We start from the raw sequence: 115,343 nt of genomic DNA on the forward strand, positions 1-115,343 counted from the left end.
CTAAATGAGAAATTTTTAACATAGTTAGCGTCATATTTGCTCCGTCAAATTGAACAGGTATTAAGTGAAATTGGTATTATATGAAAGAGGACGACTCAATGTATGCTGAAGTAGCTCGCCAGTTTGCTTGTACCAAGCGCAGGAAGTGTACATTAATTGAATACAGCTTGCACATGTTAAGCAATAAAACAAAGCACATTTGCAAAGGCTTTTTCCTAGAACCAACGGCTCTGAGGATTTGAGAACAGGATCAAAAAAGGCGCCCTGAGGCGCCTTTTTTACAAGCAGGTAAGGGATTACCAGCCTGCTTTTTCTTTTAGTGCAGAACCGATCTCAGCTAGTGAACGAACGGTCTTAACGCCAGCAGCTTCAAGTGCAGCGAACTTCTCGTCAGCTGTACCTTTACCGCCTGCGATGATTGCACCAGCGTGACCCATACGCTTACCTGGAGGCGCTGTAACACCTGCAATGTAAGAAACAACTGGTTTAGTCACGTTGTGCTTGATGTACTCTGCCGCTTCTTCTTCAGCTGTACCACCGATCTCACCAATCATTACGATTGCTTCAGTCTTAGGATCGTTCTGGAACATTTCCAGTACGTCGATGAAGTTAGTGCCTGGGATTGGGTCACCACCGATACCTACACAAGTAGACTGACCGAAGCCAGCGTCAGTAGTTTGCTTAACTGCTTCGTAAGTCAAAGTACCTGAACGAGATACGATGCCTACTTTACCTGGAAGGTGGATGTGACCAGGCATGATACCGATCTTACACTCGCCCGGAGTGATAACACCAGGACAGTTAGGACCAATCATGCGAACGCCAGTTTCTTCCAGCTTCACTTTAACATCAACCATATCAAGTGTAGGGATGCCTTCAGTGATACATACGATAAGCTCGATACCTGCGTCGATCGCTTCAAGGATAGCGTCTTTACAGAATGCAGCTGGTACGTAGATTACAGATGCAGTTGCACCAGTAGACTCTACCGCTTCGCGTACAGTGTTGAATACTGGCAGACCCAGGTGAGTTGTGCCGCCTTTACCAGGAGAAACACCACCAACCATTTGCGTACCGTACTGGATAGCTTGTTCAGAGTGGAAAGTACCCTGGCCACCAGTGAAACCCTGACAGATTACTTTAGTATCTTTGTTAATTAGTACAGACATTATTTGCCCTCCGCAGCAGCAACTACTTTCTCAGCAGCGTCAGTTAGAGACTCAGCTGCAATGATGTCAAGGCCAGAGTTAGCTAGTACTTCACGACCCGCTTCAGCATTAGTACCTTCAAGACGTACAACTACTGGTACGTTTACGCCAACTTCTTTAACCGCACCGATGATACCTTCTGCGATCATGTCACAACGAACGATGCCGCCGAAGATGTTAACTAGTACAGCTTTAACGTTGTCATCAGACAGGATGATCTTGAACGCTTCAGATACACGCTCTTTAGTCGCGCCGCCACCTACGTCAAGGAAGTTAGCTGGCTTACCGCCGTGCAGGTTTACGATGTCCATTGTACCCATTGCTAGGCCAGCACCGTTAACCATACAACCTACGTTACCGTCTAGCGCTACGTAGTTCAGCTCGAAGCTTGCTGCGTGAGCTTCACGTGCATCTTCTTGTGAAGGATCGTGGAATTCACGGATCTTAGGCTGACGGAACAATGCGTTGCCGTCTACACCGATCTTGCCGTCAAGACAGTGCAGGTTGCCTTCGTCAGTGATTACCAGAGGGTTGATCTCTAGTAGTGCAAAGTCGTGGTTGATGAACATGTCAGCAAGACCCATGAAGATCTTAGTGAACTGTTTAACTTGAGTTGGGTTCAGGTTTAGTTTGAACGCAAGCTCACGACCTTGGTAAGCCTGAGGACCGACTAGTGGATCGATCTCAGCTTTGTGAATTAGTTCTGGTGTGTTGTGAGCAACTTCTTCGATCTCAACACCACCTTCAGTTGATGCCATGAACACGATTTTACGTGAAGCACGGTCAACAACAGCACCCAGGTATAGCTCATTTGCAATATCAGTGCAGCTTTCTACTAAGATTTTAGCAACTGGCTGACCTTTCTCGTCAGTTTGGTAGGTTACCAGGTTTTTGCCTAACCAGTTTTCAGCAAATGCGCGGATCTCGTCTTTGCTGTCTGCCAGTTTTACACCGCCCGCTTTACCACGGCCGCCAGCGTGTACTTGACATTTTACAACCCACTTGTCACCACCGATTTTACCAGCAGCTTCAACTGCCTCTTGAGGCGTGTCACAAGCGTAACCATCTGATACAGGTAAACCATATTCGGCAAAAAGTTGTTTTGCCTGATACTCATGCAAATTCATGATGCTTTATCCAATTTTTTATACTAAAAAAGCTGAATATTTATGCAAATAATCAGCTATCCCAAATTGCGCCCATAGTATAGATCTCAAGGCCTTGTATGAAAACCCCAGTAAGACTAATGGCGCAAAAAAAAAGCTGTATGCGGACATTATGCTCACATACAGCTTAATCTTTAATCTAGATGATTATACGTCCAGAAGCAGACGCGTTGGATCTTCCAGAAGTTCCTTAATTGTAACCAGGAAGCCAACCGATTCTTTACCATCGATTTGACGGTGATCGTAAGATAGTGCCAGATACATCATAGGCAGGATCTCAACCTTGCCATTCACTGCCATTGGACGGTCCTGGATTTTGTGCATACCCAGGATTGAAGACTGCGGCAAGTTGATGATAGGCGTAGACAGTAGTGAACCAAATACACCACCGTTAGTGATAGTGAAGTTACCACCAGTCATGTCGTCAACAGTCAGCTTACCGTCACGGCCTTTCAGTGCCAGCTCGCGGATACCTTTTTCGATTTCAGCAACAGACAGCTTGTCACAGTCGCGTAGTACAGGCGTTACCAGACCACGAGGTGTAGATACTGCGATGCTGATGTCGAAGTAGTTGTGGTAAACGATGTCATCGCCGTCGATAGACGCGTTTACTTCAGGGAAACGCTTCAGCGCTTCTGTAACCGCTTTCACGTAGAAAGACATGAAACCAAGACGGATGCCGTGACGCTCTTCGAATACGTCTTTGTACTGCTTACGAAGGTCCATGATAGGCTTCATGTTTACTTCGTTGAAGGTCGTCAGCATCGCTGTTGAGTTCTTCGCTTCTAGCAGACGGTTCGCGATTGTCTTACGCAGACGAGTCATTGGAACGCGCTTCTGAGTACGGTCGCCCATTGGTGCCGCTGGAGCAGCTGCCGCTGGCGCCGCTGCAGGTTTTGCCGCAGGTGCTTTCAGGAATGCATCAACATCTTCTTTAGTGATGCGACCGCCTTTGCCAGTGCCTTTGATTTGTGAAGCATCAAGACCTTTTTCTGCAATCAAGCGACGTACAGATGGCGTTAGTACATCTGCATTGTCATCGCTTGCAGGCGCCGCTTCTGCCTGTGCAGCTGGCGCCGCTGCTGGAGCGCCACCGGCAACCAGTTTACCAATTACTTGCTCACCCAGAACGGTTTCACCTTCTGCGTGCAGTTGCTCGCCCATTACACCGTCTTCAGGTGCAACAACTTCAAGCACAACTTTGTCTGTTTCGATGTCTACCAGGTTTTGGTCACGGCTTACCGCTTCACCCGGTTGTACATGCCAAGTTGCAACTGTAGCGTCTGCTACTGATTCAGGAAGTACAGGTACTTTAATGTCCACTTCTTTACCTTCTGCTGCTGGCGCCGCTGCTGGCGCTGCTGTTTGTTCATTTGATTGCGCTGGAGCGGCATCTGACGCGCCCAGCTGTGCGATAACTTGCTCACCAAGAACCGTTGCGCCCTCTTCTTCAGAGATAGCGACAATAACACCGTCTTCAGGTGCAACGACTTCTAACACTACTTTGTCAGTTTCGATATCTACCAGGTTTTGGTCACGGCTTACTTTGTCACCAACGCTTACGTGCCATGTGGCCACTGTTGCATCGGCAACAGATTCAGGAAGAACAGGAACCTTAATTTCGGTCGTCATCTCTAATTCCTTATTTCTTAATAGTTAAAGCGTCAGCAATCAACGCATTTTGTTCTTTTGTATGGGTCGACATATAGCCACATGCAGGCGCTGCTGCAGCTTTACGACCGGCGTAAGTCAACTTCGCACCACTTGGGATGGCTTCCCAGAAATGGTGTTGTGAACAGTACCAGGCACCTTGGTTTTGAGGCTCTTCCTGACACCATACGAAGTCTTTAACGTGCTGGTAGCGAGCCATGATTTCGTCCATCTCTTTGTGCGGGAACGGATATAGCTGCTCCACACGAACGATAGCGACGTTATTCAGCTCTTGCTTGCGACGCTCCTGTAGCAATTCGTAGTACACTTTACCGCTACAGAACACAACGCGCTCGACGTTTTCAGGATTGATGTCATCAATCTCGTCGATCATGTTGTGGAAAACACCTTCGGACAACTCTTCCAGGCTAGAGACAGCCAGAGGATGACGAAGTAAAGATTTAGGTGTCATTACAATCAGTGGACGACGCAGAGGACGTACTGACTGACGACGTAACATAGCATAAACCTGAGCTGGCGTACTTGGTACACACACTTGCATGTTGTGGTCTGCACACAGTTGCAGGTAACGCTCAAGACGCGCCGAGCTGTGCTCTGGGCCCTGACCTTCGTAGCCGTGTGGCAGTAATAAAGTCAGACCACACAGGCGGCCCCACTTTTGCTCACCTGAGCTCAGGAATTGGTCGAATACCACCTGAGCACCGTTCGCGAAGTCACCGAATTGGGCTTCCCACAGTACCAGTGAGGTTGGCTCTGCCGTTGCGTAACCATATTCAAACGCCAATACGGCTTCTTCTGACAATACTGAGTCATACACTTCAAACAGACCCTGACCGTCACGCACGTTTTGCAGCGGCAGGTAAGTTGATGCATCGACTTGGTTGTGAACAACCGCATGGCGGTGGAAGAAAGTACCACGGCCTGAATCCTGACCGGTCAGACGAATGTCTGTGCCCTGATCAACCAAGGTTGCGTAGGCAAGCGTTTCTGCCATACCCCAGTCAAGTAGCTTCTCGCCACTGGCCATGGTCTTACGATCGTCGTAAATTTTCTTAACGCGCGACTGTGCTTTGTGATCAGCCGGGTAAGTCGAGATTTTTTCGCTCAACTCTTTAAGCTTCTCAACCGGAACACTTGCCTCGTAAGGGGTATCCCAGTCATGGCCTACATATTTAGACCAGTCTGATGAGTGCTTGGTCTCAGGTTGAATTTCTTCAACCACGATCTGACCTTTGTCCAGACCGTTACGGTAGTCGTCTGCCAGTGTCTTCGCTTCATCAGCGCTCAACACACCTTCAGATACCAGTTTATCAGCATAAATCTGACGTGGAACTGGGTGCTTTTTGATCTTCTGATACATCAGAGGCTGAGTTGCATTCGGCTCATCGGCTTCGTTGTGGCCATGACGACGGTAACAAACCAAGTCGATCACTACATCGCGCTTAAACTTGTTACGGAAATCAAGGGCAACTTGCGTCACGAACGCAACCGCTTCCGGGTCATCCGCGTTAACGTGGAAAATTGGCGCCTGAACCATCTTAGCGATGTCAGTACAGTACTCAGTTGAACGCGTGTCTTCCTGGTTTGACGTCGTGAAACCAACCTGGTTGTTTACCACGATGCGGATTGAACCACCAACACCATAAGCGCGCGTCTGAGACATGTTAAATGTCTCTTGTACTACGCCCTGGCCGGCGATGGCTGAGTCACCGTGAATAGTGATAGGGAGTGCTTTAGAACCGCTCTTACAGTTGAGACGGTCAAGACGTGCACGTACCGAACCCATAACAACCGGGTTTACGATCTCAAGGTGTGACGGGTTAAACGCCAGCGCCATGTGAACGTTGCCGCCCTGCGTTGCGAAGTCAGACGAGTAACCCATGTGATATTTTACGTCACCAGAGCCTGCAGATTCGCCGTACTTGCCCGCAAACTCGTCAAACAGTACTTGTGGGTTTTTACCCAGTACGTTGACCAATACGTTCAGACGACCACGGTGTGCCATACCAATGACCACTTCTTCCTGGCCACTTTCACCGGCACGATGTACCAGCTCTTTTAGCATTGGCACCAGTGCATCACCGCCTTCCAGTGAGAAACGTTTTGCGCCTGGGAATTTAGCACCTAAGTATTTTTCCAGACCATCAGCAGCGGTTAGGCCTTTTAGGATGCGAAGCTTAGTTTCTTTGTTGAATTTAGGCTGAGCGAAGGTAGATTCGATGCGTTGCTGTAACCAACGTTTTTCTTCTGTTGAAGTAATGTGCATATACTCGGCACCAACAGAACCACAATAAGTGGTTTTCAGCGCGTTGTATAAGTCTTTTAACTTCATTGTCTCTTGGCCTGAAGCAAAAGAGCCAACGTTATATTCTTTTTCCAGGTCGGCATTGTCTAAATCATGATAGGCCAGGTCGAGTTCGCGAACTCGATCACGCTGCCATAGACCCAATGGATCTAAGTTTGCGTTTTGGTGACCTCTGAATCTGAATGCATTAATAAGCTGCAAAACACGAACCTGTTTTGCATCTGCCGCACCTTCTGCAGAAACGATTACTTCTCTGTGTTTGTTTTTAGCAAGGTCAGCAAACTGAGACTTAATCTCCGAATGCTTAACATCAACGTCAACGCCTTCTACCTTTGGCAGTTGATCAAACACTTCTCGCCATTCTTCTGGCACTGAAGCCGCATCATCAAGATACGCCTCATATAAATCTTCCACATATGCAACGTTGCCGCCGTATAAGTGCGAAGATTCCAGCCATGCCTTCATCACACCTTCGTGCATTTATTAGCCCTTTTTCTAGCGCAGAAACTTAAACGAAAACAAGATGGCATGCTGAGCATGCCATCTGTAGATTTAAATATGTATTAAACCGAACGATTTAACAACATAGATTTAATGTGTCCGATCGCCTTAGTAGGATTCAAGCCTTTCGGACAAACGCTTACACAGTTCATGATACTGTGACAGCGGAAGACGCTGAACGCGTCATCAAGGTCAGCCAGACGCTCTTCTGTCGCAGTATCACGGCTGTCAGCCAGGAAGCGATACGCGTGAAGAAGGCCCGCAGGACCGATAAATTTATCTGGGTTCCACCAGAACGACGGACATGACGTTGAACAACATGCACACAGAATACACTCGTACAGACCATCCAGCTTGTCACGCTCTTCAATGCTTTGAAGACGCTCTTCACCGCCGGTTGGCTTGTCGTTGATCAGGTAAGGTTTTACCTTCTCGTACTGAGTGTAGAACTGGCTCATGTCGATAACCAGGTCACGGATCACTGGCAGACCCGGTAATGGACGAACGATGATCTTACCTTTGCCACCTTTCTGCAATGCAGATAAAGGGGTGATACAAGCCAGACCGTTCTTACCATTCATGTTTACACCGTCTGAACCACACACACCTTCACGGCATGAACGGCGGAAAGACAATGTTGGATCTTGTTCTTTCAACATTAACAGTGCATCTAGCACCATCATGTCGCGACCTTCTTCAACCTCAAGCTTGTAATCTTGCATACGAGGTGCAGAATCTACGTCAGGGTTGTAACGATAAACAGATAATTCTAAAGTTGCCATCGCTTAGCTCCTAGTATGTACGTGCTTTCGGTGGGAATGCTTCACGAGTCTTAGGCGCAAAGTTTACTTCACGCTTAGTCATCGTGTCTGACTCTGGGTGATGCAAAGAGTGGCATAGCCAGTTCTCATCGTCACGCTCAGGGAAGTCAAAGCGCGAGTGTGCACCACGGCTTTCAGTACGGAAGTTAGCTGCAACGGCTGTTGAGTAAGCTGTTTCCATCAGGTTATCAAGCTCTAAGCACTCGATACGCTGGGTGTTGAACTCAGTTGACTTGTCGTCAAGACGCGCAAACTTAAGACGCTCACGGATCTCTTTAAGTTCTTTAAGACCATCAGCCATCGCGTCACCTTCACGGAATACCGAGAAGTTAAGCTGCATACATTCTTGTAGGTCTTTCTTGATCTGAACTGGATCTTCGCCTTTGCCTTTCTCAGAAGACTCCCAACGGTTGAAGCGTGCAAATGCCTGCTCAACGTCGTCAGAAGATGCATCACCTGTAGACTCGAAGCCTTGCAGGTAAGTACCCAGGAAGTTACCAGCCGCACGACCGAATACAACCAGGTCAAGCAGTGAGTTACCACCCAAACGGTTTGCACCGTGTACAGATACACACGCAATTTCACCAACCGCGAACAGACCTTCAATGATACGCTCTTCGCCGTTTTCATTCACGTTCAGTACCTGACCATTTACGTTGGTCGGTACACCACCCATCATGTAGTGACAGGTTGGGATAACCGGAATTGGCTCTTTAGCTGGATCAACGTGTGCGAATGTCTTAGACAGGTCACATACGCCAGGCAGACGCAGGTTAAGCATTTCTTCACCAAGGTGGTCAAGTTTAAGCTTAATGTGAGTACCCCAAGGGCCTTCACAACCACGGCCTTCACGGATTTCGGTCATCATTGCACGCGCAACAACGTCACGACCCGCAAGGTCTTTCGCGTTAGGCGCATAACGTTCCATGAAACGCTCGCCGTCTTTATTCAGAAGGTAACCACCTTCACCACGACAACCTTCCGTTACCAGCGTACCCGCACCCGCGATACCGGTTGGGTGGAACTGCCACATTTCCATGTCCTGCATAGAGATGCCAGCACGAACCGCCATACCAACACCGTCACCAGTGTTGATGTGTGCGTTAGTGGTTGATGCGTAGATACGACCTGCACCACCGGTTGCCAAAACAACCGCTTTAGACTTGAAGTAAACAACTTCGCCGCTTTCGATGTCGATTGCAGTAACACCGACTACGTCGCCTTTGTCGTTTTTAACCAAATCAAGTGCGTACCACTCAGAGAAAACGTTAGTTTTGTTCTTAACGTTTTGCTGGTACAAGCAGTGTAGCAATGCGTGACCTGTACGGTCTGCCGCTGCTGCCGTACGTGCAGCCTGCTCACCACCAAAATTCTTAGACTGACCACCGAAAGGACGCTGATAAACACGGCCGTTCTCAAAACGAGAGAAAGGCAGACCCATGTTTTCAAGTTCAGTGATTGCCTCAGGACCGGTTTTGGTCATGTACTCGATGGCATCTTGGTCACCAATGTAATCAGAACCCTTAACCGTGTCGTACATGTGCCATTCCCAGTTGTCTTCGTGGGAGTTACCCAGTGCAACTGTGATACCACCTTGTGCAGATACCGTATGAGAACGTGTCGGGAATACTTTAGAGATCAATGCACAAGTTTTGCCTGACTCAGAAATCGCAAGCGCTGCACGCATGCCAGCACCACCGGCGCCAACTACAACAGCGTCAAATTCACGAACATTATATTTCACTTAAACACCCCACAATACAAACAGGCCAACAGCAACATACGCCAGTGCCATCAGATTAAGTACAAAGCCCAGCACAGAACGCATCGTTGAACACTTAACGTAGTCCGTTAGAACCTGCCACAAACCAATGCGAGTGTGGACCATGATGCATACCAGTGTGATGAAAGTTGCCGCTTTAACGGCCAGGTTTGAAAACAAACCTGTCCAGGCTTCATAGCTGATTTCGGGCGTTAGCAGAAAATAGCCAACGATAAATACCGAATAAGCCAGGATGATTAGTGCAGTCGCGCGCAATGACACATAGTCTTGCACACCGTCGCGCTTCAGAGTTGCTTGATTTAAGACCATATCCACACTCCTGCCAGGATGGCTACGATTACCCACAGCGCCAATGCGATTTTTGCACTGGTGTTGCCCGATTCTAATTCTTCCCAGTGACCCATGTCTTGGATCATGTGACGTACGCCACCAATGATGTGGTAAGACAATACAGTCAGGGTGCCCCACGCAATGAATTTTGCAATAAAGCCAGTCATTAGCTCTTTAACAAATTCAAACCCTTCAGGAGAAGAAAGAGACTCAGACCACGCCCAAATGACAAAGGTCAATGCGAAGAATAACGCAACACCGGTGATACGGTGCAAAATCGACGCTTTTGCCGTAGGTGGCATAGATATAGTCGTAAGATCTAGATTTACAGGTCTTTGCTTTTTCACAGTTACTTGCCCATCTTGCTCACAAAGGAGCTCATCTACTTGTTTTTATAAAACCACTTGCGCTGGTTGCACAAATGGCACACTCTAGATATACCTGTTTAAACACTGAGCGGTTCACTTTGTGAAAATGCCAATGTAAAAATAGGTTTACCCACAGACGACACGGTATAAAACCGTAGATAGTATATAAGGCCAAGCGGCCTTTTACAATTCTTGTTTAGATTGAGACGCTTGCGAATTAGCCGATGGTATAATATTTAAACGGCGTAGAATATTTATCATACATTTCTGCATAATTCTCAGAAAAATTGACTTTCCACCCCTATTTTAAGTTAGAATGATCTGAATTTGCTTAACATTAGTATCACAACATAACAATCAGAATATTGTTATTTCATAGGAGATAAATAGATGGCAGATAAGAAAGCCACAGTCCATATCGATGGTCATGATCCGATCGAACTCCCGATCTACTCTGGCACTGCTGGCCAGGACGTAGTCGACGTCCGCACACTTGGCGCTCACGGCTTCTTCACATACGACCCTGGTTTTATGTCGACTGGCTCTTGCGAATCATCTATTACTTATATCGATGGTGCAAAGGGTGTACTACTACACCGTGGTTACCCAATCGAGCAATTAGCAGAGCAATCTAACTACATTGAGCTGTGCTACCTGCTGCTTAACGGTGAATTACCAGACGATGCGCAACTTGAAGAATTTGCAAAGAACATCACGCACAACACTATGCTGCATGAAAAAATTGCGTCTTTCTTCCAGGGTTTCCGTGTTGATTCTCACCCAATGGCGATGCTATGTGGTGTGGTTGGTGCATTGTCTTCGTTCTATCACGACGACCTGGACATCTCAGATGCTGATCAGCGTATGCGTTGTGCAATCAAACTGGTTGCTAAACTGCCTACCATTGCTGCGATGGCGTATAAGTACAACACAGGTCAGCCGTTCGTTTACCCACGTAACGACCTGAGCTACGCAGAAAACTTCCTGCACATGATGTTCTCAGTCCCAGCTGAAGAGTACAAGGTTAACCCTGTACTGGCCAAAGCAATGGACCGTATCTTCATGCTTCACGCAGACCACGAGCAAAACGCGTCTACTTCAACGGTACGTCTTGCTGGTTCTTCAGGCGCTAACCCTTATGCGTGTATCGCAGCGGGTATCGCGTCACTGTGGGGTCCTGCGCACGGCGGTGCAAACGAAGCATGTCTGAACATGCTGGAAGAAATTGGTACTGTTGACCGTATCGACGAATACGTTGCAAAAGCAAAAGACAAGAACGACCCGTTCCGTCTGATGGGCTTTGGTCACCGCGTATACAAAAACTTCGACCCGCGTGCGACCGTAATGCGTCAAACTTGTCACGAAGTGCTGAAAGAGCTGAACATTCAGGATCCATTGCTTGACGTTGCAATGAAACTTGAGCAGATCGCACTGGAAGACCCGTACTTCGTTGAGAAGAAACTGTACCCGAATGTTGATTTCTACTCAGGTATCATCCTGAAAGCGATTGGTATTCCGACCAGCATGTTCACTGTGATCTTCGCTATGTCTCGTACTGTTGGCTGGATCTCACACTGGAACGAAATGCTGTCTCAGCCTGGTCATAAGATTGGTCGTCCACGTCAGTTGTATACTGGCTACACGGCACGTGACTATAAAAAAGAGGGTGACAGATAAGCATCGCTTAACTGACGCTTTGAAAAGGGTTGCCATTGGCAGCCCTTTTTTGTGCCAGGTCTTCGGGCAGACTTGCAAGCCAATATAAATCCGGTAAAATCCGCCTGCTCAGGCGCAGTAGGAGACCCTTTTGAACGATAACCCTTGCACACAACTTCGGCATGATTTCCCCATCTTTGAGGTGTCGGTTGACGACCAGCCTTTGTGTTATCTTGACTCCGCTGCCACCACCCAGAAACCCAATCAGGTGATCCAGGCTGTAAAGGATTTTTACCAGTCTCAGAACGCCAATGTACACCGAGGTTTACACACACTGAGTGAACAGGCGACCACAGCCTATGAGGCTGTACGGGGCCAATTAGCGCAATTTCTTAATGTGCAAAGCCGGGAAATTGTCTGGACCAGTGGCGCTACCGCCTCTTTGAATTTAATTGCGTATGGCCTGAGCGACAGCTTAAAAAAAGACGATGTGATTGTGTTGTCCCCTTTGGAGCATCACGCCAATATCGTACCCTGGCAACTTGCCGCAAAGCGCACAGGTGCACGTATTGAGTTACTGCCAGTAGATGCACAAGGTATTCTTCAGCTTGAACAAGCTAAAGCGCTGATAGAGAGCCTAAAACCCAAAGTAATGAGTATTTGCCATGCCTCTAATGCGCTGGGCAACATTAATGATGTAGCAGCGTTGATAGCGAGCAGTAAAAGCTCAGGCACGGTTACTGTGGTAGATGGCGCTCAATCTTTATTGCATTTGCGCCCGGATTTAAAGCAGCTGGATTGCGATTTTTATGTGTTTTCTGCACACAAGGCGCTGGGTCCGACCGGTTTAGGTGGCCTGTATGGGCGCTATGAGCTGCTCAATGCCCTGCCCGTTTATCAAAGCGGCGGCGAAATGATAGACACTGTCAGTTTTAGTGGCACCACCTTTCGCCCGGCCCCTGAAAAATTTGAGCCCGGCACGCCCAATATTGCCGGTGTTATCGGCTTTGGCGCGGCCCTGGATTACCTTGCAGCACAAGATCATGACGCATTATTCCGGTACGAACAATCACTATATCAGAACCTGCTTCAGCAACTGAGCGAAATAAACGGGATCCGGATTTGGGGCGATACGGCTAATAATGTCGGCACCGTTAGTTTTAGCTACAAAAACGAGCACCATTACGATCTGGCGACCTTACTCAATACTCATGGTATTGCTGTCAGAAGCGGCCACCACTGCACACAACCGCTGATGGCGCACCTGGGCATTGAAGGCACCATTCGTGCCAGCCTGGCGTTTTACAACAACCAGCAAGACATCAGTCGGTTTATCGCAGCACTGAAAGACACCATCAGTTTATTAGAAGAGTAATTATGGACTTATCACACATAGAGCACACCCTGGCTCAGCACGGCGCCTGGCAGGGCAAGTATCGCGAAATCATGCTACTGGGCAAGGCACTTCCGGCCATGCCGGGTGCACTAAAAACGGATGACGCGCTGGTGAAAGGCTGTGAGAGTAAAGTCTGGTTACACCTTGACCTGGATGAACAGCGGCAACGTCTGGTACTGATAGCGGACTCAGACACCCGCATCGTCAAAGGTTTACTGGCAATTATTCTGGCATGCTATAACAACCAGTTACCGCAAGAAGCAGGTAAGCTTGATGCCTATGAGCTGTTTGACAGACTGGGGCTGATCAAGCACCTGAGCCCCTCTCGCGGCAACGGAGTGCGCGCTATCGTAGAGCGTATTCATCAACAGCTTCAGGTGCTGCAATAGCACCTGAGATACATGCCGCGAATTAGCCCGCTTCGCGCGTGCGCTTGTCCAGGTACTTGCGAATAGCCTTTGCCGCAGCAAAAAAGCCAAAGCTGCCCGTCACCATAGTTGCAGAGCCAAACCCGGTCGCACAGTCCATATTTTTACTGCCATCGGCCATTTGCTTTGCTTTACAGACACTACCATCGCCAGTTGGGTAAACAAGTTGCTCCGTTGAGTACACACAATCAACGGCAAACTTACGCTTCGGATTGGTAGTGAAGTTATATTGCTTACGCAGCAGGTATCGGACTTTTGCAAGTAAAGGGTCATGGGTGGTTTTAGCTACATCCCCATAGCAGATCTGACTAGGATCTGTCTGACCACCCGCGCCACCTGTGGTGATCACTGGAATTTTTTGCCGTTTACAGTGGGCGATCAACGCCGCCTTTTCTTTGACTGCATCAATACAGTCGATGACATAATCAAAACCCTGAATATGCTCTTTGATATTATCCAGGGTGATAAAGTCATCTATCACCTCAACCTGACAATCCGGATTGATGGACTGACAACGCGCCTGCATGGCTTCGACTTTAGGCTGGCCTATGGTCTCAGTGTTTGCATGAAGCTGGCGATTGACATTGGTGACACAGATATCATCCAGGTCAATCAGGGTAATTTTACCTATGCCAGTGCGCGCCAGAGCCTCTGCCACCCAGCTACCTACGCCGCCAATGCCTATGACACAGAAACTGGCTTCGCCAAGCCAGGTAAGCTCTGTATCACCATACAAGCGGCCGATGCCACCAAATCTTAAGGATGTATCTTGCGTCATATTACCACTCTAACTCTCTGGGCTTTGCCCAGCTTTGCATTACTTCTGTGTCTGCCAGCTCAGCAAACCGTGCTCCGCCCTGAGGCAAAGCGTAGAACGTCATTCTTTCGTTGTCCCATTCAAAGCTCAAACAATAGGCGTGCAGGTAAACTCTGTCGGCTTCACTGCCACCATAGCTGACATCGCCGAGGATGGGCGCTGATAAGCTTTTTAGCGCAACCCTTAGCTGATGGGTTTTGCCGCTGTAAGGTTTGAGTAAACAGGCTCTCAGGCCAGGCGCTATGCTGGCACTATAAAAGCGCGTGACAGCCGGGTTATCCTGACTGGTTAATAACTTATACGTGCCGCGCCGGGATTTGGCCATGTCGCCTTTAACCCAGCCTTGCTTCTTTTTGGGCTTGTTATCAATGAGGGCCAGATAGAACTTATCCACGGCGCGACTGGTAAAGCGCTCAGTCAGCCTAGCCGCAGCATCACTGGAACGAGCCAGCACCAACAAGCCGGACGTCACCTTATCGAGTCGGTGTACCGGATAAAGCTGCTCGCCGAGCTGCTCAGCTAATAAGGCAACAAAGCCGCTTTCCTGTTCACTGTGAAAACTTACCCCTGCGGGCTTATGTGCCACCACAAAGTCGGGGTGGCTGGCAATTACCTCAAAGGGTGCCATTGAGGTACTCTACAACGCGTTTTAAGTCTTCCGGTGTATCAACCCCGGCATAAACCGGGCGACACGCCTTGGCAATTTTGATGCGGTAACCGTGGTATAGCACGCGCAACTGCTCAAGCGATTCCTGCCCTTCCAGCGGAGAAACCGGTAAGGCCAGGTAGGTTTTTATAAACCCGGCGCGATAGGCATAAATACCCACATGGCGCTGAAAATGTGCCAAAGGGATTTTGCTCTCATCCAGTGCCATCATGCTGTCACGCTGAAACGGGATGGAGGCACGGGAAAAGTACAGCGCATTTTGGTGTGCATCCTGAACCACTTTAACGGCATTGGGGTTCAGTACTTCCTGCACATCCGTCACATCAACGCTCAGCGTAGCCATCGGCGCTTCCTGCGCCTCATGCAGTAAAGTCGCCACCTGAGTGATGTTTTCCGGCGCTAACAAAGGCTCATCGCCCTGCACATTAACCACTAAGGTATCGTCGGCCAGCCCCAGCTGTTCAACCACCTCAGCAAGGCGCTCAGTGCCCGACTGATGATCTTCTCGGGTCATCAGCACGTTTTCGGTAAAGGCTTTAGCGCGCTCAAACACCTGTGTGTTGTCGGTGGCGATATAAACGGCTTTGGCGCCAGATTTTTGTGCCTGCTCGAACACGTGCTGGATCATGGGCTTACCACAAATGTCAGCAAGCGGTTTACCTGGCAGGCGGGTTGAAGCGTAACGCGCCGGAATAACGACTATGAATTCCACTTTTCGACCTCTTCAAGGGATAATTCACGCGCTTCGTTTTCCAGTAGTACTGGAATGTCGTTTCTGACAGGGTAAGCCAGTTTCGCAGCCGTGCTGATCAGCTCCTGATTGTCTTTGTCAAATCTCAGTTTTCCTTTGCAAACCGGACAAGCAATAATCTCGAGTAATTTAGTGTCAAAGGCCATGGTTGACTATCCCTTTTTGTTTTAATAACGAATTCAGTTGTTGTGTAAGCGCAGCACTGGGCTGGGCTTCTACTTTTAAATAATACCAATTTTCTTTGCCGAATGACTGGCATTTTACCGCGTCTTTTTCGGTCATAAAGACAGCCTGATCTTCGCACGTGGCAAAGTCGGCTGCGCTGTAGGCATGGTGATCGGCAAAATGCAGTGTATCGGTCAGTTCAATGCCATCTGAGCGCAGGGATTGTTCAAATCGCTGCGGATTACCAATGGCGCTAACGGCAACGCCCTGTCCGGCAGTTTGTGCAACCGCCTGATTGTCTTTCACGCTGAAATAGCCACTGCGTACCAGCTCATAACCAACCCCGTCAGACTCTCCATTATAGACAACCAGATCTGTGTACTTGAGACGCCCCGTTGTTTCGCGCAGTGGACCGGCTGGCAACAGCTGACCGTTACCAAAACGGCGCTGTGCATCGACAATACAAATCTCGATATCCCGGGCCAGCTGGTAATGCTGCAGACCATCGTCACTGACGATAATATCCGGCTTGTCTTCTTGCATCAGCATTTCGATGCTTGCCTGACGGTCGCCACCTATCATCACAGGACAACCCAGGCGTTTGTATATCAATAAAGGTTCATCGCCCGCTTCTGCGGCGCTGCTGTTGTCCGTCACCCTGTATGGCAGACTGGGCGGCTTGGCGCCATATCCCCGGCTGATCACAGCTACTTTCAGGCCCAACGACTCAAGGTATGGCACCAGCCATAACACGAACGGCGTTTTACCGTTGCCACCTATGCCTATGTTGCCAACAATGATCACCGGTACGGGCGCTTTATAGACACGCTTGAGGCCCAGCTTAAACATTGCCCTGCGCAGTGAGCTCAGTAACCAAAATAAACCTGACAAAGGCAGCAGTAAGATATTTAACAGCCCCAGGGGCTGATACCAGCTGCGCTCTAGGCGATTCATGCCTGCTCACCGTATTGCATCTGGCATAGCGCAGCATAAATGCCCTTTTGCTCAAGCAGTGCCTGGTGTTTACCCTGCTCGACAATGCGCCCCTGATCGAGCACATAAATACAATCGGATTGCTCAATGGTCGACAGGCGGTGTGCTATCACAATAGAGGTTTTATCTTTCATCAGATTATCCAGTGCCTGCTGGATCAAACGCTCTGACTCGGTATCCAGTGCCGAAGTCGCTTCATCGAGAATCAAAATGGGCGCGTTTTTAACAATTGCACGGGCGATGGCAATACGCTGGCGCTGACCGCCGGAAAGCATGACACCGTTTTCACCCACCATAGTATTCAACCCCTCAGGCAAGTCCTTAACAAACTCCCAGACATGGGCCTGCTTTGCTACCTGCTCCAGCTCTTCCTGCGTATAAGCGCGCTCCAGTCCATACATAATGTTATTGGCAATGGTGTCGTTAAACAGCACCACCTGCTGTGACACCAGTGCAAACTGCTTGCGCAGCGACGACAGTGTGTAGTCCTGAAGTTTCACCCCATCCAGAGTGATCTCTCCTTCATCCCAGTCGTAAAAGCGCGGCAGCAGGTTTGATAATGTCGACTTCCCTGAACCACTGCGGCCCACCAGCGCGATACTCTGGCCAGCCGGAATTTGTAATGATAAGGATTTAATGACGGCTTCGTCTTTGCCCGGGTAACGGAAGGTCACGCCTGAGACTGCAATCTCGCCCTTAACGCTGTCCGCCTCAAGTTTGCCGGTATTCTTTTCCTGCTCTTTATCCAGAATTTCAAAAATACTGGTCGCCGCAGCAATGCCGCGCTGCAAATCACTGTTCACATTCGCCAGCTGCTTAAGCGGTCTGAGCATCATCATCATAGAGGTCGTCAGCGACACAAAGGTGCCCGAAGAGATGGTGTCTATCATTTCTGGCATCGCGATGATAGCCAGGATCAATGCCATGGCGCTGGCTGCTATAATTTGGATCACCGACACGCTCAGTGCGCGCGTTGCATCCATCTTTACACGTTGCTGGCGATTGCGGTTATTCACATCGGCAAAGTGAGTGATCTCTTTGTCTTGACCACCGAAACCATGGATCACTTTGTGCCCGGCCAGCATTTGCTCTGAGCTACGGGTGACTTCGCCCATGGCATCCTGAATATTCTTGGAAATTTTCCGAAAGCGCCTGGAGACCAGGTTCACTATCACGCCGACGATGGGAATGACAACTAAAAATATCAAAGACAACTGCCAGCTGGCGTTGAACATCACCACCAGCAAAAACAGCACAAAGGCCCCTTCGCGGATCATCACCTGTAAAGCACGGGTCACGGCCTGTTGTACTTGTTCCGTATCAAAGGTGATTTTTGAGATCATTTCGCCGTTGGAGTGCTGGTCGTGAAAACTTACCGGCAAGAACAGCATGTGTTCAAACAAAGACTGACGCAGCTTTCTTACTACCTGAGAGCCCACATAGCTCAGACAATACGATGCCATGTAGTTGAAAATCCCGCGTCCAATAACCAGCAACACTACCACTATGGGTGCCATTTTTAGCACTTCGGCGTTGCGCTCTGTCAGGCCATCGTCAATAAACGGCTGCATTAACTGAACGAACAGTGCATCCATGGCGGCGTAACCGAGCATGCCAATAATGGCAAACAAGGCTGGCACTTTAAAATCGAAGGTGTAACTCAGAAGCCGCTTGTAGATCTGCTTGGCGGATTGTTGCATAGTGTCTCTCTGGTACGTCATAACCCGCGTATTGTAGCTGTACTGATGGCAAAACTGAATGCATTATCTTAAGAACCAAAAACTTTTCCTGTCGCGGGCGGTTTCCAGTTGAACTTCTGTCCCGGTAATTTTGAATCGAACCTGACCCGCAGTGGCGGTATCCAGCATCTGGCTGCCAGCAGATTGATAACGCGCCACCACCTCATCGTGTGGCAAGCGCCAGGGCGAGTGGTATCCTCGCGAGAACACCACCCACTTAGGAGCAACGGCAGAGACAAACGCCATACTGGATGATGTATTGCTGCCGTGATGGGGGGCAAGCAGTATCTCTGCTGGCAGCTTTTCCCGTTGCAATGCCAACAGTGCTTTTTCTGCGACCTGCTCTATGTCTCCAGGTAGTAACAACTCGGTCGTACCATCACTTATCCTGACCACACAGGAATTATTATTATCGCTGTTCATTGGCTTAACCGGCCACAGAGGCTCAATGCTCAGTTTGCCCATTTGCACCGTTTTGAGTGTGCACAGCGCCTTACCATCCCCCTGGTGAAACTGTTCCAGTGAGCGGCCACCATCGTAACGGTATAAGTCAGCAAGCCCGCCATTATGGTCGCTGTCATCATGGCTGATCACAGTATGTACAAGGGTAATGCGATGCGCCTGCAAATAAGGCTTGATCACATTTTCAAACAGCGAATAACGCGAAAAATAACTGGCGCCGAGGTCAATCAGCACGCCATTGCCCTGAGCAGAGACCAGTACCGCCGTGCCATGTCCAACATCAAAAACGTCCACCTGCCAGTCGGGTGGCCGTTCTAAGAGGCTGACCATCAGTACAGCAGACACAGGAACCCAGGCAAATGGCCGGGTTAAGGTGCTCATACACAGCAGTAACGCTATGTAGCTCAGTATCAAAAGCTCAGGTGCCAACGCGCCGCTGTGCCACCAGTGATAAGGAAATACGTTTAACCACTGATAGGCCGAGTTGAGCATGGCATCTGGTATAGCCAAAACGGTCCACCCCGCGGTCATGACGCTGAGCAGATGTGTCAGCAGCAGTGGAAAAATCATCACCGACAACAATGGTATGACCACCAGGTTGACTGGTATGCTGCTCAGACTAAAACCATGATAGGAATAAAGGGTAAGTGGTAACAGAGCCGCAAATAAGCCACATTGCAAATATAACAGCAGCTTGACTCGGGACAGGCGCACCGGTTCATGCATTGTGTTGCGAAACACCATAAAAATAGTGGCCACCGCAAAGAAAGAAAAATACAACCCCAGGTTGAGCACAGCAAAGGGATTGGCAATTAAGATCACCGTCAGGGCATAGATTAATGTTCGCGCAGGGCTCAGGTGCCGGGCAAGCAAAAAACAACATGCGCCCAGCAAGGCCATTAACCAGGCGCGCTGCGCCGACACCTGCATACCACTGAGCCAGACATACACCCCGCTTAAGAGCAGCGCAAAGGTAAAATAGCCCAGCTGATAATTATGATGCTGAGCCAAACGCGACCACATTAACACCAAGGCAAGTTTGCACAGAGCAAAGCTCAGCGCAAATACAATGGCCACATGCAGGCCGGAAATGGCCAGCAAATGACTAAGACCCAGCGATTGAAAGTAAGCTTTATCGGCTTGCGGTACCGCGCTTTTGTCTCCCGTCAGTATCACGTAGTAAAACCAGCTAAAATGCAATCCATCCAGCGCCTGTGACACCCAAGTGCGATAGGCCACTTGCCATCGCTCGCTATGGCCGTAACTTGCATCCTCCACTGACAGGCGGCCTTTGTAGAATATCTGATTGCGAAAGGCATAAAGCTCAGCGTCAAATACCGAGAAATTTTTTCGACTGCGAAACGGCTTGAGTGTCGCCATGCCTGTCAGCGTTGCGCCGTTTAAATCTGTAGGCAACATGCCATTTAGGGACACATTGGCGCGAACACGGCGATACAAGGGCACCTGGTACTTGCCTATGCTTGTAAGCTCAAGGGTGACATAAGGGTTCGCGCCAGCGCCAATGACTTTACTGACATTGCCGACGACTTTCACTTGCTGCGCTAAGCCTTTTTCAGCAAGCGGTGGAGCATAAACCAACCAATAGTGACAAATCGTCACAAAAATACCTAAAATAAAACCTGCCAAAACACTCGAAAAAGTCTTAAAATACCCGCAGAGAAAAAGGAGCACGCCTGAGCAGACAAGCCACTGCCACTGACCCAGATAAAATACTGAGATCAGGCACCCGCTGATCAGGCCGCAGCAGATCAATATCGATGTAAATGGTTGCTTAACATGCCAAAGAAGACGATCCAAAGGTTTCTACCCGATCACAATAAGATCAAACAGCAAAAGTCGCTGAAAATATTCGGTAGTTTGTTACATGATGCAAATCTTTGGCATTTAAATCGCCGCTCGGCGCGTGGGGCCTTTTCCGTAGGCCTGTTCTTTGCGTTCATCCCTGTTCCTTTTCAAATGGTTCTTGCAGCCGCCCTGGCCATTCCTTTTCGCGTTAACCTCCCTTTGTCAATCGCACTGGTGTGGATCACTAACCCGCTGACAATGCCCCCTATTTTTTACGCCTCCTATCAGGTGGGCGCATTCGCACTGGGTCAGGAAGAGCAACCATTTCATTTTGAGGCCAGCTGGAACTGGCTGGTCGAGAGCCTGTCAACCATAGGGCCAGCCTTCATTGTTGGCTCACTGATCTGCGCCTGTATGGCGGCTCTTTTGGGCTTTTTCGTTATTGATTTTCTATGGCGTCGCTCTGTCAATAAAGCCTGGGCCGCTCGTAATCAGCAATCCAGCTAACCCGACCTCTTTATGGTTTAGCAGCTCAAGGGCTGCTTTTCCAATCTTCTTTATTTATCGAAGTAACTGACAAATCCAGCCAGCGCATTGGTCACGGCAACTGAGGCCAGGATCAAGCCCATTACTCGGCTGATAACACTGGCCCCGGCATTACCGATGACCTTATGAACGCTGCTTGCGACCAGCATCAGTAATAAAGTCAGTAAAATTACCGCCAGCATCATCGCCACGGTCTGCATTTGCTCGAAGATATTAAACCGCGCATTTTCAGTTAACAGCACACACGCGAGCATAGCCCCTGGGCTTGCGATAGACGGGACCGCCAGCGGGAATATCGCGGTTTCACGGTGGTCTTTGATTAACCGGACCTCTTCTTCCGGCTTACTTTCACCAAAGATCATCGACAGTGCAAATAAGAACAACACTATGCCACCGGCAATCTGAAACGCTGCCAGCGGGATCCCCATCGCGGTCAGTAAAATCTCTCCAGCAACAGCAAAAAACACCAGCAAGGCTGCAGCGACCAGACTCGCAATCACGGCAATTTTTCGTTTCGCCGCTGCGTCATAGCCACGCGTAACCGCAATAAATACCGGTATCGTACCTATCGGGTCGATAACCGCAAAAAAGAAGATAAAAGTGGCGACAAAATCAATCACGACATTTCCTTTTCGGCAATTCAAGTTTGAATTGGCATGGATAAACTGTGCCGTTTACTCTATCAGTGACAGAGAAAAAAACCTACGTGATTTTGTTTAATCAGGATAATAATGAAGACGTTGCGATAAGGCTTTAGATAAACAAATACGATGAGCGACATTGCCATTCCAATCGTGGTTAAGTGCCACGCCCTCAGCCTTTGCTTGGCACGTCAGCGCACTTAAAAAGAGAAAGCGCCTTTGGCGCTTTCTATTACTGTATTCGCTAGTGCAAACGACTGCGGTGTGCTGGCATATTAGGCTGCTCAAACTCCCGCTGCGATTCTTTTTGCAACTGCGTTTTTCCGTAACGCAGGGGTAATTCAAAGTGCTGCTCCATTTGCTTACCCACTTTTATTTCCGGACCTAGCTGTCGGCTGTTCGTTCCAAATATAAATCCAAATGGCGCCTGTCGATACTGACACACCATACCGGTACAGATAACATCATCATCTATCGTCAGCTGGGTAATAGCAGGGTTGTTTGTGACATCCAGCTCAGTGAGGTCAGTATACCCTGCATAAAGTGAAGTAAGCTCGCGGTTCTGCGACACATCAAGCGTAGTAATTGTGGTCTCGTCCAGCTCAAGTACTTTCAGTGACTCATAACCTGTTACATCGATACCTGTTAACGGACTGCCGCTTAAGGTCAACAGAGAAAGGCGTTCAGCATCTAATGGCGCTAATTGGGTCAACTCAGATCCCCTTAGCAGCAAGTCAGTCAGTCGTGGATGATGCCCAGACTTTAACTCTGACAATGGGTTAGACTGTAAATCCAAATATTTGAGCGATTGCAATTTACTGATATCCAAAGCCTTTATCTGGTTACCCCACATATGTATCTGTCGCAATGATGGTGTACCAGACAAATCGACCTCAGCTATCTGGTTTTCTCTGCCATAAATTTGCCAAAGTTTTGGATGTGCCGTTAGCTTTAGGGAAGACAATTTGGTCCCTTCTATAGCGAGAGTTTCAAGTTCGGTATTATGAGATAGCTCAACCTCTTCCAGAGTTCCGCCAAAAATGCTTAGGCCAGTCAGCTTTGTCAGTACAGAGAAATCGATTGACTCTACATAAGCACCATTCATACCCAGTGAAAGAAGGTTAGGAAACAATTTAAAATCAACAGGGTGCGAGATATTGTCTGACAACCATAATGTAGTTATTGAATTGTTTGCTGGTACGCTCTGTTCATTTAGCAAATGGTGGGGCGTCCACAGTGACTCGAGCTGATGGAGGTGGCTTAGGCTCACTTTTTCGAGATTAGTGCCTCTGATATCCAGCTTAGACAGCTTGCTGTTATTCAGCAAACTGAGCTCAGGAAGACCGGTATTTTTAACATACAACATATCCAGCTCAGCTAACTTAGTTACATCGAGACTCCTCAGTGGATTTGAGCTGATATCCAGCTCTTTCATCTCTAGGTTTTTAGATAGATCAATTTGAGTCAATTTGTTGGCCCAAATATTTAGCTCTTTTAGCTGACTATTCGCCGATACATCGATCGTATTGAGATTATTGTCTGCCAATGTTAACGCCTCTAGCAGGGAATTTTTAGAAACATCAAAAGAGGAGAACTGGTTATCCATAGCATGCAACATTTGCAACTCTGGGAGCCCACTCACATCAAGTGTTTTGAGCTGATTGCCACCTAACTGAAGAAAAGACAGCCTGGGATTGTTTGACACATCAACAGTAGACAGCTTTGCATTTTTTACTGTGAACCCTTCCAGCTTGGTCAGCGCAGCAACATCAATCTCTGAAATTGGATTGTCCCACAGATAAAGATCTGTCAGATTTAGGTTGGTGCTCACATCAATCGTATTCAGGCTGGTGTTATTCACTTGTAATGATTCAAGCTGAGCCAGTCCTGAGACATTTAGGGTCTTCAGCGTTTTGCCATCAACCCATACTTCTTTGAGCGCTTGGTGCTGACTGAGATCCAGTTCAGATACTGTCTCAGCAGTACTGATGGTAAGGTAAGTTAAACCCTTTAAATGGGAAATCGCGACTGCCTGCTCAAAGGGGTTTTTACCCAGTGATAGCTCCGTGAGCTCTGCTACAGGGGCGAGGTCTATCTCCGTTAGCGAGTTACTGCTGGCGAACAATGTTTGGAGTTTCGCGTTACCAGACAGGTCCAGGCTAGTTAACTGGTTATGAGATACCTTGAGCACTTCTAGATTAGTCAGGCCAGACACATCTAGCTGTTTCAGCTGGTTATTCTTAACAGACAAAGATGTCAACGCGCCCAGTGCCGGGGCATCTAAGGCTTCTATCTCATTGTGTTCGACATCCAGCGAGGTTAAAGCAGTAAATAGTTCCAGACCATTGAGAGACTTTATGCCTTTTTCATTACAGACTAACTCACTGACTTCGTCTGGATAAGTATACCCCTGCTCGATTAGGCATGCTTTAAGCCCCTCATCCAGCGTATCGTTGTCGGCTATCGTCATTTCAGCCGTGAAATTGACAGTCAGTGTACAGGCGGCAGTTAAAGCCTGAGTTACATACTGATCCCCTTCTAAGGTGCCTTCACAACCAGAGATACTTTCAAGCTGATAGCGCTGAGCAGGCGTCACAGTAAAAGTTGCCTGCTGACCATGTGCAATCTCGACTTGTTCAGGGCTGACGCTCCCCTCGCCTGTCACTTCAACACTCACCGTGTACACAATGGGTTTAAAGCTGGCTTCCACTGCACAATCTTGCTTCACCGGTGTCAGTGTGTAGGTGCTATTATCGAGCGAGCCTTCACAACCCGAAACCAGATCAATCTCAAACCCGTCCCCTGGGGTTAGTGTAAACGTGCCTGTCTGATTTTCTGTAAGGACCAGCGAGCTTGGCTCTATGCTTCCTTCACCGGAAACGCGCGTTGATATAGTGTATTGCTGCGTGGTTTCTGTCTTACTTGCAGTACTTGCGGTTTCCGAACCTGTGCTCGGTTTTTCATCGCCCGATCCACCTGAGCACCCCGCCAGAGCCAACGGAATTGCAAACGCTGCTACAGCCTGATAAACATTAAATTGCAAAATTCTACTCCTTATTTGCAAAACCAACAAATGTTAAGTAGGTGTATTATATTTCGTCCCCATTTTAAGTAAATGTTTAATTAATAAAAATCTGCCACTTACAACAAACAATGAATTATTTCATACCCCGTATTGCAACAAAGATACAAAGTCATAGTCTGGCCGGTTGAGCAAAGGTGAACAAGAAAAGAGTGAAAACGCGTAGAACACACAAACTAAAAAGCGGCAGGTATGCGTGGCCTGCCGCTTGATTCAACACACTTTCTTCTTGCGAAGATAAAGGAACATAAGTATGCGAATTCTTTTGTATTGGTTTTAGGTCAAAAATAAAAGCAAACCGATACTTAAGTATTAATTTATCAGAGTCTGATCCCGCCGTCAATTTCTACTACACGACCGGTGAAGAAATCATTCTCGATAATATATTTTGCCGTGTGGGCAATCTCGCCAGCTTCACCCAAACGTCCGACAGGTTTCATTTTCAGCAGGCGCTCTTTGGCTTCCGGCTTCATAGCGTCGGTCATCTGTGTGCGGATCACGCCCGGTGCGATGGCACCAACACGAATACCGTAACGGCCCAGCTCTTTCGCCCAGGATGTGGTCATAGCAACAACACCCGCTTTGGCTGCCGAGTAGTTGGTCTGACCCATATTACCCGCACGTGCCACGCTCGACATATTGATGATCACACCACCTTGCTGGCCTTCTACCATCTTAATTGCCGCTTCACGGCCACACAGGAACACCCCGGTCAGATTGACATCCAGTACCGACTGGAACTGCTGTAGTGACATTTTATCCGTCACTTCCCCATCTTTGGCTTTTAACAGCAGGCCATCGCGTAGAATACCGGCGTTGTTAACCAATACCGCGATATTACCCAGGTCTGCCACTATGTCGCTGAATACCTGTTCAACATCGCTCTCCAGGCTCACATTTGCCACATAAGTTTTTACTTCAACATCCAGTGTTCTAAGCTCAGAGGCTGCACTTTGCAGCTGCTCTTCCTGCATATCTATCAATGCCAGCTTGGCACCCATCTTGGCCATTTCCGTTGCCATCGCAAGGCCCAAGCCCTGCGCACCACCGGTGATCACCACCGTTTTGTTCTTTATATCCATGATATTTCAACCCTGCTTCTGTTACTGCTTTTGTGAATAGAGTTTAAAAATAGCACTAAAATCTTCACTGCCACTGCCCTGATTCTGCATCAGGTTGTAGAGATTTTTTGCCAGTGCCCCCATCGGCGTAGCCGAGTTTGTTTGCTGTGCCGCCTGCATCGCCAACCCTAGGTCTTTGGCCATTAAATCAACCATAAAACCAGGTTTATACCCATTTGACGAAGGCACATTCTCTAATACGTCCGGACACGGATTGTATAGCTCCAATGTCCAGTTGCGACCCGAGCTGTTGAGCATAATTTCGCTCAATACTTTTGGATCAAGGCCGTGGTCAACGCCCATTTGCAGTGCTTCACTGGTGCCTGCCATGAGTATTGATAGCAGCATATTATTACAGATCTTAGCGACCTGACCGGCACCCACAGCCCCGGCATGGAAAATATTCTTGCCCATGTCGTTCAGGACCGTCTGCGCTTTGTTAAAGTCAGCGTCGCTGCCACCCACAATAAAGGTTAGCGTACCAGCCGCTGCCCCGGCAACGCCACCGGACACCGGCGCATCAACAAATGCAATACCAGCCTGCGCCAACGTATTACCAACAAACTGCGCTGATTCTGCGTCAATGGTTGAGCAGTCAATCACCAGCGTCGACTTTTCAAGATAGTTGATCAATCCATCTTCGCCAGTATAAATCATGCGAACGTGCTTGCTGGCTGGCAGCATACTGATCACAAAGTCTGCACCTGCGCAGACATCAGACACATTGTCCGCAGCCACAGCACCGTGCGCTTCAAGTTGCTTTAGCGCCTCGGCACTGAGGTCAAATACCGTGACCTGGTGACCGGCTTTGACCAAATTGGCTGCCATCGGGCCGCCCATGTTTCCTAAACCTATAAATCCAATCTTTGCCATGTGTTTATTCCTTATAGATCAGCCAGGGGATGTTCACTCTCTTCCCAGCGTGGCGCAAAAAAGCTGTCAATCACTTTGCTATCTACGTCAGCAATGGTCTTAAATTGCCACTGTGGCTGTCCGTCTTTGTCAATCAGCAGTGCACGTACACCTTCACGGAACTCACCCACTTCACCACAGTGAACCGACATCGCCAGTTCACGCAAGAAGCACTCCTTCAGTGACAGGCCTTCTGCACGCTTTAGTTGCGCATGAATTAATACAGCGCTCAAAGGAGAGCCATGCTTAAGGGCTTTTTGTGCTTTGCTCAGCCATTTATTCTCTGTGCTGTCCAGCGCCAAAATGTGTTCAATCTGAGCTTCCAGGGTGTCAAATTCGGCAAGTTGAGCGAACGAGTCAGCCAGTGGCTTAATTTCGCTGCGCGGTGGAATGTGCGATGCTTCATCAAGCGAGATCAGTAGCTGAGTCAGCTTCTCGTGGTTAAGCACATTCGTTTTACCCCAGTTTACTTCGCTGAGGTTGTGCAGCAGCATATCCAGACGCTCGCCATCCATATAGTGATCGGCCAGGCCAACAAACTTGGCATCGGTGGCATTGATAGAAGCACCGGTCAGGCCAAGGAACAAACCAACGCCCTCAGGCATCTTGTTCAGGAAGTAGCTACCGCCAACATCCGGATACAAACCGATGGTGATTTCTGGCATTGCAATACGTGATGATTCGGTCACCACACGGTGGCTGGCACCGGCCATCAGACCGAGACCGCCACCCATGATGATACCATTGCCCCAAAGCAGAATCGGTTTATCATAATTGTGGATGTGGTAATCAAGGCGATATTCCTCGGCAAAGAAGACTTCGAGATGATTATTGCCATCTTCGGCAGCCATCGCGTTGTACAGGCTAACCACATCACCACCGGCACAAAAGGCTTTTTCACCTGCGCCTTTGAGCAGCACCATCGCTATCTGCTCGTCTTCAGCCCAGGCTTTCAATTGTGGATCCAATAAGCGGATCATTTCCAGGTTCAGTGCGTTTAGTGCTTTTGGCGCATTGAGGGTGGCAATCGCCACCTTCATGCCGTTATTACAGTGCGCCAACTCAAATACCACTGGGGCATCTGCCTGGTTCAGTAACTGTAATTCAACCATTAGCCGTTCACCCAGTTTGCTTTACGTTTTTCTAAGAAGGCGTTGACGCCCTCTTTCTGATCTTGTGTATCGAACAAAGTCACGAACAACTCACGCTCAAGCGGCAATGCACTGTTGATGGTGCCAGTACGACCTTTTTGGATCAGGGCTTTACAGGCGGTCACAGCCACCGGGCTTTGATCTTCTACTTTCTTGGCCAGCTCAAGGGCTGCTTCCAGCGCTTTGCCCTGCTCAACCACTTCTTCAACCAGTCCAATCTGCTGAGCTTTGTCGGCTTTAAGGCGCTCACCACATAAGATCATGCGCTTCGCCCAGCCTTCACCGACCAGCCATGACAGGTTTTGTGTACCACCGGCACAAGGCAGCAAGCCCACTTTGGCCTCTGGCAGTGCCATTTGCGCCTGTGCTTCTGCAATACGAATGTCACAGGCCAGCGCGACTTCCAGACCACCGCCCATCGCGAAGCCGTTAATGGCCGCAATAGACACGCCGCGGAAATCACTCAGGGTTTCAAATGCTTCACCAAATACGCGCGACATATCCGCCGCAACGCCTTTGTCGCCATCGGCAAACACATTCAGGTCGGCGCCCGCTGAGAAGAACTTTTCACCCTCACCGGTGATCACCAAAGAGTAAATATTTTTATCGGCATTAAGCTCGTTTACCAGCTCCTTCAGACCGACCAGTGTATCGCGAGTCCAGGTGTTTGCCGGTGGGTTGGACATAGTCACTATCGCGATATGGCCTTGTTTTTCGAGTTTCAATTGTGCTGACATAATGATGCTCCTCTACAGTACGCTTCCAGCGCCTTCGGCTAGAATTCGGCGTGCAATGATCACCCGCATGATCTCATTGGTGCCTTCCAGGATTTGGTGAACGCGTACATCACGCAGGTGGCGCTCAAGTGGGTATTCTTTGATGTAGCCATAACCACCGTGGATCTGTAATGCATCATCACAAACCTTAGTACCAACGTCGGTCGCAAAGCGTTTAGCCATGGCACAGTAAGTGGTTTTTTCACTGTCGTTGCTGTCCAGTTTGAACGCAGCCAGACGGACCATCTGACGCGCGGCAACCAGTTCAGTATTCATATCTGCAATCTTAAACTGAAGTGCCTGGAATGCCGCCAGAGGCTTACCAAACTGCTGGCGCTCCTGCATGTATTCTTTGGCTGTGTTCAGTGCCTGTTGTGCAGTACCGATTGAACAGGTTGCTATATTAATACGTCCGCCATCCAAACCCTGCATGGCAAACTTAAAGCCTTCACCTTCTTTGCCCATCAGGTTAGCCGCCGGAATACGGACATTTTCGAATGTTACCAGGCGGGTTGGCTGCGCATTCCAGCCCATTTTCTCTTCGGCTTTACCATAGATAACGCCCTCGGCATCGGCCGGCACAACAAAGGCAGAAATGCCTTTTGGACCGTCTTCTCCGGTACGTGCCATCACCACCAGCACATCGGTTTCACCGGCACCAGAGATAAACATTTTTGACCCATTCAGGACATACTCATCCCCTTCCAGTACCGCTTTGGTTTTCAGTGATGCCGCATCAGAGCCTGAACCTGGTTCGGTCAGGCAGTATGAAGCCAGTAGCTCACCCATCACCAATTGATCCATGTACTGATCTTTTACCGCCTGAGTGGCAAAACTGGCAATCATCCAGGTGGCCATATTGTGTATGGTCAGCATTGCCGTAGTGGCTGTACAGCCCATCGACAATTGCTCAAAAATAATGCTTGAATCAAGACGCGACAGACCCAGGCCACCCGCTTCTTCCGGCGTATATAAGCCACAAAAGCCCAGCTCACCGGCTTTTTTAATCACGTCCTTCGGGAAAATATGTTTTTGATCCCATTCGGCGGCATGGGGTGCCAGCTCGCTCATGGCAAACTGATAGGCGGTTTCGGCAAAAGCCTGTTGATCTTCGTTGAGATTAAAGTCCATAAAGACCTCACTTGTTGTCATAGCGGGCAAAGTGATGATTCTGCCCGGCGTTATTCTTATGTACCTGAGTCTCAGGTATTACTACGAGCGGCCCGGGCAAGTGCCGGGCCTGATAGGTTAACTGACTGGCGTTATCGCAGGTTAATACTCATGTTAGGGCCCGTTACGGCCTCATCGGCAAACCAGCGTGAAGTAATGGTCTTGGTTTCGGTGTAGAAACGCACACCCTGCTTACCATAGGTGTGTTGGTCGCCATAGAAAGAGTTTTTCCAGCCGGTGAATGAGAAAAACGGCAGTGGCACCGGAATCGGAATATTAATCCCTACCTGGCCTACTTCTATTTCATTCTGGAACTTACGTGCCGCAGCGCCGCTTGCCGTGAACAAAGATGTACCGTTACCGTAAGGGCTGTTATTAACCAGTTCAATGGCTTCTTCCAGGGTATCAACACAGACACAGTTCAGTACCGGGCCAAAGATCTCTTGCTTGTAGATGTCCATGTCTGGCGTGACGTCTGTAAACAACGTCGGGCCAACCCAGTTGCCGTTCTCGTAGCCTTCAACGGTAAAGTCTGAGCCATCCAGCAGACAGGTTGCGCCCTGTTGTTTACCACTTTCGATCAACGACAGAATACGTGCTTTAGCCTGGGCTGAGGTTTGCGGGCCATAAGCCGCTTCAGGGTCATTCCACACACCCGGGCGTACTTTTTCAAGACCGGCTTTTAAATCGTCGATCCACTCTTTAGACTTGCCAACGAACACGGCAACCGAAATCCCCATACAACGCTGACCCGCAGCACCCACTGATGCACCGACCAGGTTATTGATGGTCTGCTCACGGCTGGCATCTGGCATGATCACCATGTGGTTTTTCGCGCCGACACAGGCCTGAACACGTTTTAGATTCTCTGTGCCTTTGCTGTAAATATAAGAACCAACACCACACGAGCCCACGAAAGAAATCGCACGTACTTCAGGGGCTGTCAGGATTTGGTCTACCTGCTCTTTGGCACCGTGTACCACTTGTAGCACGCCTTTTGGTGCGCCTGCTTCTTCGAACAGCTCAACCAAACGCATCGGTGTAAGAGGATCTTGCTCGGACGGCTTTAATACAAAGGTGTTACCACACACAATCGCCATTGGGAACATCCACAATGGGATCATCGCCGGGAAGTTAAACGGAGTGATCCCCGCACATACGCCCAGCGGTTGAATATAAGAATAAGTGTCGATGTTACGGGCAACGTTCTCAACCGTTTCCCCCATCATCAGCGCCGGCGCGTTGGCCGCCTGCTCAACCACTTCAATACCACGCCATACATCGCCTTTGGCATCTTCAAAGGTCTTACCAAGCTCATGGCAGATGATAGTCGCAATCTCTTCCTGGTGCTCTTTTAACAATGCCGCATAGCGCATCATGATGCGAGCACGCTCTGTTACCGGCACATTACGCCAGGTTTTAAATGCTTCTTGTGCAGATGAAATCGCTGCCTGAACTTCTTCGTGCGTCGCGCACGGCACCTGTGCCAGCACTTCCTGATTGGCCGGATTGACGACATCCAGCCACTTGTCTGACTGAGACTGGGTAAATTCACCGTTGATGTATAATGGTACCTGGTGCATGTGCACTCCTCCCCCAATTAAAACGAAAAAGCGCCGCTTAATTATTGTCGTTGCGGCGCTATACTTAACTTAAACTTCGACGGCTAATGCCACCGCTTCACCACCACCGATACACAGTGAGGCAATGCCTTTCGATAAACCGCGATTGCGCAGTGCATGAATAAGCGTTACCAGAATACGCGCACCGCTGGCACCGATTGGATGACCCAGTGCACAGGCACCACCGTTCACGTTTACTTTGCTCTGATCCAGGCCAAGCTCGCTGATAGCCAACATAGTCACCATAGCGAACGCTTCGTTGATCTCCCACAGATCGACATCGTCTTTAGACCAGCCTGTTTGCTCAAGTAACTTGTTCATTGCACCTACTGGTGCAACAGTAAACTCAGCAGGCGCCTGCGAGTGGGTGGTGTGACCAGCAATTTTACACAGTGGTGTTAAACCATGGCGCTTCGCTTCTGATTCGCTCATCAATACCAGTGCTGCTGCACCGTCAGAGATAGAAGACGAGTTCGCTGCCGTGATGGTGCCATCTTTTTTGAATGCCGGACGCAGTGATGGGATTTTATCCGGGCGTGCATTGCCAGGCTGTTCATCAATCGCCACTTCTACATCACCTTTACGGGTAGCAATGGTGTGCGCAGCAATTTCATTATTAAAGCTGCCGTTTTCAATGGCGGCGTTGGCTTTGCTCAGTGAGCTCAGCGCAAACTCGTCCATGTTGTCACGGGTAATGCCGTATTGATCGGCCGTGTCTTGTGCGAAGCAACCCATTGCTTTGTTGTCGTAAGCATCTTCCAGGCCGTCTGCCATCATGTGATCTTTAATTTCACCATGACCCATACGCATACCACCACGCGCTTTAGGAATGAAGTAAGGTGCATTGGTCATGCTTTCCATACCACCGGCGATGGCGTTTTTAATGCTGCCTGCTTTGATCAAATCGTGCGCAAACATTGCGGCTTTCAAACCAGAGCCGCAGACTTTATTAATAGTGGTTGCGCCCGTTGAACGAGCCAGACCCGCATGTAACATCGCCTGACGCGCTGGCGCCTGACCTAAACCGGCTGGCAGTACACAGCCCATGATCACTTCATCAATACTGGCATCTGACAGGCCAGTCTCGGTCATCACCGCTTTAATTGCGGTTGCACCTAAGTCAGTAGCACTGGCGCCTGACAGGCTACCCATGAATCCACCCATTGGGGTGCGTTTTGCGGCGACAATGACAACAGCTTCGTTACTCATTAAAAAAACTCCTGTTTACAAGCAAGTTGCTTGCTTTTAGTAATCTCTTACGTCGAGCATACCTAATATTTACGTTTACGCCAACGTAAATCTAAAATCAAGCAAATTGCGATCTCTGAAAGTGTAAAGTTAAGTTGCACATCGAGGTTGCCACTGGCGTGACTTCCGATGTGTCGTCCTCCTCGCCGTTCAGTCGCTGACAACGCGACGATACTGCTGTGTGACGTACCATCTGGAGTGCCTCAGCGGGTCTTCTGTAAGCTAAACGAATACCTAAAGTAGACCAGTATGGGCGATTGCGATATGCGACCAATGGATGAAACAAACGCCATACTTTACCTTTACGTAAACTTCACTTATATTGGACAAATCAGTTTTGATGTAAGTGCGTAAACGATGCTAGACAACAAAGAACCAACTTATTCAATCAGCGAACTCGCCAAGGAGTTTGATATTACCACCCGAAGTATTCGGTTTTATGAAGATCAGGGATTACTTTCACCTGAACGCCATGGCCAGACCCGCATTTATTCTAAGCGCGACAAAGTGCGCCTGAAACTCATTCTGCGTGGTAAGCGATTAGGCTTCACCCTGGCAGAAACTGGTCGTTTGTTCGAGCTTTACGACGCCGATAAATCAAGCGCCAAACAGCTTCATACTATGCTGCAACTGATCGAAGAAAAAAAGGCCGATCTGAGTCAGCAAATGGACGACATTAAAGTGGTCCTGATGGAGCTGGTAACAGCGGAGCGCCGCTGTCTGGATACATTAAAGAATTTAGATGAATAGTGATTGAGCAATGTAGCACTTAAAGCGTTTCGCGGCGAGTGCTTAATCAAGAATAACTCTCACACAGGATAACTACAGATGAGCACAGTATCACTTTATAAAGAACTTAACTTTGGCCTGGGCGAAACCGCGGACATGATCCGTGACCACGTTAACAGCTTTGCCAGCAGCGAAATCGCCCCACTGGCAGAAAAAACCGACGAAGAAAATGCCTTCCCAAATGAAATGTGGCCTAAGTTTGGCGACATGGGCCTGCTGGGCATCACGGTGCCGGAAGAATTTGGTGGCGCCAACATGGGCTATCTGGAACATGTTATTGCGATGGAAGAGATCAGCCGTGCCAGTGCCTCAATTGGACTCAGCTATGGTGCGCACTCAAACCTGTGTGTAAACCAGATCAACCGCAACGGTAACCAGGCACAAAAAGAAAAGTACCTGCCTAAACTGGTCTCCGGCGAGCATATTGGCGCACTGGCCATGAGTGAGCCAAACTCAGGCTCTGATGTGGTATCCATGAAACTCAAAGCCGAGAAAAAAGGCGATAAGTTTATTCTGAACGGCAATAAAATGTGGATCACCAATGGTCCGGATGCCGATGTCTTTGTGATCTATGCAAAAACCGATTTAGAAGCCGGCCCGCGTGGTATCACGGCATTCATCGTTGAGAAAAACTTCCCAGGCTTTTCTACAGCTCAAAAGCTCGACAAACTGGGCATGCGTGGTTCAAACACCTGTGAGCTGGTGTTTGAAAACTGTGAAGTGCCTGAAGAGAATATTCTGGGTAACTATAATGAAGGCGTTAAGGTCCTGATGAGTGGTCTGGATTATGAACGTGTGGTACTGGCCGGTGGCCCACTTGGGATCATGCAGGCTTGTATGGATGTGGTTGTGCCTTATATCCACGAGCGTAAGCAGTTCAATCAGTCTATTGGTGAATTCCAGCTTGTACAGGGCAAAATCGCCGACATGTATACGCAAATGAATGCAGCACGCTCTTATGTCTATACAGTGGCAAAAGCCTGCGACCGTGGCGAAACCACCCGTAAAGATGCCGCAGGTGCAATTCTGTATGCCGCCGAGCTGGCAACTAAAATGGCCCTCGATGCAATTCAGTTGCTGGGCGGTAACGGTTACATCAATGAGTATCCTACCGGACGCTTACTGCGTGATGCCAAACTGTATGAAATCGGCGCGGGCACCTCTGAGATCCGCCGTATGCTGATCGGTCGTGAGCTGTTCACCGAAAGCCGCTAAGGAGGCAGCATGACAGTACTAAACTCGACTGTTAATAGTCATGATCCGCAGTTTAAGGCAAACCAGGACGCTATGGCGTCTCTGGTTGCCGACCTCAATGATAAGGTCGCCACATTGTCTATGGGCGGCGGTGAAGCACTGATCGCTCGCCACCAGAGTCGTGGCAAACTATTTGTCCGTGACCGCATTGAGCACCTGCTTGACGAGGGCTCTCCCTTTTTAGAGATCTCTCAGTTCGCCGCCTTCGGTGTGTATGAACAAGATATCCCCTGCGCCGGTGTCGTGGCCGGTATTGGCCGGGTAAAAGGCATTGAGTGCATGATTGTCGCAAACGATGCGACAGTCAAAGGCGGTACCTATTTCCCACTCACAGTAAAAAAGCACCTGCGCGCACAAGAAATTGCAGAACGTTGCCACCTGCCCTGTATTTACTTAGTTGATTCAGGTGGTGCAAACCTGCCTGAGCAGGATGAAGTATTCCCGGATAAACTGCACTTTGGCCGTATTTTCTATAACCAGGCGCGTATGTCTGCCAAAGGCATCCCGCAAATTGCCGTGGTGATGGGCCTGTGTACCGCCGGTGGTGCGTACGTGCCAGCGATGGCCGATGAAAGTATCATAGTAAAAGAACAAGGGACGATATTCCTCGCGGGCCCGCCACTGGTAAAAGCGGCAACCGGTGAGGAAGTCAGCGCCGAAGATCTCGGTGGTGCCGATGTACACTGCAAAGTATCCGGCGTTGCAGACCATTATGCGGAAAACGATGAGCACGCGCTGTCTATCGCCCGCCAATGTGTCTCCCGCCTCAATCACCAACGTCCTGTTCGCCCCGTTCTGAAAGACTTTAAAGCACCTCGATACGATATCCGTGAGATATACGGTATCGTCGGGACGGACCTTAAAAAACCGTTTGACGTACGCGAAGTCATCGCCCGTATCGTGGACGACTCACAGTTTGACGAGTTTAAACGCTACTTTGGTGAAACCCTGGTTACCGGCTTTGCCGAAATTTATGGCCATCCGGTTGGGATAGTCGCCAACAACGGGATTTTATTCTCTGAGTCGGCGCAAAAAGGCGCGCACTTTATTCAGCTCTGTGCCCAGCGTAACATTCCGCTGCTGTTCTTGCAGAACATCACCGGCTTTATGGTAGGTCAAAAATACGAAGCAGAAGGCATTGCCAAACACGGTGCTAAAATGGTTACCGCGGTGTCTTGTGCAGACGTGCCGAAATTTACCGTGCTGATCGGTGGCTCTTATGGTGCCGGTAACTACGGCATGTGCGGCCGAGCCTATGAACCCACCATGATGTGGATGTGGCCCAATGCCCGTATCTCGGTCATGGGTGGCGAGCAGGCTGCCGGCGTACTGACACAGGTTCGTCAGGACGGTCTGGCACGCAAAGGCCAGTCAATGAGCGACGAAGAAGTGGCTGAGTTCAAAAAGCCCATTGTCGAGCAATACGAAAAGCAAGGCCACCCCTACTACGCCAGTGCGCGCTTGTGGGACGATGGCATTATCGATCCTGCCGACACACGCACCGTTCTTGGTCTGGCGCTTGAAGCGGCTGCCAATGCACCAGAGCAGGATTCAAAATTCGGCATTTTCCGGATGTAAGGAGGCCCTATGTCAGTAACCTTAAATATCACCAAGAGCAAAGTCGCCATTTTGGAACTTAGCCGCCCGGAAAAGCACAATGCCTTCAATGCTGAGGTCATTGCCGAGCTAATTAAAAGTATTGAATACGCCAACGAGCTGGATATTCGTGCATTGGTTTTAAAAACCAATGGCAAGCACTTCTCTGCAGGTGCCGACCTGGCCTGGATGAAATCCATGGCTGGTAATAACTACGACGAGAACGTCGCTGACTCTATGGAGCTGGCCAAACTGATGAAAGTGCTGGCAAACAGCCCGCACCCGACAGTCTGCCTGGTTCAGGGCGCGGCATTTGGTGGTGCACTGGGCCTTATCGCCTGCTGTGACATCGCCGTTGCGACCCCGGATGCTAAATTCTGTCTGAGCGAAGTCAAGCTGGGGCTTATTCCCGCCGTCATCAGCCCTTATGTGATCCGCGCCATTGGTGAGCGTCAGGCACGTCGCTATTTCCTCAGTGCTGAGATCTTTACTGCAGATAAAGCACTGAGCATGGGTCTTATCCACGAAATCGCCGAAGACTTAGCCGGTGCCGAATCTCACTTTATTGAAACCCTGCTGAACAATGGCCCGGTGGCGGTCAAAAATGCCAAGGCACTGATAGACGAGGTGGCAGGCCATGCCATAGATGACACACTGATTGCACACACCGCAAAACGGATCGCTGAGATCCGCGTTAGCGAAGAAGGACAGGAAGGCCTGAGCGCCTTTTTCGACAAACGTGCCCCCGGCTGGCAAAACGCGGCCAGCAAGTAAGGAGTACACTATGTTAAAGAAAATTCTGATAGCCAACCGTGGCGAAATCGCCTGCCGTGTCATGCGCAGCGCCAAGCGCCTGGGTTTGAGCACGGTGGCGGTTTACTCCGATGCTGACGCCAACGCCATGCACGTACAACAGGCAGACGAAGCTTATCACATAGGTCCGGCGCCAAGTAAAGACTCCTACCTGGTTGCTGAGCGTATTCTGGATGTTGCCAAGCGTGCCGGTGCGGATTGTATCCATCCGGGCTATGGCTTTTTGTCTGAAAACGAAGCCTTTGCCCAGGCTTGTGAGCAGGCCGATATTGCCTTTATTGGTCCGCTGGCCAGCTCGATTGAAGCCATGGGGTCAAAAACCCGCGCCAAAGAGATCATGGCCGAGGCCAATGTGCCTTTAGTGCCCGGCTATTATGGCAAACAACAGGATACTGATTTTCTGGCTCAGGAAGCCGAGAAAGTCGGATACCCGGTGCTGATTAAAGCCGCTTACGGTGGTGGCGGTAAAGGCATGCGCGTAGTGCGCGAAGCCAGCGAATTTATCAGTGCTCTTGAAGGCGCAAAGCGTGAGGCTGCAGCCAGTTTTGGTAACGACCTGGTGCTGCTGGAGCGTTTTGTCGATAAGCCGCGCCATGTTGAAGTGCAAGTGTTTGCCGACAGCCATGGTAATTGCGTGTATCTGGGCGACCGCGACTGCTCATTGCAGCGCCGCCATCAAAAAGTCATAGAAGAGGCTCCAGCCCCGGATCTTAGCGCAGAGCTGCGCCGCGAAATGGGTGAAGCCGCTGTGCGCTGTGCCCAGGCTATCAACTACCGCGGTGCCGGTACCGTTGAGTTCTTGCTCTGTGGTGACGAATTCTTCTTTATGGAAATGAACACTCGCCTGCAAGTAGAACACCCGGTGACGGAAATGGTGACCGATCAGGACTTAGTTGAGTGGCAAATTCGCGTCGCTAATAATGAAGTGCTACCACTGACCCAGGATGAGATCCGACTCAGCGGCCACAGCTTCGAAGCACGTATCTATGCCGAAGATCCGCAGGAAAACTTTATGCCCTGCTCTGGCGTATTGTCTCACCTGGGTTTCCCACAAGCCAAAGACGGTGTACGCATCGATACCGGTGTACAACAAGGCGACGAGATCAGCCCCTTTTACGATCCGATGATCGCTAAGCTGATTGTGCACGGTCGCGACCGTCGAACTGCGCTATTAAAATTACGCAGCGCACTGGCCGAGGTGCATCTGGCCGGTCTGAAGAGCAATATTGCCTTCTTACATCATCTGGCAGGTCACCCGGCATTTAGTACCACAGCACCGGATACCCACTTTATTGACACCCAAACCGAGACGCTGACAGCATCTCAGGCGCCCAATGACTTATTGGTTTGTCTGGCCAGTGCGGCCTATCTGGCACATCAGCAGGCAGAGAAAGTGACCTCGCCGTGGCAGCTGTCGGGCTTTAAGCTCAATCAGCCGCGTCGTCAGGTATTGCCATTTGCCGACCACCTGGTGGTAGCCGAAGCCAGTGGCAATCAGTGGCAGGTATTTTATCAGGACCTCGACCATACGATGGATGTCCGTCTTGACGGTCACAGCCTGGTCGCCAACCTGGATGGCAAGCGTTTACTGGCGGATGTGGTGATCACCGAAGAGCAGATCACAGTGATGTTTGGCCCTTATCAGTTTGATGTGGCACTTAAATCTAAGCACTACATCAGCGAGCATGAACATCAGGAAGCACCATTGGCTGCGCCACTAAACGGCACGGTCGTGAAACACCTGCAAAGCGTTGGTGCTCAGGTGAGCAAAGGCGATCCAGTGGTTGTCATCGAGGCAATGAAAATGGAATACACTTTGAATGCGCCGTTTGATGGCACGCTCACCAGCTATTGCTTCGACGAAGGCGAGCTGGTCAGCCACGGCGCAATGCTTGCGATTGTTGAGGAGGCCTGAAATGGCGAACTATCCAGCCCAGGTCAAAATAGTTGAAGTTGGTGCACGTGATGGCCTGCAAAATGAGTCCAGTGTATCAACCGACGCGAAAATTGCGCTGGTCAATGCACTGGCCGACGCCGGTTTGAAACACATTGAGGCCGGGGCATTTGTATCGCCCAAGTGGGTGCCGCAAATGGCCGACTCAAGTGATGTGATCCAGGGCTTTGTGCGTCGTGATGGTGTAGAGATCAGCGCCCTCACGCCAAACCTCAAAGGTGCCGAGCTGGCGCTTGCCAACGAGGTCGACGAGTTTGCGATTTTCACCGCTGCCAGCGAAGCCTTTACACAAAAAAACATCAACTGCTCCATTGAAGAGAGTATTGAGCGCTTTCGCCCGGTGGTTGAGCTTGCTCAAAAAAACAACATCAAAGTCAGAGGCTACGTAAGTTGCGTGGTTGGCTGCCCGTATCAGGGAGAGGTCGCACCAGAGCAGGTGCTGTCGGTGTGTAAACAATTATTGGCATTGGGCTGCTATGAGATCAGCCTGGGCGACACCATAGGGGTGGGCACAGCCAATCAGGTTAAGCAGTTGCTCACCTTATTGCTGTCACATATCCCGGCTGAGCGCCTTGCCGTGCACTTTCATGATACCTATGGCCAGGCTTTGACAAACATACATGCAGCGCTGGAAATGGGCATTGCGACCATAGATTCAGCCGTTGCCGGACTGGGTGGTTGTCCCTATGCTAAGGGCGCGTCAGGAAATGTTGCCACTGAGGATGTTGTTTACTTGCTGCAAGGACTTGGCATTGACAGTGGAATTGATTTAGAAAGACTGGCAAAAGCAGGCTGGCAGATTTGTGAGGCGCTGGATAAAGCGCCAGTAAGCAAGGTGTCTCTGGCGCTGAAAAACAGCTGTCAGTCATAACAACCGAAAAACAACGAACAACTAGGAGTGGGCTAATGGCCGGTTTCGATAAAGTAGTTTCAAGCTATGAAGCAGCAATGGAGGGCCTCAAAGATGGCGATACCATTATTGCTGGTGGCTTTGGATTATGTGGTATTCCAGAAGGGTTAATTGCAGAAATTAAGCGCAAGCAAACCAAAGAGCTGACCGTGGTCTCTAACAACTGTGGGGTCGATGACTTTGGTTTGGGTATTTTGCTTCATGACCGCCAAATCAAGAAAATCATTGCCTCTTACGTGGGTGAAAATGCCCTGTTTGAGCAACAGCTGCTAGACGGCATTATCGACGTTGAACTGACGCCTCAGGGCACACTGGCTGAGAAAATGCGCGCAGGCGGTGCAGGTATCCCGGGTTTTTATACCGCGACCGGCTATGGCACCCCAGTTGCCGAGGGTAAAGAAGTCAAAGAATTCGATGGCCGTCCTTACATTCTTGAAGAGTCTATCACTGGCGAATTCGCCATCGTTAAAGCCTGGAAGGCTGATCGCTATGGCAACCTGGTATTCCGCCACACTGCGATGAATTTCAACCCTATGGCTGCAACGGCGGGTAAAATTACCGTTGCCGAGGTCGAAGAAATCGTCGAGCCGGGCGAGCTGGCACCGAGCGAGATCCACACACCGGGGATCTATGTTAATCGCGTAATTCAGGGTAGCTTTGAAAAACGCATCGAACGTGTCACAACCCGTAAGTAAGGAGATCACCATGGCTTTAAATCGTGAACAAATTGCAATGCGCGTGGCGCAGGAGCTTCAGGACGGTTATTACGTTAATCTGGGCATTGGTATCCCTACTCTGGTTGCCAACTACGTGCCTCAGGGTATCGAGGTAATGCTGCAATCTGAAAATGGTCTTTTAGGTATGGGTCCTTACCCAACAGAGGACCAGGTCGATGCTGATATGATCAATGCGGGTAAAGAAACCGTGACAGCAGCCACAGGTGCGGCTATTTTTAATAGCGCCGAAAGCTTTGCCATGATCCGCGGTGGTCATGTAGACTTGACGGTACTGGGTGCATTTGAAGTGGATCAGCATGGCAATATTGCCTCCTGGATGATCCCGAAAAAGTTAATCAAAGGCATGGGTGGCGCGATGGATTTAGTTGCAGGTGCACAAAACATCGTGGTGACCATGACTCATGCCAGCAAGCACGGCGATTCAAAGTTACTGGAGTCTTGTACTCTGCCGCTGACCGGCGTGAACTGTGTGAAAAAGATCGTCACAGATTTAGCTGTGCTTGAAGTGAAAGATGGCGCGTTCCATTTGCTAGAGCGCGCACCGGGTGTTAGTGTAGACGAAATTATCAGCAAAACTGCGGGCAAACTTATCGTCGATGGCGATATTCCTGAAATGCAGTTTGCCAGCTAAATAAACACGGTCTGACACGAAAACACCAACTATGTACCGACCTCATTCCCAGTGCCAAAGGCGCTGAGTTACCCAAAATCCCTCGCAAGAGGGATTTTTTTTACCTGTTTTACCCGTAATTGGTGCGATTTTATTCAGTTAATAGCCCATTCATTTACTTTTATATTCTAGCGCTTACACTTATAAACTAAGACTTTTTCGGCAAGGTGGTACATATACCCCGTTTTGGTCGGTTTATCTTAATTACATCGAAACGTCTTTTGGACGATAAGAAGTCGATTGTAATGGCAAACCATTGGCGTGCCCATTACCGCTGTAACTAACATAAACCCATCGCATGCAGTTTGCATCAAAGCCGGGTGTTACAACTTTGCCATTTCATTTCTCAACTATGAGGTAACAATGGCAGACAATCACGATAAGTATAGTATCGATAATACTGACTATACGGTGGGCCAGGACAACGTACAAAAATGGGGGTTTGATGTTCACAACCCGGTTTTTGGCGTGAGTGCAGGCCTGATCTTATTATTTCTAATTGCAATCCTGGTCAGCGACGCGGAATCGGCAAAGGCGACACTGGATGGCCTGAAGTGGAAAATCATCGGCGCGTTTGATGCCGTCTTTATGTGGTCGGGCAACTTCTTTGTGCTGTTTTGCCTGGCGCTGGTGCTCTCTCCCTACGGTAAAATCCGCCTTGGTGGCGACGCGGCCAAACCTCAGTACACCACCCTCTCCTGGCTGGCCATGCTGTTCGCCGCGGGTATGGGGATCGGGCTGATGTTCTGGGGCGTTGCCGAGCCGGTGGCCTATTACACCGGCTGGTTTAAAACCCCGCTGAATGTCGTACCCAATACACCTGAAGCCGCGGAAATGGCCATGGGCGCCACTATGTACCACTGGGGCTTGCACCCCTGGGCGATTTACGCCGTTGTCGCGCTCTCTCTGGCTTTCTTTGCCTTTAACAAAGGCCTGCCGCTGTCTATTCGGTCTATTTTCTATCCTCTGTTAGGCGACAGAGCCTGGGGCTGGCCGGGTCATATCATAGATATTCTGGCGGTACTGGCCACCTTATTTGGCCTGGCGACCTCGCTTGGTCTGGGTGCACAGCAAGCCAGCGCCGGGATCCAACATGTGTTTGGCATAGAAGCAGGTCTCGGGCTACAGATCATGGTGATCGTGGGCGTCACTTTGCTGGCCATCATTTCTGTGGTGCGTGGCATTGAAGGGGGCGTTAAAGTGCTCAGTAACACCAATATGCTGATCGCTTTTGCGCTGCTGCTGTTTGTCATGCTGGCCGGCTTTGCCGTGGCGCTTGGTAATATTCCCACCACCATTATGGCCTATGTGGAGAACATCATTCCACTGAGTAACCCACACGGGCGTGACGACGAAGCCTGGTTCCAGGGCTGGACTGTGTTTTACTGGGCCTGGTGGATCTCCTGGTCACCGTTTGTTGGTATGTTTATCGCACGCGTTTCTGAGGGCCGCACGATTCGTGAGTTTATCATTGCTGTGCTGCTGATCCCGACTTTAGTCACCACCTTGTGGATGTCAGTGTACGGTGGCATCGCTATAGATCAGGTGAAATCTGGCGTGGGTGCACTGGGCGAAAATGGCCTGACGCAGGTGCCGCTGGCCATGTTTGAAATGTTTGAACAACTACCACTGGGCGATCTCTTGTCATTTGTCGCCATCGTATTGGTGCTGGTGTTCTTTATCACCTCGTCGGATTCCGGCTCTCTGGTCATAGACAGCATTACGGCCGGCGGTAAAATTGATGCTCCTATTCCGCAACGGGTGTTCTGGGCCACCGTAGAAGGTGCTATCGCTGCGGCGCTGCTGTGGATCGGCGGCACGGAGGCCATACAAGCCTTGCAGGCGGGTGCCATCTCAACCGGTCTGCCATTTACGGTCGTACTGCTGCTGATGTGTCTGAGCCTGATCCTCGGGTTGCGCACGGAGCAAACCAAGTCTTAAATAAAGGTATATCTGTAACAGGATAAGGATTGAAAATGGCATGTTTCTCAACATGCCATTTTTGTTTCTGCTTGCTCACATCCACAGCGACTTAATGTCTGTATGCTGCGAGTAGTGATGCTGAAGTTGTGCCTGAAACAACTCAGCCGTCGCCAGGGCATCACTGAGTGCATGATGCGCCACATAGTAAGGCAGACCATAACGTTTGCGGCTGTCGGCCAGGCGAATAGACGGGATCGGCTGGCGTTTTATCCGCTGCCAAAGCGTAAGCCGGTTGGTTTCAATGCGATGCTCCAGCGCCATGGTATCAATCAGCGGAAATTCAATCCCCTCGCCCAGCCGTTGCATTAGCGCCTGATTAAAGAACGGCCGCTCAATATGGCGGTAATGAACCACAATGACCTTGCCTTCCAGGCAAGTCAGCAGCTCTTCCAGTATGGCGTCCAGATCGGGCGCTTCACTGACCTGCGAATGAGTTATCTGATGCACTACTACCGACTCTTTGTGCAGTGGTGTAGCAGGTTTTAAGATCCAATGCCTGGCGTCGCGGCAATAGGCTCTTCGCGCGTCAAAGGGCACCAGACCGACGCTGACAATGTCATCGGTTTCATAATTCAGTCCAGTGGTTTCAAAATCCAACGCCACGAACTGAGCCTGAGACACTGGCGTGTCGGGCGCCTGTACGCCCGCGGTATAAAATGCCCTGAGCCGCTCATCACTACTTTGCCGCGCTAAGTGGGCGAACCGGTTAGGCCAGGATAAAATGTCGCCTTGCATTGCCATTACTTGAGTATCGCCTTGTTCTGGTAGCGGATCTTGAGGTAGCTTTGCGCTTTGTCCAGTACCGCAAATGCTTCTTTGAGATTGCGCTGTTCAAACTCAGATAGCCGTTTTGGCAAAATATTGTTGTCGGGCTGTTTACCCTGCTCTATTTGCCGGGCCTGATGGCGAATACGGATCATGGCAATATACTCCAGCGCCGCCTCTAAATCCTCTACTTTACCCGGTGGTAATAACTTCGCCTCTTTAATGTCCTCCAGGCGCTCAAACGAGTTTTGTTTACGCGAGCCGATGGCCAGGGCATGCACACGCACCAAATCAGACAGTGGCGCGGTACCGCGGCGCTTAATATTCAGCGAGTGCTTATGCTCTCCGTCCTGCTCCAGTACAAAGTCTTTAAAAAAGCCCAGCGGCGGAGTTCTGCGCAGTGAGTTACTGGCCATGGCAGCTAAAAACCGTGGCGTGATCTTCGCTTTCTTTGCCACCAACTCACTTAAGCGGCTGGCCAGCTGGGTACGACCAAACACCCCATCCAGGTCGAAGAAAATAGAGCTGTGTAACAAGGCTTCCGGTTTGGGGTTATCCATCCAGTCTTCAAACTGAGCCTGCCAGTCACTGGCACTTAGACGCCACTGCGGGTTGGTCGCCATAATGCCCCCGTCACAGAGCTTATAGCCGCATTGTGCCAGGCCGTCACAGACAAACTTGGCCAGCGCGGCGAAGTAGCTGTCATGTTTGTCGGCCTCAAACGCATCATCCAAAATTAAAGCATTGTCCTGATCGGTCACGATAAGCTGCTCATCCCGTGCCATTGAGCCCAATGCGATAAAGCAGTAAGGCACCGGCGGTTCACCCAATTTATCTTCTGCCAGCTCCAGTAAGCGCTGCTTGATGGTACGGCCAATGACCGACATAGCCGTGCCCACCATGTGTGAGTTAGCATCTTCGTTCACCAGACGCACAAACACACTGGCCAGCGATTGCGCGTAGTGCGCCAGGTCCTCAACGCTTTGCTGCTCCATGATCCCTTTAACAAACAATAAGCTGCTCTGAGACTCATAGCGCAAAATATCCGACAGGGCAATCACACCAATGGGACGACGTTTATGCACCACAGGCAAATGATGCAGATTGTCTCTGAGCATCATCATCATGGCCTCAAACACATAGGCATTGGAGTCGACTATGGTCAGCTCCCGGGTCATGATAGTGGCAACCGGCTGGTTGGTGTCTAAGCCCTCCGCCACCACTTTAATTCGCAGGTCTTTATCGCTCAGGATCCCGACAATTTGACCGTCATCATCCTCAGGATCGTCACTGACCGGTTTGCTTGGATCGTACACCAGCAAGGCAGATACCTGCTCTTCGGTCATTAGTTTTGCCGCATCACGGATTGAACGGGTCAGCTCTACCGACACCAGCTCGCGCAGTAACAGGGTTCTGACTTTGGCCGTGGTCAGGTCGTTGCTGTCGGCCTGATCCGACACCGCCTGGATCAAACCGCCACTGTCGTCGGCCTCAAAAAAGTCCGCAAATGCCTCGTGTTCATCACAAAATGCTTCAAACAAGGCCACGGGAATACAGTAAACCAGGGTGTCTTCCAAGGCCATCACCGGAAAACGTACTTTGCGGTTCATCAGCAAGCCGCGCTGACCAAACAAGCCCCCTTCAGAAATGCGGTTATAGAGCTCACCATTGCGACGATATACCTCCACAGAGCCGGCGCGCACCACATATAAATTAGCAATCGATTCTCCGTAATGCAGTATTTCACTGCGTGCACGGTAATAGCCAACCTCAACCTCACTGGCAAGTTGTTTGAGCGCATCTTCGGGTAAATCGTTAAATGGCGGATGTGCAGATAAAAACTGCATGATCTCAAAGTGTTCTATTTGCATAATGACCGTTTTATGACCCTGATTATGACTATTGTGGGTAATTGCGCAGATGAACGCAAGGGAAGCACCTGAGTCGGCTTGCTCTGAGTATATTTTGTCACACTAATTTTTTACCGTATGACTTGTAATAATGGTCGTTTGCCATCATATTCACAGCGTGCTTTGGAAGCTGACAATACTGCAACTAAGCCTATGATAAAACGTCGTGTTGAAGGAAATGGATCCCGCACGGCGCTGTAGGCAAACGTACGCAAGTATAAAGAGTCCGGCCGTACAAACCGTGTTGGTTTGGGCGCTCGGCAAACAATAAGTTGAGTATAAGCTTGAGGTTAAGATGAAACGAATCGTGCTATTTTTAATCACCAACCTGGCAGTCATGCTGGTGCTGGGGATTGTTCTGTCTATCGTCATGTCTGCGTTAGGTCTGTCTAACCGCAGTTATGGCGGCATGTTACTGATTGCCGGTGTATTCGGTTTTGGTGGTGCTTTTATTTCGCTGTTTATGTCGAAGTGGATAGCGAAAAAATCAACGGGTGCTTATGTCATTGAGCAACCCCGTAATGAAAGCGAACACTGGCTGGTGCAAACCGTTGCCAATCAGGCCAAACAAGTGGGGATTGCGATGCCCGAAGTGGCCATTTACGACAGCCCTGAAATCAACGCCTTTGCAACGGGCCCGAGTAAAAACAACAGTCTGGTCGCGGTCAGTACCGGGCTACTGCACAATATGACTCAGGACGAAGCGGAAGCCGTACTGGCCCACGAGGTGTCGCACGTTGCCAACGGCGATATGGTGACACTGACGCTGATCCAGGGTGTGGTCAATACCTTTGTCATTTTTATTGCCAAAGTGCTGGCGAATTTGGTCGATGGCTTTCTCAATGGTGACGAAGAAAACAATGGCGTGAGCTGGACGTACATTATTTTCGATATGATTTTCCAGATCCTGTTCGGTATTCTGGCATCCGTCATTGTTGCCTACTTCAGTCGTCAGCGCGAATTTGCGGCCGACAAAGGCGCTGCTGACTTAGTGGGTGCACATAAGATGCGTGCCGCCCTTGAGCGCCTGCGCCATAACCATGAATCGCAACTGGAAGGGTCAATGATGGCCTTTGGTATTGCATCAGGCAAAAGCTTGTCTGAGATGTTCGCCTCTCACCCGCCGCTTGAGCAACGTATTCAGGCGCTGCGTTGATTGTTAACTAAAAAGAAAAGGCTTCGCAGTGCGAAGCCTTTTTTGTAGATTAAACTGCAGACTACTTTTCTATCCAGGGCGTAACCGATACAACTTCGCTTAACGTATTAAAGCGTGCGGTGTCGTTTTCCCAGTCATCCGTTACCAGAAACTGGCACACCTGCTTATCGCAGCTTACACCCGATGCTGACAAGTTAGGATCACTGGCAAAGGTTACCTTTACGCCCTTTTGCTGTGGCAGTAAAAAGCCCATGAGTTTGCTGACAAAAAAGCCAGACAAGCCGGACAACAGCTCATCAAATTCGTGGTGTAGCTGATACAAGCGTTGCTTGGTCAAATGTGTATTAGTGAAATACGCAGACTCAATTTGAAACTTAATCTGACAGTCGTGCTGCGGATTTTTTGGCTGTGCAACGATCACCGCCTTGTCTTTATCGAGCTTCTCACTAAATGGCAGCAGCAGCTGCGCGTCTTGAGTATAATTAAGCGGCTGCTCTGTGGTTTCTGTGACAATTTTACCTGACTGGATCTGACACGGTGCCAGTGAGGCAATGTCTACCAGGTAAAAATTAACCCGGGCAAACTCAAACTCGCCCTTTTCAACCACCTTGAGGCGGTCATAAAAGCCATCGTACGAAACCACAAACTCTTCTTGCGCCTGCACGCTGCTTGCAGCCCCAGCCAGCCCCAGTAAAAGTGCCAACATCCTACTCTTCATCAAAATAAGCCTTGTTATGTCTGATCATATCGTTAAGTTCTTCAATATAATGCACGCCACGCTCCGAGTATGACAAGAGTCCTGCGGTCAATGCCGTGGCTTCAATCGGCTTTTTCTGCGCACGCAGCTGAGCGCGTGTGGCCCTGAGGTCTTTATAGGCATCATGGGTATTGATGTTTCTAAAATACGACTTAACCGATGCCCGAACTGACTGAAAGGCAGCCACTTCGTGAGCCGCTTCATCGTCACGGCGTTTTGGGATCATCCCGCAGCCCTTTCGATAACACCACTGACCAAAAAAGTTCAACCCGATCCGCGCAAACCGGGATGTGCCCCAGGCCGATTCATTGGCCGCCTGCATCAGCGCCAGCTCTTTGGGGATAATGTCTACCCTACGCAGCGCCCGCTTGAGATTCTCAACAGAGATGGTCTCGTCCTCTATTTTGTAGAGTTTGAACACCTGTTCGATTCTTTGCTGCTGAATGTCGCTCAGTGGCTCTTCAAACTGCAGCATCATCAGTGCAATTTCAATGCTGGCACGTTGCTGCAAGATCAGCTCGTTCTCCGCTTCAACGTGTGGCTTGATGAAATCAAAGAAACGTTTTTTCTTGGTGGCAATATCACGAATTTTGCCAAACTCCGGCAACTTTACCTTGTGCAGTGGCTTTTCCACTTCTTTAACCTGAGGTTTCGTCACGGTCACTTCCGGTTCGGGCGCAGGTTCAGTCGGGGCTGGGGGTTTGACGATAAATGGATACAGAACCGCAAATATTGAAATCGCGGCAATAATAATTTTAACTAGTAAACGCATGATTCTCCTCACACTAGTACCAACTACCAATTCAAAGTGCTGAAAACACCCGAAAAATGGTGTGACTTCGCAGGTTTTCTGAAGATCCCTAACAGAATAACCCTGCTGTACTTTGCTCTTTCATTTTCAAATTAGCGGACAATGATACCAAAATTTACCACTGAACGCGAATTTCTGCATTCTATCGTAGCCGCCTCTGGCTGAACATCAAAAAATTCACCTAGCGCTTTGATTAGTTTTTCTTTTTCCCTGCACACTCAGTAGATATACTGAACACAGTAACGCGTTTAATAAAGGACACCTATGAGCCAGTCTCCATGGCAGCAAAGACAGCTGGACCAGAAAAAATATCGCCCCAATGACAACCGCTCACCCTGGCAGATTGACCGCTCCCGGATCATTCATGCGGCAGCCTTCAGGCGCTTGCAATCAAAAACGCAAATTATGAGTATCGGTGTTAATGACTTTTACCGAACACGCTTAACCCATTCACTGGAAGTCTCTCAGATAGGAACGGGGTTATTGCGACACCTCAGAACTCAGCACCCGGATTTTACCTGGTTTCCCTCCTCCAGCCTGATGGAAACTATCTGCCTGGCGCACGATATCGGCCACCCGCCCTTTGGCCATGGCGGAGAAATCGCCCTAAACTATCTGCTGCGCGACCATGGCGGCTTTGAGGGCAACGCACAAACGCTACGGATCGTGACTAAACTGGAACCTTATTCCAAAGGGTACGGAATGAATCTGACTCGCCGCACTTTACTCGGCTTTATTAAGTACCCGGCTTTAATTGATGAGTTATGGCTCTGCCACCCACAACCCGACCCCAACCAGCGTTTTATCTATACTCAACAATGGCTGCCCGCCAAAGGCATCTATCAGTGTGATAAAGACGTGCTGGATTGGATCCTTCAGCCGTTCAGCGCTGCAGATCGCTCGCTATTGCAAAGCCAGACACCCGTGAATGAATACAAAGCCAAGACTCGTTTTAAATCGCTCGACAGTGCCATCATGGAATATGCCGACGATTTCGCCTACGCGGTACACGATTTGGAAGACGCCATCGCCACTGAAACACTGAGCGAGCGGGAGTGGCAGCGCTATGCCCTGCCCGAATTGCAAAAAATAGACTCTCCCTGGCTGGATAAGCACCTGGACAGTATCAGTGAACGCTTGTTCTCTCACGATGAATCGCTGCGCAAGGATGTGATTGGCGAACTGGTAAATCTGTTTATCGTTAACTGCGAGCTGGTTATTCAGGATGCCGCTTTCAGCGACCCTCTGCTGCGCCATACCGTAAAGCTCTCGGATGAGTTTGAAGCCATTTTAGGTGTGTTAAAACACTTTGTCTTTTCAAGGCTTATTCGCGACCCCAAGATGCAGCAGATTGAATTTAGCGGCCAGAATATGCTGATCGATTTATTTGGCGCGTTCCAGAGCGACCCGTTACGCTTATTACCCCATACCACTCAAGCCCACTACACCGAGGCAACAGATGATACCGCGCAAATGCGGGTGCTGGCAGATTACTTGTCGGGCATGACGGACGAATATGCTCGTCGCTGTTATCAGCGCCTGTTCGGCAACAGCCCGATGCAGGCCCCGGTGAAAAGCGGACCACATATATGAGCTACAAACAAATTTGACGATTGACGGCCCTGAACCATGGGGCCCGTCAAAGCTAGTAATAAAGAATGAAAGTCTGTGCCATATTTTTTCTGTATAGAAAAAGAGCACAAAACACCTCTTAAGAAACATAAATTAAACAAACCAATCAAAACTGAAATCAAAATTACGTACTCACCTTCCGCAACCACAATTCATCAACCAGCATTTTTCATTAGTCTAAAAATCAATCCAAAAATATCCCACCTGAACAAAAAAAGACAAAAGCAATATATAACAAAAACTTAAAAAAGTAAGAGTTATTCAATAATGGGTTATTATGTCCTACCCAAGCTGAGTCAGTGGAATAAAACTACACATATCATCACTATTGATACTACTAAAACATTTATAAAATAAAAACAAATCAAAATTAACAACAAGAAACACAAATTAAAACACATATTGACAAGGTGAGGACTAATAACGACAATGCCGACAACTTCATATATGGGTACAAATATAAGTAATAGTAATAAAGGACTAGACAATGAAAACACTTTACGTGCTAACTGAAGCGTTGTTTCATACTGCTTATCTGGTTGAAAAGATGGCAATGAACAATCGATTTGATAACCTTGTTTTCGTCATCAGAAACAATTACCAACTCAACTTGCAGGCACTGGATGAACTGCATACAGCGCATGCAGGTAAAACCGAGTTAAGTGACGATGCGCTTCAGCACTTCAACCAAGCATATGGTGGATTGTCTGAAGCTGAACTCTGTATGATCAACGAATTTGGTGTGCCCGAAAAACACTGTTTTAGTGTGTCTAACCTACGGGTTGTCAGTGACTTTAATGACAACGAGCTTCAGGGTGAAATACTTGCCGACAAGTCATTTAAATGCGCAGCAATCTTTCTTGACTGCATACTGAGCGACTGGTGGATAGACACATTCGAACAACGGATTATCAATGCACATTCTGCGGTGTTGCCACATGCACGTGGTATGTATGCCATTGAGCAATACCTATTGGCGGCAACCCCCGAGCAGGCAGAAGCAGCTGCCGGTGCGACAATACATTATGTCAATAGTGGCATCGACAAAGGCAATATTATTGAGACAAAAGCACTGCAGAATATTTGGTGCAAGCCCTCTATTTGGGCAGTGAAAGCCGCCTCTTATCATGCTGCTTTTGAACTTCTCAGCAATTATTGTACTCAACATAACTGCTTCTCATTGTCCGATGCTAAGTCACAAAAAGAGTTTGGCCCCTTATTTCTAGCCAAACAATTCACCACACAAAAACGCCAGCAAGCCGCACGCGCATTTCTGGCAATAAAACAATCACAAGGAGAGACATATGGAGCAGCTTAATCTGGCCCTTTTTTTAACAACCAGTTTAGTTATCAATGCAGTACCTGGCCCAGATGTACTTTACGTGATCAGCAACCACAAACATAAAGGCTGGCAAGCAGCCATCCCTAGTATTGCAGGCTTGTTTGCGGGTTATTTGTTTCATGTATTTATCACTTTTGTGGGTATCTCAGCAATTATCACGGGGAACCCGGTTTTATTTAACACGGTAAAATATCTTGGTTCAGCCTATCTGGTATGGATGGGGATTAGCATTATTTATGAAGTATTGAAAAAAGATCAGAAAAGTGAAACGTCAGCCCCTGCCCCCGTACGAGGCTCAAAGTATTTTACGCGCGGGTTTATTATTAGCGCACTAAACCCAAAGGTCAGTGTATTCTTTTTGTCTTTTCTTCCTCAGTTTATACCTCAGGGCGCAACAGACAGCTACCTTATCATCGTACTTGGTTTAATTTTCTGCGCAGGCGCGACATTTTTTAACTTCCTTTACTGTTTACTCAGCAGTATTCAATTAAAAAATAGATTTAAACATAAAATACTCGACTTTTTACCCGGTGTAATTTTGGCCTCTGTTGGAGTTTACACCGCACTATAGTCACTGTTATCTACCAAGGAATTCGGAGAACACCCTATGAATACGCCAGAGTTAAAACTTGGCTTAAAATCTATTTCGTCACTGCTTCCTTCCGAGGAGCATTGTGAGAAGCACGCCAATTATTTGGCAAATCGAATTGCTGAAAACAGGGTTTGGACCCACCCTCTGCTAATCGACATGCACACCAATGTGATCCTGGATGGCCATCACAGGTATAGCGCAGCACAAACTCTGAAACTTAAACAGATCCCCTGTTTAATGATTGACTACAATAGCCCAGCGATCACCTTGTCTAGTTGGCGAGATGGTGAACATTATGACAAATCTCAGGTGATATCCACGGCACTTGCGGGGAAACTGTTTACCAAAAAATCGACCAAGCACAAATTAAACTTTTCACTTCCTTTGGCTTACGAGTTACCAATCGAGATATTAATGGGAGGTGTGTCATGATCTATCAATCCCATCTGGACTTGGTGATGGACGAAGTCTTTGTAAAAGAGCCTTCTATTCTTGCAAATGCTAATCTCTATTTAAAAATAGAAGGCTTGTCTATTGGTGGATCGATCAAAATAAAACCGGCACTAAAAATGATTAACCGACTCGAAATTCAGGGCAAGCTGAGACCGGGCAGCAGGGTCATTGAAAGCTCCTCAGGTAATCTGGGGGTTGCGTTAAGCATTATCTGTGCAGCGAAAGGTTACGAATTTAACTGCGTTGTCGATCCTAATATCCTGCCCAGTTCGGAGCGGTTGATTCAAGCTTATGGTGCCAAGATTATTAAAGTGACGAATAAAGACGAAAATGGTGGCTATCTCAATAGCAGAATTAGAAAAATTCGGGCAATGTGCCAGTATGATGAATCATTGATTTGGATTAACCAGTACGAAAACATCGACAACATCGAAGCCCACTACCTGACCACGGCGAAATCTATCGCCCGACAATTTCCGGAGTTGGATTATGTCTTTGTCGGTGCAGGTACCACAGGCACACTCGGTGGTATCAGTCAGTTTTTCGCACGCAATATGCCCAACACTAAGATCATTGCTGTGGATTCAGTCGGCTCAATCACATTTGGCGGCTCGAGCGGTAAACGCAGAATTCCAGGGCTGGGTGCCAGCAAAGAGCCACCCATTAGCCGTCTTTCACACTTTCACGACATCATCCGGATCCCCGAACCTGACACCCTCGCAATGTGCCATTCTTTGGCTCGCAAAGGCTTATTATTCGGTGGCTCCACAGGCACCGTGCTCGCAGGCGTTCAGCAATATGCAGACAAGATCCCCAATAACGCGACCGTGGTCGCCATTGCCCCGGATCTGGGCGAACGCTACCTAAACACACTGTATTCACCTCACTGGATCAACGAGCATTTTCCACACGTCTCGCTACACCCAGAACAACTTGTACAAGCAGATTATTAAAGGAATATAATTTATGAAAACTTTTAAGGTTATTGGCGCCAACGCAGTCTCTCAATGGCTAAATAATCACGGTGAAAAGTTACTCGACAGTGTTGCTGATTGCTACTGTCAATTCGCTCAAGGTCAGACCGTTTGTCCGGATAGCTACTTTTTACGCTACCCAGATCAACCACAAAATCGCATTATCGCACTACCGGCTTCAATTGAATCAGACACTGCGCCCGTTTCTGGTATTAAATGGATAGCCAGCTTCCCTGGTAACCTGCAAAAAGGACTGGACAGAGCGTCTGCCGTAGTTTTGCTCAATGACCGCGAAACAGGCTATCCAATCGCTTGTCTGGAAGGGTCGCAAATTTCATCATTCAGGACCGCAGCTTCAGCGGTATTGGGTGCTAAATACCTGCACACAACACCAGGGAAAATTGAACATCTCGCAGTGGTTGGCAGCGGTCTAATTGCACACACCATTGTCACTTTACTCGAACAAACGGGTTGGACAATTGACGCCATGACGGTGATTGATCTTGATAAACAAAGAGCAGCTGAGTTCTGTGGCAAGTTTACCCACATCACTACAACCAGCAGTGATGATATTGCTGACATCGCGCGTGCTGATATGATTTTATTTGCGACTTCTGCCATCACACCTTATGTGAAAGATAAAGCACTGGTCGCGCATAAGCCAACAATCATTCATATGTCTTTAAGAGATATTGCCGCAGATATTATTCTGGAAGGCCAGAATTTCGCAGATGATGTGGACCATGCAATCAAAGCCAATACCTCCTTACAGCTAGCAGAGCAGCAAGCAGGAAACCGTGCTTTTATGGCTGGCAATATCGTGGACCTTATCAAAAACCAGGTAAAACCGGATTTCAATAAAGCGCGGATTTACTCTCCTTTTGGCATGGGGATCCTCGATGTCATGCTTGGCTATCAGATCTATCTGGATACGCCAAACGAGGCACTGTGTGAAATGGACGACTTCTTCCCGACTCCATACACTCAGGCATAAAACCTGTCACGCCAAAGTACCTGGATACTTTGGCGTGATCTGCGCTTGCATTATCGCAACGCACCCGGCCATCACAACCCGAACACCACTTTTTCACTTTTCAGCATTCTACTGCTCAGGTAGGTAAACAGCGCAAACAATGCCAGCGTCAACACTGAAGCCAGCCCCAATGGTGCCAGCGGTAAGGCATTGCCCTTGATCAGCTCTATCATCGCGTATTGCTGAGCGGCAATCGGCAACCACTGGATGGTCTCTGTGGCGATATCATAGCTGGTCATCATACTCAGACCGACGGGTACCATCAGCACCATAGTGACGTAAGACTGTGCTTCTTTAAACGACTTGGCCATAAAAGAGACAAAAATCAGCATACTTGCCGACATCAGCGCAATAGGGATCCCGATGAGCAGGCTGACCAAAATAAAACGCAGATCCAGGGTAATGCTAAAGCCCAGTTGCTCCCAGGCCACCATGGCATAGGCAAATTTTGACACCACCAGTACCAATGCCAGTCCGAGAATCGAGAAAGCGGCAATCGCAGCGACCTTGGCCAGCACAATCTGCACACTACTGATGGGGTGGCTGAGCAGCAGCGCCAGTGAATTACGCTCACGCTCACCAGCACTGGTGTCAATGCCCAGGTTCATAGCTGAATAAAAAATCGCAATGATGATAGACAAAGTAACGATACCAAGAAATAACCCGCCCTTTGCATCGGGCGTGGCCTGATCCTGCGTCTGTACATCCAGTGCACGCATCAGACCCGGGTCGATACCGCGCGCTACCAGCCGCAGCCCGGCCACTTCGCTGTTGTATCTGAGCAACGCCGTTTCCAGTCGGCGGACCGACTTGATCAACTTGCTGTCAGACTTGTCTGCCACTATCACCACAGTAGCACTGCGACCTGTCGCCATATCCTGTTGATAAGCAGCGTCTATTTCAAGGCGGATCGGCTTCGCATCGGCATCATCGCTGTGGCTTATATCGACGCTGTCCAGGTACTGCACCAGATTTGGCGCGCGCTCGGCACCTGAAATGGTGATTTTCAAGGCCTCTGGCGACGCCATTTGCTGCAGCAGAACCGAAAACAGCAAGCACATCACAATCGGCGCACCAAAGGCATAATACAGTCCGGCCATCACCGAGCGCTTATCACGATACGCATCCAGCAGCTCTTTTTTAAACAAGATAGTAATTTGCTTCATCATGCTGCTATCCCCTCGTCGCTGCCGATCAGCGCGATAAACGCTTCTTCCAGGCTTGCTTTACCCGTTTGCTCACATAGTTGCAGTGGTGTGCCCTGCGCAACCACTTTACCTTTAGCCATCACCACAACGTGGTCGCACAATGCGGCTACTTCCTGCATCACATGACTGGAGAATAACACGCAGTGCCCCTGCGCTTTGAGCATTAGTAGCAACTCGCGTAACACGCGGGTACTCATGACATCCAGGCCGCGGGTTGGTTCATCAAGAATGATGTTGCGTGGCTGGTGAACAATGGCCTGAGCCAGTGCGGTTTTCATCCGCTGCCCCTGAGAGAATCCCTGACAGCGACGGTCGGCAATGTCCGCCATTTTTAGCTGCCCAATAACTTTGTCTGTGGCTGTCTGGGCTTGCGACTTGTCCATGCCGCTTAGCTGCGCATAAAACTGAATGTACTCTCTGGGCGTCAGTCGCTCATACAGGCCACAGGGGTCGGGAAATAACCCCAGCTGCTGCTTGGCCGCCATGGGATCTTCGTGCACCTTCACCCCATCAATTTCGGCATAGCCCTGATCGGCCTGTAACAATCCAAATACCGTTCTCAGACACGTCGTCTTACCTGCGCCATTGGGGCCAAGTAGCCCGGTGATTTGGCCGTTTTCGGCGCTGAAGCTCAGTCCGTCCAGCGCATTTACCGATGCAATTTGTTTTTTAAGATTATGTACTTTGATCATGTTATGGCTCCTGGCTTACCACTGCGGGGCCATTGGGGTTCATAAAATAGCGTCTGATGGCGGTTTTCTCCAGACAGCCGGCATCCAGTTCTTCGGGCTTACCTTGGTTAATGAATTCAGCAACCAGTTTATCGGCGCAGCTTTGCGCGGCCACGCCATGGGTTGCTTGCTCAGCAACCAGATGCCGGGCATTTTTCATCTTGACCATAGCCAGCTCAGCCCAGCCTGGAGGCGTCGCGGGGTCGAGTCCGCCAGATAGCAACAGGGTTGGAATGTCTGTGCTGAGCGGCTGATAAAAATCTTTTCCGACGGGTGCAACCTGCCAGACAGGGCAGCTGGCATCGAGGGATTCAATCATCATGCGGCCAAAGTAACTCGCTGAAAAACGCGCTCTTGCTTGCTCCGTTAATCGCGGCCAGTCCTCAGCGCAAACAATCGCACTGTGCATGCCCATCGCCAACGAGCCAAACCCGGAATCACTGCCCATCAACCCGACCAGAGGTAAATAATTGCCTTTTGCCGCCTCGCTGATGGCCAGCGGCACCAAGGCACGGGTGGTATGGCTGTAAAGCGCCATACGGATGGCTGAGCGTACTTTGCTCTGCGTGAGTATCAGTGGGATGGTGTTGTGGGTTCTCGGGTGTGGTACCTGAACGCTGGCAGGTTGCGCCTCAAGCTGGGTTAGCAGCGTTTGATATTGCCGTTCCAGCTGCGGGTACTGATCGCGGCAATTCGCTTTATTGGCACAGTCACTAAAAATGGCCTGCAATGAATCATCAATGGCGTCGCCAATAGCAACTAAGCTTTGCTGCATCGGCACGACCCCATCCAGTGTGGCACTGGCCACTGCTTGTGGGTAGCGGCGCATAAACTCCTGGGCAATACGTGTACCATAGGAAGCACCAAACAGATGTAACTTCTGGTAACCCAGCGCCTTGCGGACCGCTTCAAAATCGCTGGCGGCGGCAACGGTGGTAAAGTGACTCAAGTCGGTATTGAGTTTGCTTTTACACTTTTGGGTTTCTTCCCGGCTGTATTCAAAAATGGGCAGCGCATCGTCATTAAAGGCAAACTGCGCTTCAAGAGGTTCCATATCACATTGCAACAGAGTAGACTTTCCTGTACCGCGTTGATCCACCAAAATAATATCCCGCTCTTCTCGGGCATAGCGCAACACGCGCGCAAATACAGCGGCAACCTCAATGGCCGACTGCCCTGGGCCGCCGGCAAATGCCATAATGGCCTCAGTTGGGTGCACCTGCTTAATCGCCGGGATCACCGCAAAATGTATGCTGATTTTTTTGTTATTGTTTGTCGACAAGGGCTGCTCAACACTGCCGCACATTAGCCTGTCTGCCAGCCCCTTGGTATAGCAAGGCGTCAGACCGACTGTGTCTGGACTGCCAGCGTAACTCCCTGCGCTACTGAGCAGGCCCAAAGCAATCGCACTTTGCCTGAACAGTGTACGCAAATGTCCACGTTTTTTTATCATTGTATCGTCCTTTTTTACGCCCCTGCGGGCATTGGATACGTTATGTGGCCCAAGTATATCATTGTTAGAAAAGCAGTTCCCTAATCAAAAACATTCGATTAATCCCCTAATCACATTCACTTATCTTTAAGAGTGATTTATTTCGTTGTTCTTTTTTTGTGTTTTAGTTTAAAAATTCACTGTGACGAAACGTTACACTAAACACAAAAGGAAACATCAATGAAACTATTTTCAGCCCTGGCGAGCTGCGTTTTAGCCGCTACTTTAACTTCAACTTCAGTCGTTGCTGACGATACGCAACTACAAAGTGCACCAGCCAGCTTAGTTGCTGAGCTGACACAAATGTGTGTTGAATGGGCTCAGGATGACGAAGTAGCAACCGATGCGCTACGTCAATACGTTTTGCAGTGTGTTAACGAGGAGCTCTCTGCCGGCGGCTACATGGCCGTGACAGAAGTCGACATCTGATCTCTGAGATCGAAAAAGGCCAGCATTGCTGGCCTTTTTGTTATCGGTTACACGCTAACCGAAAGCATGCTTAAGATTTTGCGCTTTTGCGCTTTTTCTCTTCCTCAACCCACTTACCATTGACATAGGTCGCTTTCCAGCCAGTGGCTTTTCCATCGACTTCTGTCATCACGTATTGTGACTTGGTTTTACGCGAGTACCGGACAACAGCCAGGTTGCCATCGCCATCCTGCTCAGGCGCATCTGCCAGATAGTAAAACTTAGGCGAGATACGATCTCTGAAGCGCTTCAACTCGGCCACTTTCGGTGCACGCGTTTCGCGTGATTTCGGGAAAGTATGTGCCGCCAAGAAAATACCCGATGCACCATCACGCAGCACAAAGTAGGCATCTGATTTCTCACACGGTAATTCTGGCAAGTGTACCGGATCTTCTTTTGGTGGCGCAGGCTCACCGCTTTTCAGCAATTTACGCGTGTTTTTACAGTCTTCACTGGTACAATCAAAGTACTTACCAAAGCGGCCAGACTTAAGCTGCATGTCTGAACCACATTTATCACACTCGATCACCGGGCCGTCGTAACCCTTGATCTTGAAGCTGCCCTCTTCAATTAAGTAGCCGTCACAACCTGGATTATTACCACAGACGTGTAACTTACGTTTTTCGTCTATCAGATAAGAGTCCATCGCCGTTTCACACTTAGGACAACGCTTCATCTGTCTCAGACTTTCTGTTTCTGCATCTTCAACATCGGCATCAACCGCTTCATCACCCGAGATCAGGTTCATGGTGGTAGTACAGCGCTCTTTTGGCGGTAAGTTGTAGCCCGTGCAGCCCAGGAATACCCCGGTAGACGCGGTGCGGATCCCCATTTTACGACCACAGGTTGGACAATCGATGTCGGTCTCAACCATCACATTCTGACGCATCCCGCCTTCAGCTTCATCTTTACCTGCCAGTTCTAGCTGACTCGAGAAGTCAGCGTAAAACTTATCCAGTACCTGCGTCCAGACACGCTCGCCCTCGGCAATTTCATCCAGACGATTTTCCATTTTGGCGGTAAAATCAAAGTCCATCAGCTCGTCGAAGTTTTCGATCAAACGATCGGTGACAATTTCGCCCATTTTCTCGGCGTAGAAACGGCGGTTTTCAACTCGCACATAGCCACGGTCCTGAATGGTCGAAATAATAGACGCATAAGTTGACGGTCGGCCAATGCCGCGCTTTTCAAGCTCTTTAACCAAACTTGCTTCGCTGAAACGTGCCGGTGGCTTGGTAAAGTGCTGTTTTGGATCCAGCGCCTGCAACTGCACGGTATCGCCTACGGCAACCGCTGGCAGTGCCTGCTCTTCTTCGTTTTTCTTACGTACTGCTGGCTGCACCCGTGTCCAACCGTCAAAACGTAACACACGACCGCGTGCTTTCAGCGTGTAATCGCCCGCACCGACCGTGATATTGGTCAGATCGTATTCTGCAGGTGTCATTTGACAGGCAACAAACTGACGCCAGATCAGCTCATAGAGCTTCTTAGCATCGGCATCTACGCCTTCTACATGGCCAGACAGAATGTTTACGTCTGACGGACGAATCGCCTCGTGCGCTTCCTGGGCGTTATCTTTTGCGCTGTATTTAATCGGTGCACCTGGCAGATACTTATCGCCAAAGTTGTCCTGAATATAGCCACGTGCCATTTCAACCGCATCATTCGATAAGTTAGTTGAGTCGGTACGCATATAAGTAATATAACCAGCTTCGTATAAACGCTGTGCCAGCATCATGGTCTTCTTAACACCATAACCCAGGCGAGTACTGGCGGCCTGCTGCATAGTCGAAGTAATAAAAGGCGCACTGGGGCGACTCTTGCTTGGCTTTTCTTCGACCTTAACAACCTGATACTGTGCTTTTTGCAGCTCACTGACCGCTTTATTGGCCTGTGCTTCATTCAGCGGCTTAAATGCCTCACCCTGATACTTGGTCACGGCAAAACGAACGTCCTGCTCAGCTAACGCAGTGTCGGCATGAATATCCCAAAACTCTTCCGGGATAAACGCTTTGATTTCACGCTCACGCTCTACCAGCAAACGAACTGCTACAGACTGTACACGGCCTGCAGACAAGCCACGCGCGACTTTTTGCCATAACAAAGGTGACACCATGAAACCTACTACTCGGTCTAAAAAGCGACGTGCCTGCTGCGCGTACACCATGTCGGTGTTTAGCTGGCCCGGTGCTTCAAACGCCTGAGTAATGGCATTTTTGGTGATTTCGTTAAATACTACACGTTTGTATTTGCTTGCATCGGCACCAATCACTTCTTCTAAGTGCCATGCGATGGCCTCTCCCTCTCTATCCAAATCGGTTGCGAGATAGATGGTGTCGGCATTTTCTGCGAGCTTAGCCAGCTCCTGAACCACTTTTTCTTTGCCGGGCAGCACTTCATAGTGCGGCTCCCAGCCTTTTTCCGGGTCTATCCCCATGCGGGCAACCAGGTTCGCGTAATCTTTCTTTTTTCTGTACTCAGCTTTTTCCTCAGGTGACATCTTTCTCACTTCAGCAGGAGATTTAGTTGCCAGGCCCTTGGTTTTGCCTGCGCCCGAGGTAGGAAGATCACGGATATGACCGACACTGGATTTCACAATGTAGTCTTTACCCAGGTACTTATTGATAGTTTTTGCCTTTGCGGGAGACTCTACGATTACTAGCGATTTGCCCATAGCTGCCTATTTGACTTCTGTCTGGTTGTTGCCCTTCATTGGGCGCGATTAAATATAGGTATATCCACAAATACCTATTGTTACAAGCTTTTCATTCGATCTTTTCGCCAAGCAGTGATTTTATGAACAATTGCTGCTGTTAATTTACCCAGGCGCATAGATTGCTTGATGGAAAGGGCGAATATAGCGGATATAAAAGGAATTTCAAGGGGTAAAGAAAAAGGGCCAGTGATTTGGCCCTTTTTTAGCAGGTTTAACCGGCGTCCTGAACAGGTATTGATTTAGAAACAATCGTCGGGTTCTGCCCATCAACTGGTGCAGGAATCGTAAACGTTATTGTTAAATTGCCTGTTTTTTTACTGTTCGCTGCCGTTTCTCTGGAAACTGTGACAACTGCCTTTTTGATACCATGTAGTTCAGCAGCACTCACTTTGGTGTCCACTTCCTGAACTGCCACTTCACCATTGTCTGCCGTGATACTCACAGTAGTGCCATTTGGCAATGCATTGCCGAAAATATCCGAGTAATAAATCTCTATTTCAACTTTTTCAGTCCCTGTAGCAGGCGCATCTGGCACACCATAGGCATTAAGATCGATACCACCTATGTCACAGAAATTGTCATCCTCTGTCGCCTCAAGAGCCAACATACCGTTTATCGGCACTTCCACTGTTTCGCCTGGATCTGCTGGGTCCGGAAAGGTATTCGAACAAGCCACTGTATTTCCTCCAATATGGTTCTTGTTCACCACAAATCTGACATAAGGCACATCTCCGGCAATTACCAGCTCAAGATCTCGGCGCACGTCCACTAAATCTTTGGAACACAGGTTATCTTTTTCAGCCTGTTCACCACAAAGCAAACCATTGTATTTACCATCGGCTACGGTATAGGCAAAGTCATTGTTAGCATCCAGATAGGTTTCATTGTGACCACCCGTACTGGTACCAAACTCGCACTTATCTGCTTGCGCATTGTCACTACAGTCTACTGCATCAAAATTACCATTCTTATTGTGATCAACAAATGCTTCAGGCAAGTCGAACGAACTAAAAAACTCACCTTCATCAAACCGTCCGTTTTTACGGATGACACCACCACCGCTCGGCTTATCTATAAAGCTCTCTTGCCCTTTCGCGGTTGCCATGACAGTGACCCGTCCACCTCTGACCACAGGTGTTGGGGTGCCATCATTATTATAGTCATACTCACTCGGAAACCCATTGATACAAGGAACAGGATTACCGTTATAAGTGTCGCAGACATGTCCGATGGAATTTTGCCACGTCGCTGTATCATTATAGGGAAAATCTCCTTGTTTTCGCCATTGAACAGTACACACGCCGTCAACAATTGCACACTGATATGATGGTGTGCCACCGGCGCCATCTATACTGCCAACTACACCTGCTTCTGCGGTCACACTCGCAACCAGGTTGTCTCCAGTTAACTGGTTAAACTGATCGCCAAAGAAGACCGTGATATTAGTGGTAACACCCACAGAATTAAGCGCATTCAATACCAGGTTATCAGCCGCAATATCAAAGCTGTTTTGGTCAGGTACACCGGAAGAGAGCACAATCCCTGAAGACACAGCATTAACCGGATCTTCTATGTTGTCTTCGGGTTCTGCAGAGCTAATGAGTTTAAATGTATATCCTGCATTCTCTTGAATAGGCTTACACCTTGGGTGAGTATCGTCTGCTGTACACTGATCAATGACAGACTGCCAGCAAGTTGGAAATTGATTGTTCAGAGCAAATTTCTCGATAGTATCATCTGCGATATAGCAGGCCTCAACAACAATATCACCTGGTACAACCCCGGACTGAACGGTTGTTTGTGCAAACCCTTCGCTATCGGTACTGCCTCTGTAATTGGTCAGCTCAGCAGAGCCCGTCAGATCGGCCAGCCTGAATTCAATATATTTTTGCTTCAAGGGTCTGTTATCCGTATCCAACAATTTAAATCTCACTGTCGAAGTGGTTGGGGTTGCCCCGACTCCAGGTGGTAGCGCAATAAAGGCATTAGAAGCATCAATAAACTGGATAGCTTGTACCGGGGCATCGTCAACAGTAAACACATAGCTTTCCGGATCGTTGACCCCACCACCCGAAGTCACTGTTACAACAATGGTGTCATTACCGCTACAACCCTGAGCACGATATGTGGAAGATGCTTTACCCGCTTTGGAGCGCACTTGTCCATCTATCGTTGCAAGCCCTTCATCAGCACAGGTCGAAGTGAATTCTACGTCAACAGGTTGGGTATAAACTGAGTTAGTCGGATCCGCCTCATCAGTAAAAATCGTTGCCGTCAGAATAAAACTGTCCCCGGCAGACAAACTATCACGACCATCATCGGAATCCAGTTCACTGCTCAAACTTAAATACAGATCCTGAATACCAACCGAGAAATTCTTGGTATCCACTTCTCCTAAATAGGTTGCCGTAATTGTGCCTGCGCCACCGGAATCTCCGGGTTGCAGTTTCAATAAGCCCACACCTTGCTGGTCCGTCAGAACCTGCCCGGAAGAGGGCAATATTTGACCTTTGTTGGTTTGTACACTAACGATAGCGTTCTGGATACCGTTGTTGAGGTTCGATGTGGGTGTCAACTTCACGTACACTTCGGCCAGTTCAGTTGAAGGGACGTTGGTCACTTCGTCACATTTTGCCAAGTCTGCATCTGTGATTCCCGTTGTGTCCCGGTTACTGTCCCAATCATCACTACAGTTGATCAGTAAACGGACAACCATTTTATACTCACCCTCATCGACGAGTACTGCGCCATCAGAGGCAAAGGTGACGCGAGGCGTGGAGAATGTCAGGTACTCAGCATACACCTCACCGATCCCAGACGTGGAGGTCGCAAGTAGATCAACACTGGCCAGGCCATTTTCATCGGTTACAGCACGGCCACTTTGAGGGTTCATCGTTGCAACTGAATCCGTTGTAAAGGTCACTAACTTTCCAGCCAGAGGTTCACCATTTTCGATCAGCCGTAAGGTCGCTATACCATCGTGGTCTTCACCTAGTTTATTGTTGCCGGATAGCTGAGTGGAGATTTCATCTCCATCACGGTCAAGTATACTCACTATGGAGATATTGACACCACCATCACCTGCACTGTTGAAATTAAAGTTCTGGGTAACGACTTCTCCTGTATTCGCTTCATACCTTGCACTAACACGGCCAGCACCTGAAACAGAGTTATCCAGTAACTGAATAGTGGCAACACCAGCATCATTGGTCAGCACCGAGCCCGACGCGGGATCCAAAATACCAAACTCATTCACACTCATTTGAATGTTCTGGTTTTTCTGCAAACTACCATTAAATGTCAAACGCGCTTCTATGGTCAGCGGCATTTGTGCTGATAACGAGTTTGAATCTTGGCCTTGGCTGTTTTTTCCGACCAGCGTCAACTGATAACCACTGTCACCAAAATTTGGGTCGCCATCTGAGTAATATCGGGCGGTTTTTACCACCGCTGCACCACCATCACCAAATGAGGCGGTCACTTCCGCCCACCCTTCTTCTTTATTGGCAATAAGGTCAATTTCCGCCACGCCACTTGCGTTGGTATTTATTACACCATCAGAGGGTGAAGTGACTGCCTTTGAGCCCCCCAAAACAGTTACCAGTTCATCGCTTAGCGGCTGACCATCTTCCATCAGGGTAATCACTACCTTACCTCGGGTCTCTGCACTCAGCGGATTACTTTCATTGATAGCATCTCCCTGCGGGTCCCGGACACTGACGGTTAGCTGGATCCCGGCACCGGCTGCAATGCCATTCGAATAATAGCGACCCGAGCTGACAATCTGATTCGATGTTCCGGGCTCTTCGTAAGTAACCGTAAACTGTTCCCACCCGCGAGAGTCGTTGACACTAAGGATAAGTTCTGCGTTTCCGTTGCTGTCAGTTACCGCACTACCGCCGTCGGTAATATTAGCCAGCACCAATTCGCTAACGGTCACCAGTTGATTCACGAGAGGCTGACCGTCCCTTGTTAAGTTGATTTTTAAGAAACCATCATTACCAACATTCAGCGGGTTGTCTTTGTCTATCTCATTGTTTTCAGCATCCAAAACATCGACTGTCATTTGAATGCCACCATCACCTGCTCCCACATAGTTGGCAACGGTTCTTGCGACCTCTTCCCCATCTGCCGTATAGATTGCCGTAAAGGCATCGAGTTGCTGCGCAACGGTCGCTGTTTTAGTTGCAAAAAACTGTATTTCGGCCAGACCATTGGCGTTTGTTATGACCGACTCAGTTGGCTCAGCAAAGCGCGCACTGGCTTCAACAGACACTGCAACTTGTGCATTGGCAATCGGCTGTTCATTTAAGGTCAGCTGAATCTTAGCTCTCAATGGGTTGGCCAGCGAAAGTTCGCTTGATGCTTGCTCTGTGGCATCAACCAGCTGCACGCTCAAATCGTAGATTTCTTTGTCGTAAAACGGGTTACCCGCCGACTCAAAACCAATACGTGCGTTGATATCTTCATTGTATTTGACCTGGACATAGCCTGCCCCAACTTTGTCCGTTGCAGCAATAATCAGACGCGCCGCCCCATTTGCGTCGGTTTGGACATTGGAGTTGCCATTGGTGACTAACAAGTCTTCACTGTCTACTTCTTTTGAGAACTCAAGTACTTGACCTGATAAAGGCGTACCATTGTCGGTCAAAATTGCGGTCACAGTCGCAATTTCTGCACCAGAAATGGGGTTACTTGCATCAATGGGCTGGCCATCCGAGCCGGTAATACTCATTGCAATTTGAATGCCCCCGTCTCCGGTAGCGGCATACGGAACCGAGCCGCTCACGGTACTCTCGCCTATATCAGCGGTAGCCGAAATAGTGCCTGCGCCGGCTAAGCGATTGGCAATAATTGTGACCTTTGCTTCACCGTTGCTGTCGGTAAGTTGTGAACTGACCGAGGCAAAATCTGAGAATTCGTCATTGCTAAATTTCACCAGATTATTGGCAACCGGTGCGCCATCATTGGTGAGTTTTGCCGTGACCGTAATGGGGTTACTGATACTGAGACTACCACCGCTTTCGGAGCTAGTACTGAGCACCAGGTCATAATCGGTCGTTGTTCCGCCACCTCCCGAGGTGTCTTTTTCAATCGAACCACCGCCACCACAGGCGATCATCAGCAAGCTGAGCAAAGTAATACTAAACCAGCGCATCAGAGACATTTTCGATTCTCCCTTGCAATCTAATAATTTTGAGTTATTTTCACCATGTTAACCCAATTGTGGATCTAAAATCACAAATTTTTGGCGGCCGTCATCGATTTTTTCTGTTCATCTTCAACTATCCTGTTAGGCTATAGCGATTTTGTAAAATATAAGCGTTAGGACGATGTCAAAGGCTATGTCACACAACAAAAAAATGAGCCTAACAACTCGTATCATGCTGGGCATGGTATTGGGTGTTATTCTGGGTCTGTTAATACAAACCATTCTGGGCGATAAGCCTGAAGTTGCCATCCCGCTGGGCCTGTTCGATTTACCTATCAAGGGCTTTTTTGTCGATGGATTATTCCATATAGGCGGTCAGATCTTTATTGCCAGCTTAAAGATGCTGGTTGTTCCTTTGGTCTTTATTTCTTTAGTGGTCGGTACCTGTAGTCTGAGCGATCCCAAAAAATTGGGTCGCCTGGGTGGCAAGTCCATCTTACTTTATTTATCTACTACAGCCATCGCTATCACTGTTGCTATTTCACTGGCATTGCTGGTTAGCCCGGGCGGTGGCGTAGCCATCCCGACAACGGCCACATTTGATGCACAGCAAGCTCCAACGCTTGCACAAGTCATCATCGGGATGTTCCCGACTAACCCAATCAACGCAATGGCCAGTGGCAAAATGTTGCAGGTGATTGTCTTCGCCTTGTTGTTCGGTATTGCCATGGCGCTGAGTGGTGACGCGGGTAAACGCTGTGCCAAGGTGTTCGAAGATTTAAACACTGTGGTACTGAAGCTGGTGACCCTGCTAATGAACCTGGCGCCTTACGGTGTGTTCTGTTTGATGGCCAAGTTGTTCACTACCATCGAAATGGACCTGATTGTTGAGTTAGGTAAATACTTCCTGGTGGTGGTTGCTGCCCTGCTGATCCATGCCTTTGTTAATTACAGCATTATGCTCAAAGTTCTGACTGGTCTGAGCCCACTCACTTTCCTGGCCAAGATGAAAGATGCCTGCATGTTTGCATTCAGCACCTCAAGCTCAAGTGCCACTATGCCGGTTACGTTAGAAACGGCGACGAAAAAACTGGGTGCCCATAACTCAGTGGCCTCTTTCACAGTCCCGCTCGGTGCGACCATCAATATGGATGGCACCGCCATTATGCAAGGTGTTGCAACCGTGTTTATTGCCCAGGTCTTCGCCGTAGATTTAACCCTGAGTGACTATCTTATGGTGATTCTGACCGCCACTTTGGCCTCTGTTGGCACAGCGGGCGTGCCGGGCGTGGGCCTGATTATGCTGGCCATGGTACTGAATCAGGTTGGCCTGCCGGTAGAAGGCATTGCCATTATCATGGGTGTTGACCGACTGCTGGATATGACCCGTACCGCGGTGAATGTAACCGGCGATTGTATGGTCACCTGTGTGGTTGCTAAATCCGAAGGTGAGCTGGATATTGATGTGTTTAACGACGCTGATGCCGCCAAAGACCTTGAAGAAGACATGGATTTAGAGAAGCGTACTAAAAAGGCTTAACTGAATATATAAACAAAAAGGCAGGCCGTCTGAGCGCCCTGCCTTTTTTAATGCCCATTTAACAGGTTATTTTTTATCGTGAATTGCATCCAGACGAGCCAACAAACTGGAAGTATCGAAGCGACCGCCTCCCAGTGCCTGAACATCCGCGTAATATTGGTCAACCATAGCAGTCAGTGACAGTGATGCACCATTGCTGCGCGCTTCGTCCAGCGCAATACCCAAATCCTTACGCATCCAGTCGACGGCAAAACCAAAGTCATACTCGCCAGCGAGCATGGTTTTATAGCGGTTTTCCATCTGCCAGGAGCCTGCTGCCCCCTTAGCAATGGTCTCTACCACTTTTTCACCGTCCAGTCCTGCCTGTTTCGCAAAGTGCAGCCCTTCTGCCAGCCCCTGCACCACACCGGCAATACAGATTTGATTGACCATTTTACACAGCTGACCAGCGCCTACGTCACCCAACAGTTGGCTAAAGCGGCTAAATGCAGCCATTACAGGCTGCACACGCTCAAAGACTTCAGGATCGCCGCCCACCATAACCGTCAGTACGCCATTTTCTGCCCCGGCCTGACCACCCGATACAGGCGCATCCAGGAACGCCACGTTTTGAGCAGCAGCACGCTCGGCCACTTCGCGCGCTACTTTTGCTGACGTGGTCGTATGATCTATCAGCACAGTACCTGGTTTCATGCCCGCCAAAACCCCTTCATCGCCGTACACCACAGATCTGAGGTCATCATCATTGCCCACGCACATAAAGACCAATTCTGCTTCTGTTACTGCTTCTTTGGGGGTTGCAGCAAAGGCGCCCTGATACTCTTGCGCCCAGCGCTGTGCTTTAGTGGTCGTGCGGTTGTAAACGGTCACCTGATGACCCGCTTGCTGTAAATGACCGGCCATGGGATACCCCATCACCCCCAATCCGATGAATGCGACTTTGACTGACATAAATTTGTCCTATTTGGCTGTTAAGCTAGAAAGATGGAGTTGTTATACCTGAGCCATCTAAGCATGGCAAATGAAAAATACCAGCTATGAATCAAGTGATTAAAAAGAAAAAACATCAAGGAGCCTGACAGGATGGAGAACATATATCGTTTCAGCGTGAAACTACTTAACGGCGAGACGCTGGCGCTCAGGTCCTTACAAGGCAGACCGGTGTTGATTGTTAATATTGCCAGCAAGTGTAGTTTTGCCCCTCAACTCAGTGCACTGGAAAAGCTCTACAAAAAGTACCACCCAATGGGACTCGAGATCATTGCCTTTCCTTGCCATCAGTTTGGCCGCAATGAGCCGCTGGAAAACGAAATGCTCAGAGAGTTTTATCAGTCGCATTTCAATTTAAGCTTTCATATCTCGGAAAAAGTCCTGGTGAATGGGCCTGATGCTCACCCACTCTTTAATTACCTCAAGGTAAACACCCGAGGAATAGCGCAAAACCGCGCGATTAAATGGAATTTTACTAAGTTTTTAGTAAACTCAGAGGGCGTATTGTTGTCCCGTTATGCACCCAGGACAAAACCCGAAACCTTAAAATCGATAATAGAGAGTCAAGTGTCCAATGAGAGTCGCCCTATTCAGTTCGCAAAAGTATGAGCTGCCATTTTTTGAGCATGCACTTACCCAGTTTCCTGATATTGAGTTTGAATTTTTTGAGCAAGCACTGAATGATAAAACCGTCGCACTGGCGCAAGGGTTTGATGCCATCTGCGTATTTGTGAACGATCAGGTTGATGCCAATGTGCTGGCCGAACTCGCTGAGCTGGGCGTTCAGAGTATCGCGCTGCGCTGTGCAGGCTTTAACAATGTCGATATCGAAGCGGCCCACGCCCTGGGCATTAAAGTCGTACGCGTGCCAGCCTACAGCCCTGAAGCCGTGGCTGAGCACTGTATTGCCCTGATGCTGACACTGAGCCGTAAAACCCATAAAGCCTACAACCGGGTCCGCGAAGACAACTTTGATCTCAATGGTTTACTGGGCTTTAACCTGCACAACAAGACCGTCGGTATCATTGGCTGTGGTAAAATTGGCCAGGCCCTGGTTGCTATTCTCAACGGCTTTGGTGCCCATGTGCTAGTGCACGACCCGAATATCGGAGAAGGCTCTTACACCCAGGTTTCTCTGGATATGCTGCTTGAGCAAAGCGACATCGTTACCCTGCACTGCCCACTGACAGAAGCCACCCACCACCTGATCGACGACGCGGCTTTTGACAAAATGAAGCAAGGCGTGATGCTGATCAACACCAGCCGCGGTGCGCTAGTAGACAGCAAGGCCTGCATCCGCGCGCTAAAATCCAGAAAACTCGGCTATCTTGGTCTGGACGTGTATGAACAGGAGTCTGAACTGTTCTTTAAAAACCGCAGCGATGAAGTCATACAGGATGATGTCTTTATGCGCCTGGCAAGCTTCCAGAATGTACTTATCACAGGGCATCAGGGCTTTTTCACCAAAGAAGCCTTAACCGAAATCGCCCACACCACAGTGACTAACCTCAATGCCATTCGCACGGGACAGACGCTGGAAAATCAGGTTTGATTAATTTCTGATACCTACAAAAAAGCCTGGCATCGCCAGGCTTTTTTGCATTCAAACAACTGCTGTTACTTAAAAAAAGCCACATTAGCAAAAACGGCTGTCATCAGCACCGGGCAGACAAAGCGCACATATTGGGCAAACCAGTACATCTTGCCACTGCACTCCAGTGCCAGCTGATTACCACGACGCCACACCCAGCCTACTGTAATAAAGTAGAACAAGCCCATTAATGGCAGCTGGTATTGGGTGAATACCTGAATCACTAAGCCAAACAACCAGTCAAAATTGAGGATAATCGTGCCCGAGCAGACAAACAGCACCAGGGTCACCACCCAGGTTGCTTGTGAGCGCTTAAAGCCATGATTTTCCACCAGGAACGACACCGGGATTTCAGTGGATGAAATCGTGGATGTCAGTGAGGCTATCGACATTAATATAAAGAAAGTCAGTCCAACGAACAGGCCAATTTCGCCCATGGTTGCAAACAGCTCAGGCAAAATGGCAAAGATAAGTCTGCCCTCGCCGACCAGTTTGCCATTTTGGAAAACTTCCACACCATTATTCTGGGCAATAAACAAAGCCGGAATGATCAAAAGCCCTGCCAGAAAAGCCACGCCGGTATCCAGCATAGCCACGCTAAAAGTCAGTTTTGGCAGGTTTTCATTAGGCTTTAAGTAAGAGCCATAAATCATCATACAGCCAACCCCCAAAGATAAAGAGAAAAACGCCTGTCCCATGGCTGCGATGATCAACTCTGGGTCGCCTATTTTGCTAAAATCGGGCACAAGGTACGCTTTAAACCCGGCCGCAGCGCCTTCCAGCGTGCCCATGTAGGCAATCAGCGCCACCAACAGCATAAGTAGTACTGGCATGAGTCGACGCGACCAGGTTTCAATCCCGGATTTTACCCCTTGCAAAATAATGCCAGCCGTCAGCATTAGCATCAGAGGGGTAAAGATAAAATTCCGTAAGGTCGAATCACCGGACAAAAAAGCACTGGCTTCTTCCCAGCCAACTAAACGAGCAAGCGGTTCAAGCGAGTGCGCCAACATCCAGCCGGCAACAATAGAATAGAAGCTGAGCATGACTATGGCACCGGCAAGGCCGATGTAACCCGCAGACGCACCGACTTTAGGCTGCTTTTCCTGCCAGGCTTGTTTTAACGCTTTAACCGGGTTGGCTTGCGCCTGATGCCCCAGGTACAGCTCAGTGTACAAGGCAGGTAATGCCAGTAAGAAAATGACGATGAAATAGACCAGCAAAAACGCGCCACCACCGTGGTTTGCTGCCTGAGTAGGGAAGCCCCAAATATTACCAAGTCCGACTGCCGCACCGGCTGCCGCTAACACAAAGCCCAGACGGCTTTGAAAACCTTCACGCACTTGAGCCATAATCGAATGCCAAGTTAATTATTGTTGTAGACTGGCGATTATACGCACTTGTAAACAAAATGCGAGTGTCAGTTAGAGCAAATCGGAACAGCCTGAAATGATGGGCGCTTGTCCCCCTAAACCGGAGCTGCTCCTCAACCAAAACCTGAGTGAAAGGCGGCCTTGACAGGCTGCTAAACCATACTCAAAAGCTTGAACCAGGCGTTTTTAAAAAAGCCAGCTCCTCATCACTCGACGTTCGTCCTAAAATGGTGTTGCGATGGGGGTAGCGGCCAAACTGCTCAATGATCTTTTTGTGCGCCAACTCAAACTCATAATTTGGCAAGGACTTAAACAAGGCATCCGCCTGTTGATGTACTTTGAGGCTCTCACTGTGCATGAAAGGTAAGTACATAAAGGTGCGCTGGGTTTTCTCCAGCTGCTGATCAAAACCTTTTTCAATGGCGTGCTGAGCCAGGCACAATGCCAGCGGATCGCTGGCAAAGGCGGCGGGTGTATCACGGAACATGTTACGTGAAAACTGATCCAGTACGATTATCTCACACAGCGCCCCCACCGCAGTTTTGCGCCATTCGGCCAGCTCCCCGGCCATGGCCTGCTGGTGTAACTGTGCAAATCTGGTTGTGATTTTATTATCAAACTGAGCTGATTTTTGCCACCAGTCCTGCTCCTGACATTCTACAAACCAGAACTGATAAACTTCCTGATATTCCATGGACACACCTGTGAGTAAAAAATTTCGCTTTCAGAGCGAGTATTACCCGCTCCGAATGATGTGTCCAGCCAGACTTAGCCTGTCCCTGGTTTATGCAGCTTCCAATAAGCGACTATGGATCGCCTGAACCACGGCATCTGATTCGCCCTGCTCAACGAGGAAGCACAGGTTATGACGACTCGCCCCATGGCAGATCAAACGAATATTAAAATCTGCCAATACCTGCATCAGGCTTGCTTCGCCATGGCGCAACTGAATTTCAGAGCCTATCATGGCCACCAGGGTCAGGTTGTTCTCAACACTGACCTGACAAAACTCACCCAGCTCATCCAGACACGCCTGCGCCAGTTCCGGGCGCGTGGCATTGGGGGCATTATCGAGTGTCAGCGCGACGCTGATCTCCGAGGTAGTAACCAGGTCAACCGAAATATTGTGTGCACTTAAAATAGTGAAGATGCGCGCCAGAAAACCACTGGCTAACAACATCTCTGGACTTTTCAGGGTCAGCAAGATTTGGTTCTTGCGCTGTGTGACCGCGCGAATACCCGGCTCAGAGCGGTTGTTCTTTTCAATCCAGGTGCCACCGGCATGGGGATCTCTGCTCGAGCCAACAAATACCGAAATGCCACTGCGACTGGCCGGCAAGATAGTGGCCGGGTGCAATACTTTGGCACCAAAGGTGGCCATTTCGGCTGCCTCATCGAAACTCAGCCGGGCAATCGGCCGTGCTTTGTGGCACAGACGCGGATCGGTGCTGAAGATACCCACAACATCCGTCCAGATGTGTACGCTTTGCGCCGCAATGGCCTCCGCCAGTAGCGCCGCACTGTAATCTGAACCGCCTCGCCCTAATGTGGTGGTTTGTCCCTGGTTGTCGCTACCTATGAAACCCTGAGTCACTACCACCTGCTGTGAAAGCTGCGGTGCCAGGTGGGCCATGGCTGCGTCGCGCGTTGCGGCCACATCGGGTACAGCTTTACCAAACTGGCGGTCGGTTTTCAGCACCTGACGTACGTCAAAGCGGCTGCTGTTAACGCCTAAGTCTCTGAGAACCTGAGTGAATAAATAGGAAGAAAAACGCTCGCCAAAGCTCAGCATCTCATCACATTGTTGTGCATCCAGCGCAGGTAATTGAGCCAGCGTATAAAAAGCCTCTTTTGTGTCGTTAAAGCCCGCTGCCAGGTCGGCATCGAGTGTCAGACATGCCAGAATGTCCTGCTGGATCTCCATCACAGACTGAAAGAGCGCCTCACGCTCAGCCGCATCGACTTTTTGCTGTGTCAGGGTCACCAGGTGATTGGTTACACCGGCACTGGCACTGACCACCACCACGCGAACATCGGGGTTATCATGGACAATAGCGGCGCATCGCTGCATGGCTTCGAAGTTTGCAACACTGGTGCCGCCAAATTTAGCAACGACATACTGGGAATTCATTTTATCTCCTTGGGATCACACACGGCGATCAACATCAATAAGGAGAACTTGGCAACAGGATGGACTAACCATAAAGAAATGACCTCTGCCAGAAGCTCTCCACCTGAAAACGGTGACAGTCCCGAGGATTCAACCTCCAGGACCGAAAAATCATGCCGACGTAGCATGGTTTTCCTCGGCGAGTACCTCCCTCACTGATGGTCACGGGTTATCGTCACCTCACATCAGCTACCTAAGCATCGCGCCTCTTCTGCTTATTTTGCCGGGATTTAACTGAATCCTGGCAAAATAAAAGCCCGCATTTTGAGCGGGCTTGAAAAAGGTATCTTTTAGACGTCTAGGTGTCAAGTATAAAATTGACCCTGTCATTAAAGATTAAATAAATTGCCCCATAAAAAAGGCACCGGCATAACCTGCCGTGTAGGCAATTAACAAATACAGGCTCATTCTTAAGTAACTCGTAAACGTTAGAGCCTTTACTTTACTCATTGCAATGATCCCAGCCGCCGAGCCGATGATCAGCATAGAGCCGCCTACGCCTGTCGCATAGGTAAAGGTCAGCCATTGCTGTGGGCTCATAACGATGTCTGCTTTGAGCAAAGCAGCCGTCAGTGGCACGTTATCAACTGCAGCACTCATCAGACCCACCAGATAGCTGGCATACTGAGGGTCAACGAACTCATACAACTGAGTGAACATATTAAGGACACCCACCTCTTTTAGCGCCCCAACCAGCAATAGTACACCGACAAAAAACAGCAAAGTGTCGTACTCAATTTCACGAATATAATCGATGATCTTTTTATTGACGTCCTTTTTGCGCATCAAAAACTGCGCCATCAAAAACATCACCGACAGGCCACAGAGGAAAGTCAGCATGGGCGGGACCTGATATTGTACGCTCAGATACAGTGTGGTGAGTACGGTCGTCATAAAGATCACCGCGATCGTAATGTCTGTTTTCTCTATTCTGCGCAGCGCTTGCTTTTCAAATACCAGCTGATCTTTCATTCCCATAGACAGCATGGTTGCCAGCAAAAGTACGCTGATAATGGAAGGCGCCACCAGTAATAACAAATCGGGGATCGTGACCTTACCGGCGAGGAAAATCATCAGTGTGGTCACATCACCTGTGATCAAAGACACGCCGCCCGAGTTAACACTGAAGATGATCAATGTGGCATACTTGATGAGCTTCTTCGGATCGAGTTTTAGCGACATCACCACCGCCAGCGAGATAAGCGTTGCGGTAATATTGTCAGAAATCGAAGAAAACAAGAAAGCAAAGCCACCCACCAGGAACATCATTTTGCGTTCACTGATCTGGGTTGGCATCACCCGGTGGACAATGTTTTGGATAAAACCTTTAGAATTCAGATAGGCAACAAAGGTCATCGCCGCCATCAGGAATAACCACAAGGTGGCGATTTCAAGAATGTTGTGGTCGAGCTGATGTTGTATAGTTTCTGAGCTTTCGCCATGAAGTGGGGAGATAAATAGGATAATCCAACATAAAGTGCCAAAAAAAAGGGTCGTTTTGGCCTTGTTTACATGGATAATATCCTCTATAACGATAAGCACAAAAGCGACCGCTATCAGGGTTAGGATAATGGGCGTGACCATATGCGTAAACAACCTGTAATCAAAAGTAAAAATTGTGAAGGGTAACGTTTTCGGCGCGGAGTCTATCACTTAGCAGCACACTGTGCCACGAGTAGTTACACATTATGACAATTTTCTTACCTGATACCGTCACAAAATTGATACACACTGGAAAGCTATGATCCCAGCCAAAAAAGTATTAAATACGCTGAATGAACACTGGGGCGTCCTGGAGCTGCTTTTTAAACGCTTTAAGATGGCCGATTTCAGCCTCAAAGATGTACAAAACATCATCAAAATGAAAAACCCTAACTGGTCGAGTGAGCGCATCTATAAAGAAACCAACCGCTTGCTTAATCAGGAAATTATTATTCCTTTGGCTAAATCGTCACAGCTCGAAATTAACCGTGCCGTGGCCGACTTTGCCAGTTTCTTATTACAAGAAGAACATCTTGGCCTGGCCGAAGAGATCACTGTATTAGTCAAAGATCTGCAACGTCTGGGTGAACGCCTGGCTCAGGCCGGTGATGAGGGCGATCACAGCGAACTGCGCCGTTTCAGCCGCATTATGGATGAACGAGTGCGTAAAATCGTCAAACTCTACCACCATAACGAAAGCGCCATCATGAACCTGGTAGAGCAGGCAAAGTCCGACCAGGGCAACCTGTCTTTGCAAAAACGCTACCGAGCCGTGATTGAGGCATTTGATGAATACATAGAGCCTATGCTGGAAATGGTGGATATTCATGGCCCCTTTCAGGCCTGTTTCACCACCATTGAGCACCAGATCAGTGAACAAATTGCGCAAATTGAGCAACTGGGCCGCGGCGCACAAGACAAACGTATGCTTGAGCAACTGCGTACCCGGATCCTCGATATGCACTTAATCGGCCGCGAAAGTTTAGGTAAAAGTGCCGATATGCTGATGCCACTGCGTGAAGAGCTCAGACGTAACACGCTTATTACCCGCCAGGCAGCCAAAGTGCTGGGCCTGATCCGTAAAAATGGCGTTGACCGCATGCTTGCGCCGGTGCAGCCGCATTTTGTGTCAGACATTCAGCGTTTCAGTCTCGGCCAGCAGCGCCATATGGTGGCTTATATGGCCAGCCTCAGCGAGTTTGAGCACGAAGAATATCAGCTACCCGATCAGCAGGATGTGCCCGCTTATCAGAGCCCCAACATCCCCGATTATTCGGATGTACGTAAATCGTTTAAAGGCTCTGGTAAAAAGCGCACCGCCCTGCTTGGCTTCCTGAACGAACAATACCCGGCTCTGGAAGCGGATGAAATGCTGTTCCTGTACCAAAAACTGATCAGCGATCCTGAACTGGACATCGCCCAGGATGAGCAACAGCAAACGATGCAAATCGCCAACACCCGTATTCGACTTTATCCGTTCAGTGCAACGGACAAGCAAACAGATAACCACAATTAGTAATCACCATGACACAGATTAATCTAGACGAACTCAGCCAGTTACAGGCGATCAATAAAAAATTGGTCAGTGGCTACCACATCAGCGAACAGGACACCACACAGTGGCAGGAGCTGGATCAGCACATTGAGTCTTACCAGGCACTGTTCAGCGCACTTGGTCACGACCTGCAACACGATAGCCGTGGCTTTTATTATCTGGCCAGCGACGAAAGCACCCCCAACATGGGTAAGATCTCCCGGGCCATCGCGCTGACCGTATTTATCCTGATCGAACATTTTGCCAACCAGGGTAAAGACCCTTTGCGCGCCCTGTTTGACGAAGTATTAGACCTGGAGCTGATGCAGACTCTGGTGCAGCTTAACAAGCACCTGTTTGATCAGCTGGAGATTTTCTCGGGCTCAGATCTGCGTAAAGACGTGTGTCTGCGCATGGTGCGCCTGGGACTGGCTCGCGAAGTAGAGCAAGGCTTTTCGCTGCTGGCGCCGGTTTATCGTTATATCGATGCACTGATGGAAGTGAACGAAGACAATTACGACGCACTTGAGGATGAAGTATGAACAAGCTGTATGGTCTCAGTAAACTCGCCCTGCTCAACACCGCAGGTTATGCCAAGTGTGTGATCCCACTAGATAAAAGTGCGTCAATCTGTGCCCCAAACAACACAGGTAAAAGTTCGGTTATCAATGCCTTGCAGTTTCCGCTGATCAACGATTTACGCCTGACCGAATGGGATGGTCACGATCTGGAAGAAACCCGCAAATTCTACTTTTCAAGTGATCAGTCTTATATCCTGCTTGAAGCCAACCTGCCTCATGGCGACGTGGTGATTGGCGTTGCGGGTTTAGGTAAAATTGCAGGCTATGCCCACCAGTTCTTTTGCTATAACGGCAAGCTCAACCTGGATGACTTTACCCAGGGCAAAAGCATCATAAAGTACACTAAACTGTTCAAGCATTTGCAGGAAAAAGGCTTTAATCCTGTTGAGCTAAAGGCCGCGGAGCTGAATGCATTATTGACTGGTGGTGCAACGCCATACGATGGTGACATCAACCTCAAGATGATCCCGCTGAATAATGTTCAGGATGCCGCTGTATATAAAGAGATCTTCCGCCGTATCCTGAACCTGCACAAACTGGGCGCCCACGACGTAAAACGCTTTATGCTCAAGGTGTTTGAACGTCATATGTCTAACTCCAAAGTCGACTTCTATGAAGTGTGGCGTCGTGCGTTTGATAAAGTAAACCGATCTCGCCGTGAGCTGAACGCACTGGAGTCTATGCAGGAACCCATTGCTGCACTGGAACAAATGATCGAAGGCGAAGCGACCCTCAAGGGCAAGCTTGCCGCTTATGCGCCTAAGCTCGACAAAGCCATTGTGGAATTTGATGAGTACCAACAGAGCCAAATTGGCGAGCTTAATGAGCAGCTTGAAAACATTGAGCAGGAAAAACGCGATTTTGAAGAAAAGCAACAACTGTATGTACAGCAGTCGCGCGATATTGAGCGTAAGCAAACCCAGATTGAGCAATGGTTTACCGACTATCACGCACTCAAATCCGAATTTGAGCTGACCAATCATGCTACGCTGAAAACCAACCTGACGCTGCTGAAAAAAGAGTACGAACAGCTGTCGTTCTCGATTAACAGTGCGCAGGGCCAGAGCCTGCACACTCTCGACTATCGGATTGGCGAAACACAAAAGCAGGTTAAGAGCCTGAAACTTCAGATGAAAAACCTGGAGTTCAACCTCTTTACCCGAATGCGTGAAGACCTGTCACTCAAAGAAGTCGAAGAGATCTCTCGTATTCTTAACCCGGATATTTTGTCTTTTGCTACCACAGGTAAGGGCGAAGTTGAGATCAGTGACGACGATGCCTTCGGTGATTTTCTCGCCCAGTTGTCTACGGCGGTCAAAGGCGGCGAACTTAAACTGCCCGGCGCCACTATTAAGCTGAAAAAGCTGGCGCCGGTACAAATGCAAAGTGGCGAAAATAAAGCCCAGTTGCAGGCAAAGTTAGACGCACTACAGCAATCGTTACTGGAGCTGAAGCAACAGCGTGAAGTGTCTGCCAATGTGGCCGAAAAGCAGCAAGAGCGTGATGCCCTGTACGATGAGCTGATGGCCACCGAAGCGGCACTGAAGCGCTTTGAGCAATTCCAGACCATGGCGCAGTCGGCAGAAGCACAGCAGGCATTGCAAGATCAGCTGCAAGCCGAACGTGAACAGGTCGACGACTACCTGCAAGATGTGCAACGCAATGCAGGCTCCATTTCCGATCGCCGCTCTATTATCAAAAGCAAACAAGATTTGATCCTGCGCCAGGCGGATCGCCTTAAGCAAGTGAAGTCGGAGCGCATCGATCACACGCTGGACTTGTATAGTGGTAAGCAAACCCCCTACCCGGTCGAGATCAATCTGGACTTTGACAACCTAGCAGAAGTGATCCATCAGTTCAACAAAGACTGTCAGGAGCTGCGTAACCTGGATGTCAATGTGCGCAATACTTATTTGCACATTTACAATGCCGGTATTACCAAATTCGACAATGAAACGGACGACGCGACAAAATACGCCAAGCTGATCAGCGCCTATCACAACATAGACAATGAGCGTGATGCGGTGGAGCGCCAGGCACGGGTTGCTCTGACTGAAGTTGCGGCGACCATTAAAGGCCTGCGTGAAGATTTAGACCGCCTGCGCCGGGAAATGAACAGCTTTAATAAGGGTATTAGTCAGCACCGCATCTCGAACCTCAAAGCGTTTAAAATCAATGTGATCCCAAGAAAAATGCTGGTCGAGAGTATCGATACCATTATCGCAACCTCCGACTTGTACGAGCAAGGCGAGAGCTTTGACCTGCTGAGCGAGCAGCCAGCCGACAGTAATGCCGTTAACGAGGCCAAAGATCACATTATCAAACTGGCCAGTGATAAAGCGGGCCTGACACTGACCGACCTGTTTGATATCCGCTTTGAGGTGGTCAACCGCGCAGGCGATACTGAGCACTTTGATAAGATTGACTCTGCCGGTTCTAATGGTACACGGATCACCATTAAGTTGTTGTGTGGTATGTTGTTTATTCGCTACCTGCTTTCCGATCAGGAGCAGGCGATGTATCGTATTCCGATTTACATTGATGAAGCGGCCGACATCGACCCGCAAAACCAAAAGGCAATCATCGAAACCGCCCTCAGCTTTGGTTTTGTGCCGATCTTCGCCTCGGTTAAACCTCAGATCAGTTGTGACTACCTGGTGCCAATCCGCAGCGTCAACCAGGGCAGCCAGAACTGGGTTGACGAAAAAGACTGGATCGAAGTCGAGCACAGCTAAGATAAAATCAGGGCACAATGTAGTGCCCTTTTTTGTAATGATCTTCCCACTTTAACTGTCGTATACTAAATTACGCTTTAAATTGAATGCTTTTAAGGAGTAAACCATGCTGAACCAACTGAAAAAACACTTTGTCAGCGCCCGGACCTTTGCCGTTATGGCAAGTTTACTGATGCTCAGTGCCTGTGGCACTACACCGGATTGGGACTACGACAAGTCTGTTGAGTTTGCCAACTACAAAACCTATGCCTGGTCAGCTGAAGCCAGCTTGCAGGCCCGTCCGCAAAACTATCAAGTCAACGGGCTGATGGAAAAACGCATTCGTAACGCCATTACCGAGCAAATGGCCAGCCAGGGGTTCAAACTGACAGACCCGGCTCAGGCAGATATATTGATCAACTACCACGTTGCCGTCGACAAAAAGCTTGAGGTAGATACCTTTAAAGTCAGCTACGGCGCACGCTGGAACTATTGGGGCTGGGGCGTCGACCACCACACCACAGCAAGAGAATATAAAGTCGGTACACTGGTGGTCGATATCATCGACCGCACTTCTAATCAGCTAGTCTGGCGCGGTGCCAAAGAAAGCCGTTTGCGCGCAAAACAAACCCCTGAGCAACGTACCGAGTCGGTCAATAAAACCATTGCCGAGATCCTGGCAAACTTCCCGCCTAAAGTTCAGCATTAAATAGCCACAAAAAAGCCAGTGCTTCTGTTGATAGCACTGGCTTTTTACTGTCTGTACAACTAATTAAAACTGATAGCCAAACTTCAGATAAAGCTGACGACCCAATGCGCTGTGAGTCTTGTTATCAATCCCCATAGATTCAGACGGAGCCAAAGGCGCCTCTTCATTAAACAGGTTTGACGCGCCTATAGTCACGGTCAGTTTGTCATAGCCGACATAGCTGACGCTGGTATCAACCGTGGTCCAGGAATCAATTTCATATTTATCCCCGTTGCTGTCTGCCAGGTCAAGATTCTTGTCGACATAGTTAAAGCTCAGGTTGGCAACAAAATCATCCATTGACCAGTCAACGCCAGCTGTCCAGCGGTATTTAGGATGCTGGTACTCACCATTGAGATCTTCAACCACAGTGCTGGTATTACCTGCATCATCACTTTCAAACGACTGCTCTTCAAAATTCAGCGTATAAGTAAGGTTGTAGTTAAAGCGCAGCTCACCCATGTCAGACGTGTTAAGCAAATATTCGATGTCTAAGTCCAGACCATCGGTTTCACGGCCACCAATGTTCACAAAGGTATCATTGATTTCCAGAATACGGCCTAAGGTGCTGCCCTGACTCGGAGCACGTACCACCAGGTTTGGATCGGTTCCGCAACAGTCGACCAGCTTTTGCGCACCAATTTTTTTGATCAGATCTTCCTGATCATAGTTCCAGTAATCCACGCCTATGCTAAAGGTATCCGTCGCCTGCCAGATCACACCCAGGTTGAAGTTTTCCGATTCTTCTGGCTGCAATAGCTTGTTACCGGCAACGATGGCGGTATATTCGGTTGGCGAACAATCGGCATCGGCGCCAGTCTGCTTACACCGCTCTTTATCGATTACGCTAGGCGATTCGTCGGTGCGGCCCAGGTGTAACTGAACAAGTGAGGGCGCGCGGAATGCTGTGCCCCAGGAGCCACGTACCACAACAGAATCGATGGGTGTCCAGCGAAAAGCCACTTTAGGATCTGTAGTATTACCAAAATCACTGTAATCTTCATGGCGCAGTGCTAACTGAAGTTCCAGGTTTTCCAGTAATGGCGCACTGAATTCTGCAAACACCGCGGTATTGTCCCGATCACCGTTCGCTTGTGTCGCTTCGGTACCAAAGATCTCGCCCCTAAGGTACTGGTTATCCGGGTTATCTTCTATTTTTTCATAACGGTGCTCAAAACCAAACGCCGCCGACACGTAGCCATCGCCAAATTCAAACAATTCACCAGAAATAGTACCATCGAGTGATTGCATAGTCGAAGAACCATATCGGGTGGTAGTCGTTTCAAAGAAATCCAATCCTTCCTGTGTGTTAGTGCTGGGTTCGAATGGATTCCAACGGCCTTCATCAATGGCTTGTTGCGCAAGACGTTTATTGGGGAAGCCATCAAAGCCTTTTTCAACCGCGCTGGAGCGAATGGCAGAGTAAGCAAACTCCCACTCCCAATCCTGCCACTGACCGCGCATGCCCATAACCGCACGATAGTATTCTGAATCAACGTCTTTTTTACGGTTACCAATATCCACCGTACGGCGTCGCATTGAGATATCTACACCATGCAGGAAGTGATCTGGCTGATTGGCCAAAGGGTGGTTCGGGTTATCACCCGCCATGGTGAGTTCAGTAAAGCTTGGGCTGGCAGCGCCCTGAATAAAGGTCGAAGCATGCTGCGCCGAAAACTCTGCAAAGCCCTCTACGCCATCCATGATCTCCTGAACACCGTTGTAGTTAAAGGTAACCCGCTCGGTTGAGGGCACCAGGCTCATATGTGGCGCATAGTCATAACGGCATATATCGCCGATTATCATATCTGCAGGACAGACATCATTGCCCCACACGTCAGCGAACAGGGTTTGACGAACCTGAGTGCCGTCATCCTCAGTACGCACGACTGGCAGGCGTGCCCATTGCTCGTCACTCAATGAGGCACGCTCCACTTCAATACTACCAGGGAAGCCTGACGAGCTCAGTGAATTATTACCGCCGCGGAAGGTCTGATCTGCTGTGGCCGTGTAATCCCGATCTGAGTAGAACACGTCGCCACGTTTGAAGTAATCAAGTGTAAAGTTGTGATGGCCTTTGTTGGTAGAGTTACCCCAAAGTAAGGTAAAGTTCTGCTCTTCACCACCGCCATCTGCGGTGTCAGAGACTTTAGCCGCAACTTCAAATCCGTCGATATCATTGCGCAAGATGATGTTAATCACACCCGCTACCGCATCTGAACCATACGTTGCTGATGCACCATCTTTAAGCACATCAATACGTTTTACCGCAGAAACCGGGATGGTATTTAAGTCTACAAATGAGGTTTCAATGTCTTTTGCAAACGGGCTTACAGCCACCCGTCGACCATTAATCAATACCAGAGTCGATGATGCACCAAGGCCACGCAGCGCCACACTGGAACCACCGTTTGCTGTGTCATCACTGGAGTTACCCTGAGTACTAAAGGTACCTGTGCCCGCGACCGGAAGTTTTTGCAGGGCGCCTATCAGATCGGTTGAACCTGTGGCTGCCAAATCGGATGCTGAAATGGTTTGAACCGGTGAAGGCCCTTCCATATCGGAACGTTTAATGTGCGAGCCGGTCACCTCGATGCGTTCGACTTCGCCTTCTTCTGCCAGGGCTGTCTGAAAGCTACCAGCAAGGACTGTTGAGACTGCCAGTGCAGTGAGTGTAATCCCCTTTTTCATTCTTACTCTTCTCCATAGTGTTAATTATATTTGTAATTACCAAATATTTTATAACATATAGAAAACACTTTAAGAACACATAAATATACAAGGCAGAAGCTGGAGTTACTAAAAATACACATTTGAGTGCTTGATGCAGACACTGACTCAGTATCCATGGCGCTGTATCGGCCTGTGCGGAGAGATCAAAAAACCCGACACATCTGGTCGGGTTTTTATTGCATTATTTATTGCATTAATAACGGGTATTTAGATAGCCGTATTATTGATGTTTTTAATAAATTGCTTAACAGGTACATCATTGCACTTTAGGTTGCGTGCCTGATGACGGTATTTGTTCAGGCTAGACAGCCCTTCTTTGGCTGCTTTTAGACATAGTTCAGTCGCAATTGTGCCGTTTTTGGCTACCAGTTTTACTTTCGCCTGGCTGTCAGCTGACTCAGCGTCAACCTGCTTGGCAAATGTACGAATGTCTTCACCGTTACACTCAAGTGTTTTAGAAAAACGTGATACGAATACACCGTGCTTTGCGCCATATACACGTGCAGCACTCAGACCTTGTTCCGCCGCGATAGCACATACTTTCGATTCTGGTGACGCGTTAGCGCTCACAACCTGTGCCCCAGAGGCAGCAGTAGCTGAAAAAGATGCAACCGAGATCAATGTAACAAGAGAGAGAGACTTAAACATAATTTACCCCAAATGAACGAATTGGAGCGCATTATATATACAAGTTTTGCCGTGTAAATGGTAAAACTCAACTTTCCTGATCATTTAATAGCCTATTCACAACTCCCTAATCAGGCGCTTTAAAGCGGTTACAATTTTCGCGTTCATTAACAAAAACAGCGGATATAAACCGCCGCACTTGGCACGATAATGGGACCTGCGCTCAAACCGATTAAAGGCCCAACAGGACGAGGGAAAATCACGCTAGCCCCCTCCATTCACGCAGACAAAAATGATAGACTTGGCACACTGACTATATGCAAATAAAGAACAACAACGATGAAAGTTATCTCATTCAATATAAACGGCCTGCGCGCTCGCCTGCACCAGCTACAAGCCCTGATCGATAAACACCAGCCCGATGTTATCGGCTTGCAGGAAATTAAAGTGCATGACGAAGCCTTCCCGGTCGCGGATGTTGAAGCGATGGGCTACCACGTGTATTTTCATGGTCAAAAAGCCCACTATGGTGTAGCGCTGCTCTCTAAAAAGCCTGCAAAGCAAATCCAAAAGGGCTTTGCAACAGACACGGAAGAATCGCAAAAGCGCATGATCATTGGCACCTTTGAAAGCGACAGCGGTGAAGATATCACTATCATGAATGGTTACTTCCCGCAGGGTGACAACATTAACCACGAGACCAAGTTTCCGTACAAACGTCAGTTTTATGCCGATCTAATGACCCACCTGAACAGCACTGCCGATAACAGCGAACATCTGATTGTCATGGGTGATATCAATATCTCTCCGATTGACTTGGATATTGGCATTGGCGAGCCCAACCGTAAACGCTGGCTGAAAACCGGTAAGTGTTCATTCCAGCCCATCGAACGTGAATGGCTGCAAACATTGCTGGACTGGGGCCTCAAAGATACCTTCCGCGAGCTCACGCCAGACGCCTGCGAAAAATACTCGTGGTTTGATTATCGCTCTAAGGGCTTTGATGACAATCGCGGTCTGCGTATCGACGTTGTCCTGGCCACCGAGTCTTTGATGGCAAAATGTGTTGAAAGCGACATTGACTACGAGCTGCGCGGGATTGAGAAGCCCTCAGATCATGCGCCTGTCTGGGCAACTTTTGACTTGTAACTAATATGTTCACCGCGCTTATCGCCACGGGCCTGTTCGCCCTGAGCATCAACAAACAACAGTATCAGACACTACTACAGACGCCGGCAAGACAAACCGGCGTGCTGGCCAGTGCGCTGGTGCTGGCGCTGTTGTGGCAGATACAGGCAGGGATTTTACCCCAGCTTTCTATTCATATTCTCGGGATCACAGCGGTAACGCTCACGCTTGGCTGGCATATGGGCCTGCTATGCAGCACGCTGGCCACGCTGCTTAGTTATTTCCTTGGCCCTATGCCCATCGACAACCTGTGGACATTTTGGCTATTCACAGCCCTGCTTCCGGTCTATCTGAGTTATGGCTTGTTTTTACTTTGCTATCACTTTCTCAGCCGCCACTTTTTTGTCTATATCTTTGTCTGTGCCTTTTTGTGCGGCGGACTGGTTGCTGCCAGTAAGATTATAATCAGTGCGCTATATTACCTGAGTATCGGGCTGTATGACTGGCCTGTCCTGGTCGACAACTACATTTTTTATGCGGTCATCATGTGGTTTCCCGAAGCGATGCTGAACGGAATGGCCATTACCTTGCTGATCACTTACCGACCTCACTGGGTCAAAACCTTTTATGATAGGGATTACTTAGATAAATGACGCTGCATTATCGCTGCCCCATTTGCTCAGCACCTCTGACTGAACACAATAAAACACTGCATTGTGAGCACAATCATCAGTTTGATGTGGCCAAAGAAGGCTATGTTAATCTGCTGCCCGTCCAGTTTAAAAAGTCTCGCCAGCCTGGCGACAATCTGGATATGGTGCAGGCCCGGCGGGCCTTTTTTGCCACCGACCACTACCAGTTTTTACAATCTCATCTGGCTCAGGCCATTGCCGCTTTACCCTGTCAGGCAGTTATTGATATGGGCTGTGGAGAAGGTTTTTATACGCAGGCTATTGCCAACACACTGCCCGCAACAAGCCAGGTGTTCGGCGTCGATATTTCAAAACCGGCTATCCGCTACGCGGCAAAACGCTACCCGCAGGTGCACTTCAGTGTGGCTTCAATTAAAGATACACCCTTTGTTGCCGCTCAGGCAGATGTACTGTTAAGTGTGTTTGCCCCGGTGTTTGCTGATGAAATGGCGCGCTTACTCAAACCGCAAGGCCAGTTACTGGTTGTCAGCCCGGGTCCCAAACACTTGTATGAGCTGAAAACCCATATTTACGATGAAGTACGACTTCACGACGCTCCAGATTGCCCACCGGGTTTTGTCGAAGCAGAGCAAACCCATCTTGAGCAAACCCAGCAGGTGCCCACCGACGTCATCAAGCATTTGATTAAAATGACGCCTTTTGCGTGGAAGTTTAAAGAAAGTCACTACGAGACGCTGGAACAGGCCAACCACCATGAGGTAACTTTTTCTTTTCTGATCACGCGCTACCAAAAAGCCTGATCAGCTTAACCACCGCCTAGCCGATAAAAAAACCTCTGATTTATCAGAGGTTTTCTTTTGCAAATGCTTTGTCCATTTTTTCAAACATATCTTTGAGCAATTTCGCCAGCTCACGATACTTAGGATCCCGGGAGGCATCGGCCTGATAGCCATTGGCCACCATTTTGTGATACAGCTCTTTGTACCAGCTATTGAGGGCTGGATTAAGACGTGTGTCCGCCCGCTTTCCGAGCCATAGCAGGCCCTGCACCGGCAAAGACAAGAAGAATAAAGCGATGGTGATAGCCTGAGGTAAGTAAGCCATTCCCAAGTACGTCGTTTGAACAAAAACCGAAATAATCGCCAACGCAGGCATCACCTGAAGGGCAAATTCAGTCGCTTTGATCACTCTGAATTCGGGAAATAACAGCGTCAATTCCTTGCGCATTGGCCACTCTTTGGCGTACTGACGTCCAAGTTGCACTTGTGAAATAAGACTTTTCTGCATCATAACTCCCGGGTGCAAGGGCAAATTGTTTACTCATTTATTATTGACCAAAATCGGCAACGGACAACTTACATTCAGTCCATTAAAGAACACCAGGCAACACCATTAACGCGTTGCTTACCTGCTATCGGCCAGCAGCCGTTTTGTGATCAATAAAACACTCAATAAAATACGATAAACCCATCGAGACGGCCTAACGTTTCTCAAAAAAATCGGGTAAAATTAACTTTATACTCGTCAATTACACCTTAGTCTAATATGTAGCTAAATGCGCCTTTTCATTTAGCTTAATACGCAATAACAGTTATTGTCAAAACGGATAGTCATTATGTCATCTACCCATGTTCTGGTACTCAATTGTGGCAGCTCCAGCCTCAAATTCGCAATCATCGACCCAAACACCGCTCAGGAACACCTTTCTGGACTTGCTGAACGCCTTGGCGAAAGCAATCCTCAGATCAAATACAAGCACCAAGGTCAAAAGCACACCGTCGCGCTTAATGCCGGTGAAGCCCACCAGATTGCCATCGACAAACTGGTCGAGCTGGTTAAATCCCTTGGCCTGGACAAAGAGCTGGTTGCAGTCGGTCACCGCGTAGTGCATGGGGGTGAACACTTCACACAATCGGCCCTGATAGATGACACAGTACACCAGGCTATTGTCAAAACCGCCGACCTAGCACCGCTACATAACCCGGCAAACCTGCTGGGCATAGACGCCGCCACAAAGGCCTTTAGTCACTTGCCTCAGGTCGCGGTATTCGACACAGCCTTCCATCAGAGCATGGCGCCTACTGCGTACCTCTACGCGCTGCCCTACGAGCTATACAAATCTCATGGGATCCGCCGCTATGGCTTCCATGGCACCAGCCACTATTTTGTATCGACTCAGGCTATCAAAGCATTAGGCCTTGAGCAAAAAAGTTCTCGCATTATTACCGCGCACCTGGGTAACGGCTGCTCTGTATGTGCAATCAAAGATGGTAAGTCGGTCGATACCAGTATGGGACTGACGCCACTGGAGGGCCTGATCATGGGCACTCGCAGCGGTGATATCGATCCGGGCCTGTTTTCCTACCTGGTTAACCAACTGGATTACAGCGTAGAGCAAGTCGACACCCTACTGAATAAGCAAAGTGGTCTGCTGGGGATCAGTGAACTGTCGAATGACTGTCGTACCATCGAAGAAGCCGCCGCAGACGGACACCCGCAAGCAACCTTGGCGCTGGATATGTTCTGTTATCGCCTGGCTAAGCAAATTGCCAGCTTTGCCGTACCGCTGGGTGGTGTGGATGCACTGGTATTTACCGGTGGGATTGGCGAAAACTCAGATGTTATCCGCGCAAAAGTGGTTGAGCAACTGGGCTTTTTGGGTATGGAGATTGATGCCCAGGCAAACCTGGATGCCCGTTTTGGCAAAGCGGGAGAAATTACCTGCACAGGCAATGCGACCAAAGCACTGGTGATCCCGACCAACGAAGAATGGGTCATCGCCCATGATGCCGCGCAACTGGCACAGGAGCAATAAGCTATGAGCCGTCGTATTATGTTGATCCCCATCTCAACCGGCGTTGGCTTGACGTCTGTGTCGGTTGGCCTGGTGCGTGCGCTGGAGCAAAAAGCCGTTGCGGTTAATTTTTTCAAACCCATTGCACAGCCCCGCAAAGAAGATACCGGCCCGGAGAAGTCGACCCTGGTCGTTCAACAAGGTTCGTCTATTTCCCCGCCGACGCCTTTTGAGCTGAGCTACGCCGAGCAAATGATAGGCGATGGCAAAGGCGACGATTTGCTCGAAGAAATTGTCGAACGGTTTGAAAGCGCCATCAATCCGGGTGAAGTAGCCATCATCGAAGGTATGGTGCCAACGCGCCGTCAGCCTTATGCTGGCCGTGTTAACCGGGAAATCGCTCAAACACTGGGTGCGGATATTGTGTTTGTGCTGACCCCGGGCAACGATAGCAATGATCAGCTCGAAGATCGCCTGGAAATTGCCGCCGGTAACTATGGGGGGGTTGACCATGCTCGAGTATTGGGCTGTATCTTTAACAAGGTCAATGCGCCGCTTGATGAAGATGGCCGCGCACGTGCCGATCTGGTCGACCAACACGAGCCGGAACAACTGGAAAACGAGCTCAACCGATTGGCCTCTTTGCCTATCTTCCGCAAGCATCCGTTTATGTTACTGGGCGCCATTCCGTGGGATTTTGATCTGGTTGCACCGCGTGTGGTTGACCTGAGTAACTACCTGGGCGCGGAAGTGATCAATGCCGGAGACATGGCACACCGTCGTTTAAGACGGGTCACCTTTTGTGCCAGAACCGTGTCAAATATCCTGAACCATTTTACGCCCGGCGCCCTGCTGGTCACGCCAGGCGATCGCTCCGATATTCTGGTTGCGGGCTGCCTGAGTGCCATGAATGGCACTAAGCTGGGCGCTATTTTGCTCACCGGCGGTTTTAAACCCGAAGCCAAAATCATGGAACTGTGCGAGCAAGCGATGGCAACAGGCCTGCCGATTTTGGCAACCACAGCAGATACCTGGCGAACCTCTTTGTTGCTGCACAACTTCAACATGGAAGTACCAGCAGACGACGAACAACGTATCGACAAAGTCAAACAGCATAACGCCGATCATATTGACGCCGACTGGTTAGACTCGCTGGCTCAGGGCGTGGCAAAGACGCGCAAGTTATCACCTCCGGCATTTCGTTATTTGCTGACCGATTCAGCGCGTAAAGCCAACAAAACCATTGTACTGCCAGAAGGCAACGAACCTCGTACGATTAAGGCCGCAGCCATTTGTGGCGAGCGAGGCATTGCCAAAACCGTGCTGCTGGGAGATCGCGAAGAAATCGAACGTATTGCCGCCCAACAAGGGGTGGAGCTTAACGACAACGTGACCATCCTCGACCCCCATGAAGAGGTTGAAAAGTACATAGCGCCTATGGTCGAGCTGCGTAAAAACAAAGGTCTGACCGAAGTCGTCGCGGCAGAGCAATTACAGGACAATGTCGTGCTGGGCACTATGATGCTGGCCGAAGATAAAGTAGACGGTCTGGTATCCGGTGCGGTCAACACGACCGCCAATACCATTCGCCCGCCGCTTCAGCTGATCAAAACGGCGCCGGATTCCTCTTTGGTCAGTTCAGTATTCTTTATGCTGCTGCCCGATCAGGTGCTGGTCTATGGCGACTGTGCGATTAACCCAGATCCAACCGCAGAGCAGTTAGCCGATATCGCGATTCAATCCGCCGAATCTGCCGCTGCATTTGGTATTGAGCCGAAAGTGGCGATGATCAGCTACAGCACCGGCACATCGGGCCAGGGGGCTGACGTTGACAAAGTCCGCGAAGCGACGCGCATTGCGCAAGAAAAGCGCCCGGATCTGGATATTGACGGACCACTGCAATACGACGCCGCCATCATGGAAAATGTTGCACGTAAAAAGGCACCAAACAGCAAAGTGGCTGGTAAAGCAACGGTATTTGTATTCCCGGACCTCAATACTGGTAACACCACCTACAAAGCGGTTCAGCGCAGCGCCGATCTGATCAGTATCGGGCCTATGCTGCAAGGTATGCGCAAGCCTGTTAACGACCTCAGCCGCGGTGCACTGGTTGACGATATTGTTTATACCATCGCACTAACAGCTATCCAGGCAGGACAAAACGACCAGTAGTCAGCCAGGCTTATCTGTCGCCCAATACGGGAAGCACACACGCTTCCCGTATTACAACTTGGCAGAATGTGCAGCCAACGGAAAAAGGTTTATTTTGACCATGCTTGGCTATACTATGAAAGAGTCACAAGTGTCAGGGCTCGGATATGTCGAAGCAAACATTGCAGGTATTGCCGCACAATTTTACCATCCATAGTCTGGATAGTGATCAGGCTGTGCCCGCAGCAGTGATGTCTGCTGAGATATTTTTTATAGCCAAAACCTCCGAAGAACTGTCAATCGTTTGCCCAAGCGACCTCAAGTTTGACAGTTTCGCCACCGAGCCACATTGGCGGGCGCTGGAAGTCATTGGTCCGTTGGGTTTTTCGCTGACCGGTATTATGGCCAATATTTCTGGCGTGCTGGCCGCGGCGAATGTGTCTATTTTTTCGATTTCCACCTACGACACTGACTATATTTTGGTTAAAGAAGCACAACTTCCTGATGCCATTAAGGCACTCAAAAAAGACGGATACTTGTTTGTCTGATGCACTTATCACAGCAGATTAATTACGCACCGATTGCGCAAATTGCCAATCCTATCATGCACATTGCCAGTCCCTTTACCGGCAAAGTACACCCCCTGAGCCAGCACCCGGAGCCTTTGTTTGCCAGCGGCATGCTGGGGCCGGGCGTCTGTGTGAAATTAAATACCGCGATGATGCTGGCCCCCTGCCCGGCCAGGGTTGAAAAAATTAGCCAGCAAGGCTGCGAATTTATACTGCGGGCAAAATCCGGGCTGTTACTGCTGCTCCACCTGCTATTGCCAACTGAATATCGCAAAACCGAGCACCTCATCCAGCACAGTTATGGTAAAAAGCAGGTCGCGATGAACGACGTCTTATGTTATTTCGATGTGCCAGGCGATATTGAGATCCTGGGTACCCTGATACTGCTTAATGCAGACAAGCTGGGACCCTGTTATTATCCACTGAATCAAGTCACTGCGGGTAAAGATCCGCTTATTACACTATCCAGGGCATGTAATTTATGACCACTATTATGTACGGTATCAGCAACTGCGATACCATTAAAAAAGCCAAGAAATTCCTCGAACAAAACGACATCAGCTATACCTTTCATGACTACCGTAAAGACGGACTGGACGCGCAAATGCTGGCCGAGTTTGTCGACGCACTGGGCTGGGAAAATGTACTTAACAAACGGGGCACGACGTACCGGGCACTCAGTGATGAAGACAAGCAAAACCTCGACGCAGACAGTGCGCAAAAGCACATGTTAGCTGCACCGGCAATGATCAAGCGCCCTATTTTACTGCACGCAGGCCAGTATCACCTGGGCTTTAAAGCACCGCAATATCAGGAAATTTTCTCGCTATGAGTGAGACTCACAGTGAGGTAGTGGCGCTCGCAAGAGCGCTCATCCAGCGCCCTTCGGTGACACCTGAAGACGCCGGATGTCAGGCCATGATCAACGCGCGCCTGAGTGCGCTGGGGTTTAACGTCGAAGAGCACTTCTTTGTTGACACCCTCAATACCTGGGCGCGCAAAGGCAATGAAGGCCCGCATTTTTGCTTTGCCGGCCACACCGATGTTGTACCCGTCGGCAACGAGCGAGACTGGCGTTATCCGCCATTTTCAGGCGAGATACACGACGGCATGTTGCATGGCCGGGGGGCAGCCGACATGAAAGGGTCTCTGGCTGCCATGGTGGTGGCCACTGAGCGTTTTATCGCACGTTTTCCGAATCATAAAGGCTCGATCAGTTTTTTGATCACCTCAGATGAGGAAGGCCCGTTTATCAATGGCACCACTAAAGTGGTTGATTTACTTGAAGCCAGAGATGAAAAAATAGACATGTGTCTGGTTGGCGAACCCTCATCGCGGGACAGCCTGGGTGATGTGGTTAAAAATGGACGCCGAGGTTCTCTGACCGGGCACCTGACCATCAAAGGTATTCAGGGCCATGTTGCCTACCCCCATCTGGCCAGAAACCCAATTCATCAGAGCACGCCGGCACTGACAGAGCTCAGTACAACACAATGGGACCAGGGTAACACGTTTTTCCCGGCCACCAGCTTCCAGATCTCAAATATCCATGGCGGGACCGGCGCTGGCAATGTAATCCCAGGCAGCCTGGATGTGCAGTTTAACTTTCGCTTTAGTACCGAAGTAACCGCTGAGCAACTTAAAGTTCGTGTCTGTGAGATACTCGACAAGCATAGCCTGGATTACGACCTACACTGGACACTCAACGGCCTGCCGTTTTTAACCGAGCCCGGGCCGCTACTGAATGTGACTCTGGATGCCATCAAAGCCGTGACGGGCATTGATGCTAACCCGGAGACAACCGGGGGTACCTCTGACGGGCGATTTATCGCACAAACCGGCTGTAAGGTGATCGAACTGGGGCCAGTGAATGCCACTATCCACCAGGTGAATGAATGCGTAAGCACAGAATCACTCGACCAGCTTGCTGAAATCTACGAACTGATTTTGGAAAAGTTGCTTACATGAGCCAACTCAGCATACTTGCATCCCAGGCCAGTGGCCTCTGTGACAGCCATTTAGTCCCTTTTGCGGGCTATGCGGTTCACGGCGCAATCCACCGTGATCTCAGTGCGCTGAGTGAGGCAGCTGAGCGAGCCGGGTTTAGTTTCAGCATAGCCTCGGCCCATCGCGACTTTCATCGTCAGTGCCTGATCTGGAATAATAAATTTCAGGGTGTGCGCCCGGTGTTAAACGCTCAGAATGAAGCTGTAGACTTATCTGTGCTGACCCCTGAGGCCTGTGTGCACGCAATTATGCTCTACTCAGCCCTGCCCGGTGCCAGCCGCCATCACTTTGGGACCGACTTAGATGTGTATGCCCGCAATTGCCTGCCAGATGGACAAGGTTTGCAGCTGGAGCCCTGGGAGTATGAGCAAAACGGACCTTTTGCAGAGTTTAATGCCTGGCTGAGTGAACACCTAAGCGAGTTTGGTTTTTTTCGGCCCTACCAGCGTTATCAGGGCGGTGTTGCCGCCGAACCCTGGCATATCAGCCACAGGCTCAGTGCAACAAAAATGATGGAAGCGGTTTGTGTGGAAACGCTGGCTGCTGTGATCCGCAGTCATGACGTGGCAGCCAAACACACTATTTTGCAGATGTTGCCGACGCTTTACAGCCAATACATCGACAACATTTGTGAGTAATGTCAGCAATAGGCGACCCCTATTGCTGCCGGTAATGTTCAAAAAATCGCTGCATCCTGACCATGGCGGGTTCCAGTTCATCCATATGGGGTAAAAATACCAATCGGAAATGATCCGGCTGAGGCCAGTTAAACGCCCTGCCATGCACCAGTAGTATTTTCTCTTCGCGCAACAAGTCCAGCATCATACGCTCATCGTTTTTCACATTGAAATGTTGCGTATCTATTTTGGCAAATGCGTACAATGCCCCCATAGGTTTAACACAGGATACGCCCTGAATATCATTCAGTCCCTGCCATGCAATCTGACGCTGCTCATACAAGCGCCCGCCAGGCTCAATGAGGGCGTCGATAGACTGTACGCCACCCAGTGCCTGCTGAATAGCAAACTGTGCAGGAACGTTAGCGCATAAACGCATAGATGCAAGCATGTTCAGGCCATCAATGAGATCTTTCATCGCCGCTACTTTGCCGCTGAGCACCATCCAGCCCATCCGCAAACCCGCGGCGCGATACGTTTTGGCAAGCCCGTTAAAGGTGATCACGGGTAAGTCGTCACATAAAGACGCAATTGACCAGTGTACGGCTCCATCGTAGAGGATTTTTTCATAGATTTCATCACTGAGCAGCAACAGATTGTGCTCTCTGGCAATGTCTATCAGGCCCTCCAGCAGCGCTTTGCTATACACGGCACCGGTCGGATTGTTGGGGTTTATTAGCACCAGAGCCCGGGTTTTAGGGGTAATTTTGGCACGAATATCGGCCAAGTCAGGAAACCAGTCGGCCGCTTCATCACATAAGTAATGAACCGGTTTGCCGCCTGACAACTTCACAGATGCCGTCCATAACGGGTAATCCGGGGCCGGGATCAGTACCTCATCACCGTCGTTAAGCAGTGCCTGCGTGACCATCTGGATAAGCTCGCTAACGCCATTACCAATAAAGATGTTATCGACACTGATATTTGGCAGGTTTTTCTGTTGGTAATGCTGATACACGGCGACCCGGGCAGAATACAGCCCTTTTGAATCACAATAACCCTGAGCATCCGACAGATTACGAATGATGTCTCGGTGCATATCTTCAGGCATATCGAAGCCAAATGCAGCCGGGTTACCTATGTTGAGTTTAAGGACCTTAGTGCCCTCGTCTTCCATTTTCTTTGCCTGCGATAACACAGGACCGCGAATATCGTAGCATACCCCGTTGAGTTTGCTGCTTTTAGTAATTTTTATCATTATTTCTCCCCATTCAGGCTACTAGAATAGCGCTCAAGCGACAGGAAGAAAAGCAGATTCCGAGCGGAGTGTTTAAAGGAGAAGTTTAGAAAAGAATAACACTGACGGCGCCGCAGAAATGCAGCGCCTGCACAATAAAAAACAGCTCACAACACACTGAGCTGTATTGGATTATTACACCTGCAAACTAATTACCGGCCTAAGCGTTGGCCATCAGCCATTGTTGCAGCTTAGCCGTAGAGCCAATCACTTGCTGAGATAAACTGCCCAGCGCGTCTTTAGCGGCGTTAACATCGCCCTGGAGCAGCAGCATTTCTACTTCACGGGCACTGTCAGACAAACTCATTGCACCGAACTGGGCCGCATTCGACTTAAGACTATGCGCGTTGCGCGTCGCCGCCTCCAGATCAACCGGCAACGACTCTCTGACTTCGCGCTCCAACCGCTCGAACTCGCTGATGCAAAATACCAGGGTGTCTGAAAATTGCTCACCTAACAGGGACTGCATCGTATCCAGGCAAGCTTCATCAATCGTTACATTCATATTAGTCCTTTCACTATATTGGCTAACAAACCCACCAACAGCCACACTTACAGTTAATGCTAGCTAAGAGGGCCCTAAACTGCAAACTATGATATGATCTGTGACAGAAAAAACAGTAAAATAATGCGATGAAACGTCCCCTTTGCAATCACTGCCGGTTTCCAGAGCAGACCTGTGTCTGTAAGTTCCTTGGCAAGCCGCTCAAAAACCACTGTAAGATACTGGTGTTACAACATCCCAGTGAAGTCAAAGTCGCTAAGAATACGGTTCGCTTGTTATCATTGCAACTTAGTAACCTTGAGGTCGTTGTCGGTGAATCTGAAACCGATTTTGCACAAGTACGCGAGCAACTTCAGTCAGTTCAATGTGCACTGCTTTACCCTTCTGAGCGCGCAATGACGCTCTCGGCCCCCTCGGAACAGGCAAACCAGCCGCTCATAGAGACCTTAGTGGTCCTGGATGGCACCTGGAAAAAAGTCCATAAAATGCTGATGCTCAACCCCTGGCTGATGACACTGCCACATGTTTCATTCGCCCAACTGCCTGAAAATCAGTACCATATACGCAAAGCAGAGCAAGCCTTTAGTCTCTCAACACTGGAAGCAACAGCCCATTTTTTACATCTTTATGAGCAAGTCTCACCTGCGCCGCTATATCAGGCACTGGCCGGCATGATTGAACAACAAACCAGGCAAATGCCTGAGCATGTAAAACAGAGGTACTTACGTGACGAATAATCGGTCGAATAATAGATCGAATAATCGATTAAAGCGGCAGTTTTTTCGTGACGGGCCGGATTATCGCTTTGGCGACCAGGCCAGCTTTGATGAGATTAAAACAACCTTTGGCTTTAAGACCATTACCTTAGGTGCCTGGGTCAGTAAAGACGAGCAGCACATAGCCGCCAATTTACTCTACGATGCGCTGGCCGACCTCACCCAGATCCTGTCACTGCCCCCTTTTGCAATTGGCCTCAGAGGCACGTTAAATTTAGCTTTTGGTAGTGGCGGACAGGCCGGCGTGCAGGCGCATTACGACAGCAACAGGCGCACTCTGGCACTGGCAAAAAATGCAGGGGGAGGCGCACTTGCGCACGAATGGTGGCATGCTTTCGATCATTACATTGCCAGGCACATGTTCAGCGAAGTGGGTGCGCATGACTTTGCATCAGCGCTGTGGCTCGTGCAACCACCTTTGCTAAGCCACCCGCTTAATCAACAGCTTGATGACCTCTTTCGCATTTTGTTTCTGGATAGCAGCACACAGGAGCCGAGTGATTATTTTAAACGTGCAGCGTTACTGGATAAAGCGCGCGGTAGTCAGTATTACGCCCGACCTCAGGAGCTCACTGCTCGTGCTTTTGAATGGGTCATAGCCTGTCAGCCTCAGATCCGCAATGCTTTTTTAGTGGATGATGTACTCGACTCGGAACTCCAGCATCAGGGCGGTTTTCCCGATGCAGCGATTGCTGCAGCAACGCTCAACTCGACTATAAACTACTTTCAGATGCTAGGTGCTGCGTTATATCGTCAAGCGCAATAAACTCCGCTAACCAGTCCTGATACTGGGTAAATGGTAAGGGCCGGGAAATATAAAAGCCCTGGCCAATATCACAGCCAAAGGCCTGCAACATCTGGTAGCAGTGCACACTTTCGACCCCCTCGGCGACCACCATAGAACCCAGACTGTGAGCCATATCACAGGTGGCTTTGCAGATCGTCTGATTGGTAGCAGAGCTGGCTATATTCATCACAAAGCTTTTATCAATTTTTATCTCATCAACACCCAGTTGACTGAGATAAGCCAAAGATGAATAGCCCGTACCAAAGTCGTCGATGGCCATTTTAACGCCCAGGCGCTTAAAGCCATCAATGATCTCATTGAGATCCGCCTCGTTGGCTAAGGTCGCAGACTCAGTGATTTCCAGCATCAGTTGCGAAGGCGCAAGACTAAGCTGGCTTATCAGCGTGATCAGTTGCACCGCCAGCTCTTTTCTGCCAATGTCTTTACCCGACACATTTAGGGACAACACGTGCTGCGGATAGAGACGACACAACTCAGCTTGGGCAGATAGCGCCTGCTCAACAACCCAATCCGTGATCTCAGGGATCATGCCAGACGTTTCAGCAATAGGGATAAACTCATCAGGCGGGATCATTCCTAACTCTGGATGATGCCAACGCAATAACACCTCTGCGCCGAACACTTCCCCCTGTTGCAGCTTAACCTGTGGCTGAAAATACAAAGTAAACTGGTTTTGTGATATCGCATACTTCAACGACGATGCCACTTTGATCCGCCGTTCTAGTGACAATGAGTCATTCTGATCGAACAAATGCCACTTTTGAGTGCCAAGCGGGCGTGCAGAGATTGCCTGTAAAGCCCGCTGCATCAGCGCTTCTGTGGTTTGTGCATGAATGGGATTGCTCGCAACACCAATTTCGAGCTGATCGACCAGCAACTCGCCTTTAAAGTTTACTCCCTCTTCAAAAATGGAGGCCAATAAGCAGGCATATTGCTCTACCTGGCTCAGCTCCAGCTTACCCCGCAGTACAATAGCAAACAGAGCGTCGTCCAAACGGTAAATTTGGGTCTTACTGTTTGGCTCAGCCGCAATCGTCACCCGGCCATAGGTATCCAGTTGAAACTGCACTTTTTTTAACAAAGATTTCAGCTGCATCGCCGCATAATCCCAGCCCATATTTAGCCTGATCACCGTCAGTACTTTGGGCCTGAACATAATCAAAGTATGGTGCTGATGGGTACTTTGCAGACCATCTAAGGCTTTTTGTAACATGTGTCGGTTGGGTAGTCCCGTTTCTTTGTCATGATTGGCGTAGCGCAGTAGCAGCAGCTTTTTCTGTCTCTCATGCCAGTAAACATAATAGCCAAGCAGTAATATATGCCCTGTCAACAAAGCGTGATTAAGCACATAATAGTGTGAGCTGGCAAACACACCCAACTGACCCAGCATCAAGATCACCAGTAAAATCAGCGCAGGTACAAAGACCAGTGCCAGTAATCGGGCTTCGTATTGATATTGTCGGGGCTGCATCCACAATACATAAGCAACATAGGCCGTGATCACCAACCCGGCCATCACCTGAAACAACAACTGATAGCTGGCATGCAATGGCGCACTGACACACACAACCAGCAACAAGGCCCACAATAATCGCCATACATAGTGCTTATGCTGTTCATTCAGCCGTTTTTGTGCGACAAAATAATGGAAGAAGCATAAAGCACACGCAAGCGACAACAAGAAAAACTGACTGCTATACGTCGCCAGTGCACCACTTACAACCGCTGGATACAGCAGCGTATTGATACCACTCTGTGCGCCACTGACAAAAGCAACTAACAGTACGTATGCCGCAAGCGCCAGTAATCCTGGCCTGAATTGAGTCACTGCCATCATCAACAGGAACAATGCCAAAAAGTAGATGCTGCCCGCTTCAACCCCCAATAAAAAGACTCGGCTACTAAAACGTTGTACAAACTCGGATTCACTCGCTGCACTTATCGAGAGCCACTGAGGGTGGCTACCCTGCGCCTGAATATAAAGCTGCGCGCTGTATTTACTTCCAGGGACTTTAACATGCGGTAAGACTGCCTGAGCTGGCGACACGAGCTCTTTGGCAGGGGCAACCAGCGTATATTGAATTAACTTACCGGCGCGCTCCAGATAAAACTTTAGTACACCCTCAATGGGCTGAGTGTAGATAACTTGTTCATGCTGTACATTTGGGGGAATATCGACCCGCACCCAAGTTGCTACCCCACGCTGCAGCTTGACGATCTGCTCTGTCTCTGTCATTTGTGTTGTGATCTGACGGATCTCAGCCAGGCTCAGCTGATTGGTTGCATCATTATAAGCTTTGAGGGATATTGCCGCCTGCTCACCTGCCAATAGCGCATCAGCTCGAGCATGGCTGTCCAGCAGCAAGGCTGTCACCATAACCAAAAATACCGCCATCACGCGTATCACGCCTGACCACATCCCAACCTCCTTGAGCAAGTGGCATAGTTCGATCAATCAGCGGGCCGGTTACAACAGTGCCCAGTGTTAATGCTTTCAGGGAATTGCTCACATCAAGCGAACATATTCAATAATGCTCGGTGCGATGTCGCTTTGGTGTTAAGTATGGAAGCTGAAGTTTGAATTGCCAGTAACAAGTTAAAAAATCCTCATTTTTGCTGGCAAGTGAAAGGGAGCGTTCGGTGTAATGTGGCACATGCATTTTCGGTACGTGCCACACTGTTGACTCAGTAGAGTTATAGGTTTTTTATCAGCGATTATCGTCACTTATCCGGCTGGCAATGGCGCTGTTTTGACCTTTGTATTTCGCATCTTTACGCATATTGTAAGGTGCCTCAGCCGGGCTGCTCAGTGTCTCAAAGCTCAGCGCACCAATTTTCATTTTTGGTCTCAGTGCCAATGGCAGTTTACCTGAGTTATAGAATTCCAGCACAATATTCCCTGACCAACCCGGATCAATGCGGTGTGCGGTCACATGGACCATCAGGCCCAACCTGGCCAGCGAGGAGCGGCCGTCCAGCCAACCAACCAAGTCGGCAGGCAAAGTTACAGACTCATAGGTCATAGCCAGTGCCAACTCTCCCGGGTGAAGGAAAAAAGCCTGACCATCCTCAAGCACAATCTCGTCACTCATAATGGATTCCATTGCCGCATTGATTTGCTCCTTCGGACCACTCAAATCAACATAAGGTGCGGCATGATCCTGAAACACCCGGAACTTATTACCCAAACGCAGGTCAACGGTCACCCCTGAGATCATCTCATCGGCCGGCGATGGCACAATTTGAATGTGTTGATTTTTTATTGCTTCTTTTATGTCTCTGTCGGAGAGTCTCATTGCTTAGTCATCCGTTATTAGAATTTCGACCCCTTGAGTCGATTGTGATTGTAAGTAAAGCATACTGCTCATCAGCTGCGCGCAGTAAATATAATGGTCTTTTATCGCCAGCGCCTGAGTGGTGATATTCGCCCCTTGCTCGGAATTTTCGCGGATCCCGGTATCCAGTGGGATCTCGGCAAGCAAAGGAACACCGTGACGAGCAGCCAGCTTAGCGCCCCCTTCACTGCCAAATATGGCATTTTTACCATCGCAATGCTGACACGTAAAATAGCTCATATTTTCGATAAGGCCGATGATCGGCAGATTTACTTTGTTGAACATCGCTATGCCCTTTTGCGCATCCGCCAGGGCCAGGTCCTGCGGCGTTGTTACCACAATGGCGCCGCTGGCAGGGACTTTTTGCGTCATGGTCAGTTGAATGTCACCCGTTCCCGGTGGCATATCCACTATCAGATAGTCCAGCTCACCCCAGGCGGTTTCGTTCAGTAACTGAGTTAACGCCTGTGACGCCATCGGACCACGCCACACAGTCGCATCATCTTCTGCGACTAAAAAGCCGATGGACATCGCCCGAATCCCGTCTTTCTCGAACGGTTTTAAGGTCTTTTCGTCAAGTGCCTCAGGTTGCTGGCCTGTCAGACCCAGCAGTGAAGGAATGGAGGGGCCATAAATATCGGCATCCAGGATCCCAACCTGTGCGCCCTGAGATGCGAGTCCGGCAGCCAGATTAACCGCGGTTGTTGACTTGCCGACGCCACCTTTGCCCGAAGCCACCAAAACAATATGCTTGATTTGCTTAAACTGGTTTGTACCGACCACCTCAGTGTGGCATGTGACGCGAATGTCGGTATTCAAAGAATCACTCAGATGTGAAGTCAGTACCGCGCCTTGTCCTGAGGCTGCAAAGGGTAAGGTCAATGACACTTGCCAGCCAGCCCCCTGCGCTTTACCCCCCGTGATCTCTGCTATCCACTGCGTATCAATCCCCATCGGGAAAATTGCACTGCGATAGTGTTGCAGGTGAGTTTTAATCTGATCTTTGATGGGGTCCTTTCTGGTAAATAGTTTTTCAATACCAAACATACAAATAAAACGCCTTGAGGTGATGAAATGGGCGCAGGAATTATGTAACATTCACCTCATTAAAACCAGTCAAATTCGCGTCTGCCGGGATTTTCCGGCGGTTCTGGTCAGTCTTTTAGCAATATTAGACCACAGACCGGGCCGAAGTTTTTGTGCTCTGTATAGATGAGGCTAAAAATAAGCACCGAGTCAGGTGCCAGTCAGCCTATCTGCAAAGCCAAACTGAGCCGCTCTATTTTCATGGAATAACTATGACAAAGAGAAAAATTCTCATAACGAGTGCACTGCCCTATGCCAATGGACCGACTCACCTGGGTCATCTGTTGGAATATATTCAAACGGATATCTGGGCACGCTTCCAGAAGCAACAAGGCCATGAAGCCTATTATGTGTGCGCTGATGATGCACATGGCACGCCTATTATGCTCAATGCACAAAAGCAAGGTATTACACCTGAGGAAATGGTTCAGCAAGTCAGTATTGAAAGACAGCGTGACTTTGCCGACTTCAATATTGAATTTGACAACTACCATAGCACCCACAGTGACGAAAACCGCGAGCTGAGTGAGCTGATCTACACGCGCCTGAACGACAAAGGTCACATCAAAAAGCGCACTATCTCTCAGCTGTTTGATCCCGAGAAAAGCATTTTCCTGCCGGATCGCTTTGTTACCGGTACCTGCCCAACCTGTAAGGCAGAAGACCAAAATGGCGACAGCTGTGATGTATGTGGTGCGACATACAGCCCAACTGAGTTGATTGACCCCAAGTCTGTAATGTCAGGCGCGACACCGGTGCTGAAAGATTCCGAGCACTTTTTCTTCGACCTGCCCGCATTTGAAGACATGCTGAAAACCTGGCTGCGCTCTGGCAGTCTGCAGGCAGAAATGGCCAATAAGCTGGATGAATGGTTTGCAGATGGTTTACAGCAATGGGATATCAGCCGCGATGCGCCATACTTTGGCTTTGAAATTCCGGGTGCGCCTGGAAAATACTTCTATGTCTGGCTGGATGCGCCTATCGGCTACATGGCCAGCTTTAAGAACCTCTGTGACAAGCAGGGCCTGAACTTTGACGAGTTTTGGGCTGAAGGGTCTGACGCAGAGCTTTATCATTTCATTGGTAAAGACATCATCTACTTCCACAGTCTGTTCTGGCCGGCAATGCTGGACGGTGCAAACTTCCGCAAGCCTAACAACGTCTTCGCTCACGGCTTTGTCACTGTAAACGGCGCGAAAATGTCTAAGTCAAAAGGGACGTTCGTTAAAGCACGTACCTACTTAGAGCACTTAGATCCTGAGTATTTGCGTTATTACTATGCCGCTAAACTGAACAGCGGTGTTACTGACCTGGATCTGAACCTGGAAGATTTCGCCCAGCGCGTTAACTCAGATCTGGTCGGTAAGGTCGTCAACATCGCCAGCCGTTGTGCCGGCTTCATCACCAAAAAGTTTGGTGGCAAACTCAGCAGTACCGTAATGGATAAAGCGCTTCTGGGCAGCTTTGTGGCTGCCAAAGACAGCATTGCCGGTCACTATGAAAACCGCGAATACAGCCGTGCTGTACGCGAGATCATGACGCTTGCCGACAAAGCCAACCAGTTTATCGACGCCGAAGCGCCGTGGGTATTGGCCAAAAATGAAGACACCTTAGAGCGCGCCCATCAGGTGTGTTCAATGGGTCTGAATCTGTTCCGCGCATTGCTGACTTATCTTAAGCCGATCCTGCCGGGCATGGCGGCCAATGTTGAAGCCTTTTTAAATACCGAGCTCAGCTGGGATAGCCTGGAAACCCCACTTGTTGACCATGAAATCAACAAGTTTAAGGCACTGATGCAACGTGTTGAACTGGATAAAGTCAATGCCATGATTGACGCTTCTAAAGAAAGCCTGGAAAAGAAAGTAGGTGGTCAAAGCGCTCAGCCAGCCGCTGACAGTCCGCTGGCCAAAGAGCCCATCGCTGACGAAATCGAATTCGATGATTTTGCTAAAGTTGATTTACGCGTGGCAAAAATTGCCAATGCTGAGCACGTCGAAGGCGCAGATAAGCTACTGAAGCTAACACTGGACTTGGGCGGTGAAACCCGTCAGGTATTTGCTGGCATTAAATCGGCCTATGCACCGGAAGATTTAATCGGCAAGCTCACTGTGATGGTTGCTAACCTGAAGCCGCGTAAAATGCGCTTTGGTATGTCGGAAGGCATGGTACTGGCCGCAGGCCCAGGTGGTAAAGAGATTTACATTCTAAACCCGGATGAAGGCTCACAGCCTGGCATGCGTGTTATGTGAACCACCATCCGGTTAAAATGGATAAACGGGCCTCAAGGCCCGTTTTTATTTTGATAAAACTGTTCAGGCGTCCTGTGACAATTGGCCGCATACTGTCATCAGGGCATAGCCCAACAGATTAAGCCCTTTCCACTTCTGAGGCACGCTTGCAAACTCATGTTCCTCAGCCAGACCAATCCCCCAGATTTTATCCACCGGACTAGCCCTATTCAGGCACGGCTTTGTTCCTCAAGCTCTTCGCCTTTGGGTGGGGTATATGGCACCTTAATGGTGACTTCAATGCCTTCTCCAGGGGTTGAACTCGCCGAGATCTCGCCTTTGAGCAGCTGCGTGACCAAGTTATACACTATGTGCATGCCCAAACCGCAACCCCCCTGGCTTCTTTTGGTGGTGACAAACGGGTCAAACAAGGTTTTCAGGCCCGCTTTTGACATCCCTATCCCGTCATCGCGATAGGTCAGCAACCAGTGCGTTTCAGCCATATGGGTTGATACGTCGACCTTGCCTTTTGGATGCTTTTCAAAGCCATGGATCATTGAATTGTTAAACAGGTTGGTCATGATCTGGTAGATGGCGCCCGGATAGGTATTCACCAGCATGTCATCGTCTCCTGTGATGGACAAGCTGATCTCTTTACCTTTGCTGAGCGGTAACAAAGAACTGAACACATCGGCAATATAGTCTTTCACATTGATATCCCGCTCTACCTCACTGGACTGATCTACGGCAACCTGCTTAAAGTTGCTGATCAGCATCTGAGCCCGGTCCAGATTACGCAGGATCAGTCGGTACCCCTCTTGCTGCTCGGCATTTGAGCGTTCTAAATCCGTTTGGCGTAACTGCTTTTTCTGCAACTTTTCGTCGATATTATGCAGACACTCCTGATTGTGTGTCAGGGCAGTAATGGCCACCCCCAGTGGCGTATTTATCTCATGCGCGATTCCGGCTACCACGTTACCCAAAGACGCCATTTTCTCGCTTTCTATCAGCTCTTGCTGGGTGCGTTTAAGCTCCATCATCGCCTGCTCGAGTTTCTGATTTTTCTTGTACAGTTCATCTGTGCGCATCGCCACTTTAATTTCAAGCTGCTCGTTCAGCGTTTGCAGCGCATTTTGATGTGCTTTTAACTCTGCTATGTCTTTTAATGCCCCCACAATACGTTGTGGCCGACCATGATGGTCACGACTTACGACTTTACCGCGCTCCAGCACCCAGCTCCATTGATCTTTTAGCGTTTTAACCCGCATGGCGATTTCATAGGTATCCTGCTCACCTTCGAGACATGATTCAATCTTTTCCTCCCACGCTATACAGTCTTTTGGATGCACAAACTGGTCAATGTCTTCAACCGTCATGATGGTTTGGTTTCTGCCATAATCAATGCGCGGTTTTACGCAGTAACGATAGACTTTTTTGTCTTCCAGGTGCCAGTCCCATAATTCGTCTCCACTGGCCCATAAGCTCAGCTCCAGGCGCTGTTGCAGCTCATTCATCACCCGATTGTCGTTCACTACCTGACGATAGCGGGCCTGACGCTGCCTGAGCCACAAGGCAAAGCTCAGGGTTAATGCCACGACATAAAAAGTTTTTGAATACCAGTCCCACCACCAGGGCGCCTTGATTTGAATGGTAAAGCGATGCACTGGGGACTTTTGGTTAAAGCGGTTTACGGTATAGGTCTGAACCTGATAATTACCGGGTTTCAGCTTGAGCAGGTTGATCTGCCTGACGCCATCCGCCAGCTTAAGCCACTTGTCGCTCAGCCCGACAATCCGATAAAAAAAGTTCAAACGCTCCGAGCCATAATCCAGGCTGGAATAATGCAAAGAAACAATGTCCTGATTGTGCGTGAGCTCCAGTTTTTCGGTCAGCTCAGGTGCCAGCGTCAGTTCACTGCTGGCCTCTGGGTGTAAGACTTCACCCAGCAATTCGATACTAGAAATGAGTAATGGCCGGATCCCAAAGGCAATCCGGATCTGCTCCGGATAAAATTGATTAAACCCTTTGGCGCCGCCAATAAACACCCGACCATCCGGCGCCAGCCAGGCGGCGTTATAGTTAAACTCGTTATCCTGTACACCATCGACCACCAGGAAATTGTCGATGTTATGGTCGTGAATATTCACCCGGCTCAGGCCACCACTGGTACCAAGCCAGACATGCTCCTGCTGGTCAAATACCATTGCCCAGATAGCTTCATTGGCCAGGCCGTCCGAGGCTTTTAAGACCTTTTCGACCTCAAACTGCTGATTGATTATGCTGACACCAGACTCACTGGCAACCCACACTGCACCAAGCGAATCACGGGACAACATAAAGACAATATCTGATGCCAGGCCATTATTGGTGGTGAGCGACTTAATATTCTGGCCGTCATAATGATATAGGCCATCGCCAACACTGCCAAAGTAGAAGCCATCACCATCCACCAGCACCGACGACACATGGTTTGGCACCGACACAGATGGCGCAAAAAAAGGCAACAATTGATTCTGGGCTTCATCATAATAGAGTAAACCTAAGGTGCGGGAGCTGAGCAGCACCAGCTGTTTGAACACCGTGATGTCGTTAAAACTCAGCTCCGGCCCGTTGCCAAAGTCAGGTGTAAAGTAGGTGACTTCGCCGCTTACCAGGTTGAGTCTGGCTACACCGGCACCGCGAGATGTCAGCCAGGCATGATCGCCGACAATCTGCACCTTAGTGATAAAACTGTTGGCAAAGCGCGCAAGCTGCGGATAGACCTGCTCGGCTTTCACAAATCTTTGCTGCTCAAAAATATAACCGCCGTTGGAGGTCGCAACCCATAGCCGGTCTGAGGCATCCAACGCAAAACTGCGTACATCTGAGTTAGTCAAGGGGGCATGTGGGTAGTTGTATTCACCCACGTGACCAAAGGTTTCGCTCAACTGGCTGATAAAGTGTAAGCCGCGGGTTTCAGTCCCAATCCACAGATCGCTGTTGCTATCGCGGAACACCGAAAGAATGCTGCTGTCCTGTAAACCCGATTTATTGTTGCCCCGTTTGTACCAGCGCTTTTTAATGTCGCCTTTCATATTAAGCAAATACACGCCATGACTGGTTGCAACAAATAACTCCCCGGCCGAAGAAAATACCGAATGCAGTACCAGGTTAGCATCTCGGGCAATGTCACTTTGCCACAACGCCCGCTCAAATAGCGTATCATAAGCGGTGAGCTGATTATCTTTGCCAATCAAAAAGGCACGCTCACCACTGACCGTTAAAGATTTAAAGTCACCCGCTAACAGCAAAGTCGTGAGCCCCGTCTGGCGATTATTAACAACCAATCCCTGATCGGATAAGTAATACATCAGGTTTTTATACACAGTCACATAGCGGATGAAGTCGCCTTCCAGCACAAGCTCTTGCGGCTCCAAAGTGGCTTTGTCTATGACGTAGTAAAAGCCATCTTCGGTGGTCACCGAGATAGCAGCCCCCTGACAACCAATGGATTGCACCCTGTCGGATGGGATAAGCGGGCTAAAATCACTCAAAAAGCTTTGAAAACGCCCCGTTACGGTATGATAAACACTGAGCCCGGTGCTGGTGCCAATCCACAACGACTCGCCACTGTGACACAAGGCCGTGATAAAAGCGCCTGCCAGTGAAAAGGGATCTTGCTGGCGACTGATAAACTGTTTAAAGGAGTGGCCGTCAAAGCGATTAAGGCCGGCCTGAGTCCCTATCCAGATATAGCCGAGCTGATCTTCCTCAATCGCCGTAATACTGACCTGGCTGAGGCCAGACTCATAGTCATAATGACGCATTACCTGTGCGGTATCCGAGAACACAGGCACTGCCAGTAGGTTTGCAGAGCATAGCCACAGCACCACTGCGATCAGGGTGCAAAGCTTGGTTTGTTTTTTGTGTTGCTGATACAACCCGTTCACCTTTCATGCAGGCTCTTTGTTGTAACTATAGCAAAACTTTACAATCAGGCTGAGATGTTGCTTACCTTGCTAACAGGCCATGTCGTCATGCTCTGTCAGCGCAAATTCTGTCACTTCGCCATCGCCCCTTAACAGCCGATAGCGACTCAGGCGTCCCTGTTCTAATTCGACCAGGCTAATTGCTGACGCGCTCACCAGATAACGTTTTTTAGGGCTGTCACTGTGATGTTTACGCACCGACAGTTGCCAGCGTTTTGTGAACAGGTTAAACGGGCTCCAGGGTGCAAACAGCCAGGTGTCCAGCTTTTCGAGCACATGCAGCAATCGCTTGGGAAACTCATTTTTGATCCCTGAAGAGGTAAGCTGCCAGATGCGATTATCATGGCGGCCAAATCGAGCGGCCACTGAGAAACAAAACGAATAATGGACGTCGCCCGAGAGAATAATGGTTTCTGAGGGCGTATCTTCGCGCTTAAAAATGTCGATCAGCTTTTTCGCGGCCCCCTCATGGGCCATCCAGTTCTCAACATCAACCACCAAAGGATGCCCACAGGCATTGAATACCGCCTGTATGGTTTCAATGGCCTTAACCCCAAACACCGGTGCCGGACTGACCAGCAGCACGCTGTCCTGATCCAGCATTTGCTCTTGCAGTTCCATCAGGGTTTCCCAATCCATCAGTCCGCTTGGCTCGTTAAAGTCCTGCTCATTGCGCCAGCGGTGTGTACGCGTATCCAGTACCACCACTTTGGGCTGTGTTTCAAGGCAATAATGCCATTGGGTAAAACGGTGCAGGGCTTTGTCAAAGCTGGTCAGCGCCCATTTGTTGTGCGCAGTCAGGCTTTGTGTAAATCCGTCGAGCAGCTTGCCGGTTGCAGCCAGCGCATCATTTCCCATGCCCTGAAACAGCCAGTAACTGATCAGGCCATTGGCGATGATCCGACGGCTCGCCGGGGAATTGGCAATATTTTGCTCCCAGCGCGCGGTCAGGTTCCAGTCGTCGGTTACATCATGGTCGTCAAACATCATCAGGGTAGACACATTGGCAAACAAACGCTGTGCGGCGGGTAAGGTGTCTATAAACCCCTCCAGTGCCCGCTTATCGGCGGAAAATTCCAGTGACTGTGCGTGGTTCAGCGACTGTCCGTGCAACTGCGGCAAGTCAACTAACTGCCAGGCCTGAGAACTGAAATTAAGCACATAGCAGGCAATAAATTCTTCCAACGTAACCAGGTGATTGCCAGCCTTTACACTGGAGAAATGAATTTCGTCTTTTTTCAACCAGTGGCCCAGCGTCCACTTACTGCGCTCCTGCCAGGGCGTTTTTGGCAACCAATGATGGCGCTGGTAGAGCTGCTGCTGTAGCGAGTCAGGCAAGCTCAGCGCAACATTGTCCTCGGGATAGATCTCAAGCTGCGCGATCAATGAATGCGCCGCCATCAGCATAGGCCCAGCGACATCGTCTGCATAAATCTGGTCGCCGGACATAATTAATAGAGCGGGCCGTTTAGCGCTATCGTGCAAAGTATCACTCAGGTAATCGTCTGCGCTTGCCAGACTGTCCCGACTGTGATGATGGGGATTACGACAGGAACCGTGCAACACACTGCGCAAAGTATTGGGGATCATTAACTGAGGCGCCTCAGTATAGCTGAGCTCACTTAAGTCCAGCCATTGCCCGTTCGCCTTGACGCGATAGCTTAAGTTGACATCGCATGCGAAACGGCCTGTTTTTGGCGTGACCAACACAAAGCACAGATACAGGTAGGTCCCGAGGCGTATTTTGCTCAGCTGAGACTCCACCTCTGTGCCCTCAACTTCAATCTCAAAGTCGGGCGCTGCCGTAGTCACAAACTGCAGGCAAAATTGCGTGGGTTCTGCCCGGCGTACCATAGGGCCGAGCAGCACATAAGGTAAATGGGCGCTGTTAGCTGGCATTACCGCGCTGAGCAAGGCCAAACAAACGGTAGAAGTTGTCCGTTGTGGCGCAAGCTAACTCCTTGTAACTAATCCCTTTTAAATCCGCAATAAAATAAGCAACATCCTGTACGTAGGCAGGCTGATTGGTTTTACCACGATGCGGTACCGGTGCCAGATACGGCGAGTCCGTTTCAATCAGTAGTCTGTCGAGTGGTAAACGTTTTACGACATCTTGCAGCTCAACAGCATTCTTAAAGGTCACGATCCCGGAAATAGAGATGTAAAATCCCATATCAATGGCTTGCTTAGCCATTTCCCAGTTTTCGGTGAAACAATGCAAAACACCGCCACACTGCTGCGCATTATGCGCACGCATGATATCCAGGGTGTCCTGTCTGGCGTCGCGGGTGTGGATGATCAATGGCTTGCTTAGTTCATTGGCAATATCAATGTGCTGTGCAAAACTGTCTCTTTGTACCTGGTGGGTGTCTTTTGAATAGTAGTAATCCAGGCCCGTTTCGCCGATGGCCACCACCTTAGGATGTTGCGCCAGATCTCTGAGCAATGCCGGGTCCAGTGCATCGTCCTGGTTAAGCGGGTGTACGCCGCAAGATGCAGACACATCGTCAAAGGGTAAAATCTTCTCCAGCATAGCTGGAAATTGCGCCAGGGTCACGCTTACACACAAAAAGTGCTCCACCTGTTTGGCTCGGGCATCGGATAGGATCTCAGGCAGGTCTTTGCCTATTTTATCAAAGTCCAGCCTGTCGAGGTGGCAATGAGAATCTACAATCATAACAACTCTTACATGGTGTAGGTGGGCTTGCCGGAATTCAGCTTAGTGCCCAGTATTTTTACTATTTTATCGTTCAGCAATTCATCTTCAGTTTCAAACCCCACACCAATGCCGGGCGGATTAGAATTCTGCGCCCCTTGTGGCGTGATCCAGACGACTTTACCGGTAACAACGTCTTCTTCCAGCGCATCGGGTAAAGTAATGCGCAGCGTCAGTGCCTGCCCCATCTCGTAGCGGCTATTGGTTTGCACAAACAAACCACCACTTTTCTGATAAGGCATATAACTGCGATATAGTTCGTCATTGTCTTCAAAATCAACGAGTATTTCTTGCACCTTGACTCCTAACTTAAGGTTTGCTGCAACTGATAGCACAATCGTGACAGACTCAGGGACAAGTTTAAGCCTAACACAGTTTGCTGGTCTACTGAAAACCGCCTTATGCTGGTGATAGCCGCCTGCGCTTTGATGAAATCCAGCTGTCCCGATGCCATTTTAGCGTTGATGACGGCCACGGCAAACCCGCAAAATATTTTGACCAAGCTAGTGTCTGCCTGCAAAGCTTTGCTCAGTGTCTCACTATTTACCCCTTCTCCAAGACGCTGCGCCTGCTGCCACAAAGCATCGATATCACCCAGCTGTTGTGCCTGCGCCCACCTGAGCAAGAGTAGCGGCTGCGAGATAAACTGACTGACCCAGGGATATTGCCCGGTATGGACACCCTGCTCTGCCAGCCATTGCTCAACCCCTCTGCCATCAACTACCGCCACATTCATCTTGTTGCAGCGGCTCAACACGGTGGCCGTAACGCGGGCGGTATCATTACACAGTAACAGTAAATATCGGCCTTTGGCGGGCTCTTCCAGGGTTTTTAGTAATGCATTGGCCGCAGACTCGGTGAGTTTTTCTATGCCATCGATCACCACCACTTTATTGCCACCCTGCTGCGCTGAGTGAAAGATAAAGTCGTTTAGACTACGTATCGCATCAACACTGATGCTCTGAGACTCAGCGGCGATCAGCAGCTTATCGGGATGGTTGTCGGCTTCCAGTAACAAACAGCTTTTGCATTGCCCGCAGGCAACCAGCGATGTGCCTGCTTGCTTACATAGCAGTGCCGCAGCGAGCGTGTGTGCAAACTCCAGTTTTCCCACTCCTGCCATACCATACAACATCTGCGCATGATGGAAACGCTGTTGCTGATAACTGGTCTGCAATTGGGTAAAAACCGATTCTAGCCAAGGATACATCTGGACACTCGCTAATCGTTTTTACTGTTACGGCTTGTTGCAATCACAGCATCAACCACTTTGAGGCAATCCGACAGCACCGATTGTTTGTCCTGGGATGCGTCAATCACACTAAAACGCGCAGGGTCGGCCTTAGCCTGAGCCAGGTAGCCCTCACGGGCACGATGTAAAAACTCCATTTTTTCATCTTCGAGGCGATCCAGGCCTTCACCGCGCTGACTGACGCGTTGCAGACCCAACTGAGGGTCTAAATCCAGGATAAGGTTCATATCTGGCTTGAAGCCACCTAATGCCAGCTCATTAATGGTTGTGATCGTCTCAAGATCGATGCCACGTGCGTAATGCTGAAAGCTAAATGTTGCGGCATCAAAGCGATCAGAGATCACTACTTTGCCAGCTTCAAGAGCCGGACGGATTTTTTCCTCGACGTGTTGCGCACGGGCCGCACCAAATAGCATCAGCTCAGTCATTGACCCCATTTCTGGTGTACTGGGATCGAGGATAACGTTGCGGACTTTTTCACCGATTGGCGTACCACCCGGTTCGCGGGTCAGTACCACGTCATACCCTTGTTGCTCAAGATAATCGGCAATGCCCTGGATCACTGTTGTTTTGCCAGCACCGTTACTGCCATCACAAACCAACATAAAACCTTTACTCATACACACTCTCTGCGGTACCACACGATACCGTATACAATTACCTGAAAATAGCTGCCATTATAGCGGTTTCGTGTCGCTATCAGTAGGATTAATTCATTGAATAGTGTACCGTTTAGTGCATTAATCGATTTTCGCAGGGAAAAATAATGCAAATTGATCTTCATCACGCTATGACCTGGGTAGTAGCCCGAGATGCCGGCTTCTCGCCTGCTCAGGCCACCACCATTGCCCACGCGGCACAATATGTGGATGATGCCACCAACTATGGCCACATTGAATTTAGCAATGGCGCAGCCTATGAGCGTATCGCAACCGCCCATAAAATGCTTGAATATCGCAACCTGGACAGCCTGAAAAACATGAAAGTCTGGGTGCCATTTCATTTTTTACCGGGCAATGGCGGACTACCGGCGGGACAAAATCCCAGTGGCCGCTTTATTCAAAAGCTGATTTGTCAGCCGCACTCATATGTGGCCAAGGACATGGTTGCAGAGGTGTTAGCGGATAAAGACCGCCCTCATTCATTGCACCGGCTGGGTATCACAGCACACGTGTTTATCGACACCTGGGGTCACCGGAGCTTTGCCGGTGTTGACCACCCGGTCAATCATGTGCGCAATATCAAAGATCATAATGGTCAGACACATCACTCGCTGATCGCAAAAGTCAGCGGATATTTTGCCAATATCCTGCAAGACAATATTCCCAGCCTGGGCCATGGTCAGGCGTTGTCTCATCCGGACTTGCCCCACCAGCACTGGTCTTATCAAAATGGTTTAGGGGAACACATTGAGCGCAATAACCCGATTGACTTTTTGCAGGCCGCAGACGAGCTATGCAAGGTTTTTCAGACGTATTTGGTCAAGCCCATCACCGGGTTATCGCCGAATGTAAAGCAGCACATTGCACAGTGTTTTACTGAGTTTACCAGTGATGATCCTGAGCTACGGCACCAGCAGTGGCTTGATGCCATTGCCGCCGACCGCTTTGGTCTGGGTGTGCACCGGCTCAGTTATATCGCCAAAGGTCCGGGCTCCTGGAAACATCAGGCCTTGGGCACCACACTGGCGCAAGGCGATGAAGCCTGCTACGAGTACCACCCGGACTTTTTGCGCAGTGACTGGAAACACTTTCATGATGCGGCGAAAAAACATCGTCAAAGCATCATTGTGGATATTTTACCCAAATATGGGATCTGTGTCAGTTAAACCCAATTGCACCGCTATCAGGCGCTGAGGCGGTGCAGTCAAAGCTATTGTTTTTTGAGTGTCACCGGCTGATCTTTAACGCCGGCATAAAACACCACTATCTGCGCGGCTTCTTTGCCTATGCTCTTGCCCCAGTGCCAGGTATTGACGACCTCGACCAGGGTATCGCCCGCTTTGATGTGGATGATATCCCCGCTATGTGTTTCGACCTGCAACTCGCCGCTTAACAACAGCCCGGCATTAATATACGGGTGCTTATGCATTGGCAACGTCTGACCCGCGGGAATGGTAAAACGCATGATCTGCACCTCTGGCTGACCTTGAGGATAGGCAGGTAAAACC

Annotated in this window: 96 protein-coding genes and 1 riboswitch (1 of these 97 running past the window's edge); of the genes, 42 read left to right on the forward strand and 54 right to left on the reverse strand. The window is 49.3% G+C overall.

Annotated elements, in window-relative coordinates; genetic code table 11:
- Positions 1-296: 296 nt before the first annotated feature.
- The 8 genes from sucD to sdhC all read right to left on the reverse strand — a co-directional run bounded on the left by sucD (position 297) and on the right by sdhC (position 10,132).
- Positions 297-1,169 (reverse strand): succinate--CoA ligase subunit alpha, encoded by an 873-nt coding sequence (sucD, locus tag C3B51_RS04790; RefSeq protein ID WP_010381473.1) that lies wholly within the window; start codon positions 1,167-1,169, stop codon positions 297-299.
- Positions 1,169-2,335, reverse strand: coding sequence for an ADP-forming succinate--CoA ligase subunit beta (gene sucC, locus C3B51_RS04795; RefSeq protein ID WP_046003816.1), 1,167 nt, complete (start codon positions 2,333-2,335; stop codon positions 1,169-1,171). Before sucC ends, sucD begins: the two co-directional genes overlap by 1 nt.
- Before the next feature lie 186 nt (positions 2,336-2,521).
- Complete coding sequence (gene odhB / locus C3B51_RS04800; RefSeq protein WP_054016891.1) at positions 2,522-4,006, reverse strand: 2-oxoglutarate dehydrogenase complex dihydrolipoyllysine-residue succinyltransferase; 1,485 nt, start codon at positions 4,004-4,006, stop codon at positions 2,522-2,524.
- A gap of 10 nt (positions 4,007-4,016) precedes the next feature.
- Positions 4,017-6,830, reverse strand: coding sequence for a 2-oxoglutarate dehydrogenase E1 component (sucA, locus tag C3B51_RS04805; protein ID WP_125718973.1), 2,814 nt, complete (start codon positions 6,828-6,830; stop codon positions 4,017-4,019).
- A gap of 83 nt (positions 6,831-6,913) precedes the next feature.
- Positions 6,914-7,633: a succinate dehydrogenase iron-sulfur subunit gene (locus C3B51_RS04810; protein ID WP_046003813.1), complete on the reverse strand. Its 720-nt coding sequence runs from the start codon at positions 7,631-7,633 to the stop codon at positions 6,914-6,916.
- A 10-nt stretch (positions 7,634-7,643) separates the two neighbouring features.
- Positions 7,644-9,416 carry a succinate dehydrogenase flavoprotein subunit gene (sdhA, locus tag C3B51_RS04815; protein WP_010381483.1) on the reverse strand — a complete coding sequence of 591 codons (1,773 nt, stop codon included), beginning with the start codon at positions 9,414-9,416 and terminating at the stop codon, positions 7,644-7,646.
- Positions 9,417-9,764 carry a succinate dehydrogenase, hydrophobic membrane anchor protein gene (gene sdhD / locus C3B51_RS04820; RefSeq protein WP_046003812.1) on the reverse strand — a complete coding sequence of 116 codons (348 nt, stop codon included), beginning with the start codon at positions 9,762-9,764 and terminating at the stop codon, positions 9,417-9,419. It abuts the gene before it with no gap.
- Entirely contained in the window at positions 9,755-10,132 is a 378-nt protein-coding gene (gene sdhC, locus C3B51_RS04825) for a succinate dehydrogenase, cytochrome b556 subunit (RefSeq protein WP_082225568.1), read from the reverse strand. The genes sdhD and sdhC overlap by 10 nt, the downstream gene beginning before the upstream one ends.
- A gap of 411 nt (positions 10,133-10,543) precedes the next feature.
- Between sdhC and C3B51_RS04830 the strand changes: the two genes are divergently transcribed.
- The 3 genes from C3B51_RS04830 to C3B51_RS04840 all read left to right on the forward strand — a co-directional run bounded on the left by C3B51_RS04830 (position 10,544) and on the right by C3B51_RS04840 (position 13,594).
- A complete protein-coding gene (locus C3B51_RS04830; RefSeq protein WP_046003811.1) occupies positions 10,544-11,830 on the forward strand; it encodes a citrate synthase in 1,287 nt (428 codons plus the stop codon).
- 130 nt (positions 11,831-11,960) lie between these two features.
- The gene (locus C3B51_RS04835) at positions 11,961-13,184 is read left to right on the forward strand and encodes an aminotransferase class V-fold PLP-dependent enzyme (protein ID WP_130244347.1); all 1,224 of its coding nucleotides are present in this window, start codon (positions 11,961-11,963) and stop codon (positions 13,182-13,184) included.
- A gap of 2 nt (positions 13,185-13,186) precedes the next feature.
- Positions 13,187-13,594, forward strand: a complete 408-nt coding sequence (locus C3B51_RS04840) for a SufE family protein (protein ID WP_130244348.1) — start codon at positions 13,187-13,189, stop codon at positions 13,592-13,594.
- A 22-nt stretch (positions 13,595-13,616) separates the two neighbouring features.
- Here C3B51_RS04840 and tcdA read toward each other — a convergent pair whose 3' ends face one another.
- The 7 genes from tcdA to C3B51_RS04875 form a co-directional block, all read right to left on the reverse strand.
- Positions 13,617-14,411 (reverse strand): tRNA cyclic N6-threonylcarbamoyladenosine(37) synthase TcdA, encoded by a 795-nt coding sequence (gene tcdA / locus C3B51_RS04845; protein WP_130244349.1) that lies wholly within the window; start codon positions 14,409-14,411, stop codon positions 13,617-13,619.
- Position 14,412: 1 nt separating this feature from the next.
- On the reverse strand, positions 14,413-15,078 hold the full coding sequence (locus C3B51_RS04850) for a TIGR01621 family pseudouridine synthase (protein WP_130244350.1): 666 nt from the start codon (positions 15,076-15,078) through the stop codon (positions 14,413-14,415).
- The gene (kdsB, locus tag C3B51_RS04855; RefSeq protein ID WP_130244351.1) at positions 15,065-15,829 is read right to left on the reverse strand and encodes a 3-deoxy-manno-octulosonate cytidylyltransferase; all 765 of its coding nucleotides are present in this window, start codon (positions 15,827-15,829) and stop codon (positions 15,065-15,067) included. Before kdsB ends, C3B51_RS04850 begins: the two co-directional genes overlap by 14 nt.
- Complete coding sequence (locus tag C3B51_RS04860) at positions 15,817-16,014, reverse strand: Trm112 family protein (RefSeq protein WP_010381495.1); 198 nt, start codon at positions 16,012-16,014, stop codon at positions 15,817-15,819. The genes kdsB and C3B51_RS04860 overlap by 13 nt, the downstream gene beginning before the upstream one ends.
- On the reverse strand, positions 16,004-16,987 hold the full coding sequence (gene lpxK / locus C3B51_RS04865) for a tetraacyldisaccharide 4'-kinase (RefSeq protein WP_130244352.1): 984 nt from the start codon (positions 16,985-16,987) through the stop codon (positions 16,004-16,006). Before lpxK ends, C3B51_RS04860 begins: the two co-directional genes overlap by 11 nt.
- On the reverse strand, positions 16,984-18,726 hold the full coding sequence (gene msbA, locus C3B51_RS04870; protein ID WP_130244353.1) for a lipid A export permease/ATP-binding protein MsbA: 1,743 nt from the start codon (positions 18,724-18,726) through the stop codon (positions 16,984-16,986). Before msbA ends, lpxK begins: the two co-directional genes overlap by 4 nt.
- Positions 18,727-18,789: 63 nt before the next feature.
- Positions 18,790-21,045, reverse strand: coding sequence for a DNA internalization-related competence protein ComEC/Rec2 (locus tag C3B51_RS04875; protein WP_130244354.1), 2,256 nt, complete (start codon positions 21,043-21,045; stop codon positions 18,790-18,792).
- On the opposite strand from C3B51_RS04875, the gene C3B51_RS04880 reads away from it, so the two are divergent.
- A complete protein-coding gene (locus C3B51_RS04880) occupies positions 21,025-21,540 on the forward strand; it encodes a DUF2062 domain-containing protein (RefSeq protein ID WP_046003803.1) in 516 nt (171 codons plus the stop codon). The two genes, C3B51_RS04875 and C3B51_RS04880, sit on opposite strands and share 21 nt — an antisense overlap.
- A 50-nt stretch (positions 21,541-21,590) precedes the next feature.
- Here the strand turns inward: C3B51_RS04880 and C3B51_RS04885 are convergent, their stop codons facing one another.
- The 9 genes from C3B51_RS04885 to C3B51_RS04925 form a co-directional block, all read right to left on the reverse strand.
- On the reverse strand, positions 21,591-22,199 hold the full coding sequence (locus tag C3B51_RS04885) for a MarC family protein (protein ID WP_125718955.1): 609 nt from the start codon (positions 22,197-22,199) through the stop codon (positions 21,591-21,593).
- A gap of 265 nt (positions 22,200-22,464) precedes the next feature.
- A complete protein-coding gene (locus C3B51_RS04890) occupies positions 22,465-25,263 on the reverse strand; it encodes an InlB B-repeat-containing protein (RefSeq protein WP_130244355.1) in 2,799 nt (932 codons plus the stop codon).
- A 359-nt stretch (positions 25,264-25,622) separates the two neighbouring features.
- Entirely contained in the window at positions 25,623-26,384 is a 762-nt protein-coding gene (locus C3B51_RS04895; RefSeq protein WP_130244356.1) for an SDR family oxidoreductase, read from the reverse strand.
- A gap of 21 nt (positions 26,385-26,405) precedes the next feature.
- Positions 26,406-27,296: a 3-hydroxyisobutyrate dehydrogenase gene (mmsB, locus tag C3B51_RS04900; RefSeq protein WP_125718950.1), complete on the reverse strand. Its 891-nt coding sequence runs from the start codon at positions 27,294-27,296 to the stop codon at positions 26,406-26,408.
- An 11-nt stretch (positions 27,297-27,307) separates the two neighbouring features.
- Positions 27,308-28,447 (reverse strand): enoyl-CoA hydratase/isomerase family protein, encoded by a 1,140-nt coding sequence (locus tag C3B51_RS04905; RefSeq protein ID WP_125718948.1) that lies wholly within the window; start codon positions 28,445-28,447, stop codon positions 27,308-27,310.
- Positions 28,447-29,223, reverse strand: a complete 777-nt coding sequence (locus C3B51_RS04910; RefSeq protein WP_046003798.1) for an enoyl-CoA hydratase — start codon at positions 29,221-29,223, stop codon at positions 28,447-28,449. The genes C3B51_RS04905 and C3B51_RS04910 overlap by 1 nt, the downstream gene beginning before the upstream one ends.
- Before the next feature lie 12 nt (positions 29,224-29,235).
- Positions 29,236-30,393, reverse strand: a complete 1,158-nt coding sequence (locus C3B51_RS04915; protein WP_130244357.1) for an acyl-CoA dehydrogenase family protein — start codon at positions 30,391-30,393, stop codon at positions 29,236-29,238.
- 131 nt (positions 30,394-30,524) lie between these two features.
- A complete protein-coding gene (locus tag C3B51_RS04920) occupies positions 30,525-32,015 on the reverse strand; it encodes a CoA-acylating methylmalonate-semialdehyde dehydrogenase (protein ID WP_046003796.1) in 1,491 nt (496 codons plus the stop codon).
- Between the two features lie 69 nt (positions 32,016-32,084).
- Positions 32,085-33,263 carry an acetyl-CoA C-acyltransferase gene (locus tag C3B51_RS04925; protein ID WP_046003795.1) on the reverse strand — a complete coding sequence of 393 codons (1,179 nt, stop codon included), beginning with the start codon at positions 33,261-33,263 and terminating at the stop codon, positions 32,085-32,087.
- Between the two features lie 396 nt (positions 33,264-33,659).
- Here C3B51_RS04925 and C3B51_RS04930 point away from each other — a divergent pair, with 396 nt between their 5' ends.
- The 9 genes from C3B51_RS04930 (at position 33,660) to C3B51_RS04970 (ending at position 43,966) form a co-directional block, all read left to right on the forward strand.
- A complete protein-coding gene (locus tag C3B51_RS04930) occupies positions 33,660-34,052 on the forward strand; it encodes a MerR family transcriptional regulator (protein ID WP_046003794.1) in 393 nt (130 codons plus the stop codon).
- 78 nt (positions 34,053-34,130) lie between these two features.
- Entirely contained in the window at positions 34,131-35,306 is a 1,176-nt protein-coding gene (locus C3B51_RS04935) for an isovaleryl-CoA dehydrogenase (RefSeq protein ID WP_054016869.1), read from the forward strand.
- A gap of 9 nt (positions 35,307-35,315) precedes the next feature.
- Positions 35,316-36,923, forward strand: coding sequence for a carboxyl transferase domain-containing protein (locus C3B51_RS04940; protein ID WP_130244358.1), 1,608 nt, complete (start codon positions 35,316-35,318; stop codon positions 36,921-36,923).
- A 9-nt stretch (positions 36,924-36,932) separates the two neighbouring features.
- A complete protein-coding gene (locus C3B51_RS04945; RefSeq protein WP_125718942.1) occupies positions 36,933-37,715 on the forward strand; it encodes an enoyl-CoA hydratase/isomerase family protein in 783 nt (260 codons plus the stop codon).
- A 10-nt stretch (positions 37,716-37,725) separates the two neighbouring features.
- Entirely contained in the window at positions 37,726-39,669 is a 1,944-nt protein-coding gene (locus C3B51_RS04950) for an acetyl/propionyl/methylcrotonyl-CoA carboxylase subunit alpha (protein WP_130244359.1), read from the forward strand.
- 1 nt (position 39,670) lies between these two features.
- Positions 39,671-40,579: a hydroxymethylglutaryl-CoA lyase gene (locus C3B51_RS04955; RefSeq protein ID WP_130244360.1), complete on the forward strand. Its 909-nt coding sequence runs from the start codon at positions 39,671-39,673 to the stop codon at positions 40,577-40,579.
- A gap of 35 nt (positions 40,580-40,614) precedes the next feature.
- A complete protein-coding gene (locus C3B51_RS04960) occupies positions 40,615-41,313 on the forward strand; it encodes a CoA transferase subunit A (RefSeq protein ID WP_046003788.1) in 699 nt (232 codons plus the stop codon).
- A gap of 10 nt (positions 41,314-41,323) precedes the next feature.
- A complete protein-coding gene (locus C3B51_RS04965; protein ID WP_125718936.1) occupies positions 41,324-41,986 on the forward strand; it encodes a CoA transferase subunit B in 663 nt (220 codons plus the stop codon).
- Positions 41,987-42,388: 402 nt separating this feature from the next.
- Positions 42,389-43,966 (forward strand): BCCT family transporter, encoded by a 1,578-nt coding sequence (locus tag C3B51_RS04970; RefSeq protein ID WP_130244361.1) that lies wholly within the window; start codon positions 42,389-42,391, stop codon positions 43,964-43,966.
- 75 nt (positions 43,967-44,041) lie between these two features.
- Here C3B51_RS04970 and C3B51_RS04975 read toward each other — a convergent pair whose 3' ends face one another.
- Positions 44,042-44,749: a 3'-5' exonuclease gene (locus tag C3B51_RS04975; protein WP_430929833.1), complete on the reverse strand. Its 708-nt coding sequence runs from the start codon at positions 44,747-44,749 to the stop codon at positions 44,042-44,044.
- Entirely contained in the window at positions 44,749-46,644 is a 1,896-nt protein-coding gene (locus C3B51_RS04980; protein ID WP_130244363.1) for a DUF294 nucleotidyltransferase-like domain-containing protein, read from the reverse strand. The genes C3B51_RS04975 and C3B51_RS04980 overlap by 1 nt, the downstream gene beginning before the upstream one ends.
- A 334-nt stretch (positions 46,645-46,978) precedes the next feature.
- Here C3B51_RS04980 and htpX point away from each other — a divergent pair, with 334 nt between their 5' ends.
- The gene (gene htpX / locus C3B51_RS04985) at positions 46,979-47,839 is read left to right on the forward strand and encodes a protease HtpX (RefSeq protein ID WP_125718929.1); all 861 of its coding nucleotides are present in this window, start codon (positions 46,979-46,981) and stop codon (positions 47,837-47,839) included.
- Between the two features lie 61 nt (positions 47,840-47,900).
- On the opposite strand, the gene C3B51_RS04990 is transcribed toward htpX, so the two are convergent.
- Both C3B51_RS04990 and C3B51_RS04995 read right to left on the reverse strand, forming a co-directional pair.
- Entirely contained in the window at positions 47,901-48,545 is a 645-nt protein-coding gene (locus C3B51_RS04990; protein ID WP_240701855.1) for a DUF2987 domain-containing protein, read from the reverse strand.
- Position 48,546: 1 nt separating this feature from the next.
- Complete coding sequence (locus C3B51_RS04995; protein ID WP_130244423.1) at positions 48,547-49,371, reverse strand: glucosaminidase domain-containing protein; 825 nt, start codon at positions 49,369-49,371, stop codon at positions 48,547-48,549.
- Between the two features lie 300 nt (positions 49,372-49,671).
- Here C3B51_RS04995 and C3B51_RS05000 point away from each other — a divergent pair, with 300 nt between their 5' ends.
- The 6 genes from C3B51_RS05000 to sbnB all read left to right on the forward strand — a co-directional run bounded on the left by C3B51_RS05000 (position 49,672) and on the right by sbnB (position 55,394).
- The gene (locus C3B51_RS05000; RefSeq protein ID WP_130244365.1) at positions 49,672-51,000 is read left to right on the forward strand and encodes an anti-phage deoxyguanosine triphosphatase; all 1,329 of its coding nucleotides are present in this window, start codon (positions 49,672-49,674) and stop codon (positions 50,998-51,000) included.
- 586 nt (positions 51,001-51,586) lie between these two features.
- Entirely contained in the window at positions 51,587-52,357 is a 771-nt protein-coding gene (locus C3B51_RS05005) for a formyltransferase family protein (protein WP_165389114.1), read from the forward strand.
- Positions 52,344-52,952, forward strand: a complete 609-nt coding sequence (locus tag C3B51_RS05010) for a LysE family translocator (protein WP_130244367.1) — start codon at positions 52,344-52,346, stop codon at positions 52,950-52,952. The genes C3B51_RS05005 and C3B51_RS05010 overlap by 14 nt, the downstream gene beginning before the upstream one ends.
- A gap of 36 nt (positions 52,953-52,988) precedes the next feature.
- The gene (locus C3B51_RS05015) at positions 52,989-53,405 is read left to right on the forward strand and encodes a ParB N-terminal domain-containing protein (RefSeq protein WP_125718919.1); all 417 of its coding nucleotides are present in this window, start codon (positions 52,989-52,991) and stop codon (positions 53,403-53,405) included.
- Positions 53,402-54,379: a 2,3-diaminopropionate biosynthesis protein SbnA gene (gene sbnA, locus C3B51_RS05020; RefSeq protein ID WP_130244368.1), complete on the forward strand. Its 978-nt coding sequence runs from the start codon at positions 53,402-53,404 to the stop codon at positions 54,377-54,379. The genes C3B51_RS05015 and sbnA overlap by 4 nt, the downstream gene beginning before the upstream one ends.
- A gap of 13 nt (positions 54,380-54,392) precedes the next feature.
- Positions 54,393-55,394: a 2,3-diaminopropionate biosynthesis protein SbnB gene (gene sbnB, locus C3B51_RS05025; RefSeq protein WP_130244369.1), complete on the forward strand. Its 1,002-nt coding sequence runs from the start codon at positions 54,393-54,395 to the stop codon at positions 55,392-55,394.
- Between the two features lie 71 nt (positions 55,395-55,465).
- Here the strand turns inward: sbnB and C3B51_RS05030 are convergent, their stop codons facing one another.
- The 3 genes from C3B51_RS05030 to C3B51_RS05040 are packed head-to-tail and all read right to left on the reverse strand — an operon-like array spanning position 55,466 to position 58,825.
- A complete protein-coding gene (locus C3B51_RS05030; protein WP_125718913.1) occupies positions 55,466-56,602 on the reverse strand; it encodes an ABC transporter permease in 1,137 nt (378 codons plus the stop codon).
- A complete protein-coding gene (locus tag C3B51_RS05035) occupies positions 56,599-57,333 on the reverse strand; it encodes an ABC transporter ATP-binding protein (protein ID WP_130244370.1) in 735 nt (244 codons plus the stop codon). The genes C3B51_RS05030 and C3B51_RS05035 overlap by 4 nt, the downstream gene beginning before the upstream one ends.
- Before the next feature lies 1 nt (position 57,334).
- A complete protein-coding gene (locus tag C3B51_RS05040) occupies positions 57,335-58,825 on the reverse strand; it encodes an alpha/beta hydrolase (protein ID WP_130244371.1) in 1,491 nt (496 codons plus the stop codon).
- A 219-nt stretch (positions 58,826-59,044) separates the two neighbouring features.
- Between C3B51_RS05040 and C3B51_RS05045 the strand changes: the two genes are divergently transcribed.
- On the forward strand, positions 59,045-59,293 hold the full coding sequence (locus C3B51_RS05045; protein WP_125718907.1) for a hypothetical protein: 249 nt from the start codon (positions 59,045-59,047) through the stop codon (positions 59,291-59,293).
- Between the two features lie 70 nt (positions 59,294-59,363).
- Here the strand turns inward: C3B51_RS05045 and topA are convergent, their stop codons facing one another.
- Together topA and C3B51_RS05055 are read right to left on the reverse strand one after the other, a co-directional pair.
- Positions 59,364-62,006, reverse strand: coding sequence for a type I DNA topoisomerase (gene topA / locus C3B51_RS05050; protein ID WP_130244372.1), 2,643 nt, complete (start codon positions 62,004-62,006; stop codon positions 59,364-59,366).
- Positions 62,007-62,259: 253 nt separating this feature from the next.
- Entirely contained in the window at positions 62,260-67,215 is a 4,956-nt protein-coding gene (locus C3B51_RS05055; RefSeq protein WP_130244373.1) for a hypothetical protein, read from the reverse strand.
- A gap of 178 nt (positions 67,216-67,393) precedes the next feature.
- On the opposite strand from C3B51_RS05055, the gene C3B51_RS05060 reads away from it, so the two are divergent.
- Complete coding sequence (locus C3B51_RS05060) at positions 67,394-68,740, forward strand: dicarboxylate/amino acid:cation symporter (RefSeq protein ID WP_125718901.1); 1,347 nt, start codon at positions 67,394-67,396, stop codon at positions 68,738-68,740.
- A gap of 66 nt (positions 68,741-68,806) precedes the next feature.
- On the opposite strand, the gene C3B51_RS05065 is transcribed toward C3B51_RS05060, so the two are convergent.
- On the reverse strand, positions 68,807-69,691 hold the full coding sequence (locus C3B51_RS05065) for an NAD(P)-dependent oxidoreductase (protein WP_130244374.1): 885 nt from the start codon (positions 69,689-69,691) through the stop codon (positions 68,807-68,809).
- 132 nt (positions 69,692-69,823) lie between these two features.
- Here C3B51_RS05065 and C3B51_RS05070 point away from each other — a divergent pair, with 132 nt between their 5' ends.
- Both C3B51_RS05070 and C3B51_RS05075 read left to right on the forward strand, forming a co-directional pair.
- On the forward strand, positions 69,824-70,339 hold the full coding sequence (locus C3B51_RS05070) for a glutathione peroxidase (RefSeq protein WP_046003774.1): 516 nt from the start codon (positions 69,824-69,826) through the stop codon (positions 70,337-70,339).
- On the forward strand, positions 70,305-71,282 hold the full coding sequence (locus tag C3B51_RS05075) for a 2-hydroxyacid dehydrogenase (RefSeq protein WP_130244375.1): 978 nt from the start codon (positions 70,305-70,307) through the stop codon (positions 71,280-71,282). Before C3B51_RS05070 ends, C3B51_RS05075 begins: the two co-directional genes overlap by 35 nt.
- A gap of 65 nt (positions 71,283-71,347) precedes the next feature.
- Here the strand turns inward: C3B51_RS05075 and C3B51_RS05080 are convergent, their stop codons facing one another.
- The 4 genes from C3B51_RS05080 to nhaD all read right to left on the reverse strand — a co-directional run bounded on the left by C3B51_RS05080 (position 71,348) and on the right by nhaD (position 76,448).
- Positions 71,348-72,673 carry a sodium-dependent transporter gene (locus tag C3B51_RS05080; RefSeq protein WP_130244376.1) on the reverse strand — a complete coding sequence of 442 codons (1,326 nt, stop codon included), beginning with the start codon at positions 72,671-72,673 and terminating at the stop codon, positions 71,348-71,350.
- Positions 72,674-72,857: 184 nt separating this feature from the next.
- Positions 72,858-73,388 (reverse strand): DUF924 family protein, encoded by a 531-nt coding sequence (locus C3B51_RS05085; RefSeq protein WP_130244377.1) that lies wholly within the window; start codon positions 73,386-73,388, stop codon positions 72,858-72,860.
- A gap of 90 nt (positions 73,389-73,478) precedes the next feature.
- Entirely contained in the window at positions 73,479-74,825 is a 1,347-nt protein-coding gene (lysC, locus tag C3B51_RS05090; protein ID WP_130244378.1) for a lysine-sensitive aspartokinase 3, read from the reverse strand.
- A gap of 84 nt (positions 74,826-74,909) precedes the next feature.
- A riboswitch (Lysine riboswitch) is annotated at positions 74,910-75,083 on the reverse strand.
- Positions 75,084-75,200: 117 nt separating this feature from the next.
- Positions 75,201-76,448 carry a sodium:proton antiporter NhaD gene (gene nhaD / locus C3B51_RS05095; RefSeq protein WP_125718887.1) on the reverse strand — a complete coding sequence of 416 codons (1,248 nt, stop codon included), beginning with the start codon at positions 76,446-76,448 and terminating at the stop codon, positions 75,201-75,203.
- 157 nt (positions 76,449-76,605) lie between these two features.
- Between nhaD and C3B51_RS05100 the strand changes: the two genes are divergently transcribed.
- The 4 genes from C3B51_RS05100 (at position 76,606) to C3B51_RS05115 (ending at position 81,884) form a co-directional block, all read left to right on the forward strand.
- Positions 76,606-77,862, forward strand: a complete 1,257-nt coding sequence (locus tag C3B51_RS05100) for a hypothetical protein (RefSeq protein ID WP_125718885.1) — start codon at positions 76,606-76,608, stop codon at positions 77,860-77,862.
- An 8-nt stretch (positions 77,863-77,870) separates the two neighbouring features.
- Positions 77,871-78,422 carry a condensin complex protein MksE gene (locus tag C3B51_RS05105; protein WP_125718882.1) on the forward strand — a complete coding sequence of 184 codons (552 nt, stop codon included), beginning with the start codon at positions 77,871-77,873 and terminating at the stop codon, positions 78,420-78,422.
- Positions 78,419-81,196 carry an ATPase gene (locus tag C3B51_RS05110; protein WP_130244379.1) on the forward strand — a complete coding sequence of 926 codons (2,778 nt, stop codon included), beginning with the start codon at positions 78,419-78,421 and terminating at the stop codon, positions 81,194-81,196. The genes C3B51_RS05105 and C3B51_RS05110 overlap by 4 nt, the downstream gene beginning before the upstream one ends.
- 106 nt (positions 81,197-81,302) lie before the next feature.
- The gene (locus tag C3B51_RS05115; protein WP_130244380.1) at positions 81,303-81,884 is read left to right on the forward strand and encodes a DUF4136 domain-containing protein; all 582 of its coding nucleotides are present in this window, start codon (positions 81,303-81,305) and stop codon (positions 81,882-81,884) included.
- 63 nt (positions 81,885-81,947) lie between these two features.
- Here the strand turns inward: C3B51_RS05115 and C3B51_RS05120 are convergent, their stop codons facing one another.
- Together C3B51_RS05120 and C3B51_RS05125 are read right to left on the reverse strand one after the other, a co-directional pair.
- Positions 81,948-84,614 carry a TonB-dependent receptor plug domain-containing protein gene (locus C3B51_RS05120; RefSeq protein ID WP_130244381.1) on the reverse strand — a complete coding sequence of 889 codons (2,667 nt, stop codon included), beginning with the start codon at positions 84,612-84,614 and terminating at the stop codon, positions 81,948-81,950.
- Positions 84,615-84,863: 249 nt separating this feature from the next.
- Positions 84,864-85,304: an exonuclease III gene (locus C3B51_RS05125; RefSeq protein ID WP_125718875.1), complete on the reverse strand. Its 441-nt coding sequence runs from the start codon at positions 85,302-85,304 to the stop codon at positions 84,864-84,866.
- A gap of 318 nt (positions 85,305-85,622) precedes the next feature.
- Between C3B51_RS05125 and xthA the strand changes: the two genes are divergently transcribed.
- From xthA to rlmA, 3 genes are read left to right on the forward strand one after another with little or no spacing between them, the layout of a single operon-like run.
- Positions 85,623-86,432, forward strand: a complete 810-nt coding sequence (xthA, locus tag C3B51_RS05130; RefSeq protein ID WP_125718873.1) for an exodeoxyribonuclease III — start codon at positions 85,623-85,625, stop codon at positions 86,430-86,432.
- A 5-nt stretch (positions 86,433-86,437) separates the two neighbouring features.
- The gene (locus tag C3B51_RS05135) at positions 86,438-87,064 is read left to right on the forward strand and encodes an energy-coupling factor ABC transporter permease (protein WP_130244382.1); all 627 of its coding nucleotides are present in this window, start codon (positions 86,438-86,440) and stop codon (positions 87,062-87,064) included.
- Positions 87,061-87,864, forward strand: coding sequence for a 23S rRNA (guanine(745)-N(1))-methyltransferase (gene rlmA / locus C3B51_RS05140; protein ID WP_130244383.1), 804 nt, complete (start codon positions 87,061-87,063; stop codon positions 87,862-87,864). The genes C3B51_RS05135 and rlmA overlap by 4 nt, the downstream gene beginning before the upstream one ends.
- Before the next feature lie 43 nt (positions 87,865-87,907).
- On the opposite strand, the gene yfbV is transcribed toward rlmA, so the two are convergent.
- The gene (yfbV, locus tag C3B51_RS05145) at positions 87,908-88,351 is read right to left on the reverse strand and encodes a terminus macrodomain insulation protein YfbV (protein ID WP_125719001.1); all 444 of its coding nucleotides are present in this window, start codon (positions 88,349-88,351) and stop codon (positions 87,908-87,910) included.
- A gap of 328 nt (positions 88,352-88,679) precedes the next feature.
- Between yfbV and C3B51_RS05150 the strand changes: the two genes are divergently transcribed.
- The 7 genes from C3B51_RS05150 to C3B51_RS05180 all read left to right on the forward strand — a co-directional run bounded on the left by C3B51_RS05150 (position 88,680) and on the right by C3B51_RS05180 (position 95,223).
- A complete protein-coding gene (locus C3B51_RS05150) occupies positions 88,680-89,879 on the forward strand; it encodes an acetate kinase (protein ID WP_130244384.1) in 1,200 nt (399 codons plus the stop codon).
- Positions 89,880-89,882: 3 nt separating this feature from the next.
- Positions 89,883-92,030: a phosphate acetyltransferase gene (pta, locus tag C3B51_RS05155; RefSeq protein WP_125781982.1), complete on the forward strand. Its 2,148-nt coding sequence runs from the start codon at positions 89,883-89,885 to the stop codon at positions 92,028-92,030.
- A 146-nt stretch (positions 92,031-92,176) separates the two neighbouring features.
- On the forward strand, positions 92,177-92,557 hold the full coding sequence (locus C3B51_RS05160; protein ID WP_046003753.1) for an ACT domain-containing protein: 381 nt from the start codon (positions 92,177-92,179) through the stop codon (positions 92,555-92,557).
- A complete protein-coding gene (locus C3B51_RS05165) occupies positions 92,557-93,063 on the forward strand; it encodes a PTS glucose transporter subunit IIA (protein WP_125718865.1) in 507 nt (168 codons plus the stop codon). Before C3B51_RS05160 ends, C3B51_RS05165 begins: the two co-directional genes overlap by 1 nt.
- A complete protein-coding gene (locus tag C3B51_RS05170; protein ID WP_125781976.1) occupies positions 93,060-93,410 on the forward strand; it encodes an ArsC family reductase in 351 nt (116 codons plus the stop codon). Before C3B51_RS05165 ends, C3B51_RS05170 begins: the two co-directional genes overlap by 4 nt.
- Entirely contained in the window at positions 93,407-94,546 is a 1,140-nt protein-coding gene (gene dapE / locus C3B51_RS05175; RefSeq protein ID WP_130244385.1) for a succinyl-diaminopimelate desuccinylase, read from the forward strand. Before C3B51_RS05170 ends, dapE begins: the two co-directional genes overlap by 4 nt.
- On the forward strand, positions 94,543-95,223 hold the full coding sequence (locus tag C3B51_RS05180) for a M15 family metallopeptidase (RefSeq protein WP_130244386.1): 681 nt from the start codon (positions 94,543-94,545) through the stop codon (positions 95,221-95,223). The genes dapE and C3B51_RS05180 overlap by 4 nt, the downstream gene beginning before the upstream one ends.
- Positions 95,224-95,242: 19 nt before the next feature.
- On the opposite strand, the gene C3B51_RS05185 is transcribed toward C3B51_RS05180, so the two are convergent.
- The gene (locus C3B51_RS05185; RefSeq protein WP_130244387.1) at positions 95,243-96,460 is read right to left on the reverse strand and encodes a pyridoxal phosphate-dependent aminotransferase; all 1,218 of its coding nucleotides are present in this window, start codon (positions 96,458-96,460) and stop codon (positions 95,243-95,245) included.
- Between the two features lie 199 nt (positions 96,461-96,659).
- Complete coding sequence (locus tag C3B51_RS05190) at positions 96,660-97,004, reverse strand: Hpt domain-containing protein (protein ID WP_046003747.1); 345 nt, start codon at positions 97,002-97,004, stop codon at positions 96,660-96,662.
- Positions 97,005-97,132: 128 nt separating this feature from the next.
- On the opposite strand from C3B51_RS05190, the gene C3B51_RS05195 reads away from it, so the two are divergent.
- The gene (locus C3B51_RS05195) at positions 97,133-97,741 is read left to right on the forward strand and encodes a tRNA-uridine aminocarboxypropyltransferase (protein WP_130244388.1); all 609 of its coding nucleotides are present in this window, start codon (positions 97,133-97,135) and stop codon (positions 97,739-97,741) included.
- On the forward strand, positions 97,731-98,546 hold the full coding sequence (locus C3B51_RS05200) for a CLCA_X family protein (RefSeq protein ID WP_130244389.1): 816 nt from the start codon (positions 97,731-97,733) through the stop codon (positions 98,544-98,546). Before C3B51_RS05195 ends, C3B51_RS05200 begins: the two co-directional genes overlap by 11 nt.
- On the opposite strand, the gene C3B51_RS05205 is transcribed toward C3B51_RS05200, so the two are convergent.
- From C3B51_RS05205 to C3B51_RS05215, 3 genes are all read right to left on the reverse strand, one after another.
- Positions 98,494-101,007, reverse strand: a complete 2,514-nt coding sequence (locus C3B51_RS05205) for a putative bifunctional diguanylate cyclase/phosphodiesterase (RefSeq protein WP_130244390.1) — start codon at positions 101,005-101,007, stop codon at positions 98,494-98,496. The two genes, C3B51_RS05200 and C3B51_RS05205, sit on opposite strands and share 53 nt — an antisense overlap.
- Positions 101,008-101,296: 289 nt before the next feature.
- Positions 101,297-101,884, reverse strand: a complete 588-nt coding sequence (gene dcd, locus C3B51_RS05210) for a dCTP deaminase (protein WP_125718847.1) — start codon at positions 101,882-101,884, stop codon at positions 101,297-101,299.
- Positions 101,885-101,887: 3 nt separating this feature from the next.
- On the reverse strand, positions 101,888-102,970 hold the full coding sequence (locus C3B51_RS05215; RefSeq protein WP_130244391.1) for an Mrp/NBP35 family ATP-binding protein: 1,083 nt from the start codon (positions 102,968-102,970) through the stop codon (positions 101,888-101,890).
- Between the two features lie 251 nt (positions 102,971-103,221).
- On the opposite strand from C3B51_RS05215, the gene metG reads away from it, so the two are divergent.
- Positions 103,222-105,258 (forward strand): methionine--tRNA ligase, encoded by a 2,037-nt coding sequence (metG, locus tag C3B51_RS05220; protein ID WP_130244392.1) that lies wholly within the window; start codon positions 103,222-103,224, stop codon positions 105,256-105,258.
- 63 nt (positions 105,259-105,321) lie between these two features.
- Here the strand turns inward: metG and C3B51_RS05225 are convergent, their stop codons facing one another.
- The 7 genes from C3B51_RS05225 to tmk all read right to left on the reverse strand — a co-directional run bounded on the left by C3B51_RS05225 (position 105,322) and on the right by tmk (position 113,793).
- Positions 105,322-105,453 (reverse strand): NADAR domain-containing protein, encoded by a 132-nt coding sequence (locus C3B51_RS05225; RefSeq protein WP_240657419.1) that lies wholly within the window; start codon positions 105,451-105,453, stop codon positions 105,322-105,324.
- A gap of 14 nt (positions 105,454-105,467) precedes the next feature.
- Positions 105,468-109,157, reverse strand: coding sequence for a two-component regulator propeller domain-containing protein (locus C3B51_RS05230; RefSeq protein ID WP_130244393.1), 3,690 nt, complete (start codon positions 109,155-109,157; stop codon positions 105,468-105,470).
- A 78-nt stretch (positions 109,158-109,235) separates the two neighbouring features.
- Entirely contained in the window at positions 109,236-111,104 is a 1,869-nt protein-coding gene (locus C3B51_RS05235) for an alkaline phosphatase D family protein (protein WP_130244394.1), read from the reverse strand.
- A complete protein-coding gene (locus tag C3B51_RS05240; protein WP_130244395.1) occupies positions 111,094-111,882 on the reverse strand; it encodes a TatD family hydrolase in 789 nt (262 codons plus the stop codon). Before C3B51_RS05240 ends, C3B51_RS05235 begins: the two co-directional genes overlap by 11 nt.
- Positions 111,883-111,890: 8 nt before the next feature.
- A complete protein-coding gene (locus C3B51_RS05245) occupies positions 111,891-112,217 on the reverse strand; it encodes a PilZ domain-containing protein (protein WP_125718835.1) in 327 nt (108 codons plus the stop codon).
- An 8-nt stretch (positions 112,218-112,225) separates the two neighbouring features.
- Positions 112,226-113,131 (reverse strand): DNA polymerase III subunit delta', encoded by a 906-nt coding sequence (gene holB / locus C3B51_RS05250; RefSeq protein WP_130244396.1) that lies wholly within the window; start codon positions 113,129-113,131, stop codon positions 112,226-112,228.
- An 11-nt stretch (positions 113,132-113,142) separates the two neighbouring features.
- Positions 113,143-113,793: a dTMP kinase gene (tmk, locus tag C3B51_RS05255; RefSeq protein ID WP_130244397.1), complete on the reverse strand. Its 651-nt coding sequence runs from the start codon at positions 113,791-113,793 to the stop codon at positions 113,143-113,145.
- Between the two features lie 146 nt (positions 113,794-113,939).
- Here tmk and C3B51_RS05260 point away from each other — a divergent pair, with 146 nt between their 5' ends.
- Positions 113,940-115,001 carry a DUF6765 family protein gene (locus C3B51_RS05260; RefSeq protein ID WP_130244398.1) on the forward strand — a complete coding sequence of 354 codons (1,062 nt, stop codon included), beginning with the start codon at positions 113,940-113,942 and terminating at the stop codon, positions 114,999-115,001.
- Between the two features lie 44 nt (positions 115,002-115,045).
- On the opposite strand, the gene C3B51_RS05265 is transcribed toward C3B51_RS05260, so the two are convergent.
- Positions 115,046-115,343, reverse strand: the 3' portion of a protein-coding gene (locus C3B51_RS05265; protein WP_130244399.1) for a cupin domain-containing protein. The gene runs 131 nt beyond the window's last position; only the last 298 of its 429 coding nucleotides appear in the window; its start codon lies beyond the right edge, outside the window; the stop codon is at positions 115,046-115,048.

This window comes from Pseudoalteromonas rubra (assembly GCF_004212645.1).
Lineage (GTDB): Bacteria > Pseudomonadota > Gammaproteobacteria > Enterobacterales > Alteromonadaceae > Pseudoalteromonas > Pseudoalteromonas rubra_G.

Bases quoted from the DNA above. Each gene is read 5' to 3' on its own strand.
- sucD (WP_010381473.1), bottom strand. From the start codon at position 1,169: ATGTCTGTACTAATTAACAAAGATACTAAAGTAATCTGTCAGGGTTTC.
- sucC (WP_046003816.1), bottom strand. From the start codon at position 2,335: ATGAATTTGCATGAGTATCAGGCAAAACAACTTTTTGCCGAATATGGT.
- odhB (WP_054016891.1), bottom strand. From the start codon at position 4,006: ATGACGACCGAAATTAAGGTTCCTGTTCTTCCTGAATCTGTTGCCGAT.
- sucA (WP_125718973.1), bottom strand. From the start codon at position 6,830: ATGCACGAAGGTGTGATGAAGGCATGGCTGGAATCTTCGCACTTATAC.
- C3B51_RS04810 (WP_046003813.1), bottom strand. From the start codon at position 7,633: ATGGCAACTTTAGAATTATCTGTTTATCGTTACAACCCTGACGTAGAT.
- sdhD (WP_046003812.1), bottom strand. From the start codon at position 9,764: ATGGTCTTAAATCAAGCAACTCTGAAGCGCGACGGTGTGCAAGACTAT.
- C3B51_RS04830 (WP_046003811.1), top strand. From the start codon at position 10,544: ATGGCAGATAAGAAAGCCACAGTCCATATCGATGGTCATGATCCGATC.
- C3B51_RS04840 (WP_130244348.1), top strand. From the start codon at position 13,187: ATGGACTTATCACACATAGAGCACACCCTGGCTCAGCACGGCGCCTGG.
- tcdA (WP_130244349.1), bottom strand. From the start codon at position 14,411: ATGACGCAAGATACATCCTTAAGATTTGGTGGCATCGGCCGCTTGTAT.
- C3B51_RS04850 (WP_130244350.1), bottom strand. From the start codon at position 15,078: ATGGCACCCTTTGAGGTAATTGCCAGCCACCCCGACTTTGTGGTGGCA.
- C3B51_RS04860 (WP_010381495.1), bottom strand. From the start codon at position 16,014: ATGGCCTTTGACACTAAATTACTCGAGATTATTGCTTGTCCGGTTTGC.
- lpxK (WP_130244352.1), bottom strand. From the start codon at position 16,987: ATGAATCGCCTAGAGCGCAGCTGGTATCAGCCCCTGGGGCTGTTAAAT.
- msbA (WP_130244353.1), bottom strand. From the start codon at position 18,726: ATGCAACAATCCGCCAAGCAGATCTACAAGCGGCTTCTGAGTTACACC.
- C3B51_RS04880 (WP_046003803.1), top strand. From the start codon at position 21,025: ATGCCAAAGAAGACGATCCAAAGGTTTCTACCCGATCACAATAAGATC.
- C3B51_RS04895 (WP_130244356.1), bottom strand. From the start codon at position 26,384: ATGGATATAAAGAACAAAACGGTGGTGATCACCGGTGGTGCGCAGGGC.
- mmsB (WP_125718950.1), bottom strand. From the start codon at position 27,296: ATGGCAAAGATTGGATTTATAGGTTTAGGAAACATGGGCGGCCCGATG.
- C3B51_RS04905 (WP_125718948.1), bottom strand. From the start codon at position 28,447: ATGGTTGAATTACAGTTACTGAACCAGGCAGATGCCCCAGTGGTATTT.
- C3B51_RS04910 (WP_046003798.1), bottom strand. From the start codon at position 29,223: ATGTCAGCACAATTGAAACTCGAAAAACAAGGCCATATCGCGATAGTG.
- C3B51_RS04915 (WP_130244357.1), bottom strand. From the start codon at position 30,393: ATGGACTTTAATCTCAACGAAGATCAACAGGCTTTTGCCGAAACCGCC.
- C3B51_RS04920 (WP_046003796.1), bottom strand. From the start codon at position 32,015: ATGCACCAGGTACCATTATACATCAACGGTGAATTTACCCAGTCTCAG.
- C3B51_RS04925 (WP_046003795.1), bottom strand. From the start codon at position 33,263: ATGAGTAACGAAGCTGTTGTCATTGTCGCCGCAAAACGCACCCCAATG.
- C3B51_RS04930 (WP_046003794.1), top strand. From the start codon at position 33,660: ATGCTAGACAACAAAGAACCAACTTATTCAATCAGCGAACTCGCCAAG.
- C3B51_RS04935 (WP_054016869.1), top strand. From the start codon at position 34,131: ATGAGCACAGTATCACTTTATAAAGAACTTAACTTTGGCCTGGGCGAA.
- C3B51_RS04940 (WP_130244358.1), top strand. From the start codon at position 35,316: ATGACAGTACTAAACTCGACTGTTAATAGTCATGATCCGCAGTTTAAG.
- C3B51_RS04945 (WP_125718942.1), top strand. From the start codon at position 36,933: ATGTCAGTAACCTTAAATATCACCAAGAGCAAAGTCGCCATTTTGGAA.
- C3B51_RS04950 (WP_130244359.1), top strand. From the start codon at position 37,726: ATGTTAAAGAAAATTCTGATAGCCAACCGTGGCGAAATCGCCTGCCGT.
- C3B51_RS04955 (WP_130244360.1), top strand. From the start codon at position 39,671: ATGGCGAACTATCCAGCCCAGGTCAAAATAGTTGAAGTTGGTGCACGT.
- C3B51_RS04960 (WP_046003788.1), top strand. From the start codon at position 40,615: ATGGCCGGTTTCGATAAAGTAGTTTCAAGCTATGAAGCAGCAATGGAG.
- C3B51_RS04965 (WP_125718936.1), top strand. From the start codon at position 41,324: ATGGCTTTAAATCGTGAACAAATTGCAATGCGCGTGGCGCAGGAGCTT.
- C3B51_RS04970 (WP_130244361.1), top strand. From the start codon at position 42,389: ATGGCAGACAATCACGATAAGTATAGTATCGATAATACTGACTATACG.
- C3B51_RS04975 (WP_430929833.1), bottom strand. From the start codon at position 44,749: ATGGCAATGCAAGGCGACATTTTATCCTGGCCTAACCGGTTCGCCCAC.
- C3B51_RS04980 (WP_130244363.1), bottom strand. From the start codon at position 46,644: ATGCAAATAGAACACTTTGAGATCATGCAGTTTTTATCTGCACATCCG.
- htpX (WP_125718929.1), top strand. From the start codon at position 46,979: ATGAAACGAATCGTGCTATTTTTAATCACCAACCTGGCAGTCATGCTG.
- C3B51_RS04990 (WP_240701855.1), bottom strand. From the start codon at position 48,545: ATGTTGGCACTTTTACTGGGGCTGGCTGGGGCTGCAAGCAGCGTGCAG.
- C3B51_RS05000 (WP_130244365.1), top strand. From the start codon at position 49,672: ATGAGCCAGTCTCCATGGCAGCAAAGACAGCTGGACCAGAAAAAATAT.
- C3B51_RS05005 (WP_165389114.1), top strand. From the start codon at position 51,587: ATGGCAATGAACAATCGATTTGATAACCTTGTTTTCGTCATCAGAAAC.
- C3B51_RS05010 (WP_130244367.1), top strand. From the start codon at position 52,344: ATGGAGCAGCTTAATCTGGCCCTTTTTTTAACAACCAGTTTAGTTATC.
- C3B51_RS05015 (WP_125718919.1), top strand. From the start codon at position 52,989: ATGAATACGCCAGAGTTAAAACTTGGCTTAAAATCTATTTCGTCACTG.
- sbnA (WP_130244368.1), top strand. From the start codon at position 53,402: ATGATCTATCAATCCCATCTGGACTTGGTGATGGACGAAGTCTTTGTA.
- sbnB (WP_130244369.1), top strand. From the start codon at position 54,393: ATGAAAACTTTTAAGGTTATTGGCGCCAACGCAGTCTCTCAATGGCTA.
- C3B51_RS05030 (WP_125718913.1), bottom strand. From the start codon at position 56,602: ATGATGAAGCAAATTACTATCTTGTTTAAAAAAGAGCTGCTGGATGCG.
- C3B51_RS05035 (WP_130244370.1), bottom strand. From the start codon at position 57,333: ATGATCAAAGTACATAATCTTAAAAAACAAATTGCATCGGTAAATGCG.
- C3B51_RS05040 (WP_130244371.1), bottom strand. From the start codon at position 58,825: ATGATAAAAAAACGTGGACATTTGCGTACACTGTTCAGGCAAAGTGCG.
- C3B51_RS05045 (WP_125718907.1), top strand. From the start codon at position 59,045: ATGAAACTATTTTCAGCCCTGGCGAGCTGCGTTTTAGCCGCTACTTTA.
- topA (WP_130244372.1), bottom strand. From the start codon at position 62,006: ATGGGCAAATCGCTAGTAATCGTAGAGTCTCCCGCAAAGGCAAAAACT.
- C3B51_RS05055 (WP_130244373.1), bottom strand. From the start codon at position 67,215: ATGTCTCTGATGCGCTGGTTTAGTATTACTTTGCTCAGCTTGCTGATG.
- C3B51_RS05060 (WP_125718901.1), top strand. From the start codon at position 67,394: ATGTCACACAACAAAAAAATGAGCCTAACAACTCGTATCATGCTGGGC.
- C3B51_RS05065 (WP_130244374.1), bottom strand. From the start codon at position 69,691: ATGTCAGTCAAAGTCGCATTCATCGGATTGGGGGTGATGGGGTATCCC.
- C3B51_RS05070 (WP_046003774.1), top strand. From the start codon at position 69,824: ATGGAGAACATATATCGTTTCAGCGTGAAACTACTTAACGGCGAGACG.
- C3B51_RS05075 (WP_130244375.1), top strand. From the start codon at position 70,305: ATGAGAGTCGCCCTATTCAGTTCGCAAAAGTATGAGCTGCCATTTTTT.
- C3B51_RS05080 (WP_130244376.1), bottom strand. From the start codon at position 72,673: ATGGCTCAAGTGCGTGAAGGTTTTCAAAGCCGTCTGGGCTTTGTGTTA.
- C3B51_RS05085 (WP_130244377.1), bottom strand. From the start codon at position 73,388: ATGGAATATCAGGAAGTTTATCAGTTCTGGTTTGTAGAATGTCAGGAG.
- lysC (WP_130244378.1), bottom strand. From the start codon at position 74,825: ATGAATTCCCAGTATGTCGTTGCTAAATTTGGCGGCACCAGTGTTGCA.
- nhaD (WP_125718887.1), bottom strand. From the start codon at position 76,448: ATGGTCACGCCCATTATCCTAACCCTGATAGCGGTCGCTTTTGTGCTT.
- C3B51_RS05100 (WP_125718885.1), top strand. From the start codon at position 76,606: ATGATCCCAGCCAAAAAAGTATTAAATACGCTGAATGAACACTGGGGC.
- C3B51_RS05105 (WP_125718882.1), top strand. From the start codon at position 77,871: ATGACACAGATTAATCTAGACGAACTCAGCCAGTTACAGGCGATCAAT.
- C3B51_RS05110 (WP_130244379.1), top strand. From the start codon at position 78,419: ATGAACAAGCTGTATGGTCTCAGTAAACTCGCCCTGCTCAACACCGCA.
- C3B51_RS05115 (WP_130244380.1), top strand. From the start codon at position 81,303: ATGCTGAACCAACTGAAAAAACACTTTGTCAGCGCCCGGACCTTTGCC.
- C3B51_RS05120 (WP_130244381.1), bottom strand. From the start codon at position 84,614: ATGAAAAAGGGGATTACACTCACTGCACTGGCAGTCTCAACAGTCCTT.
- C3B51_RS05125 (WP_125718875.1), bottom strand. From the start codon at position 85,304: ATGTTTAAGTCTCTCTCTCTTGTTACATTGATCTCGGTTGCATCTTTT.
- xthA (WP_125718873.1), top strand. From the start codon at position 85,623: ATGAAAGTTATCTCATTCAATATAAACGGCCTGCGCGCTCGCCTGCAC.
- C3B51_RS05135 (WP_130244382.1), top strand. From the start codon at position 86,438: ATGTTCACCGCGCTTATCGCCACGGGCCTGTTCGCCCTGAGCATCAAC.
- rlmA (WP_130244383.1), top strand. From the start codon at position 87,061: ATGACGCTGCATTATCGCTGCCCCATTTGCTCAGCACCTCTGACTGAA.
- yfbV (WP_125719001.1), bottom strand. From the start codon at position 88,351: ATGCAGAAAAGTCTTATTTCACAAGTGCAACTTGGACGTCAGTACGCC.
- C3B51_RS05150 (WP_130244384.1), top strand. From the start codon at position 88,680: ATGTCATCTACCCATGTTCTGGTACTCAATTGTGGCAGCTCCAGCCTC.
- pta (WP_125781982.1), top strand. From the start codon at position 89,883: ATGAGCCGTCGTATTATGTTGATCCCCATCTCAACCGGCGTTGGCTTG.
- C3B51_RS05160 (WP_046003753.1), top strand. From the start codon at position 92,177: ATGTCGAAGCAAACATTGCAGGTATTGCCGCACAATTTTACCATCCAT.
- C3B51_RS05165 (WP_125718865.1), top strand. From the start codon at position 92,557: ATGCACTTATCACAGCAGATTAATTACGCACCGATTGCGCAAATTGCC.
- C3B51_RS05170 (WP_125781976.1), top strand. From the start codon at position 93,060: ATGACCACTATTATGTACGGTATCAGCAACTGCGATACCATTAAAAAA.
- dapE (WP_130244385.1), top strand. From the start codon at position 93,407: ATGAGTGAGACTCACAGTGAGGTAGTGGCGCTCGCAAGAGCGCTCATC.
- C3B51_RS05180 (WP_130244386.1), top strand. From the start codon at position 94,543: ATGAGCCAACTCAGCATACTTGCATCCCAGGCCAGTGGCCTCTGTGAC.
- C3B51_RS05185 (WP_130244387.1), bottom strand. From the start codon at position 96,460: ATGATAAAAATTACTAAAAGCAGCAAACTCAACGGGGTATGCTACGAT.
- C3B51_RS05190 (WP_046003747.1), bottom strand. From the start codon at position 97,004: ATGAATGTAACGATTGATGAAGCTTGCCTGGATACGATGCAGTCCCTG.
- C3B51_RS05195 (WP_130244388.1), top strand. From the start codon at position 97,133: ATGAAACGTCCCCTTTGCAATCACTGCCGGTTTCCAGAGCAGACCTGT.
- C3B51_RS05205 (WP_130244390.1), bottom strand. From the start codon at position 101,007: ATGTGGTCAGGCGTGATACGCGTGATGGCGGTATTTTTGGTTATGGTG.
- dcd (WP_125718847.1), bottom strand. From the start codon at position 101,884: ATGAGACTCTCCGACAGAGACATAAAAGAAGCAATAAAAAATCAACAC.
- C3B51_RS05215 (WP_130244391.1), bottom strand. From the start codon at position 102,970: ATGTTTGGTATTGAAAAACTATTTACCAGAAAGGACCCCATCAAAGAT.
- metG (WP_130244392.1), top strand. From the start codon at position 103,222: ATGACAAAGAGAAAAATTCTCATAACGAGTGCACTGCCCTATGCCAAT.
- C3B51_RS05235 (WP_130244394.1), bottom strand. From the start codon at position 111,104: ATGCCAGCTAACAGCGCCCATTTACCTTATGTGCTGCTCGGCCCTATG.
- C3B51_RS05240 (WP_130244395.1), bottom strand. From the start codon at position 111,882: ATGATTGTAGATTCTCATTGCCACCTCGACAGGCTGGACTTTGATAAA.
- holB (WP_130244396.1), bottom strand. From the start codon at position 113,131: ATGTATCCTTGGCTAGAATCGGTTTTTACCCAATTGCAGACCAGTTAT.
- tmk (WP_130244397.1), bottom strand. From the start codon at position 113,793: ATGAGTAAAGGTTTTATGTTGGTTTGTGATGGCAGTAACGGTGCTGGC.
- C3B51_RS05260 (WP_130244398.1), top strand. From the start codon at position 113,940: ATGCAAATTGATCTTCATCACGCTATGACCTGGGTAGTAGCCCGAGAT.